The 113,747-nt window shown below is 71.3% G+C and carries 98 protein-coding genes and 1 riboswitch (2 of these 99 cut by a window edge); of the genes, 52 read left to right on the forward strand and 46 right to left on the reverse strand.

What is annotated here, in order from left to right:
- From scpA to ACFYWM_RS03055, 17 genes are all read left to right on the forward strand, one after another.
- A protein-coding gene (gene scpA, locus ACFYWM_RS02975) for a methylmalonyl-CoA mutase (protein WP_389907802.1) crosses the window boundary here: on the forward strand, positions 1-957 show its 3' end. The gene continues 1,452 nt to the left of window position 1, outside the view; only the last 957 of its 2,409 coding nucleotides appear in the window; its start codon lies beyond the left edge, outside the window; it ends in the stop codon at positions 955-957.
- A complete protein-coding gene (gene meaB / locus ACFYWM_RS02980; RefSeq protein ID WP_389907804.1) occupies positions 941-1,927 on the forward strand; it encodes a methylmalonyl Co-A mutase-associated GTPase MeaB in 987 nt (328 codons plus the stop codon). Before scpA ends, meaB begins: the two co-directional genes overlap by 17 nt.
- A gap of 441 nt (positions 1,928-2,368) precedes the next feature.
- On the forward strand, positions 2,369-3,763 hold the full coding sequence (locus ACFYWM_RS02985; protein ID WP_389907806.1) for a cytochrome P450: 1,395 nt from the start codon (positions 2,369-2,371) through the stop codon (positions 3,761-3,763).
- Between the two features lie 245 nt (positions 3,764-4,008).
- Entirely contained in the window at positions 4,009-4,806 is a 798-nt protein-coding gene (locus ACFYWM_RS02990) for a terpene synthase family protein (RefSeq protein WP_389907808.1), read from the forward strand.
- Positions 4,803-6,647, forward strand: a complete 1,845-nt coding sequence (locus tag ACFYWM_RS02995; protein ID WP_389907810.1) for a prenyltransferase/squalene oxidase repeat-containing protein — start codon at positions 4,803-4,805, stop codon at positions 6,645-6,647. The genes ACFYWM_RS02990 and ACFYWM_RS02995 overlap by 4 nt, the downstream gene beginning before the upstream one ends.
- A 212-nt stretch (positions 6,648-6,859) precedes the next feature.
- Positions 6,860-9,637, forward strand: coding sequence for a nitrate- and nitrite sensing domain-containing protein (locus tag ACFYWM_RS03000; protein ID WP_389907812.1), 2,778 nt, complete (start codon positions 6,860-6,862; stop codon positions 9,635-9,637).
- A gap of 99 nt (positions 9,638-9,736) precedes the next feature.
- Positions 9,737-10,183 (forward strand): roadblock/LC7 domain-containing protein, encoded by a 447-nt coding sequence (locus ACFYWM_RS03005; protein ID WP_389907814.1) that lies wholly within the window; start codon positions 9,737-9,739, stop codon positions 10,181-10,183.
- Positions 10,180-10,566 carry a DUF742 domain-containing protein gene (locus tag ACFYWM_RS03010; protein WP_389907816.1) on the forward strand — a complete coding sequence of 129 codons (387 nt, stop codon included), beginning with the start codon at positions 10,180-10,182 and terminating at the stop codon, positions 10,564-10,566. Before ACFYWM_RS03005 ends, ACFYWM_RS03010 begins: the two co-directional genes overlap by 4 nt.
- A complete protein-coding gene (locus tag ACFYWM_RS03015) occupies positions 10,547-11,188 on the forward strand; it encodes an ATP/GTP-binding protein (protein WP_389907818.1) in 642 nt (213 codons plus the stop codon). The genes ACFYWM_RS03010 and ACFYWM_RS03015 overlap by 20 nt, the downstream gene beginning before the upstream one ends.
- Positions 11,189-11,374: 186 nt before the next feature.
- A complete protein-coding gene (locus tag ACFYWM_RS03020; protein WP_389907820.1) occupies positions 11,375-13,393 on the forward strand; it encodes a CehA/McbA family metallohydrolase in 2,019 nt (672 codons plus the stop codon).
- 60 nt (positions 13,394-13,453) lie between these two features.
- On the forward strand, positions 13,454-14,218 hold the full coding sequence (locus ACFYWM_RS03025) for a polyphosphate kinase 2 family protein (protein ID WP_389907822.1): 765 nt from the start codon (positions 13,454-13,456) through the stop codon (positions 14,216-14,218).
- A gap of 284 nt (positions 14,219-14,502) precedes the next feature.
- Positions 14,503-15,405 carry a LysR family transcriptional regulator gene (locus ACFYWM_RS03030; RefSeq protein ID WP_389907824.1) on the forward strand — a complete coding sequence of 301 codons (903 nt, stop codon included), beginning with the start codon at positions 14,503-14,505 and terminating at the stop codon, positions 15,403-15,405.
- A 178-nt stretch (positions 15,406-15,583) separates the two neighbouring features.
- Positions 15,584-16,111 (forward strand): amidohydrolase family protein, encoded by a 528-nt coding sequence (locus ACFYWM_RS03035; protein WP_389907826.1) that lies wholly within the window; start codon positions 15,584-15,586, stop codon positions 16,109-16,111.
- Between the two features lie 82 nt (positions 16,112-16,193).
- A complete protein-coding gene (locus ACFYWM_RS03040; protein WP_389907828.1) occupies positions 16,194-16,982 on the forward strand; it encodes an SDR family NAD(P)-dependent oxidoreductase in 789 nt (262 codons plus the stop codon).
- Between the two features lie 110 nt (positions 16,983-17,092).
- Complete coding sequence (locus tag ACFYWM_RS03045) at positions 17,093-17,707, forward strand: nitroreductase family protein (RefSeq protein ID WP_389907830.1); 615 nt, start codon at positions 17,093-17,095, stop codon at positions 17,705-17,707.
- 441 nt (positions 17,708-18,148) lie between these two features.
- On the forward strand, positions 18,149-19,600 hold the full coding sequence (locus ACFYWM_RS03050) for a bifunctional phosphatase PAP2/diacylglycerol kinase family protein (RefSeq protein WP_389907832.1): 1,452 nt from the start codon (positions 18,149-18,151) through the stop codon (positions 19,598-19,600).
- A gap of 105 nt (positions 19,601-19,705) precedes the next feature.
- Positions 19,706-20,680: a hypothetical protein gene (locus ACFYWM_RS03055; protein ID WP_389907834.1), complete on the forward strand. Its 975-nt coding sequence runs from the start codon at positions 19,706-19,708 to the stop codon at positions 20,678-20,680.
- 270 nt (positions 20,681-20,950) lie between these two features.
- Here the strand turns inward: ACFYWM_RS03055 and ACFYWM_RS03060 are convergent, their stop codons facing one another.
- Positions 20,951-21,244, reverse strand: a complete 294-nt coding sequence (locus ACFYWM_RS03060) for a zf-TFIIB domain-containing protein (protein ID WP_362683315.1) — start codon at positions 21,242-21,244, stop codon at positions 20,951-20,953.
- A gap of 45 nt (positions 21,245-21,289) precedes the next feature.
- Complete coding sequence (locus tag ACFYWM_RS03065; protein WP_389907836.1) at positions 21,290-22,237, reverse strand: phosphotransferase family protein; 948 nt, start codon at positions 22,235-22,237, stop codon at positions 21,290-21,292.
- Positions 22,238-22,294: 57 nt separating this feature from the next.
- Between ACFYWM_RS03065 and ACFYWM_RS03070 the strand changes: the two genes are divergently transcribed.
- The 4 genes from ACFYWM_RS03070 to ACFYWM_RS03085 all read left to right on the forward strand — a co-directional run bounded on the left by ACFYWM_RS03070 (position 22,295) and on the right by ACFYWM_RS03085 (position 27,758).
- A complete protein-coding gene (locus ACFYWM_RS03070; protein WP_389907838.1) occupies positions 22,295-23,194 on the forward strand; it encodes a TIGR03619 family F420-dependent LLM class oxidoreductase in 900 nt (299 codons plus the stop codon).
- A gap of 155 nt (positions 23,195-23,349) precedes the next feature.
- The gene (locus ACFYWM_RS03075) at positions 23,350-24,132 is read left to right on the forward strand and encodes an HAD-IIA family hydrolase (RefSeq protein ID WP_362869307.1); all 783 of its coding nucleotides are present in this window, start codon (positions 23,350-23,352) and stop codon (positions 24,130-24,132) included.
- 461 nt (positions 24,133-24,593) lie between these two features.
- A complete protein-coding gene (locus ACFYWM_RS03080) occupies positions 24,594-26,159 on the forward strand; it encodes a hypothetical protein (RefSeq protein WP_389907840.1) in 1,566 nt (521 codons plus the stop codon).
- 150 nt (positions 26,160-26,309) lie between these two features.
- On the forward strand, positions 26,310-27,758 hold the full coding sequence (locus ACFYWM_RS03085) for a glycosyltransferase family 39 protein (protein WP_389907842.1): 1,449 nt from the start codon (positions 26,310-26,312) through the stop codon (positions 27,756-27,758).
- Positions 27,759-27,773: 15 nt separating this feature from the next.
- Here the strand turns inward: ACFYWM_RS03085 and ACFYWM_RS03090 are convergent, their stop codons facing one another.
- Positions 27,774-28,217: an NUDIX domain-containing protein gene (locus ACFYWM_RS03090; protein ID WP_389907844.1), complete on the reverse strand. Its 444-nt coding sequence runs from the start codon at positions 28,215-28,217 to the stop codon at positions 27,774-27,776.
- Between the two features lie 68 nt (positions 28,218-28,285).
- A complete protein-coding gene (gene arfB / locus ACFYWM_RS03095; protein WP_389907846.1) occupies positions 28,286-28,708 on the reverse strand; it encodes an alternative ribosome rescue aminoacyl-tRNA hydrolase ArfB in 423 nt (140 codons plus the stop codon).
- A 248-nt stretch (positions 28,709-28,956) separates the two neighbouring features.
- Between arfB and ACFYWM_RS03100 the strand changes: the two genes are divergently transcribed.
- The 3 genes from ACFYWM_RS03100 to ACFYWM_RS03110 all read left to right on the forward strand — a co-directional run bounded on the left by ACFYWM_RS03100 (position 28,957) and on the right by ACFYWM_RS03110 (position 32,196).
- Positions 28,957-29,790 (forward strand): hypothetical protein, encoded by an 834-nt coding sequence (locus ACFYWM_RS03100; RefSeq protein ID WP_389907848.1) that lies wholly within the window; start codon positions 28,957-28,959, stop codon positions 29,788-29,790.
- A gap of 185 nt (positions 29,791-29,975) precedes the next feature.
- Positions 29,976-31,547 (forward strand): alkaline phosphatase D family protein, encoded by a 1,572-nt coding sequence (locus tag ACFYWM_RS03105; RefSeq protein ID WP_389907850.1) that lies wholly within the window; start codon positions 29,976-29,978, stop codon positions 31,545-31,547.
- 232 nt (positions 31,548-31,779) lie between these two features.
- Positions 31,780-32,196: a hypothetical protein gene (locus ACFYWM_RS03110; protein WP_389907852.1), complete on the forward strand. Its 417-nt coding sequence runs from the start codon at positions 31,780-31,782 to the stop codon at positions 32,194-32,196.
- A 148-nt stretch (positions 32,197-32,344) separates the two neighbouring features.
- Here the strand turns inward: ACFYWM_RS03110 and ACFYWM_RS03115 are convergent, their stop codons facing one another.
- Both ACFYWM_RS03115 and ACFYWM_RS03120 read right to left on the reverse strand, forming a co-directional pair.
- Entirely contained in the window at positions 32,345-33,559 is a 1,215-nt protein-coding gene (locus tag ACFYWM_RS03115; protein WP_389907854.1) for an ROK family protein, read from the reverse strand.
- A gap of 109 nt (positions 33,560-33,668) precedes the next feature.
- The gene (locus ACFYWM_RS03120; RefSeq protein ID WP_389907856.1) at positions 33,669-35,081 is read right to left on the reverse strand and encodes an FG-GAP repeat protein; all 1,413 of its coding nucleotides are present in this window, start codon (positions 35,079-35,081) and stop codon (positions 33,669-33,671) included.
- A gap of 95 nt (positions 35,082-35,176) precedes the next feature.
- On the opposite strand from ACFYWM_RS03120, the gene ACFYWM_RS03125 reads away from it, so the two are divergent.
- Positions 35,177-36,406 (forward strand): cytochrome P450, encoded by a 1,230-nt coding sequence (locus ACFYWM_RS03125; protein ID WP_389907858.1) that lies wholly within the window; start codon positions 35,177-35,179, stop codon positions 36,404-36,406.
- Between the two features lie 12 nt (positions 36,407-36,418).
- Here ACFYWM_RS03125 and ACFYWM_RS03130 read toward each other — a convergent pair whose 3' ends face one another.
- Positions 36,419-37,846: an MFS transporter gene (locus ACFYWM_RS03130; protein WP_389907860.1), complete on the reverse strand. Its 1,428-nt coding sequence runs from the start codon at positions 37,844-37,846 to the stop codon at positions 36,419-36,421.
- 230 nt (positions 37,847-38,076) lie between these two features.
- Between ACFYWM_RS03130 and ACFYWM_RS03135 the strand changes: the two genes are divergently transcribed.
- The 5 genes from ACFYWM_RS03135 to ACFYWM_RS03155 all read left to right on the forward strand — a co-directional run bounded on the left by ACFYWM_RS03135 (position 38,077) and on the right by ACFYWM_RS03155 (position 43,528).
- Positions 38,077-39,033: an STM4015 family protein gene (locus tag ACFYWM_RS03135; RefSeq protein WP_389907862.1), complete on the forward strand. Its 957-nt coding sequence runs from the start codon at positions 38,077-38,079 to the stop codon at positions 39,031-39,033.
- A gap of 215 nt (positions 39,034-39,248) precedes the next feature.
- Positions 39,249-40,388, forward strand: coding sequence for an STM4014 family protein (locus ACFYWM_RS03140; protein WP_389908260.1), 1,140 nt, complete (start codon positions 39,249-39,251; stop codon positions 40,386-40,388).
- A 1-nt stretch (position 40,389) separates the two neighbouring features.
- Positions 40,390-41,196, forward strand: coding sequence for an STM4013/SEN3800 family hydrolase (locus ACFYWM_RS03145; protein ID WP_389907864.1), 807 nt, complete (start codon positions 40,390-40,392; stop codon positions 41,194-41,196).
- Entirely contained in the window at positions 41,187-42,584 is a 1,398-nt protein-coding gene (locus tag ACFYWM_RS03150; protein ID WP_389907866.1) for an STM4012 family radical SAM protein, read from the forward strand. The genes ACFYWM_RS03145 and ACFYWM_RS03150 overlap by 10 nt, the downstream gene beginning before the upstream one ends.
- Positions 42,585-42,688: 104 nt before the next feature.
- The gene (locus tag ACFYWM_RS03155) at positions 42,689-43,528 is read left to right on the forward strand and encodes an STM4011 family radical SAM protein (RefSeq protein ID WP_389908262.1); all 840 of its coding nucleotides are present in this window, start codon (positions 42,689-42,691) and stop codon (positions 43,526-43,528) included.
- A 39-nt stretch (positions 43,529-43,567) separates the two neighbouring features.
- On the opposite strand, the gene ACFYWM_RS03160 is transcribed toward ACFYWM_RS03155, so the two are convergent.
- The 3 genes from ACFYWM_RS03160 to ACFYWM_RS03170 all read right to left on the reverse strand — a co-directional run bounded on the left by ACFYWM_RS03160 (position 43,568) and on the right by ACFYWM_RS03170 (position 46,142).
- Positions 43,568-44,518 (reverse strand): class I SAM-dependent methyltransferase, encoded by a 951-nt coding sequence (locus ACFYWM_RS03160; RefSeq protein ID WP_389907868.1) that lies wholly within the window; start codon positions 44,516-44,518, stop codon positions 43,568-43,570.
- Between the two features lie 215 nt (positions 44,519-44,733).
- Positions 44,734-45,348 (reverse strand): TetR/AcrR family transcriptional regulator, encoded by a 615-nt coding sequence (locus ACFYWM_RS03165; protein WP_389907870.1) that lies wholly within the window; start codon positions 45,346-45,348, stop codon positions 44,734-44,736.
- A gap of 137 nt (positions 45,349-45,485) precedes the next feature.
- On the reverse strand, positions 45,486-46,142 hold the full coding sequence (locus ACFYWM_RS03170) for a TetR/AcrR family transcriptional regulator (protein WP_389907872.1): 657 nt from the start codon (positions 46,140-46,142) through the stop codon (positions 45,486-45,488).
- 94 nt (positions 46,143-46,236) lie between these two features.
- Here ACFYWM_RS03170 and ACFYWM_RS03175 point away from each other — a divergent pair, with 94 nt between their 5' ends.
- Positions 46,237-46,608, forward strand: a complete 372-nt coding sequence (locus ACFYWM_RS03175; protein WP_389907874.1) for a DoxX family protein — start codon at positions 46,237-46,239, stop codon at positions 46,606-46,608.
- A gap of 120 nt (positions 46,609-46,728) precedes the next feature.
- On the opposite strand, the gene ACFYWM_RS03180 is transcribed toward ACFYWM_RS03175, so the two are convergent.
- From ACFYWM_RS03180 to ACFYWM_RS03195, 4 genes are all read right to left on the reverse strand, one after another.
- Entirely contained in the window at positions 46,729-47,382 is a 654-nt protein-coding gene (locus ACFYWM_RS03180; RefSeq protein WP_389907876.1) for a heme oxygenase (biliverdin-producing), read from the reverse strand.
- Positions 47,383-47,442: 60 nt separating this feature from the next.
- Positions 47,443-48,774, reverse strand: a complete 1,332-nt coding sequence (locus ACFYWM_RS03185; protein ID WP_389907878.1) for an acyltransferase — start codon at positions 48,772-48,774, stop codon at positions 47,443-47,445.
- The gene (locus ACFYWM_RS03190) at positions 48,767-49,537 is read right to left on the reverse strand and encodes an alpha/beta hydrolase (RefSeq protein ID WP_389907880.1); all 771 of its coding nucleotides are present in this window, start codon (positions 49,535-49,537) and stop codon (positions 48,767-48,769) included. The genes ACFYWM_RS03185 and ACFYWM_RS03190 overlap by 8 nt, the downstream gene beginning before the upstream one ends.
- A 149-nt stretch (positions 49,538-49,686) precedes the next feature.
- A complete protein-coding gene (locus ACFYWM_RS03195; RefSeq protein ID WP_389907882.1) occupies positions 49,687-49,980 on the reverse strand; it encodes a hypothetical protein in 294 nt (97 codons plus the stop codon).
- 229 nt (positions 49,981-50,209) lie between these two features.
- Between ACFYWM_RS03195 and ACFYWM_RS03200 the strand changes: the two genes are divergently transcribed.
- Positions 50,210-50,737 carry a GNAT family N-acetyltransferase gene (locus tag ACFYWM_RS03200; protein WP_389907884.1) on the forward strand — a complete coding sequence of 176 codons (528 nt, stop codon included), beginning with the start codon at positions 50,210-50,212 and terminating at the stop codon, positions 50,735-50,737.
- Positions 50,738-50,753: 16 nt separating this feature from the next.
- Here ACFYWM_RS03200 and ACFYWM_RS03205 read toward each other — a convergent pair whose 3' ends face one another.
- Both ACFYWM_RS03205 and ACFYWM_RS03210 read right to left on the reverse strand, forming a co-directional pair.
- Positions 50,754-51,410 (reverse strand): response regulator, encoded by a 657-nt coding sequence (locus tag ACFYWM_RS03205; RefSeq protein ID WP_389907886.1) that lies wholly within the window; start codon positions 51,408-51,410, stop codon positions 50,754-50,756.
- Positions 51,411-51,448: 38 nt separating this feature from the next.
- A complete protein-coding gene (locus tag ACFYWM_RS03210) occupies positions 51,449-52,780 on the reverse strand; it encodes a sensor histidine kinase (protein ID WP_389907888.1) in 1,332 nt (443 codons plus the stop codon).
- A gap of 248 nt (positions 52,781-53,028) precedes the next feature.
- Here ACFYWM_RS03210 and lon point away from each other — a divergent pair, with 248 nt between their 5' ends.
- The 5 genes from lon (at position 53,029) to ACFYWM_RS03235 (ending at position 59,872) form a co-directional block, all read left to right on the forward strand.
- Entirely contained in the window at positions 53,029-55,398 is a 2,370-nt protein-coding gene (gene lon / locus ACFYWM_RS03215) for an endopeptidase La (RefSeq protein WP_389907890.1), read from the forward strand.
- 404 nt (positions 55,399-55,802) lie between these two features.
- On the forward strand, positions 55,803-56,762 hold the full coding sequence (locus ACFYWM_RS03220) for a methionine ABC transporter ATP-binding protein (protein ID WP_389907892.1): 960 nt from the start codon (positions 55,803-55,805) through the stop codon (positions 56,760-56,762).
- Positions 56,762-57,418: a methionine ABC transporter permease gene (locus ACFYWM_RS03225; protein WP_389907894.1), complete on the forward strand. Its 657-nt coding sequence runs from the start codon at positions 56,762-56,764 to the stop codon at positions 57,416-57,418. Before ACFYWM_RS03220 ends, ACFYWM_RS03225 begins: the two co-directional genes overlap by 1 nt.
- Before the next feature lie 168 nt (positions 57,419-57,586).
- Positions 57,587-58,192, forward strand: a complete 606-nt coding sequence (locus ACFYWM_RS03230) for a hypothetical protein (protein WP_389907896.1) — start codon at positions 57,587-57,589, stop codon at positions 58,190-58,192.
- A gap of 144 nt (positions 58,193-58,336) precedes the next feature.
- The gene (locus tag ACFYWM_RS03235) at positions 58,337-59,872 is read left to right on the forward strand and encodes an acyl-CoA synthetase (protein ID WP_389907898.1); all 1,536 of its coding nucleotides are present in this window, start codon (positions 58,337-58,339) and stop codon (positions 59,870-59,872) included.
- 127 nt (positions 59,873-59,999) lie between these two features.
- Here ACFYWM_RS03235 and ACFYWM_RS03240 read toward each other — a convergent pair whose 3' ends face one another.
- Positions 60,000-60,470 carry a MarR family winged helix-turn-helix transcriptional regulator gene (locus ACFYWM_RS03240; protein ID WP_389907900.1) on the reverse strand — a complete coding sequence of 157 codons (471 nt, stop codon included), beginning with the start codon at positions 60,468-60,470 and terminating at the stop codon, positions 60,000-60,002.
- Positions 60,471-60,713: 243 nt separating this feature from the next.
- Between ACFYWM_RS03240 and ACFYWM_RS03245 the strand changes: the two genes are divergently transcribed.
- Positions 60,714-61,823, forward strand: a complete 1,110-nt coding sequence (locus tag ACFYWM_RS03245; protein WP_389907902.1) for an NAD(P)/FAD-dependent oxidoreductase — start codon at positions 60,714-60,716, stop codon at positions 61,821-61,823.
- Positions 61,824-62,024: 201 nt separating this feature from the next.
- Positions 62,025-63,395 (forward strand): S1C family serine protease, encoded by a 1,371-nt coding sequence (locus tag ACFYWM_RS03250; RefSeq protein WP_389907904.1) that lies wholly within the window; start codon positions 62,025-62,027, stop codon positions 63,393-63,395.
- 343 nt (positions 63,396-63,738) lie between these two features.
- On the opposite strand, the gene ACFYWM_RS03255 is transcribed toward ACFYWM_RS03250, so the two are convergent.
- On the reverse strand, positions 63,739-65,211 hold the full coding sequence (locus tag ACFYWM_RS03255; RefSeq protein ID WP_389907906.1) for an RICIN domain-containing protein: 1,473 nt from the start codon (positions 65,209-65,211) through the stop codon (positions 63,739-63,741).
- 531 nt (positions 65,212-65,742) lie between these two features.
- Here ACFYWM_RS03255 and ACFYWM_RS03260 point away from each other — a divergent pair.
- Positions 65,743-67,143, forward strand: coding sequence for a family 43 glycosylhydrolase (locus ACFYWM_RS03260; protein ID WP_389907908.1), 1,401 nt, complete (start codon positions 65,743-65,745; stop codon positions 67,141-67,143).
- Positions 67,144-67,378: 235 nt separating this feature from the next.
- On the opposite strand, the gene ACFYWM_RS03265 is transcribed toward ACFYWM_RS03260, so the two are convergent.
- Together ACFYWM_RS03265 and ACFYWM_RS03270 are read right to left on the reverse strand one after the other, a co-directional pair.
- Positions 67,379-68,539, reverse strand: a complete 1,161-nt coding sequence (locus ACFYWM_RS03265; RefSeq protein ID WP_389907910.1) for a hypothetical protein — start codon at positions 68,537-68,539, stop codon at positions 67,379-67,381.
- A 917-nt stretch (positions 68,540-69,456) separates the two neighbouring features.
- Entirely contained in the window at positions 69,457-69,786 is a 330-nt protein-coding gene (locus ACFYWM_RS03270) for a hypothetical protein (protein WP_389907912.1), read from the reverse strand.
- Positions 69,787-69,963: 177 nt separating this feature from the next.
- On the opposite strand from ACFYWM_RS03270, the gene ACFYWM_RS03275 reads away from it, so the two are divergent.
- Both ACFYWM_RS03275 and ACFYWM_RS03280 read left to right on the forward strand, forming a co-directional pair.
- On the forward strand, positions 69,964-70,788 hold the full coding sequence (locus ACFYWM_RS03275; protein WP_389907914.1) for a Scr1 family TA system antitoxin-like transcriptional regulator: 825 nt from the start codon (positions 69,964-69,966) through the stop codon (positions 70,786-70,788).
- A complete protein-coding gene (locus tag ACFYWM_RS03280) occupies positions 70,779-70,973 on the forward strand; it encodes a DUF397 domain-containing protein (protein ID WP_389907916.1) in 195 nt (64 codons plus the stop codon). The genes ACFYWM_RS03275 and ACFYWM_RS03280 overlap by 10 nt, the downstream gene beginning before the upstream one ends.
- Positions 70,974-71,197: 224 nt before the next feature.
- Here the strand turns inward: ACFYWM_RS03280 and cydC are convergent, their stop codons facing one another.
- The 4 genes from cydC to ACFYWM_RS03300 are packed head-to-tail and all read right to left on the reverse strand — an operon-like array spanning position 71,198 to position 76,768.
- Positions 71,198-72,973, reverse strand: coding sequence for a thiol reductant ABC exporter subunit CydC (gene cydC, locus ACFYWM_RS03285; RefSeq protein ID WP_389907918.1), 1,776 nt, complete (start codon positions 72,971-72,973; stop codon positions 71,198-71,200).
- Positions 72,970-74,778: a thiol reductant ABC exporter subunit CydD gene (gene cydD, locus ACFYWM_RS03290; RefSeq protein ID WP_389907920.1), complete on the reverse strand. Its 1,809-nt coding sequence runs from the start codon at positions 74,776-74,778 to the stop codon at positions 72,970-72,972. The genes cydC and cydD overlap by 4 nt, the downstream gene beginning before the upstream one ends.
- 16 nt (positions 74,779-74,794) lie before the next feature.
- On the reverse strand, positions 74,795-75,565 hold the full coding sequence (locus tag ACFYWM_RS03295; protein WP_389907922.1) for a cytochrome d ubiquinol oxidase subunit II: 771 nt from the start codon (positions 75,563-75,565) through the stop codon (positions 74,795-74,797).
- An 18-nt stretch (positions 75,566-75,583) separates the two neighbouring features.
- The gene (locus tag ACFYWM_RS03300) at positions 75,584-76,768 is read right to left on the reverse strand and encodes a cytochrome ubiquinol oxidase subunit I (RefSeq protein WP_389907924.1); all 1,185 of its coding nucleotides are present in this window, start codon (positions 76,766-76,768) and stop codon (positions 75,584-75,586) included.
- A gap of 166 nt (positions 76,769-76,934) precedes the next feature.
- Here ACFYWM_RS03300 and ACFYWM_RS03305 point away from each other — a divergent pair, with 166 nt between their 5' ends.
- A complete protein-coding gene (locus tag ACFYWM_RS03305) occupies positions 76,935-77,264 on the forward strand; it encodes a PadR family transcriptional regulator (RefSeq protein WP_389907926.1) in 330 nt (109 codons plus the stop codon).
- 20 nt (positions 77,265-77,284) lie between these two features.
- On the opposite strand, the gene ACFYWM_RS03310 is transcribed toward ACFYWM_RS03305, so the two are convergent.
- Together ACFYWM_RS03310 and ACFYWM_RS03315 are read right to left on the reverse strand one after the other, a co-directional pair.
- Positions 77,285-78,703, reverse strand: coding sequence for a PLP-dependent aminotransferase family protein (locus tag ACFYWM_RS03310; protein ID WP_389907928.1), 1,419 nt, complete (start codon positions 78,701-78,703; stop codon positions 77,285-77,287).
- Positions 78,704-78,922: 219 nt separating this feature from the next.
- Positions 78,923-79,612 carry a permease prefix domain 1-containing protein gene (locus ACFYWM_RS03315; protein WP_389907930.1) on the reverse strand — a complete coding sequence of 230 codons (690 nt, stop codon included), beginning with the start codon at positions 79,610-79,612 and terminating at the stop codon, positions 78,923-78,925.
- A gap of 164 nt (positions 79,613-79,776) precedes the next feature.
- Between ACFYWM_RS03315 and ACFYWM_RS03320 the strand changes: the two genes are divergently transcribed.
- Complete coding sequence (locus ACFYWM_RS03320) at positions 79,777-80,616, forward strand: alpha/beta fold hydrolase (RefSeq protein ID WP_389907932.1); 840 nt, start codon at positions 79,777-79,779, stop codon at positions 80,614-80,616.
- Positions 80,617-80,724: 108 nt separating this feature from the next.
- On the opposite strand, the gene ACFYWM_RS03325 is transcribed toward ACFYWM_RS03320, so the two are convergent.
- Both ACFYWM_RS03325 and ACFYWM_RS03330 read right to left on the reverse strand, forming a co-directional pair.
- Entirely contained in the window at positions 80,725-81,627 is a 903-nt protein-coding gene (locus ACFYWM_RS03325; protein ID WP_389907934.1) for an SDR family oxidoreductase, read from the reverse strand.
- A gap of 2 nt (positions 81,628-81,629) precedes the next feature.
- The gene (locus tag ACFYWM_RS03330) at positions 81,630-82,964 is read right to left on the reverse strand and encodes an MFS transporter (protein WP_389907936.1); all 1,335 of its coding nucleotides are present in this window, start codon (positions 82,962-82,964) and stop codon (positions 81,630-81,632) included.
- A gap of 79 nt (positions 82,965-83,043) precedes the next feature.
- Between ACFYWM_RS03330 and ACFYWM_RS03335 the strand changes: the two genes are divergently transcribed.
- Positions 83,044-83,943 (forward strand): LysR family transcriptional regulator, encoded by a 900-nt coding sequence (locus ACFYWM_RS03335; RefSeq protein WP_389907938.1) that lies wholly within the window; start codon positions 83,044-83,046, stop codon positions 83,941-83,943.
- A 76-nt stretch (positions 83,944-84,019) separates the two neighbouring features.
- Here ACFYWM_RS03335 and ACFYWM_RS03340 read toward each other — a convergent pair whose 3' ends face one another.
- Together ACFYWM_RS03340 and ACFYWM_RS03345 are read right to left on the reverse strand one after the other, a co-directional pair.
- Complete coding sequence (locus ACFYWM_RS03340; protein WP_389907940.1) at positions 84,020-85,078, reverse strand: pentapeptide repeat-containing protein; 1,059 nt, start codon at positions 85,076-85,078, stop codon at positions 84,020-84,022.
- 278 nt (positions 85,079-85,356) lie between these two features.
- Positions 85,357-87,534, reverse strand: a complete 2,178-nt coding sequence (locus ACFYWM_RS03345) for a fibronectin type III domain-containing protein (RefSeq protein ID WP_389907942.1) — start codon at positions 87,532-87,534, stop codon at positions 85,357-85,359.
- A 406-nt stretch (positions 87,535-87,940) separates the two neighbouring features.
- Here ACFYWM_RS03345 and trxA point away from each other — a divergent pair, with 406 nt between their 5' ends.
- The gene (gene trxA, locus ACFYWM_RS03350) at positions 87,941-88,312 is read left to right on the forward strand and encodes a thioredoxin (RefSeq protein ID WP_329083319.1); all 372 of its coding nucleotides are present in this window, start codon (positions 87,941-87,943) and stop codon (positions 88,310-88,312) included.
- 248 nt (positions 88,313-88,560) lie between these two features.
- On the opposite strand, the gene ACFYWM_RS03355 is transcribed toward trxA, so the two are convergent.
- Together ACFYWM_RS03355 and ACFYWM_RS03360 are read right to left on the reverse strand one after the other, a co-directional pair.
- On the reverse strand, positions 88,561-89,892 hold the full coding sequence (locus tag ACFYWM_RS03355; RefSeq protein WP_389907944.1) for a class II 3-deoxy-7-phosphoheptulonate synthase: 1,332 nt from the start codon (positions 89,890-89,892) through the stop codon (positions 88,561-88,563).
- 65 nt (positions 89,893-89,957) lie between these two features.
- Positions 89,958-91,175: an FAD-dependent oxidoreductase gene (locus ACFYWM_RS03360; RefSeq protein ID WP_389907946.1), complete on the reverse strand. Its 1,218-nt coding sequence runs from the start codon at positions 91,173-91,175 to the stop codon at positions 89,958-89,960.
- 94 nt (positions 91,176-91,269) lie between these two features.
- On the opposite strand from ACFYWM_RS03360, the gene sigK reads away from it, so the two are divergent.
- From sigK to ACFYWM_RS03380, 4 genes are all read left to right on the forward strand, one after another.
- Positions 91,270-91,860, forward strand: coding sequence for an ECF RNA polymerase sigma factor SigK (gene sigK / locus ACFYWM_RS03365; protein ID WP_389907948.1), 591 nt, complete (start codon positions 91,270-91,272; stop codon positions 91,858-91,860).
- Positions 91,857-92,639 (forward strand): anti-sigma factor domain-containing protein, encoded by a 783-nt coding sequence (locus ACFYWM_RS03370; protein ID WP_389907950.1) that lies wholly within the window; start codon positions 91,857-91,859, stop codon positions 92,637-92,639. The genes sigK and ACFYWM_RS03370 overlap by 4 nt, the downstream gene beginning before the upstream one ends.
- Before the next feature lie 82 nt (positions 92,640-92,721).
- Positions 92,722-93,330, forward strand: coding sequence for a TetR/AcrR family transcriptional regulator (locus ACFYWM_RS03375; protein WP_389907952.1), 609 nt, complete (start codon positions 92,722-92,724; stop codon positions 93,328-93,330).
- Between the two features lie 126 nt (positions 93,331-93,456).
- Positions 93,457-93,870 (forward strand): YkvA family protein, encoded by a 414-nt coding sequence (locus ACFYWM_RS03380; RefSeq protein ID WP_389907954.1) that lies wholly within the window; start codon positions 93,457-93,459, stop codon positions 93,868-93,870.
- Between the two features lie 174 nt (positions 93,871-94,044).
- Here the strand turns inward: ACFYWM_RS03380 and ACFYWM_RS03385 are convergent, their stop codons facing one another.
- From ACFYWM_RS03385 to ACFYWM_RS03415, 7 genes are all read right to left on the reverse strand, one after another.
- Entirely contained in the window at positions 94,045-95,034 is a 990-nt protein-coding gene (locus tag ACFYWM_RS03385) for a phosphotransferase family protein (protein ID WP_389907956.1), read from the reverse strand.
- Between the two features lie 49 nt (positions 95,035-95,083).
- On the reverse strand, positions 95,084-96,091 hold the full coding sequence (locus ACFYWM_RS03390) for a LacI family DNA-binding transcriptional regulator (protein WP_389907958.1): 1,008 nt from the start codon (positions 96,089-96,091) through the stop codon (positions 95,084-95,086).
- A gap of 34 nt (positions 96,092-96,125) precedes the next feature.
- Positions 96,126-97,511, reverse strand: coding sequence for a GH1 family beta-glucosidase (locus ACFYWM_RS03395; protein ID WP_389908264.1), 1,386 nt, complete (start codon positions 97,509-97,511; stop codon positions 96,126-96,128).
- Between the two features lie 35 nt (positions 97,512-97,546).
- On the reverse strand, positions 97,547-98,449 hold the full coding sequence (locus tag ACFYWM_RS03400; protein WP_389907960.1) for a carbohydrate ABC transporter permease: 903 nt from the start codon (positions 98,447-98,449) through the stop codon (positions 97,547-97,549).
- Positions 98,446-99,423, reverse strand: coding sequence for a carbohydrate ABC transporter permease (locus tag ACFYWM_RS03405; protein WP_389907962.1), 978 nt, complete (start codon positions 99,421-99,423; stop codon positions 98,446-98,448). Before ACFYWM_RS03405 ends, ACFYWM_RS03400 begins: the two co-directional genes overlap by 4 nt.
- Before the next feature lie 84 nt (positions 99,424-99,507).
- The gene (locus ACFYWM_RS03410; protein ID WP_389907964.1) at positions 99,508-100,857 is read right to left on the reverse strand and encodes an ABC transporter substrate-binding protein; all 1,350 of its coding nucleotides are present in this window, start codon (positions 100,855-100,857) and stop codon (positions 99,508-99,510) included.
- Between the two features lie 538 nt (positions 100,858-101,395).
- Positions 101,396-102,094 carry a CHAP domain-containing protein gene (locus ACFYWM_RS03415; protein ID WP_389907966.1) on the reverse strand — a complete coding sequence of 233 codons (699 nt, stop codon included), beginning with the start codon at positions 102,092-102,094 and terminating at the stop codon, positions 101,396-101,398.
- A gap of 18 nt (positions 102,095-102,112) precedes the next feature.
- Positions 102,113-102,251: riboswitch (cyclic di-AMP (ydaO/yuaA leader) on the reverse strand.
- A gap of 853 nt (positions 102,252-103,104) precedes the next feature.
- Here ACFYWM_RS03415 and ACFYWM_RS03420 point away from each other — a divergent pair.
- Together ACFYWM_RS03420 and ACFYWM_RS03425 are read left to right on the forward strand one after the other, a co-directional pair.
- Positions 103,105-104,043, forward strand: coding sequence for a hypothetical protein (locus ACFYWM_RS03420; RefSeq protein ID WP_389907968.1), 939 nt, complete (start codon positions 103,105-103,107; stop codon positions 104,041-104,043).
- A gap of 112 nt (positions 104,044-104,155) precedes the next feature.
- The gene (locus tag ACFYWM_RS03425) at positions 104,156-105,358 is read left to right on the forward strand and encodes a DUF6716 putative glycosyltransferase (protein WP_389907970.1); all 1,203 of its coding nucleotides are present in this window, start codon (positions 104,156-104,158) and stop codon (positions 105,356-105,358) included.
- Between the two features lie 39 nt (positions 105,359-105,397).
- On the opposite strand, the gene ACFYWM_RS03430 is transcribed toward ACFYWM_RS03425, so the two are convergent.
- The 7 genes from ACFYWM_RS03430 to ACFYWM_RS03460 all read right to left on the reverse strand — a co-directional run.
- A complete protein-coding gene (locus ACFYWM_RS03430; RefSeq protein ID WP_389907972.1) occupies positions 105,398-106,456 on the reverse strand; it encodes an ATP-binding protein in 1,059 nt (352 codons plus the stop codon).
- Complete coding sequence (locus ACFYWM_RS03435; protein ID WP_389907974.1) at positions 106,453-107,127, reverse strand: response regulator transcription factor; 675 nt, start codon at positions 107,125-107,127, stop codon at positions 106,453-106,455. Before ACFYWM_RS03435 ends, ACFYWM_RS03430 begins: the two co-directional genes overlap by 4 nt.
- A 6-nt stretch (positions 107,128-107,133) precedes the next feature.
- Complete coding sequence (locus ACFYWM_RS03440) at positions 107,134-108,882, reverse strand: serine hydrolase domain-containing protein (protein WP_389907976.1); 1,749 nt, start codon at positions 108,880-108,882, stop codon at positions 107,134-107,136.
- A 90-nt stretch (positions 108,883-108,972) separates the two neighbouring features.
- Positions 108,973-110,370 (reverse strand): polysialyltransferase family glycosyltransferase, encoded by a 1,398-nt coding sequence (locus ACFYWM_RS03445; RefSeq protein ID WP_389907978.1) that lies wholly within the window; start codon positions 110,368-110,370, stop codon positions 108,973-108,975.
- The gene (locus tag ACFYWM_RS03450) at positions 110,370-111,296 is read right to left on the reverse strand and encodes a glycosyltransferase family 2 protein (protein ID WP_389907980.1); all 927 of its coding nucleotides are present in this window, start codon (positions 111,294-111,296) and stop codon (positions 110,370-110,372) included. The genes ACFYWM_RS03445 and ACFYWM_RS03450 overlap by 1 nt, the downstream gene beginning before the upstream one ends.
- 47 nt (positions 111,297-111,343) lie before the next feature.
- The gene (locus tag ACFYWM_RS03455) at positions 111,344-113,401 is read right to left on the reverse strand and encodes an N-acetylneuraminate synthase family protein (RefSeq protein WP_389907982.1); all 2,058 of its coding nucleotides are present in this window, start codon (positions 113,399-113,401) and stop codon (positions 111,344-111,346) included.
- Positions 113,402-113,707: 306 nt separating this feature from the next.
- A protein-coding gene (locus ACFYWM_RS03460) for an alpha/beta hydrolase (RefSeq protein ID WP_389907984.1) crosses the window boundary here: on the reverse strand, positions 113,708-113,747 show its end. The gene runs 923 nt beyond the window's last position; the window shows 40 of its 963 coding nt (coding positions 924-963); its start codon lies off the right edge, out of view — the gene reads right to left on this strand; the stop codon is at positions 113,708-113,710.

A 113,747-nucleotide genomic window follows, 5' to 3' on the forward strand; every position in this document is an offset into this window, starting at 1 on the left:
ATCGACCAGGGACTGCCGAAGCTGCGCATCGAGGAGGCCGCCGCCCGCACCCAGGCGCGCATCGACTCCGGGCGCCAGCCGGTCATCGGGATCAACAAGTACCGGCTGGACACCGACGAGCCCATCGAGGTGCTGAAGGTCGACAACACCTCGGTGCGCGCCCAGCAGCTGGAGAAGCTGCGCCGCCTGCGCGAGGAGCGCGACCCCGACCGGGTGGAGGAGGCGCTCACGGCGTTGACGAAGGGCGCCGCGAGCGACGGGAACCTGCTCGCGCTCTCGATCGAGGCGGCCCGCGCGATGGCCACGGTCGGGGAGATCTCCGACGCGCTGGAGCGGGTCTTCGGGCGGCACGCGGCGCAGATCCGTACGATCACCGGGGTCTACCGCGAGGAGGTGGGATCGGGCGTGGACGGAGTCCGCGCGGCCTGCGCCGAGTTCGAGCGCCTGGAGGGCCGCCGTCCCCGCATCCTGGTGGCGAAGATGGGCCAGGACGGCCACGACCGGGGCCAGAAGGTGATCGCCACGGCGTTCGCCGACCTCGGTTTCGACGTGGACGTCGGCCCGCTGTTCCAGACGCCCGAGGAGGTCGCCCGCCAGGCGGTCGAGGCCGACGTGCACGTGGTCGGCGTGAACTCGCTGGCCGCCGGGCACCTCACGCTCGTCCCCGCCCTCCGCGAGGCGCTGGCCGAGCTGGGCGCGGACGACATCATGATCGTGGTCGGCGGGGTCGTCCCGCCGGGCGACTTCGACGCGCTGCGCGCGGCGGGCGCGAGCGCGATCTTCCCGCCCGGCACCGTGATCGCCGACGCCGCCCGGGGGCTGCTCGCGGACCTGCTGACCCGGCTGGGCCACGACGCGGACGCCCTCACCCGGCCGGGTCATGACACGGACGCTCTCACCCGGCCGGGTCATGACACGGACGCTCTCACCCGGCCGGGCCATGACGCGCACCCTTGACGACTACGTCCAGGGGGTGAAGGAGGGCTCCAGGGCGTGGATCGCACGGGCGATCACGCTGGTGGAGTCCTCCAGGGCCGACCACAGGGACCTGGCCCAGCGGCTGCTGACCGAGCTCACCCCCCTCGGCGGCGCGGCGCGCAGGGTCGGCATCACCGGCGTGCCCGGCGTCGGCAAGTCCACGTTCATCGACGCTCTCGGCACCCGGCTGACCGGGGAGGGTCACCGGGTGGCGGTGCTCGCCGTCGACCCCTCCTCGACGCGTACGGGCGGGAGCATCCTGGGCGACAAGACCAGGATGTCGCGCCTGGCGGTCGACCCGGACGCCTTCATCCGCCCCTCGCCCACCTCGGGCACCCTGGGCGGGGTCACCAGGGCGACCCGCGAGGCGATGGTCGTGGTGGAGGCGGCCGGGTACGACGTCGTCCTCGTGGAGACCGTCGGCGTCGGCCAGTCCGAGACCGCGGTGGCCGACATGGTCGACACCTTCCTGCTGCTCACCCTGGCCAGGACGGGCGACCAGCTCCAGGGCATCAAGAAGGGGGTGCTGGAGCTGGCCGACGTGATCGCGATCAACAAGGCCGACGGTTCCGAGGGCAGCCCCCACGAGCTGGACGCGCGAAAGGCCGCCAGGGAGCTCGCCGGGGCGCTGCGCCTGCTGGGCGCGGAGCGGACGCCCCCGGTGCTGACCTGCAGCGGGCTCACCGGCAACGGGCTGGACGAGCTCTGGCGGCAGGTCGTCCTGCACCGCGACGGCCTGGAGGCCTCGGGGGAGCTCGCCGAGCGCCGCCGCCGCCAGCGGGTCCGCTGGACCTGGGCCCTGATCACCGACAGGCTGCTCACCCGGCTGCGCGAGCACCCCGAGGTCGCGGCGATCGTCGCCGAGGTGGAGGACGAGGTCCGGGACGGCGCGCTCACCCCGTCGCTGGCCGCCGAGCGCATCCTCGCGGCCTTCACCAAGGACGGCTGACGGCCCCGGGCGCGAGCCCGCCGTCACTGTGGGTCACGCCAGGTCATCGCTTGATCGGCGTCCCGATCCGCCATTAAAGCGCTCACGTTAAGCGCATGTTAACAAGGCTCGTGTCCGAAAGTAGCAAGATTTATATTCTATACGAGCTTGATCACTTCTAGTGGGTCATGTGATACTTCGTGCGAAGATTAACTAATGTTGTGATGTGATGCGCTTTATCGTGTAAAACGCAGAATGAGACAGGCGAGGAGGTCCGGAGCGTTCCAGGATTGCCGGCCGAGCGGTCCCCGATTCGCAGGTTGACCAGTCCTTCTCCACGCTCCGAGCAGGACGCGGGACAGGTGGGATGTCCCGTTTCCGCACACCGCCGCACCACACATGTGCGGGCGGTTGTCTCGTGCTGCGCGAATTCACGTCACGCGAGGTGGGAGACGTTTACCTATGTCCATGGACGTGCGGGCCCGTACCGGCCGCCGGGCGAGATCCGTTCCGATGCGCCGGGCCCTGCCGAGATTGCTTCGCGAACCGGCGGGCGCGCTCGCCGAGTTCGCCCGCGAATCCCAGGGGGAGGTCGTCCGGCTGGAACTGGGGCCTTTCCGTCCCTACCTGGTCACCCACCCCGACCACGTCCAGAAGGTGATGCGCCTCGAATGGACGAAGCACCAGCGCATGGGCATGTTCTGGCGGCCGCTCGAGCGGCTCTTCGGGCACAGCGTGATGAGCGACGGCGAGCACTGGCAGAGCAGCCGCAAGATCCTGCAGCCGCTGTTCACCACGCGGTATGTCGCCACGATCGCCGACGAGGTGGCCAGGCGCGTCACCGGGCGCGTCGAGGAATGGGACGAGTACGTCCGGTCGGGACGCGACTTCGACGCGGCCACGGAGATGTCCAGGATTCTCAGCTACATCGTCAACCGGGTGCTGTTCGGGGACAAGCTCAGCCGGGAGGACGGGGAGCGCATCATTCCCGCTTTCGAACAGGCGTCCTATTCGCTTGTTTACCGGATTCTCATGCCGTTCATGCCGTATTTCATGCGCATCCCCGGCGACCGGACCTTTCTGAAGGCCGTGGAATCGATCGACGACGTGGTGTTCCCCGTCGTGAGAAAGGCGATGGCGAATCCCGACGACAACGTCGACGTCATCTCCGTCCTCTGCCGGTTCGTCGACGAGAACGGTGACAGGCTCACCGAGAAGCAGATCCGCGACGCGCTGGTCAGCGTGTACGCGGCGTCCTCGGAGACCACCGCGATGATCCTCACCTGGCTGTGGCTGCTGCTGGAGGAGCACCCGGACGTGGCGGCCAGGCTCCAGGCGGAGATCGACGAGGTGGTCGGCGAGGGACCGGCCGTGCCCGAGGACATCCCCCGCCTCGTCTACACGCGCATGGTCCTGCAGGAGACCCTCCGGCTGTACCCCGCCGGCTGGTTCCTGCCCCGCCGGGTCATGGAGGACGCGGAGATCGGCGGAGTGTGGATCAAGGCCGGATCGTCGGTGCTGGTCACCCCGTACGCCACCCAGCGGCTGCCCGAGTTCTGGGAGCGGCCGGACAGTTTCGACCCCGAGCGGTTCGCGCCGGGGAGGCTGGAGAGCGAGGAGCGCAGGCACCGCTACTCCTACTTCCCCTTCGGCGGCGGCCCGCACCGCTGCCTGGGCGAGCCCCTGTTCTACGTCGAGGCGCCGCTCGTGGTCGCGAGCATCCTCAGCCGCTTCCGGATGTCGGTGCGCACCCCCGGACCGTTCGACACCGGCTGGGCCGCCTCGCTGCGTCCCCGGCAGAAGGTCGCGCTGGGCGTGTCCTTCAACGGCCGCGACCGGAGCGGGGCCCTGCGATGACACCCCGGCCCGATCAGGGCACCCGGCCGGATCCGCGTGTCCGGTCCGGTTCAAAGGCTCAGCCCGGTTCGGGGGCTCAGCCCGGCTCGGGGGCTCAGCCCGGTTCGGAAGCTCAGCCCGGTTCGGAGGTCCGGCCCGATTTGCAGGTCCGGCCCGGTTCGGAGGTCCGGCCCGGTTCCGGTGTCCGGCCGGACGCCCGGGAGGCCGGGGCGATCTGCGCCCGTGCCGGACGGTCCCAGCGGGACATGCGCGAGTGGGCGGAGACCTATCCCGGCCTGTTCTCCGCCAAGCCGTTCGACGCGGCTCTATACAGCACGCTCTCGCTCGCCATGGCCTTCGGCGGCCCCTGGTTCGACGCCGGGCAGCTGCGGACGGCGAACAAGGTCTCCCTGTGGGCGTTCGGCCTGGACTGGCTCGTCGACTACGTGGCCACCTCGTCGCCCGAGGTGGAGGGGATCGCCCGGCGGTGCCTGGACGTGGCCGCGGGCGCCCCGCCGGTCCCCGGTGACGACCTCACCCGCATGCTCGCCGACATCCGCGACGAACTCGCCTCCTCGCCCGCGTTCCCCGAGCTCGGGCCGGTCTGGCGCGACGAGCTGGAGCGCATGCTGGACGGGATGCTCACGGAGTGGCGCTGGAAGACCGACAAGGTCACGCCCACCTACGAGGAGTATCTCGCCAACGCCGACAACCTCGGCTTCTCCTACGTGTTCGCCGCCCACTGGATCCACGTCACGGGCTCCGGCACGGTCGCGGACGTCGAGGCGTTGCGCGAGGCGGGCTGGGCGGTGCAACGGGTCATCCGCCTCCTCAACGACCTGGGCACCTACGAGCGGGACGTCGCCTGGGGGGACCTCAACGTCCTGCTGCTCGGCGTGGACCGCGCCGAGGTGGAGCGGCGGATCGCCGCGCTCGCGGCCCGGAGCCGTGAACTGGTCGCCCCGCTGCGGACCACCCATCCGGAGCTGGCGGGCTACATGGAACGGCAGATGGACTTCTGTGCGGGTTTCTACCAGGTAGGCGACTACTGGGGGACTTTGTGAGCGTCGACGGCCTTTTAGCCATCACGGAGTTCGCCACGAGAACCGGTACCGGGACCGGCCTGGGAAACCGTGCCGGAACCGGCACGGAGGACCGCGCGGGGAACGGCACCGGAAACGGTGCGGGGAACGGCACCGGAAACGGTGCGGGGAACGGCGTCGGGAACGGTGCGGGTAACAATGCCCGGAACGGTGCCGGGGTCGACGCGGTCGCCGAGGCGCGCGAGCTGGTCGCCGGGCTGCTCGCCGAACCCTGGGGCCAGGTGTCGGCCTCCCCGTACGAGACCGGCCGGGTGGTGAGCCTGGCGCCCTGGCTGGCCGGGCACGCCGAGCGGGTCGAGTTCCTGCTCGTCACCCAGCGGCCGGACGGCCGCTGGTCCTCGTCCGGCGACCACGCCTTCGTCCCCACCCTGAGCGCGGTGGAGGCCCTCCTGGCCGAGCTCGGCCGCGACACCACCGCTAGCCGCGCCCTTCTCGCCAAGGCCGCCGACCGCGGGCTGGAGGCCATCCGGAACTGGTCCTTCCCGGCCACCTGGCCGCCGGACACGCCCGCGATCGAGCTCATCGTGTCGTCCCTGCTCGCCCTGATCGACGGGCACCTCGACGGGGAGGGGCCGGAGCCGCCCCCGGGCATGAGCGGCGCCAAGCTGGCGGCCGTCAGGGCGTGGCTGATGTCGGGCGCGGCGATCCCGCAGAAGCTGGTCCACGCCCTCGAGGTCGCGGGCCCCGAGGCGACGGCCGCCTCGGGCGTCCTCCCCACGCCGATGCCCGGCGGGATGGCGGCCGTCGGGGCCTCGCCCGGAGCGAGCGCCGCCTGGCTGGCCGCGCCCCCCGCGCCCCCCGCGCCCCTCGCGCCCCTCGCGCTTCCCTCGCCCCTCGCGCTTCCCTCGCCCCGTCCCGGAACCGTCTTCGGAACCGTTTCTGGAACCGTTCCCGGAGCCGGCGCGGCGGAGGGCGGGGACGAGGCCGCCGTACGGCGGTACCTGGAGGCCGTGGTGGCCTCCACGGGCGGGCCGGTGCCGTGCACCCTCCCCATCACCGTGTTCGAGCGCGGCTGGACGCTGAGCTGGCTGCGGCGCGCGGGAATCGCGGTGGACCCCCCGCCGGAGCTGGTCGCGAGCCTGCGGGACGGGCTCGGCCCCGACGGGGTCGCCACGGGCCCCGGCCTGCCCGCCGACGCCGACACCACCTCCGTCGCCCTGTACGCGCTGGCGCTGATCGGCGAGCCGCGCGAGCCGGAGGGGCTGTGGCCGTTCGAGCTGGAGACCCACTTCTGCACCTGGCGCGGGGAGGAGGGGATGTCCCCGACGACCAACGCGCACGTGCTCGACGCCTTCGGCGAGTACCTGCGCCGGTGCGGGGGAGAGCCCCGCCACGCGGCCGTCGTCGCCAAACTGGCGGCGTGGTTGCGTGACCGCCAGGAGGCGGACGGCAGCTGGACGGACCGCTGGCACGTCTCGCCGTACTACGCCACGGCCTGCTGCGCGATCGCGCTGCGCGAGTTCGGCGGCGGGAGGTCGGCGGGCGCGGTGGCCGGTGCCGTGGACTGGGTGCTCGCCACCCAGCGCGCGGACGGGTCGTGGGGGCGGCGGGAGGGCACCGCCGAGGAGACCGCCTACGCGCTGCAGACCCTGCTGCTGGCCGGTACGGCGAGGGAGGAACGGTGGCGGGAGGCCGTGGAACGCGGGTATCGCCACCTGCTGGCCGCCCGTGGTGGCGAGGCGCCGCCGCTGTGGGTGGACAAGGACCTGTACCTGCCGGTGGCGATCGTCAGGGCGGCGGTTCTGGGCGCGCTTCACCTGGCGCGACGCACGCTCGTCATTACCGGGGATGACGCGTATTGAGAATTGACCGTGAATTAAAAATGGGACAGAAGGGTGCATTTACTCTGTCCGTCTTGAGGGTTTTTAGTGACATTGCTAGGGTTCGGCGGGTGTGATGTGGGGTGTCCCGCTGATCCCAGCGATGTGGCGACCGTTTGACCTGCTTGACCAGCACATGTCAACCGTCACGAAAAATGCCGTCTATTTTCTTTTTCCTTCCCGGGGTGGATACCATGCGCTTGCGTAACGCGAGCTTGCGGACCAAGGTCACGGCACTTCTGGTGTCGCTCACCGCGCTCTGGGCGTTCACGGCATGGGTAACGGTCCGTGACGGTCTGAACATGCTGGGCGTGGCGACCCTCAACACCGAGGTCGCCGACCCGAGCGAGCGGCTCATCGTCGAGCTGCAGGCCGAGCGGCGGCTGACCGCGATCACCCTGGGATCGCCCGGCACCGAGCGTCAGCGGCGCGAGGCATTGGCCGCCCAGCGCAAGCGAACCGACGCCGCCGACGCGCACTTCCGCAAGCTCACCGGCGGCAACGCGGTGGGACTGCTGGGAACTCCCGCCCTGGAGCGCCGCATCGGCGAGACCGGCGAGCTGCTGGACGGCCTGACCGCCGCGCGCAAGGCGATCGACGCCGGCCGGGTCAACCGGACCTGGACGGCCGCGGAGTTCACCGCCATCGTCGACTCGATCTTCCGCGTCTACGACTCGCTGGCGACGCTGGACGACGAGGAACTCGCCAAGGACACCCGCACGCTCATCGGGATGAACCGGGCCCGGGACATGCTGGCCCAGGAGGACGCCCTGGTGATGGGCGCCCTGACGGCCGGCCGGTTCGCCGACGGCGAGCAGATCAGGTTCACGCAGATGGTCGGCACGCGGCGCTTCATCACCGAGCAGGCGGTGGCCGAGCTGCCCGCCGCCGACCAGGAGGCCCACCGGCGGATGGTCGCGGAGGGGCAGTTCACCCGGCTGCGCGCCATGGAGGACCAGCTGATCCAGAACCCGGAGGTGGTGCAGGCCGGGCTGATCGACGTCACGAGGTGGAGCTCCGACGCCCAGCCCGCGCAGACCAGGTTCACCCAGGCCGTGCTCACGGCCGGCAGCGGGGTGGTCGAGCGGTCAGGCCCGGTCGCCGCCGGTGTCCTCGTACGGCTCGCGCTGGCCGGCGGCCTGGGCCTCGTGGCCGTCATCGCCTCGGTCGTCCTGGCCATCACCACGGCCCGCGCCCTGGTCCAGCAGCTGGAGAAGCTGCGGGCCGCCGCCTGGGAGCTCGCCAACGAGCGGCTGCCCGCCGTGGTCGAGCGGATCGGCCATGGACAGGTGGTGGACGTCGCGGCGGAGGCGCCTCCCCTCAAGTTCGGGGACGACCAGATCGGGCAGGTCGGCCAGGCGTTCAACGCCGTGCAGCGGACCGCCATCAAGGTCGCCGCCGAGCAGGCCCAGCTGCGCCGCGACATCGCCGACATCCTGCGCAACCTCGCCCGCCGCACCCAGTCGCTCGTACACCGCCAGCTGAGCGTGCTCGACGTCATGGAGCGGCGCGAGAACGACCCGCAGGAGCTGCGCGACCTGTTCCGGCTCGACCACCTGGCGACCCGCATGCGGCGCTACGCGGAGAACCTCCTCGTACTCTCCGGCGCGGCGCCGGGCCGCGCCTGGCGCGACGCGGTCCCGATGATCGACGTGGTCCGCGGCTCCCTCGCCGAGATCGAGGACTACACCCGGGTCGACGTGATGCCCCTGGGGGAGGTCTCGCTGGACGGCCGGGCGGTGAGCGACGTGATCCACCTGATCGCCGAGCTCGTCGAGAACGCCGCCTCCTTCTCCCCGCCCTACACGACGGTGCAGGTCGGTGGATACCTGGTGGCCCACGGGTACGCGCTGGAGATCGAGGACCGCGGCCTGGGCATGAGCGCCGCGGACATCGCGGACGCCAACGAGCGGATCGCCAATCCGCCGGAGCTCAAGCTCTCCGGCAACGCCCGCCTCGGCCTCTACGTGGTCAGCCGCCTGGCCGAACGGCACGACATCAGGGTGACCTTCAAGTCCTCCCCGTACGGCGGCACGACCGTCATCGTCCTCATCCCGCAGGGGCTGGTCAAGGAGGAGGACCCGGGTCCCTCCGTCGGGGTCGGCGTGCCGCAGGCGCGCCCGGCGAGCAGCGCGGAGATGAACGGCGGCACCTCCGCGACCACCGCGGTCCGCGGCAGGGTGAGCGACCCGCTGGGCATCGCCGGCGGCCCCGGGCGGGTCGCCGGGGCGGAGGGAGAGGTCATCGGCGAGCAGCATGTCCCTGGCGGGTCCGATGTGTGGAAGCCCGCGCCGCCCGCCAACGGCCGGTCGCACCCGGCGGGCCCCGCGCCCTCCGGCCTTCTCCCGGGCCCGGCCTCCTCCGGTGGTCTCCCCGATCCGGCGTCCGCCGGCGGCTTCCCTGATCAGGCTTCTTCCGGTGGTTTCCCCGATCAGGCGTCCCCCGGTGGCTTCCCCGGCCAGGCGTCCTCCGGTGGCCTCGCGGATCCGGCGCCCTCCGGACGGCATTCCGCGGGTCCGGCGCCCGCCGAGGGATACACCGACCCGACGTTCCCCGGCCGCTTCGCCGACCCCTCGGCGCTCAGGCAGATGCCCGAGACCGGAACCCGCGGACGGCTGCCCGACTTCACGAACTCCGGATCGGGTGCGAGCGGCGGCCTCGACGACTCCGGCTCCCACGGGCGTCCGGGCGGCTCCGGGACGTCGCTGCCGCCCGTGCTGCCCCCGCCCGACAGCAGTCACACCCCGGGTGGCCTGCCGAGGCGCGTCCCGCAGACCCACCTCGCCGCCCCCCTGCAGGAGGACGAGCCCGTGGCCCCGCCCCCGGTCGACGACACCGACGGGCGCTCGCCGGAGATGATCCGCGAGGCCATGTCGTCCTTCCAGGCCGGTACGCGCCGGGGCCGCGACGACGCCGCCCAGCTGCTCGACCGAGACGGCGATCCCGCGGACGAGGGCGGGCCCGCGGTGTGATCCCCGTGAACGATTCCAGGTCGCACGTGCCAGGCGGGCGCCGATGAGCCGCCGGGAACCGGCGACGTAACGTCTGCAGGCAGAAGGAGAGGACAACGAGTGGTGCAGGGAACAGGATCTTTCACGGACCTGGCCTGGTTGCTGGACGACCTGGTCTCGCGGGTGGAGGAAGCTCAGCACGGAATCGTGTTCTCCACCGACGGCCTGCTGCTGGCCGCGTCGGCGGGATTCTCCCCGGCCGACGCCGAGCATCTGGCCGCGGTCGGGTCGGCGATCCAGAGCCTGGGCCGCGGGGTCAGCGACCGGGTCGGCGGCGGGCCGATGCGCCAGACCATCATCGAGATGCGGACGGCGTACCTCATCGTCACCGCCGCCGGGCAGGGAGCCTGCCTGGCGGTGTTCTGCGGTGCCGAGGCCGACGTCGGCCTGGTGGCGTACGAGATGGCCATGCTCGTCACCCGCGTGGGGCAGTACCTCACCTCGCCCACCAGGACGCCCGAGTCCTCCTTCAGGGCCGACTCCCTCAGAGGCGACGGCACACGATGAGCATCTTCGACGAGCAGCCAGAGACCCAGTGGGTCGGCGACGAGGCGGGGCCCATCGTCAGGCCGTACGTCCTGACGCGGGGCAGGACCGAACCGAGCCGCGGCCGGTTCGACCTCATCACCCTGGTGGTGACCATCCGGCAGGTCTCGTCGAGGGAACCGGGCCTGGACCCGGAGTGCCAGGCCATCGTCCGGCTCTGCCGGCAGGCCCAGTCGGTCGCGGAGATCGCGGCCCACACGAACCTTCCGGCAGGCACGGTCCGTGTCCTGCTCAGCGACCTGCTCGACCAGGGATACATCGCCATGCAAGAACCGCATTCGGAGACGGACATGCACGACGAGAGGCTGTACAGGGCGGTGCTCGATGGACTCCGTGCGCTCTAGCCGGGACGCCGGGCGCGTGAAGCTGCCCAAGGCGATCAAGATCCTGGTCGCCGGCGGATTCGGCGCGGGCAAGACGACGCTGGTCGGCGCGGTCTCCGAGATAGAGCCGCTGCGCACCGAGGAGACCCTGAGCGACCGGGGTATCGGCGTCGACGACCTGTCGGGCGTGGAGACCAAGCGGACCACCACGGTCGCCATGGACTTCGGCCGCATCACCATCGGCGACGACTACCGCCTCTACCTGTTCGGCACGCCCGGCCAGGAGCGCTTCTGGTTCCTCTGGGACGAGCTGGCGCTGGGCGCGCTCGGCGCGGTCGTCCTCGCCGACACCCGGAGGCTGGCCGACTGCTTTCCCTCCCTCGACTACTTCGAGCGGCGCGAGACGCCCTTCATCGTCGCGGTCAACTGCTTCGACGGGGCCCGCCGCTACGAGCTCGACGAGGTCAGGCTCGGGCTGACCCTGCACGAGGACATCCCGATCGTGCTGTGCGACGCCAGGCAGCGGGAGTCGGGCAAGGAGGTGCTCATCACCCTCGTCGAGCACGCGATGCGGATGCGACTGGGCACGACGGCCCAGCCCTCGGGCGCCGAACCCCCCACGGGCCGGGCCGCGACCCGCTGACGCGTTCCCCGCGCGACCCACCGGCACGACGGGACCTTCCGGGGCGGAGCATCACCGCCCCGGGAGCGCTTTTACCCCTCCACTAGGGATGAATCCCTTACCGGTGGACGTCATGCGGCGACCCCCCGTATGCGCCATGTCACGATAGCGGCGATCACCTGGCGTCCTACCGTGTGGGGGAGACCTATGTGTGACGACCCGAACCTTCCTCTCACCGTCGCGCGGGCACTCGGGGAGTACCGGGCGCTGCTGGACGAGCACGGGGTCACCTGGGGCGAGGATCCCATCTTCTACGTCAGGTCCATGGCCACCGACGCCTACCTGATGGGCACGACCGGCTTCTGGGAGGTCTGTTACGGCCTGCTCGGCACCCGCTACCCCGGGGCGCCGTTCGAGGAGCTCAGGGACCGTCTCGACGAGCTGGACATGGACGAGGTCGTCCGCGGCGTCCTCGCGGGCAGGGTGCTCGGCAACCTCGCCGCGCTCCGCCTCACCGACGAGGGGACCGCGCTGCGGGCGCGGGCGCAGACCGTGCTGGACGGCAGGCCGCTGCGCACGACGTTGCTGGTCGACTCCACCAGGCCCGAACCGGCGACCGTGCTGGTGGACGGGCGGGCGCACGTGGTCGGCCCCGGCGGCGCCCGGCTCATCAAGATCACGAGCCGGAGCGAGGTGGTCGCCGACGGCGTACCGGTCGACCTGGCGCCCCTGACCCGCCCCGCCCCCGCCGCCCGCCTGCGGGTGCGCGCGGGCCTGCCGTGCAAGTGGAGCGTGTACGGCGAGCACGGCCAGGGCTGGTACCCCGAGGGCGCCCCCGACCGGCACGACTACCACGTGATGCCCTACTTCCACGGCGACGACCTGGTGCTGGACGTCCCGGCCGAGACGCTGACCGTGCGGGTGTCCAGGGGCATGGAGTACGGCTCCGCGCAGGTCACCGTCACCCCGGAGCCGGGCGGGGAGACCCTCGTCGAGCTGACCCCCGAGCGGCTCTACGACGCGGCCGCCCTCGGCTGGTACGGCGGGGACATGCACGTCCACCTCAACTGGGCGGGCGACATGGTCGGCACGCCCGAGCTCGCGGGGATCATGCAGCACGGCGAGGACCTGCACGTCCTCAACCTGGTCGCCGGGAACGTCTCCTCCGAGCGGGTCTACGACTCCGAGGCGCTCGAACACTGGGCCGGCCGTGACCTGCCCTGGTCCGACGCCTCCCACCTGGCCAGGATCGGCGTCGAGTACCGCAACGACCTGCTCGGCCACCTCTACGCCTTCGGCGTCTCGGCCCCGCCCTCGCGCTTCCACACCGGCTTCCTCGGCAGCGTCGACTGGCCGCCCAACAGCGTCGCCTGCGAGGAGCTCCGCGGCCTGGGGGCCGTCACCGGCTACAGCCACCCCTTCCACACGCCGTTCGCCGACACCGACGCCCCGGACAAGGCGCTGCGGTGGGGACGCAACTGCTCCTCCCGGGAGATCGTCGCCGACGCGGCGCTCGGCCTCGTCGACACCCTGGACGTGCTCAGCCAGACCTCGATCACCGCGACCGCCGCCGTCTACCGGCGCCTGATCGGGGCGGGCAACCGCATCGCGGTCACCGCGGGCACCGACGCGATGGTCTCCTTCGCCCGGCGGGGGAACCAGTCCAACCCGCCCGGCTGGGCGCGCGTCTACGCCCGGGTGGACGGGCCGCTGACCGCCACGTCGTTCGCCGAGGCGGTCAGGCGGGGCCGTACCTTCGGCACCACGGGCCCCTGGCTGGAGCTGTCGGTCGCGGGCCACGGTCCCGGTGCCACCCTGGACCTGTCGCCGGGGGAGCGGGTCACGATCACCGCGCGGTCGACCGGCCCGGAGGTGGAACGCCTGGAGCTCCGCACCGCGGACGGCGTGCTGGCCGAGGGGCCGCCCGGCGAGCTCACCGCCGAACTGGCCGTCGGCGACCCCACCTACGTCGTCGCCCTGGCCACCGGCGGCCCGCACGAGCGGTCCTTCACCGGCGAGGTGTACGCCCACACCAGCCCGGTCTACCTCGACGTGGACGGCCGTCACGTGGCCAGGGCCGAGGACGTCGGCTGGTGTCTGGAGTGGCTGGACGCCCTGGAGTCGCTGCTGCGGGAGGAGGGCGTCTTCGAGACCACCGGGCAGCTCGCCGACCACCTCGCCCTGATCGGCCGGGCCAGGAAGGTCTACCGCGACCGCCTGACCTGACGGCGCGGCGGCCACTTCCGCTGGACCGCTCGCGGGCCGGGACATGCGAGGCTTGTCGGCATGAACCGCCTCTCCCAGGTCGACCTGTCGGCCAAGCTACCGAAGAAGGAGGGCCTCGAGCGGCTCGAGGCCGCTCAGCGGCGTCTCCTGCGGCTCCGGCTCCTCCTGGGCGGCCAGCTCGGCGACCACAAGCTCGGCCCACCGCTCTGCGTGCTCTTCGAAGGCTGGGACGCCTCCGGCAAAGGTGGCGCCATCAAACGCCTCGTCGCGCCCCTCGACCCCCGGCACGTCCGCGTCTCCCAGTTCGCCGCACCCACCTACGACGAGAAAAGACATCACTTCCTGCAAAGGTTCTGGGCCGTCCTGCCCGGCTGGGGAGGTATGACCGTCCTCGACCGCTCCTGGTACGGCCGCGTCCTCGTCGAACGCGTCGAGGGCTTCGCCACCACGGAGCAGTGGACCCGCGCCTACGACGAGATCGTCGAGTTCGAACGAAGCCTCACCGCCGAAGGCGCCATCCTCGTCAAATTCTGGATGCACGTCTCCCCGGGCGAGCAACTCCGCCGTTTCCAGGACCGTGCCCAGGACCCCCTGCGCTCCTGGAAGCTCACCGAAGAGGACTGGCGAAACCGTGAGCGCCGCAAGGACTACGAGGACGCCATCGAAGACATGATCACCAAAACCGACAGAGAACGAGCTCCCTGGAAGATCGTCGCTGGAGACAGCAAGCCCTACGCCCGCGTCACCGTCCTGGAGCACGTCTGCCACACCGTCGAAACCGCCCTCACCGAACGCGGCCACAGCCTCCGCGACGCCGACCGCTGAGGTCGAAGCGATGATCGCGGTACTGTCACGGCCCGGCCGCGGCGGCACCGACGGGGCCGGACGCCTGACCGGAAGGCGACCCGCCGGAGATCGGGCACTCCACCCGGGCCGGGGCGATCCGCGCGCCGAAAGATCGGGACGAGTTCTCGCAGAGGCTTTCGCCGACCGGCTCAAGCGGTAAGAGGGGCAGGTGGACCGCGTGACCGCCCGGTCGATTGATCATCTTTTAATTCCTAATCGGGTTTAAACTAAGACATATCATCACATAATCGATTAGGATGATCATGGAACTGCGATACCTGGCCGCGTTCGTGGCCGTAGCCGAGGAATTGCATTTCGGCCGGGCCGCTCGTCGCCTGCAGATGGCGCAGCCGCCGCTGAGCCAGTTGATCCGCCAGCTGGAGAAGGAGCTCGGCGTGCAGCTGTTCGAGCGCAGCACCCGCAGCGTACGGCTGACCAGCGCGGGCGAGACGTTTCTCGAGCCCGCCCGCCGGGTGCTCGACGGTGTGGATCTGGCGAAGCGGGCCGCCAGGTCGGCGGGGACCGGAGAGTACGGGCGGGTCACGATCGGGTTCGGCGGGGCGTCGAGCCACGCGGCGCTGCCCCGGCTGGCCCGGGCGGTCCGCGCCGCGCACCCCGGGGTGGAACTGGTGATGAAGGTGCGGACCTACGCCAACGTGGTGCTGGAGGGGGTCGCGGACGGCACACTCGACCTGGGTTTCGTCCGGATGCCGGTGGACCGCCCCGGCCTGAGGGCCCGGATCATCGAGAACGACCAGCTCGTCTGCGCGCTCCCGACGGACCATCCGCTGGCGGGCAAGGACGAGATCGACCTGACGGATCTGGCCCACGACCCGTTCGTCAGCCTTCCGGCGCACTCGGGGTCCACGTTGCGGGACGCGATGACACGCACCTGCGAGGAGGCGGGCTTCACGCCCAAGGTGGCGCAGGAGGCGCCGGACTCGAATACGGTCCTGGCCCTGGTCTCCGCCGGTGTCGGGGTGACCTTGACGTTGAAGTCGGTGGAACACGTCTGCCAGGGCGGTCTGGTCTACCTGCCGCTGGCGGACCGTACGGTCTGGCTGCAGGCCGCGCTGGCGTGGCGCGCGGACAACCCGTCGGCCGCTCTGCGTGCGGTCCTCGCGGTCGGCGAGCGGGAGCTGCCGACACCGCCCCCGGAGTCATGACCCCCGGGATTGTGAACGCCCTGCTCTCAGTGTGAGAGTTATTCCGTATTGGACGCGTTTCGGTCATGGTGCCATTCTGGACGGCGTGAAAGGAAAACGGCGGCTGCGAGTGTCCACGGCCGATACCGATGCCTGGGGTAAGGCATTTCGCGTGGAGCTGTAACTCGCCCGGTATCGCTTGACCGGAATCCACCGGCCATGTCGTCGCGCCGTTTCGATCCCGAAGCCTGAGCCTCGCAGGGCCCGGGTCGACCGTCCGTCCAGCCAGGTCACCGGGAACAAGTCCGGCGATCCGATCGAGGCGGACGGCCACGGGCGGCAGGCCGGGCGGGTCGTCCGCGCGTTCGGCCGCGGCGCCCACTCCGAGCGGGAGCTGACCGCGGCCGACGTCCTCGCGCTGGCCACCCGGGAGGGCGCCGCGGTGCTGGGTCTCGGCGAGCGAACGGGTTCGCTGACGCCGGGCAAGGACGCGGACGTGGTCGTCCTGCGGGCCGACGATCTCGACGTCTCGCCGATGCTCGACCCGGCCGGCGCGGTCGTGCTGCAGATGGACCGCCGTCATATCGACAGGGTCTACCGGGCCGGCCGCGCCGTGGTGCGCGGCGGAGCCCCGACAGAGGACTCGCGGGACCTGGTCGCCGGCCTGCGCGCCGCGGCCGCGCGCCTCGGTCCCGTCCCCCGCTCCGCCCTCCGAGCGGAGCGATGACCAAGCCGCCGACGCCGCCTCCGGAGCCGTACCGTTCCGAGACGACGTGAGCCGCGCGTCCACCGACAAGCAGGGTCTCAACGTGATCATCGATTTCACCGGCCGCCGGGTCCTCGTCACCGGGTCCACCAACGGCATCGGATTCGCCGCCGCTCAGGGATTCCTGGCCGCGGGCGCCGACGTCGTCGTCAACGGCCGCGGCGAGGAGGGCGTCGCCGCCGCGGTGGCGAGACTGGGCGGCCCCCGGGCGGGGGTCGCGGGTTTCGCCGGCGATCTGGGCACGGAGCCCGCCTGCTCACGGCTGGTCGCCGAGCATCCGAGTTTCGACATCGTCGTCAACAATCTGGGGGTCTACGAGCCGCGGGACTTCTTCGACATCCCCGACGGCGAGTGGGACCGGTTCTTCCACACCAACGTCATGTCCGGTGTCCGGCTGGCGAGGGCCTACGCGCCGGCCATGGCCGAACGAGGCTGGGGGCGTGTCGTCTTCGTCTCCTCGGAATCGGCTCTCAACATCCCCGCGGACATGATCCACTACGGCTTCACGAAGACGGCCCAGCTCGCGATATCGCGAGGGCTGGCCAAGCGTCTCGCGGGAACGGGCGTGACCGTCAACGCCGTGCTGCCGGGCCCCACCCTCTCCGAGGGGGTGGCCGGCATGCTGCGGGCCGACGTGGAACGCACCGGTGACAGCCCGGAGAAGGTGGCGGCGGACTTCGTCGCCGCGCACCGTGGTTCGTCGATCATCCGGCGGGCCGCCACCGTCGACGAGGTGGCGAACATGATCATCTATGTCAGCTCGGAGCAGGCCTCGGCGACCACCGGTGCGGCCCTGCGGGTCGACGGCGGCGTGGTCGACACCATCGCCTGACGGCCGTGCCCGGCCGTGCCCGGCCGTTCCAAGCTTCCCGAAATCTCGAATCCACCATCGGTGATCGCCGGCGGAGGACCGTATGTGCCAGTTGGAAGGGGAAACACGTAATGCATCCGATCATCGAGGCGATCGAAGAGCGCCGGACCGTCAATCTTTTCGACCCCACGCGAGGCCTCAGCGACGAGTCGATCAATGAGCTGGTCCGTCTGGCGACGAAGGCGCCGTCATCCTTCAACCTGCAGAACTGGCGCTTCATCGCCGTCCGGACGCCCGAGGCGAAAGCGCGGCTGCGCACGATCGGCTGGGACCAGCCCAAGATCACCGATGCGGCGGTGACCTTCGTCGTGGTCGGCAAGCCGGCCGACCACGAGCTGGTGGCCGATCGGTTGCGTCCGGCGGTCGACGCCGGGATCATGCCGGCCGCCGTCGCCGCGGCGTGGGAGGGCGGGGCGAAGGCACTCTACTTCGAGCAGCCGCAGCGTCAGCGCGACGAGGCGGTCCGGTCGGCGACCTTCGGCGCGAGCACGCTGATGTTCGCCGCCCACGCGATGGGCCTGGCCTCCGGGCCGATGAGTGGTTTCGACGTGGAGGCCGTCGCCGAGGAGTTCGAGCTGGCCGCGGACGAGTTCCCGGTGATGCTTCTCGCGGTCGGTTTCGCCGCCCCGGATAACTGGAGGCAGAAGCCCCGCCGCGAGCTGTCGCAGGTGCTGCGGCTGGTTTAGCGCGCCTTGTGCTGATCGGACCCGGCGACTCGGCGGCCTCGCCGTCCCGGGCAGCCGATGGTGCTTCGCCGACGGCAGCCACCTGATCCGCGCCTGCCGCACCCGGTACGGCCTGACCCCGACCGAGTTCGCCTGCCGGGACGAGGGCCTGGAGTGACGCTTTCGTCCAGGACATCCCCAGACGGACCCTGTCGAAGGCGACGCCGCGACCCGCGTTCACCGGCCAAGAGGACGATCAGGCCGCCGCGTGGCCGGAAGTCCTGAGCACCCACCGAACCGGGGCGACTCCGGCCGGCGCCGGTGGTGCCGTCCGCGCGTTCCGGCGAGAAGTACGGGAGCGGCGGAAACGCCCCGGGCCCCGGGACACGCGGCAGAATCGAATGGCCATCCGTTCGTCGTGGGCGGTTCGTCATTGCTTTTCATCGCAGGAAGGTGCGGCGCATGCGGTTGGGGTCGCGGCTGAGCAGGCTGGACCGGCGGGTGTTCGCCATGGTGGCGGGCGCGAGGTTGCCCGGTCTCGAACGCGTCGTGCCCGCGCTGTCGCGCGCGGCCGACAACTCTCTCCTGTGGGCCGGGGTGGCCGGGGCGCTGGCGGTCAGCGGACGGCGGCCCCTGCGCCGGGCCGCGACCAGGGGACTGCTCGCGGTCAGCCTCGCCAGCCCGCTGGTCAACCTGGTCGGCAAGCAGGCCTTCCGCAGGAACAGGCCGTCGGCCGAGGGGCTCCCGCTCGCGCGGCTGATCAAGATGCCCGCGTCGGCGTCGTTCCCCTCGGGCCACTCCGCCTCGGCAGGCGCGTTCGCCGCGGCCGTGGCGCTGGAGGCGCCCCGGGTGGTCGCGGTCCCCGTCGCGCTCCTGGCGGCGGCCGTCTGCTTCTCCCGCGTCTACACCGGCGTGCACTACCCCGGCGACGTGCTCGCCGGGGCCGGGATCGGCGTGGCGGCGGGGCTGATCACCCGCCGCATCTGGCCCGACGCCGGTGAGGCGGGGCAGGCGCGCGCCGCCCTCACGGCGCCGTCCGCGAGGCTCGACCCGGAGGGCGAGGGGACGGTCGCCGTGGTCGACGGCTCCGCCGACACCGTCGCCGGGACGGCCGAGGCGCTGCGCGAGGCCCTTCCCCTGGCCGAGGTCGTCGAGGTGGCGCCGGGCGCCGACCTCGGGGCCGCTGTACGGGAGGCCGCCGAGCGGGCCAAGGTGCTCGCGGTGGCCGGGGGAGACGCGGTGGTCAACCTGGCGGCCCAGGAGACGGCGGGCGGGGCGACCCCGCTGCTGGTCGTCCCCGCGGGCGGCCACGGCCAGTTCGCCCGCGCGCTCGGGGTGGAGACCCCGGAGGAGGCCGTGACGGCCTACCACAGCGGCGACCTCGTGGCCGTCGACGTCGGCGAGGTCGCGGGCCGGACGTTCGTCAACACCGCCAGCGTGGGCGTCTACCCCGCGCTGGTGGAGCGCAGGGAGCGGCGGCAGGGCCGCATCGGCAAGTGGCCCGCGCTGTTCTGGGCGATGGCCGAGGTGCTCGGCCCGGGAGGCGCGCAACCCGTCGACCTCGTCGTGGACGGGGTGCCCCGGCGCGTCTGGATGGTGTTCGTCGGCAACTGCCGCTACGAGGCGCGCGGCGGGGCCCCCTCCAGACGGCAGCGCCTGGAGGACGGCCTGCTGGACATCCGCGTGCTCGCCGCCGCCGACCGGCTGCCCCGGCTGCGGGTGTTCCTCAGCCTCCTGGCGGGACGGATGAAGCTGTCGCGTCACTACCAGCAGTGGCAGGCCGACACGCTGCGCGTCTCGGCGCCCTCGGGAAGGCTCTCGCTGGCACGCGACGGCGAGACGTTCACGGTCACGGGCGAGGTGGAGTTCACCAAGCGCCCGAGGTCGCTCCTCGTGATCCGGCCCGCGGGCTGAGCCGCGGGAGGCGTCCCGGCCCCGCTGTCCGGCCGTACTGTCAGAGATTGCCGATTACCGGGCGCTGTTTGACGCCCAGTGATCGATCCGGCGATAGTTGTTCAGGTGACTACCCCCCGTTTGCTCGCCTGTGCCGTGGTCACCCTGGTGGCCCTGACCGCCTGCACCCCGTCTCCGAGTGACCCCGTGGTCGGCCCGGCCACCGCGGGCGGCACGGTGGGAGGACAGGGATCCGGTGGCCTGCCCTCCTCGCCCCCCGCCAGCTCGCCCGCCGCCGTGACGCTGACGCCCGACGAGTACCGGGCGGAGCTGGAGGAGGCGCGCGGCCCGGTGCGCGACGCGGTGAAGAAGCTGGCCTCGACCGGCGGGCTGAAGACCCTCGGCAAGCAGCTGCGGAAGACCTCCGGCGCGGTGGAGGGCGCGGTGACCCGGCTGTCCGCCCTGGCGCCGCCCGCCGAGGTGAAGACCCAGCACGACAGCTACGTCGAGGCTCTGGGCCGGTTGCGGACCTCCTTCGACACCGCCCGCCAGGACGCCGAGGAGCAGCGGGTGTGCACCGGCCCGGCCGTGCTGACCGGCATGGCCGAGGCGGACCAGCTGTCCGACGTGGAAGACGTCGCCAAGACGCTGAGTGGATACCCGGCGAGCGTCATCCCGGTCAAGGCGGCCAAGAAGCGCGATCGCCGGCTGTCCAACGGCAGGTTCATCGCCTCCGAGGGACGAACGGGCCGCGCCTACCTCGAACTGCGCAACGGCACCAAGCAGGACGCCGTCGTCGTCCTGGTGCGCGGCAAGAAGAAGGCCGTCACCGTGTACGTCCGCAAGAAGTCGAAGTTCAAGATCCGAAGTGTGCGGGACGGCAGCTACAAGATCTACTACACGCTCGGGCAGGATTGGGACGCCAAGGCGCGCACCTTCACCCGGTCGTGCTCCTTCGAGCAGTTCGGCAAGTCCGTGCGGTTCAGGACCGTCCACACCGCGACCCAGATCCGCTGGACCGACTGGACGATCACCCTGCACGCCGTGACCGGGGGCACCGTGAAGCCGAAGAAGGTCAAGCCGGGCGACTTCCCCACCTGACGCGCAGAACGTACAGAACGCGTAGAACGTGCAGAGCACGTAGAACGGGCCGGGAAGGCGTCCTCGAACGCGTCGGCCGGAGCCTCCGCGAGGGCACCCGCGAACGTCCCTCGAAGGCTCCGGCCGACGCGTCCTGAAAGCGTCTCGAACACGTCCCGAAGGCACCGCGAACACGTCCCGAAGGCATCTCGAACGTGCTCGCGAGGCTCCGTGAACGCGAAGACCGCGACCTCGTGGCGAGGTCGCGGTCTCGGTGTTTCCCCTGGCAGATCAGGTCGAGAAGAGCATTCCGACCCAGCTGCGCTGGCGGTGGTGCCCGTAGTGGCCACCGTGGTGCTGTGCACCCCAGGCGGGAGCGCCGTAGCCGGGAGCGCCGTGCACGGGCGGCGGCGGGGGCGGCGGCGGAGCTGCGTGGGACTGCTGCGACCACTGGCTCTCCATGCGGGTCAGCGTCTCGAGCTCGCCGTAGTCCAGGAAGATTCCGCGACAGCTCTCACACTGGTCGATGTGGACGCCGTTGCGCTCATAGGTGCGCATGGCGCCCCGACACTTGGGGCACTGCATCTGGCTGGGCTCCTTGTTCTGGCGTGGTAACCGAGTAACCACAACCTACTGCGTGGGCACACCATGGCAGGCGCTTCGATGCCGGACAATTCTGAGGCAGGACTCGACGAGGACCTCCTCCACCTCGTCCAGCGGGCGTCCCTCCCGCCCCGCGGCGGCCACCGCCGCCGCCGCGAGCTGCACGGTCATCGCCTGCGCGGGAACCTCCAGCCGTCCCCACGGGTCACCGTCCGGCGGGACGGCGACCCCGCCCGCGGCGCGGTAGGCGCCCAGGAAGCGGTGCCAGACCTCGGGCTCCAGCAGCCCGGCCGCGAACCAGGCGGCGGGCCTGGACAGGTCCCAGGCCTGGTCGCCGACGCCCAGGTCGTCGATGTCGATGAGAATCCACTCGCCCGGCGCGCGGACCATCTGCCCCATGTGCCAGTCGCCGTGCGTCAGGCCACCGGGAGCGCCGCCGGGAGCCGTACCGGAGGAGTCGCCGGGGTTCGTGCCGTGGGAGGGGGAAGGGGACGGGGAGGGCAGGCAGGTGAAGGCCCGGCGTACCGCCAGCTCGGCGGCGGAGCGGTCGCCCAGGCGGGCGACGGTCGCGGCCACCCGCGCGGGTCCCCCCGCGGCCCGCAGCGGGGGCAGCGCCCGCGCCGGTACGGCGTGCAGCCGCGCCAGCAGCCGGGCGGCGGCCTCCCAGGGCGCCGCGTCCGGGTCCGCGTGGTCCACCGGCGTCCCGGCCGGCCAGACGGTGACCAGCCGGTCCCCGGCGGTCAGGACCTCCTCGGTCACCGGTTCGAGCATGATCCCGCGCAGCGCCGGGTGCGCGGTGGCCCGCATCCGCTCCACCAGCGGTTCCCGCTCCGCCCCCGGCGCGTGCGCCTTGACCACGACGGAACCGGCCCGCACGATGATCACGTCCGGCCTGGTCGGCAGCACCGTACCGGGCGCGCCGCCGTATCGGGCGCCGATCCGGCGCAGTTCGTCGATCAGGTCCTCGCTGTCCATCCGGTAAGTGAACCACCGGCCGAGGCCCCCGCCGACCGGAGGCATAAAGTGCGAACCATGAGGATCGGTTTCGCGGTGCCGGTGTCGGGGTCCTGGGCGACGCCGGAGAACATGGCGCGGGTCGCCCGGAGGGCCGAGGAGCTCGGCTACTACGGGTTGTGGACCTTCCAGCGCCTGCTCTTCCCGCAGAGCCAGGACCTGGGCCCGACCTACCGCAGCGTGCACGACCCGGTGGTCACGCTCGCCTACCTGGCGGGCCTGACGAGCCGCGTCCGGCTGGGGGTGGCGGTGCTCAACATGCCGTTCGCCTCGCCCGCGCTGATGGCCAAGCAACTGGCGAGCCTGCAGGCGGTCTGCGGCGGGCGGCTGGACGTGGGGCTCGGCCTGGGGTGGCTGCCCGAGGAGTTCGCCGCCTCCGGGGTGTCGTTCGAGCGGCGCGGGCGGCGCGGGGAGGAGTACGTCTCACTGCTGCGGCGCCTGTGGACGGAGGAGACCGTGGAACACGAGGGCGAGTTCTACAGGCTGCCCCCCGTGCACCAGGATCCCAAGCCGCACGTCGTGCCACCGATCCTGCTGGGCGGTTCCGCCGACGTGGCGCTGAGGCGCGCGGGACGGCTGGCGGACGGCTGGATCAGTTCGAGCCGCGAGGACCTCGACGGCATCGGCGAGAGGATCTCCATCGTCAAGGAGGCGGCCCGTGCCGCCGGGCGCGACCCCGAGGCGCTGCGCTTCGTCACCCGGGGCGTCACCCGCGTCCGGGCCCCGGGCGCGGCCGATCGCGGACCGCTCACCGGCTCGTTCGAGGAGATCCGGCGCGACGTCGACGAGCTCGCGGCCAGGGGGGTCACCGACGTCTTCCACGACCTCAACTTCGACCCGGAGATCGGATCGCCCGACGCCGACCCCGCGGAGTCGATGCGCAGGGCGGAGGCGGCACTGGAGGGCCTCGCCCCCTGACCGGCCGGACGCCGGGCCGCGATGCGGACCCGAGGGTCGCGCGTGGACGGCCGTTCACCTCCGCGATGTCCCGATGTACGGGTCTGGTGACGCGTGACCCGTCCGGCCCTGTCATCCTTGTTCCGGTACGTACCCGGCCGGAACAGGGGAGAACGGTGGACGAGCGCAAGCCGATCGAGTGCTGGCTGTCGGACATGGACGGTGTCCTCGTTCACGAGGGGCACCCGGTGCCGGGTGCGGACGAGTTCATCCGCCGCCTGCGCGAGTCGGGCAAGCGGTTCCTGGTGCTGACCAACAACTCGATATACACCCCTCGCGACCTGGCCGTACGGCTGCGCGCGGCCGGACTGGAGATCCCGCCGGAGTCGATCTGGACCTCCGCGCTGGCCACCGCCAGGTTCCTGGACGGCCAGCGCCCCGGCGGCTCGGCGTACGTGGTGGGGGAGGCGGGGCTGACCACCGCCCTGCACGAGATCGGTTACGTCCTGACCGACATCGCCCCCGACTACGTGGTCCTCGGCGAGACCCGCACGTACAGCTTCACGCAGATCACCCGGGCGATCCGGCTGATCGAGGGCGGCGCCCGGTTCATCGCCACCAACCCCGACCCGGTCGGCCCGTCGAACGAGGGGTCGCTGCCCGCCTGCGGAGCGGTCGCCGCGATGATCACCAAGGCGACCGGGGTGGAGCCCTACTTCGTGGGCAAGCCCAACCCGATGATGATGCGCAGCGCGCTGCGGGCCATCGACGGCCACAGCGAGAGCACCGCCATGATCGGCGACCGGATGGACACCGACATCGTCTCCGGCATGGAGGCCGGGCTGCACACGATCCTGGTGCTCAGCGGGGTCATGAGCAGGGACCAGGTCGACCGCTACCCGTTCCGCCCGTCGATGGTGGTCGACTCGGTCGCCGACCTGATCGAGATGATCGACTAGTACCGCGTTCCCGCTGAGCGCTGAGCGCTGAGCGTTGAGCGTTGAGCGTTGAGCGCTGGGCGTTGAGCGCTGGGCGTTGGGCCCCTTCGTGTTCGGCCCAGCTCTATGGTCGGATTTATCCGCAGTTGATACGCTGCTGCCGCTCGTAGTCGTACAAATGACTGTTGACCCAACCGCTGGCAGGGGTACGCGCGTATCGGCGGCATTCATCGTCGGCCCGGGATCGGGAACGCTCCAAGGGGCGCGGTCACCGGGTCGCCCCACCTCGAAGCCCCGCGCGGCCGGTTCGCGTCGCCCCTGGCCGTCGCCGGGCGGACCGAGCCGTACGACCGCCTGGTCTTCGACGGCCACCTCGGCGCCGAGGGTGACGAGCGGGTTCCGCGCCGCCGACCGACCTGCCGAGCCGACACCCGCCGTGACCGGGGCGTCGGGCCACCGCGCCGTACACGAAGGAACCGACATTGCAACCGCCGCAGAAGTCGATCCGCCGCAACTCGCCCAACGGCTCCTCGGGCCTGTCGCAACCCAAGCCTGACCCGACCGACACGAAGCCCGGGACGCCCGTCGACGGCTCCCCCGTACGGCCCCCGTCCCACGGCGACGTACCCCAGATTCCGGAAAGCCCGCCGGGAAGCCCGCGCGACTCGGCGGAGGAGAACAGCGAGGAGTTATCCGACCAGCTGTTACTGCTGTCCCTGGTGAACAGGACCAGGCGGGGCGGCGATTCGGCGCCCCGTCCCCAGTTCGAGGTGGGGGGAGCCACCCTGGTCAAAGTGCTGGGCGAGGTCATCAAGCAGTTCGAGAAGTTTCCCGCGGGCGACGTCATGAAACCGTTGAACGACGAGAAGGCCGCTCTCGAGAGCCGGAAGGACGAACTGGGCGAGGTCGGCTACCGGATCGCGCAGGAGAGGCTCAAGCAGGAGCTGGAACCCGTCGCGAAGCTGATGCTGTCCGCCACCAACGCGATCAAGTGGTATCCGCTGCACAGGCGCCGCGTCCTCGACATGCTTCAGGAGGCCGCTACGAGCGGGGATCTCACCGACAAAATCGGACCCGCCTACTTGTTCGCGACTGATGACATGCTCCAGTTCTTCGACGACCTGGAGGCCGTGGAGAAGATCGAGAAAGAGGGCACCGCCGACCTGAGCCCGGCGAGGATGCAGGAGGTGATCATTCGTATCGTCGCCAACCTCCCCAAGCTGACCGGCCAGACCGCCGAATCCTTCGGCAGGGCCCTGTGCAAGCTGTACCTGTCGCTCGATCTCGACCCGCGGTTCGCCGAGCACGACCTTGAGGTCCGGACCCGGACCCTGGCGAGGCTGAAAGGCGAACTCAAGGACGAGTGCCGGAAGTGGTCCACGCTGAGCTCGGACGAGAGGCTCGCCGCCCTCGAGAAGGCCCGCGACATCCAGTGCGCCGAACGTGGCATCTCCGACTGGAAGCCGGAGATCGTCCTGGTGGACGACCTGAACCAGTACACGCCGAACGGATGGCCCGTGACCCTGGCCCACTTCGCCCCCGAGTTCAGCTTGATGAAGATCAACACGGATGGCCCTGGATGGCAGGACTTCGACGAGGTGATCGACAGCCTGGTGCACGAGAACACGCACCACTACCAGTACTGGCTGATCAACCAGCTGTTCGCCCTCCCGCCGATGGGAACGGACGACCCCCGCTACTTCCAGGCCACGCTGTTCGCGCTGAACCAGAAGCACGGGTACATAGAGGGTGGTGAGTCCTACGTGGACCGGAAGCTGGCCTTCGACATCTACTCGCTCCAACCCATGGAGAGGCACGCCTTCCTCGCCGGAGGCGAGGCCAGGGGCATCTTCCTGCCGGACGCGAAGCAGGAGGCCGCGGAGCTGCTCACCCGGCTGAGGAAAATGCTGGAGGAGCGACCCGGGCACAGCGGGCTGGAGCTGCAGATCACGATGATGTACGAGACGATCGCCAATTCCAAGCTGTCGTCGAACGCCATCTACCGGAATGTGGACGACGTCCTGGCGTTCCTGTCCCAGCTCGACTGACAGTGAGACTGACAGCGAGGACGTGGGCGAACGTCTCCCGGTGAGGTCCGGCGCCGAGGCGCCCTCTCCCGGCCCGGATCATTCCTGCCGGGAGGGAGGATTCCGCCGGACCATCGCGTCGGTCGCGTCCATGGTGTGAAATAGCGCGATGTGACGGATGTCGTGGAGGTCGTGGAGAAGGGCAGGGTCCGCTCCCGCCTGCCGGAGGCGATCCCGGCGGTGGCGGCCGTGCCGGCCGGGCTCTGGGGCGTCACCACGCCCTCCTTCTGGCGCGACGAGTCGGTCAGCGTGATGGCCGCCTCGATGCCCCTCGACGACCTGTGGCACCTGCTCGGCAGCATCGACCGGGTGCACGCGCTCTACTACCTCCTGCTCCGGCCGGTCGCCGCGTTCTCGACCGGCGAGCTGGCCATGCGCCTGCCCTCGGTCGTCGCCACGGCCGCCGCCGCGTACGGCGTCACGGTCCTGGGCAGGAGGCTCGCCACCCCGGGGGCGGGACTTCTCGCCGGGCTGCTCTACGTCGCGCTGCCGATGGTGAGCCGGTACGCCCAGGAGGCGCGCGGCTACGCGATCGTGACGGCGGTGGCCGTCCTGGCCACCTGGGTGCTGGTCGAGGCGACGCGGCGGTCGAGCCGCCGGTGGTACCTGGCCTACGGGGCCTGCCTGGTGCTGCTCGGCTGGTTCCACGTCTACGCGCTGCTCCTGGTCGTCGCGCACGTGGTGACGGTGCTGTGGTGGCGCGTGTCGTCATCGTCATCATCGCCGCCGTCGTCGCCCCGGCCCGAGGTCCTCCGGTTCGCCGCGGGGCTGGCCGTGGCCGCGGCGGGGGTCGCCCCGCTCGCGCTCCTGGCGGCCGGGCAGCGCGAGGCGCAGCTGTCGTGGCTGAAGCCGTCGAAGCTCGCCGACGTCGCCTGGTTCGGTGAGGAGGTGGCGGGCACCGTGGGGGTGGCGCTGCTCCTGGTCGCCCTCGTGATCGTCGGGATGTTCTCAGACAGGCGGCTGGCGGCGGTCGCGCTGCCCTGGGCACTGCTGCCGTTCGTGTCCATGGCGATCTCGCTCGTCCATCCCGTCTTCAACCCGAGATACGTGCTCTTCGCCGTCCCCGCGGTGGCGCTGCTGGCGGGAGCGGGCCTGAACGCCGTGCGCCCCCGGGCCCTGGGCTGGGTCGGGCTGGTCCTCGTCGCGGCGCTGACCGTCCCGACGCACCTGACGATCCGCGAGCCCGACAGGCGGCCCGACAACCTGCGCGACATGGCGGCCACGCTGCTGGCCAGGCAGCGTCCCGGCGACGCCGTGCTCTACGTGGGGGAGAACCGGCGCCTGTTCGCCGCCGTGTACGAGGACGCGTACCGGAACCTGCGCGACCTCACCCACGCCCCCGGCCGGCGGACGCCGAGGACCGCCGCGCAGTTCACGGCCGCCCTGGAGGGTGTCGAGCGCGTCTGGCTGGTCACCGGTGGCAGGAAGCACAGGAACAGGGCCTTCGTGGAGGACGACGAGCGCTATCTGGCCCTGATGGCCAACCGCGACTTCACCCTGCGCTCCACCGACGACTTCGGCTACTCGTGGTTCGGCCTCTACGTCCGCGAGCGGCGCTGATCCCGGCCCGGGGCCTCAGGAGATCAGAGCGGGCAGCCGGGTGGCGGCGCCGGCGAGGTAGGCGCCGAGCTCCGGGGGGACGATGTTGAGGGCGGAGATCTCGGCCGGGTCGAGAGGGAGCCGCACCACCTCGTACTCGCCGCGGGCCGGGTCGTCGAACTCCGGGCCGCAGCGCAGCGCGGGGTCCATGGAGACCAGACGGCAGCCGTAGACGTGCTGGGTCTTGACCCCCTCGTCGCGCAGGCACTCCAGGGTGGTCAGCGGGGTGACACCGGAGACAACGGCGCCCAGCTCCTCCATCACCTCGCGGTGCAGGGTGTGCTCCAGCGAGGCGTCCTCGGGCTCGACGTGGCCGCCGGGGATGGACCAGTAGAGCTCCTTGCCGGGGACCGTGCGCCGGAACACCACCAGCCGGTCGTCGTCGAGGAGGACGGCGCGGACGCTCGGTACGGCAGACATGGGGCCATTGTGTCACCACCGTGTCACCGCTCCGACGGCACGACCCGCCACCTCGCGGGAAGCGGACTCTAGTGGTGGTCCCTGCGCAGGCGCTTGAGGTCGGAGCGCTGCTTCTTGGCGGCGATCCGCCGCTCGACGGCGCCCCTGCTCGGCTTGGTCGGGCGGCGCTTCTTGGGCGGCGGGGCGATCGCCTCGCGCAGGATCTGGGCCAGGCGCATCTCGGCGGCCTCGCGGTTGCGCAGCTGGGAGCGGAACTCCGAGGCGGCGATGGTGATCACGCCGTTCACCAGGCGGGGATCGAGGCGTTCGAGGGCGCGGGCCTTGAACACCGGGCCCAGCGCCTCGGTGGCGGCCAGGTCGAAGCTGAGCTCGACCCGGCTGTCGGTGGTGTTGACCCCCTGGCCGCCGGGGCCCGATGAACGGGAGAAGCGCCAGCCGAGCTCGGCCTCGGGGACCGAGACCGAACCGCTGATCTGGAGCGGACCGGGCATGGCGATGACTTCCTTCTCACGGGGGTGTGCGGGTTTCCAGCGTACCGAGGAGCCATAAGTGTGGATCAAATGGTTTTATGCCCAGTTTGATCCCAATTGATGATTTTCGAATCGCGGCCGGGGTCGTCTCGGCCTTGTCGCGCGGGGTTCCCTTCCGCCACAGTTGCCCGGGGGCACACCTTTGCCCGAAAGCACATGCGGTCAAACATCCGCGAGAACAGGGCATCCGAAGCAGGAGGCGGGGGCGTATGAACACGATCGTCGGCGTGCACGGTATCGGCAAGTACCGCTACTACCGCGACGCGGGTAACTCGGTCGGCGGCGCCGCCCTCGCGATGCGCGACAAGTGGGACCGCTACCTGCACAAGGGCCTGACCGGTGGCAGGCCGCACGCCAAGGAGCGCTACGTCACCGAGATCGCCTACTACGCCCACCTGCTGGGCGAGAGCAAGAACGACTCCGCGCGCGCGGTGCGGAGCATGGACGCCGGCGCCCAGGAGGTCTTCGTCGCCTGGGCCAAGCAGCTCGACGCGGTGGGGGAGGGGCTGACCGGCGCCCTGCACCGGATGACGAGCTGGCTGCTGGACCGGCTGGAGGTGAACGCCGCCGACTTCGCCGCGCTCTTCTGTCCCGAGGTCGCCGCCTACATGGCCGCCGGGGGCGAGACGCGGGCGAAGTGCCGGGCGGCCGTGGCCGAGGTGATCAGGCGGAACCGCCCCAAGGTGGTGATCGCGCACTCGCTGGGCAGTGTGGTGACGTACGAGACGCTCTGGGCCAACCCCGACCTGGAGGTCGACCTGCTGATCACCCTCGGCAGCCCGCTCGGCATGCGCAACGTGATCTTCGAGCGCCTGACGCCCGCCCCGGTCAACGGCTGGGGTGAGCGTCCCCGCAAGGTGAAGCGGTGGGTCAACATCGCCGACAAGGACGACATCGCGGCGATCCCGCCGGGGCTGAGGGCCTGCTTCACCGGGGTCGACCAGGAGTCCATGGTCGACCTCGACTGGATCGACTTCCACACCGTGGAGAAGTACCTGGGCTGCGGCGCTCTCACCCCGCACCTCAAGCCGTACCTGACCTGACCCCTCATCGCGCGATCCGGTGCCGTACGGCTACCGGTGGGAGGCCGGCCCTTCGCCGTGATGTCGCCCGCAGGTCGGCCGTTGTTCAATCACCGTGGGTAAGGCACTCGTCTGTGCGGCGGCTGTTCACCTCGCCTTGATTCGCAGGTCACAACGGGGAAAGCTGGAACGGGTGCACTGATGACGTGGAGCAGAAGCCGTCACGCAGAGTGTTCCTTTCCGTCGCCGCCGCGGGTACGAGCGGCCTGTTGCTGACCGGGGCGGGGCTCGGCCCGTCCCGGATGCCCTCCCGGGCCCTCGCCCGCGACCCGTTCACCCTCGGCATCGCCTCCGGCGACCCGTCGCGGGACGGCGTCGTGCTGTGGACCAGGCTCGCCCTCGACCCGCTCGGCCTGAACGGCCGGGGTGGCATGCCGGTGAGGGACGTGGACGTCGAATGGCAGCTCGCCACCGACGAGCGGTTCTCCAAGGTGGTCCGCAAGGGCACCGGGAGCGCGCGCTGGAAGCGGGCGCACAGCGTCCACGTCGAGGTCGACGGCCTGGAGCCCGGCCGGGAGTACTTCTACCGCTTCCGCGCCGAGGGCCACCTGTCGCCGACCGGCCGCACGCGTACGGCCCCGTCCGCCGTGTCCTCCATGTCCGCGTCGTCCGCGCTGACCTTCGCCGTCGCCGCCTGCGCCCACTACGAGCACGGCTTCTACACGGCGTACCGCAGGCTGGCCGAGCAGGACCCGGAGCTGGTCGTGCACCTGGGCGACTACATGTACGAGTACGGCCCCCAGGGGTACACGGCGCTGGGCGGGAGCGTCCGGCAGCACACCTGGGGCAAGTGCGCCACGCTGGCCGACTACCGGATGCGCCACGCGCAGTACAAGAGCGACCCCGACCTGCAGGCGGCGCACGCGGTCGCGCCGTGGCTGGTGGCCTTCGACGACCACGAGATCGAGAACAACTGGGCGGGGGACGTCTCCAGCTCCGGCGCCCCCGCGTTCGCCCGGCGCAGGGCCAACGCCTTCCAGGCGTACTACGAGAACATGCCGCTGCGCAGGACGAGCGTGCCCGGAGGGGCGGCGATGCGGGTCCACCGCCGGGTCGACTGGGGGCCGCTGGCCCGTTTCCACCTGCTCGACACCCGGCAGTTCCGCGACGACCAGGCGTGCGAGGACGGGCTTCGGTCCGGCTGCGACGACCGGCTCGCGACCGGCCGCACCCTGCTCGGCGAGGACCAGCGGCGCTGGCTGCTGGACGGTCTCGCGAGCTCGGACGCCCACTGGAACCTGGTCGGCCAGCAGATCCTGATGGCCCAGCGCGACTCCAAGGTCGGGCCGGGGACCGAGGTCAACATGGACTCCTGGGACGGCTACGCCGCCGAGCGCACCCGCCTGCTCACCGGTTTCCGCGACTCGGGCGCGTCCAACCCGGTCGTGCTGACCGGCGACGCGCACATGCACCACGCGGCGGACCTCAAGCTCGACTTCGACGACCCCGACTCGCCCCGCGTGGCCGTGGAACTCGTCACCTCCTCGATCGCGAGCGACGGCGACGGCTACCGGGACGAGGGCCGGATCGCCGAGACGGTCGCCGAGAATCCGCACATCTCCTATCTCGACCAGCGGCGCGGCTACATCGTCTGCCGGGTCACCCAGGAGGAGCTGCGCGCGGACTTCCGCACGCTCGACTACATCAGCAGGCGCGGCGCCCCCGCCAGGACCGGCGCCCGCTTCACCGTCCCGTCGGGACACGCGGCCCTGACCTGAAGCCCGCCGCCAGGGCAGTGGGTCCTGACCTGGGACGTGCCGTCAAGACAGGCGGCACTGACCTGAAACGTGAGAGGAATTCCGAAAGATTTATTGGATGATGCCGCTTATGAGTCCCCTCGCCACGAGGCTCACCGCCGCGGCTCTCGCCGCGGCGCTGGGCGGCACCCTCCTTTCCCCGACCCCCGCCACAGCCGCCGGATCCGCTTTACCCGTTTTATCCGCTTCAGCTTTGTCCGCCGTACCCGCCGCGGCGCCCTCCGACTTCGGGTACGTGATCACCTTCCCCAAGCACGTCCAACGGGGCGGGTCCCTCGTCTACTCCGTGAAGGTCCGCAACAGGAAGGCCCGCGGCCAGCACTACGTGGCGCTCGTCGGGGACTTCTCGAAACGCTTCCGCAAGATCCGGGTGATCGCCAAGCCGCGCAGCGTCAAGTGCTCCGTCAAGGGCCGCAGTCTGTCGTGCTGGATCACCTCCCTCGACAGGGGCGACTCGACGACCGTGCGGATCCGGGCCTGGGCCGGCTCGCGCCGGGGCACCGCCACCGCCTCGTTCGGGGTGATCGCCACGTCCGACGCGGACGCCGACATCCGCAAGCTCCGCAAGGAGATCGGCCGCAAGATCAAGGCCAGCACGCGCATCCGCTGACCCCGGCCCCGCCTCGGAGCCCGAAGCCGGGAGCCCTGAACCCGCGAGCCGGAACCCGGGAGCCCTGAACCCGCGAGCCGGAACCCGGGAGCCCTGAACCCGCGAGCCGGAACCCGGGAGCCCTGAACCCGCGAGCCGGAACCCGGGATCAGATCCCGGCCCGGTTCCGGGGGCGCGGGGAGGCACCGTTCGTCTTCGGGGCCGGGGTCGCCTGAAGGAGATCCTCGATCACGAGGGTGGCGGCGCCCAGCGCCACCGAGTCGACGCCCAGGCGGCCCAGCCCGATGGAGACCGTCTTGTACGGCTGCGCCAGGCAGTTGTCCGCGACGACCTTCCTGATCCTCGTCAGCAGGTGCTCGCCGAGCAGCACCCCGGCCCAGCCGCCGATGATGATCCGCTCGGGATTGAACAGGTTGATCAGGTTGGCCAGCCCGACGCCGAGGTAGGTGACGGTCTCGTCGATCACCGGTGAGCCCCCGGCCACCAGCGCGGCCAGCGCGGCCTGCTCGTCGACGGTCTCCGTCCAGACCCCGGCACGTTCCAGGATGCCCCTGGCTCCCACGTACGCCTCCAGGCAGCCCGCCCCGCCGCAGCGGCACCGGTGCCCGCCGACCATGATCTTCGTGTGGCCCCACTCGCCGGCGCTGCTGTTGGCCCCCAGGTAGGTGGCCCCGTCGGTGATGATGCTCGCGCCGACCCCCGAGCCGATCAGCACCACCACCGCGTGCCTGGCCCTGCGCCCGACGCCGAACCACAGCTCGGCCTGCCCCATCGACTTGGCGCCGTTGTCCACGAAGAGCGGCAGGTCGGTGCCCTCCCGCAGCAGCCTGCCGAGCGGGACCGCGTCCCACCCGAAGGTCGGGGCGTGGATCAGGGCGTCGGGCCCCGTCTCGACGATCCCCGGGACGCCCACCCCCACGCCGAGCACCCGGTCCCTGGGCACGCCGCTCTCGTCGAGGACCACGTCGATGCCCGCGAGGATGTGGCGGACGACCTGGTCGACGTCGTGCCCGGTGGGGCGCAGCGCGTACTCGGCCCTGGCCTGCCGGTTCATGTCCAGGTCGAAGAGCTCGACGCGCACGTGCGTCTCGCCGACGTCGACGCCGACGGCGTAGCCGTGGGTGGTGTTGACCCGCAGCAGCACCCGGGGCCTGCCCCCGTCGGAGTCCGCCAGACCGGCCTCGACGATGATCCCGCTCGTGAGCAGGTCTCCCGTCACGTTGCTCACGGTGGCGGCGCTGAGCCCGATGGTCTCGCTGAGCTCCTGGCGGCTGGCGGGTCCCCCGAAGTAGAGGGCACGCAATACGATCGCCCGATTGCCCCGGCGGAGATCGCGAACGGTCCTCTGCTGTACGTCGAACATGATGAACATCTTAGGTAGCGGCGTGAATTAAGTGGCCGTCATTTCCCTCCCACCGGTGGTGAAGGCCCATATCGGCCACCCCGGCCCCGTACTCGGCCACCCCGGCCCCCTACCGCGAGGCGGCCGGACTCGCGAAGGCGTAGCCGAACAGGGTGTCGCCGGGAGCGCTGTCGAGGGTCCTCGCCGACGACGGGCGGATGCCCGGGTAGGAGCCCTTGCGCACGCTCCCGCGCAGCAGGGTGAGCCTGCCGTCGCCCGGGGCGGCGACGACCAGGCCGCGGCCCGCGACCGCGGCCAGGGCCCCGCCGAAGTCGCCGCCCTTCCCGGTGACCAGCAGGTTGTGGTTTTTGGTCAGGCCGCCGGAGCGGGTTCCCGCGAGCACCTGGACGGCGTTCTCGCCCGGTACCCCGATCGCCAGCTCGTCGTCTCCGTCCCCGTTGAGGTCCCCGGCCGCGAGGGCGGCGCCGAAGCGGTCGAAGTAGCGTGGCTCCCCCTTCAGGGAGCGCTGCGACCAGGCCTCGGAGGTCGCCGTACGCAGCCCGGAGCCGGAGCCGTAGACGACGTGCACGGTCCCGTCGCCGTAGTCCATCGCCCGCTGGTTGGCGCTCAGCCCCTCGCCCGGCACGCCGATCGCCAGGTCGTCGCGGCCGTCGGCGTTGAAGTCACCGCCGGCCAGGGCGTTGCCGAAGAAGTCCCAGACCTCGGCGACGCCGGTGATCCAGGGGCTGTCCTGGGTGAGCATGGTCGCCCTGCGCCGCCGGAGGTCGAGGACGGTGACCGAGCCCTGGCCGTTCTTCAGCAGCGTGTCGGCGGGCGTGCCCACCGCGATCTCGGCCCGGCCGTTCCCGTCGAAGTCCCCGGTGGCGAGCACCGCGCCGAACTGGTCGGTCTCCCGCTCGCGCTGCCCCACCCAGCCGGTCTCCTGCGTGATCATGTACGGCTTGCGCCCCTTGAGCCCGTACACCCCGACCGCGCCGCCGCCCAGCCCGGGGGCGCCGATCACCAGCTCGTCGTCTCCGTCGCCGTCCAGGTCCCCGGCCGCGAGCGCGGCGCCGAACCGGCTCGGACCACGCTTGCGGCCCATATCCCCGGCGTCGATCACCTTGCCGGGCCGCAGGCCGTCGGGGGAGCCGTGGAACAGCTGCACGGCGCCGTCGCCGTCCTCTCCCGGCCGGGAGCGGTCCTCCTCGGAGACGCCCACGGCCAGGTCGGCGCAGCGGTCGCCGTCGAAGTCGCCGGTCGCCAGCGCCGAGCCGAACGAGTCCCCGGTCTCGGCCTCGCCGGGCACCCCGGGGTCGTCCTGGGTCAGCTTCCCCGCGGTGCGCATGCCGTACAGCACGGTGACCGACCCCGCGCGGGCGTGGCCGCCGACGCGGGTGTAGGGCGCGGCGACCGCGAGATCGGCCCGCCCGTCGCCGTCGAAGTCGGAGGGCACGCCCGAGCAGGCGGCCGACGCCACGGCGGGGGAGGCGGGGACCAGCAGGGAGGCGAGGACTGCGGAGGCGAGGAGCGCGGCTCTCATACCTGGGATGGTTTCCGGTGATTCGGACACGCGGCCCACCGGGACATGAAATCCATGTGGCCGGTACGCGTAAAGAACATGCCAGGATTGACGGCATGGAAATCGACCTGGCCGACCTGGGGTTCTGGCGGCGGCCGCTCAAGGAGCGGCATGAGGCGTTCGCGCGGCTTCGGGATCTCGACAAGCCGGTGTTCTTCGAGGAGAAGCGGGTCCCGCTGCTCCGCTCGGGCAAGGGTTTCTACGCGCTGGTCCGGCACGCCGACGTGGTGGAGGCGAGCCGCAACGCCAAGGTGTTCTCCAGCGAGCCCGGCGTGACCAGCCCCGAGCCGCCCGGCTGGGTCAAGCACGTCTTCGGCGAGTCCATGGTCAACATGGACGACCCCCGGCACGCCAGGCTCCGCCGTATCGTCTCCCGCGCGTTCAGCCCGAAGATGCTGGGCGGCCTGCAGGGCGACATCGACGCCGCGTGCGCGCGGATCGTCGACGACGTGACCGCCTCGGGGCCCGGCGACTTCGTCGGCCAGGTGGCCGCCAAGCTGCCCATCCACGTCATCTGCGACATGATGGGCGTCCCCGACGACGTGCGGGCCAAGGTCCACCAGCACGTCGACATCTCCACCGCCTACTCCGGCGTACGGCCCAGCCTGGCGCACACCGTCAGGATGGCCGCCCAGAACACGCTCGCGCTGCTCGCCCTGCAGCGCCTGGTGATCAACCTGGGCAAGGAGCGCGCGCAGGCGCCGCGCAACGACCTCGTCTCGGCGCTCGTCACCGCCAACGTCGACGGCGAGAGGCTGACCGACCGCGAGCTGGGGTCGTTCTTCACGCTGCTGCTCGTGGCGGGCAACGAGACGGCCCGCAACACCATGGCGCACGGCATCAAGCTGCTGACCGACAACCCCGAGCAGCGGCGCCTGCTCGCCGACGACTTCGACGCCCACATCGGCGGCGCGATCGAGGAGATGGTCCGCTATGTCTCGCCCATCATGCAGTTCCGCCGAACCGTCACCGAGGATTACGACCTGCGCGGCCTGCACCTGAAGGCGGGCGACAAGGTCGTGCTCTTCTACGGTTCGGCCAACCGCGACGAGACGGTCTTCCCCGACGCCGACCGGTTCGACATCACTCGCGACACCAAGCCCCACGTGGGCTTCGGCGGCCCCGGGCCGCACTTCTGCCTGGGCGCCAACCTCGCCAGGCAGGAGATCAAGGCGATGTTCCGCGCGCTGTTCACCCGGCTGCCGGAGATCCGCTCGGTCGGCGAGCCCGAGCTGCTGGTGTCCAACTTCGACAACAGCGTCCGCAGCCAGGCGTTCACCTTCTGACGTCCCCGAAGGTCACTTGCCCGGCTGGGGGGCCGTCACCGGGCAGCCCACCTTCGGCTCCGTCGGAATCAGGACGTTCTCCCGGATGGTGAGGAAGGTGATCAGCGCCGCGCCGGCCAGCATCGCCGCGCTGATCAGCATCGTCGTGTGGAACCCGGCGGTGAAGATCTCGGGGGAGTCGAAGGCGTCGCCGGTCAGCCCGGCCAGCGGGGGGATCGCGGCCACCGCGAGCAGCCCGCCGGTCCTGGCGACGGCGTTGTTGACCCCGCTGGCCACCCCCGCGTGCCGCTCGGCGGCGGTGGCCAGCACCGTCGCGGTGAGCGGCGCGACCGCCGCCGACAGGCCCAGCCCGAACAGGGTCGCCGGGAGCAGCACGTCCACCACGTACGACGAGCCGGGGCCGATCCGCGACATCAGCAGCAGGGCCCCGGCGCAGACCAGGATCCCGGCCGTCATCGGCAGCCGGGGCCCGAGGCGCCTGGCCAGCTCGCCCGCCCGCGACGACAGCAGCAGCATCAGGACCGTCACCGGGATCATCGAGGTCCCGGCCAGCAGCGGGGAGAAGCCCGCCGACACCTGAAGTTGGACGACCAGGAGGAAGAACACCACGCCCATCGCGGCGTACATGACGAAGGTGACGACGTTGACCGCGGTGAACACCCTCGACGCGAAGACCTCGACCGGCACGAGCGCGCCGGGCGAGCGCCTGATCTCCAGCCAGACGAACGCCGCGCCCAGCAGCACGCCCGCCGCGACCGGGACGATCTCCAGGTCGATCAGGCCGTAGGTGATCCCGGCCAGCGCCAGCGCCGCGAGCACCGCGCCCAGGACGTCGAACCGGCCGCCCGCCGAGGGATTCCTGCTCTCCGGGACGTGCCGTACGGCGACCGCCACGACGAGGGCCGCCATCGGCAGGTTGATCAGGAACACCCAGCGCCATCCGGCCGTCTCCACCAGCCACCCGCCGAGCAGCGGGCCGACGGCCGCGGCCACCCCGCCCAGCCCCGACCACGCCCCGATCGCCCTGGGCCGGTCGTCGCGGGCGAAGGAGGCCTGGATGATCGCGAGGGACCCCGGGGTGAGCAGCGCGCCGCCGATCCCCTGCAGGGCGCGGGCCGCGATCAGCGTCTCCACGTTGGGCGCCAGGCCGCACAGGGCCGACGCGACGGCGAACCAGACGACGCCGATCAGGAAGACCCTGCGCCTGCCGTAGCGGTCGCCGAGCGACCCGCCGAGCAGGATCAGGCCCGCCAGGGTGAGGGTGTAGGCGTTGACCGTCCACTGCAGCCCCGCCATGTCGGCGCCGAGATCGGCGCCCAGCGCGGGCAGGGCCACGTTGACGACCGTGCCGTCCAGCATGGCCATGCCGGAACCGAGCACGGTGGTCAGGAGAACCCAGCGCCCCTTCGCGGAGGTGAAACGGATGTGCCCATTGTCCATGCCGTTCATCATCGCCGACCGTACGCACTGGCCTGACCAGCGTCAGAGCCCCGCGAGCGGCCCCGAAGGGTCTCGCCGGCAATCCCGCGGGCGTTTTCGGAAATGGTCGCCGGGGATCTGGGCAGGGCTCCGGAGGATCGGGAGGGGCGACCTCGGCGGTACGGCCGGAAGTGTCGCGCGCCTCTGGTAGGACGGTCGTTGTCACAGTCGAGCCTGACGGGGAGCCTCCGATGGACCACACAGAGTTCAACGACCATGTCGACGGTCTCTACCGGGGAGACTACGCGGGCCTGCCCATCGTGAGCCTGCGCCCTCCGGGCGCCCCCATGCCCCCGGCCGGTGAGGCGGCGTGGCGCGTCTCGGTCCGCGTCTACGACGCCAAGGAGACCTTCGAGGAGCACTTCGCGCGCTTCGTCGAGACCGTCGACACCACCCAGGTCAGGGCGCTGATCATCGGAGGCTGGGAGGACGCCTACGAGAAGGAGGCGTCGGCCCCCGTCCGGCTGCTGGCGGAGAGCGCGGCGCGCTTCCCCGCCCTGCGCTCGCTCTTCTTCGCCGCGATGCCGCAGGAGGAGTGCGAGATCTCCTGGATCCAGCAGAGCGACGTCACGCCGCTGCTGGAGTCCTTCCCGCTGCTGGAGCGGCTGGAGGTCCGGGGCGGGACGGGCCTGGAGCTGCGGCCGGTCCGGCACGAGCACCTCAGGGTGCTGCGCTTCGAGGCCGGAGGGCTGCCCGCCTCCGTGGTCAGGGGGATCGGCATGAGCGAGCTCCCCGCCCTCGAACACCTGGAGGCCTGGCTCGGCACGAGCGAGTACGGCGGCGAGACCACCGCGGCCGACCTGGAGAACATCCTGTCCGGCGAGCGGCTGCCCGCGCTCGGGCACCTGGGGCTGCAGAACAGCGAGATCCAGGACGAGGTCGCAGCCCTCGTCGCCGACGCCCCCGTCGTGGCCCGGCTGCGGTCGCTCTCCCAGTCGATGGGCGTGCTCACCGACACGGGCGCCGAGGCCCTGCTGTCGGGGCAGCCCCTCACCCATCTCAAGCGCCTGGACCTGCACCACCACTACCTGACCGACGCCATGCTCGAACGTCTCACGGCGGCGTTCTCCGGCTCCGGCGTCGAGCTCGACGTGTCCGACCAGAAGGAGGCCGACGGCGAGTGGCGCTACGTCGCGGTCGCCGAGTGACCACGATCGCCGCCGCCAGTGGCGGGCCGGGTGACCGGCGGGTGTCCACGATCGCCGCCGGTGCCACCGGCGGTGATCGCGGAGTGCCCGAGATCGCCGTCGGCGACATCGAAGGCGGTCGTCGAGTGCCCACGATCGCCGCCGGTGGCACTGGAGGCGGCCGTCGAGTGCCCACGATCGCCGTCGTCGGCACGCCGGGAGACCGGCGGGTGACCATGTTCGCCGACGCCTGCGTCCGGCGGGGGCTGGACGAGCCCGCCGTCGTGCCGTGGACGTCCGTGCTGCGCGGCGAGGAGATCGGGTTCGGGCCGGGCACCCTCGTACGGATCGACTCGCCCGGGGAGGACGCCGAGGCGGACGCGCTGCTGCGCGGGCCCGGCGAGCCGTCCAGGGTCGGCGGCGGCGCCCGCTGGCACGCCGGGTTCGTCGCCGGGGCCGCCCGGGTCCGGCGGGCCGTGGCCGCGACGCCGGGGGCCGTGCTGCTCGCCGACGTCGAGGACGTCTCGGTGATGTTCGACAAGCGGTCGTGCCACGCCAGGCTGTCGGCGGCCGGGGTGCCGGTGCCGCCGGCCCTCGCCGGGCCGGTCGGCGGCTACGCGGAGCTGCGCGAGCGGATGGGTGAGGCCCGCTGGGGCCGGGTGTTCGTCAAACCGGCCCACGGCTCCTCGGCCTCCGGGATCATCGCCCTGCACGCGTCGGGCCGCCGGGTCAGGGCGGTGACCTCGGCGGAGCCGGCCTCCGGCGAGCTGCACAACTCCCTGCGGCTCAGGTGTTACGAGGACGAGGCCGACGTGGCGGCGATCGTCGACCTGCTCGCCCCGGACGGCCTCCACGTCGAGCGCTGGTTCCCCAAGGCGAGCGTCGGCGGGCGCGCGATCGACCTCAGGGTGGTCGTCGTGGACGGCACGCCCACCCACGCGGTCGTCCGCGCGGGCCGCGGGCCGATGACCAACCTCCACCTGGGCGGCGTACGGGGTGATCTGGGCGCGGTCATCACCGCTCTCGGCCCCCACGGGTGGGAGCGGGCCCTGGAGATCTGCGCGCGGGCGGCTGCCCGCTTCCCCGGGAGCCTGGCCGTCGGGGTCGACCTGATGATCGGGGTCGACTGGCGGGAGTTCGCGGTGGCCGAGGTCAACGCGTTCGGAGACCTGCTCCCCCGGCTGGAGGGCCTGCCCGGCAGCGGGGCCGAGGGCCTCGACACCTACGACGCCCAGGTCCGCGCGATCCTCACCCGGTACGCCCCGACGAGCCCAGGCAGGAGCCGGGATCCGGTGGGCTCGGAAGGGAGCCGGGACGCCCTGGCAGGCCCCGGCACGCCCCGGCGAGAGGTCGGGAGGGGGCGGTCCGGTGCGTGACATGAACGAGGTGGTGGGCAGCCACGACCTGCTGCTGGTGACGCTCGACACCCTCCGTTACGACGTGGCGGAGGAGCTGATGGCGGCCGGGCGGCTGCCCACCCTGGCGCGGGCGCTGCCCGGCGGGCGCTGGGAGCGCCGGCACAGCCCGGGAAGCTTCACCTACGCCGCGCACGCCGCGATCCTCGCCGGTTTCCTGCCGACGCCCGCCGAGCCGGGGCCGCACCCGCGCCCGTTCGCCGCCGCGTTCCCCGGGAGCGAGACCACGGTCCCGGGCACCTGGGTGTTCGACGCCCCCGACCTGCCCGCCGGGCTGGCGAAGGAGGGGTACCACACGGTCTGCGTCGGGGGAGTCGGGTTCTTCAACAAGCTGACCCCGCTGGGGTCCGCGCTGCCGGGACTGTTCGCCGAGAGCCACTGGGAGCCGGGGTTCGGGGTGACCGCGCCGGCCTCGTTCGAGGCGCAGATCGCCCACGCGGAGCGGGTGGTGGCGGGAGCCGACCGGCCGGTCTTCCTGTTCGTCAACGTCTCGGCGCTGCACCAGCCCAACTGGTTCCACCTCCCCGGGGCCACCCGCGAGCACGGCGACAGCCGCCTGAGCCAGGCCGCCGCGCTCGAGTACGTCGACCGGCACATCGGCAGGCTGTTCGCGCTGATGAGCGAGCGGCGGCCGGGATTCGCGATCGTCTGTTCCGACCACGGCACCGCTTACGGTGAAGACGGATATACCGGGCACAGGATCGGTCACGAGGTCGTCTGGACCGTGCCCTACGGGGAGTTCACGATGGAGCGGGGGGAATGGCGATGAGCGCGGGTTCCGGCCGGGTGCCGTGGGTGGCGGACGAGAGGCCTCTCGCCGATGCCCCGGCCGAGGCGAGCCCGTACCAGGGCTACGTCTACGCGTACCCCCACAAGACGGCCTACCGGCCGCTGGACCCGCGGCCGGCGCTGGCGGAGGTGTGGGCGGGGGAGGTCGTCGAGCGCCTCTTCCTCTACCTGCACATCCCGTTCTGCGAGATGCGCTGCGGGTTCTGCAACCTGTTCACCAGGACCGGCGCCCCCGAGGAGCTCGTCGCCGCCTATCTCGACGCGCTGGAACGCCAGGCGGGGGCCGTACGGGAGGCCCTGGGCGATCCCCGGTTCGCGGCCGCGGCCGTCGGCGGCGGCACGCCGACCTACCTGAGCGCCGCCGAGCTCACCCGGATGTTCGACCTCACCGAGCGGATCACGGGCGCCGACCTGCGGGCCGTCCCGATGTCGGTGGAGACCTCCCCGGCGACCGCGACGGCCGACCGGCTCGCCGTCCTCGCCGAGCGGGGCGCGACCCGCGTCTCGATCGGCGTGCAGAGCTTCGTCGACGCCGAGGCCCGCGCGGCGGTCAGGCCGCAGCGGCGGCGGGAGGTCGAGACGGCGCTCGGCCGGATCCGCGAGGCGGGGTTCGAGGCGCTCAACATCGACCTGATCTACGGCATCGACGGGCAGACGGAGGCGTCCTGGCGCCACTCGCTGGACGCCGCGCTCGCCTGGAAGCCCGAGGAGATCTACCTCTACCCCCTGTACGTCCGCCCGCTCACCGGCCTCGGGCGCCGCGCCCGCGACTGGGACGACCACCGCCTCACCCTCTACCGTCAGGGCCGCGAGCACCTGCTCGCCGCCGGGTACGACCAGGTCTCGATGCGGATGTTCCGGCTCCCCGGGCGCGAGAGCCCGGCCGAGTACACCTGCCAGAGCGACGGCATGGTCGGCCTCGGCTGCGGTGCCCGCTCCTACACCTCCGGCCTGCACTACTCCTACGAGTACGCGGTCGGCGCCGGTCAGGTGCGCGCGATCATCGACGACTACGTGCGCCTGGCCCCCGAGGAGTTCGCGGTCGCCAACGTGGGGTTCCGGCTGGACGACGACGACCGGCGCCGCCGCCACCTCATCCAGTCGCTGCTCCAGGCCGACGGCCTCGATCCCGAGGCCTACCGCGCCCGCTTCGGGGCCGGTCCCGAGGCCCACTTCGGCGCGGAGCTGGAGCACCTGGCCGCGCGGGGCCTGCTGGAGCGCGACGCCCCGGCGCCGCCCGGGGGCGGGAGCGGCGGGCCCGGACGGCTCCGGCTCACCGCCGAGGGCCTGGCCCGCTCCGACGCGATCGGCCCCGCGCTGTTCTCCGGCAGGGTCCGCGCGCTGATGTCCCGGTACGAGGACCGGTGACGGCGTCGCGGGGCGGGACCGGTGACCTCCGGGAGGCAGCCGGATCGGGCGCGCTTCGAGAGGACGCCGGGGCGGCACGCGCCGCCGGCCGTGATCGCGGCCATCTGACGATCCTCTACCGGGGGCCGCTGGCGAGCTGCGACTACGACTGCCCCTACTGCCCGTTCGCCAAGCGGCGCGACGATCGGGGGCAACTGGCGAGGGACCGGGCGGCGCTGGAGCGGTTCACCGCGTGGGTGGCCGGGCGTGACCATCCGGTCTCGGTGCTGTTCACCCCCTGGGGCGAGGGTCTCGTCCGGTCCTGGTACCGCCGGGCGATGGTCGAGCTGAGCCACCTGCCCCACGTGCGCCGGGTCGCCATCCAGACCAACTTCAGCTGCCGGCCCGGCTGGCTGGCCGAGGCCGACCTGGACACGCTCGCCCTCTGGGTGACCTACCACCCCGGCCAGGTCCCCTACGAACGCTTCCTCGGCCGCTGCCGCGACCTCGTCGCGCGCGGGGTCCGCTTCAGCGTCGGCGTCGTCGGCCTGCCCGAGCACCTCGGCCAGGCCCGCCGCCTGCGGGCCGACCTGCCGGGGGAGGTGTACCTCTGGGTGAACGCCGCCGAGGGCGCCCTCTACACCGGCGACGAGGCGGACGCCTGGACGGCGATCGACCCGCTGTTCCACCACAGCCGGACGCCGCACCGGAGCGCGGGCCTGCCCTGCCGTACGGGCGACAGCGTGATCTCCGTCGACGGCGACGGCACCGTGCGGCGCTGCCACTTCGTCCCGGCCGTGCTCGGCAACCTCTACGACGGCACGTTCGGCCCGAGGGCCACGGCGTGCCCGGTGGCGATGTGCGACTGCCACATCGGCTACGTGCACCTGGAGACGACCGGCCTCTACGACGTCTTCGCCGGGGGGATCCTGGAGCGGATCCCCGCCCGTCTCTCCGGGGGCTGAACAGGGGCGGCCGGTTCGCTGGGGACGGGTGGGCCGAGGTCAGGCGCGTTTGCGCTGGGTGATCCTGCGGGTCCACCGCACGGCGCGCCGCACCACGGGACCGGCCAGGCTGATCTCCGAGGTGGCCTTCCTCAGGGCCTGGGTCGCCGCCCGTGACTCCGCCGTCGCCTTCTTCAGCTCCGCCGCGGTGCGCCGGAGATCCTCACCGAGCTTCCTCAGCGTGGCGGCGTCGTCCGCGGGGGCCGCGGGCTTCTTGATCTGGTTGACCCGGACGAGATCCCAGCCGTCGAACGCGTCCGTGGTGTGCCACAGGTCCTCGCGGGACTCCAGCCAGCGCAGCAGGCGCTCCCTGATCGGGGCCGCGTCCCCCCAGGTCGCGTAGAGCTTCTGCGTGCTGACGCATATCGGCTCCAGGCCCAGCTTCGACACCGCCTCCCAGACGGCCATCGCCACCCCGGGCGTGTGCACGCTCCGGTAGTCGTCGAAGACGACGATCCCGTCGGGGCGCAGGACCTTCCTGGCCGACAGGACGTCCTGCCGTACGTGGACGTACAGGTGCGAGGCGTCCACATGGACGAACCTGCACGACTCGGCCGCGACGTGGTCGAGAATGATCGAGGTCGGGCCGTGCACGATCCGCGGGAGCGCGTCGTGGAAGGTCAGGTAGTTCTCCTCGAACCTGTCCCGGGTGAGCGCGGAGTAGGACCGGCTCGTCTCGGCGTCGTTGGCGGCCTCGGGCGCCTCGGACTCGAAGAGGTCGCAGACCGTGAACACCTCGCCGGGACGCGCGTGCGCCCCGATCATGACCGCGCTCTTGCCGAGGTACGTCCCCAGCTCCAGCAGGTCGCCGGGGGAGTCCTCGGTGGCCTGCCCGGACAGGATCCATTCGAAGAGCCGCTGGTCGGTGCCCCAGAACCAGCCGGGGATCCGGTCGAGCGACTTCGGGGTGATCTCTGTTCTCACCGCTGACACGGGCTTCACTGCTGACATGGCCGGACCGTAGCAGCGGGGAACGGCGGCCGGGCGGCTGTTGGCCTGATGGTCGCCCACGGTGTGCCCGCGCGACACGTGGCCGTCGGCCGCCGCTCACCCGGCGGCCCGCGCCCGCTCTCCCACCGGGGCTCGAATCCGGTCCGGCTCGAATCCGGTCCGACGCGGATCTGGTCCGGGGCGGATACGGTCCGGGGCTCAGATTCGGACTGGGCTTAAATCCCGTCCGGGACGCTTCGGCAGCCCAGGCCGCGGAGCACGAAACCGGAGACGATCCTCTCGGCCTCCTCGGGCGTCACCTCGCCGCCGAGCAGCGGTACCCGTTCGGCGCCGATGACGGTGAGGATCATCCGGGCGGCGGCGGCCACATCGGGGACCTGGAAGTCGCCCGACGACACGCCGCTGTCGATGATGCCCGTCAGGATGCGCTGCATCGGCTCGACGTGGTCGGCCAGGCGCTGGTAGGCGTCGGGGCCCAGCGCGGCCGACAGGTCGGCGGGGCCGGGGTGGGGGTGGGCGAGCAGCCCGTCGAGCTGGAGCCTGACGAAGACCCGCAACCGCTCGGCGGGCGAGGCCCGGTCGGGCAGCTCCCGCTCGTAGCTGTCGATGAAGTAGTGCGTCACCCGCTCGGTGAAGGCGAGCAGCAGCGCGGCCTTGTCGGGGAAGTAGTTGTACAGGACGGTGCGGGTGATCTCGGCCTCGTTCGCCACGTCGGTCATGGAGATGGCGTCGATGCCCTGGTCCCGCGAGAGACGCGAGACCGCGCGCAGGATGCGATCCTGTGTCTGGACGCGGTGCTCGCCGATGGTCGCGGCCGAAATCCGGGGCATGGCCCCATGGTCGCACAGCCCCGGCACCCCGTCAGGCGGCCCGTGTCCGGGGCCGGTGACGGCCGGCGAGGAAGCGACGGCCGGTCATGAAGGCGGCCTGTGTCCGGGGCCGGTGACGGCCGGCGATGAAGTGACGGTCAGCGATGAAGGCGGGCCGTGAGCATCGCGTTGCGCATGTCCTCGGCGCTGGGCGGCGGGGGGAGCGGGGGAGCGTTCCGGTCGGCGCGGCCGGTGCGGCACGCGTCGAGGATCAGGCCGATCAGCCGCCGCCACGCCTTCGGGGCGGCGCAGCGCGTAGAGGCGAGCACCCCGGCGTTGGCCATCATCATCAGCATCAGGTCCTGGCCGGTGAAGTCGGCGCGCAGCGCCCCGGAGCGACGGGCCCGCTCGATCACCCGGTCGACCGCCTCCAGCGCCCGTGCCCTCGGCGCCTCCAGCGCCACCCCGGGGAAGCAGGAGGTGAGACCTTCGGTCACCCCCTGGTCGGCGGCCTGCATGCCGCAGACGTGCTCGACCAGCCCGGCGAACCCCTCCCAGGGGTCGTCGGCGAGCTCCGCGGCCTCGGCGACCTCGACGAACTCGGCCATGCGGTCGGCCAGGATCGCCTCGATGAGCGCCTCGCGGTCGGGGAAGCGCCGGTAGAGCGTGGCGATGTTCACCTCCGCCCGGCGGGCGATCTCCTCCAGGGGCACGTCGAGCCCGCCCTCACGGAACGCGACCCGCGCCGCCGCCACGATCCGTTCCCGGTTGATCTCGGCATCCTTGCGCAGTCCCCGCCCCTTGCACGCGTCCATGAGCCGATTCTACAAAGTGAAGGCCAACCTGCGGTTGTGCTACGGTGGCCCCTCAAGCGAAGGGCTGCCTTCACTTATCCTCTCGGAGAACACCATGAACATCGTCCTGTGGGTCGTGCAAATCCTGCTCGCCGGGGCCTTCTTCTTCGCCGGTCTCATCAAGGCCACCAAGCCCCGCGAGAGCCTGTCGGGTCAGATGCCCTGGGTGGAGGACTTCTCGGACGGCCAGGTCAAGATCATCGGAATCCTTGAGGTGCTGGCCGGGATCGGGCTCATCCTGCCCGCCGTCACCGGCATCCTGCCCATCCTCACCCCGATCGCCGCCGCGGCCCTGGTGATCACGATGATCGGCGCCCTCGTCGTGCACCTCCGGCGCAAGGAGTACCCGGGGATCGTGGTCAACGTGGTCCTTCTCGCGCTGTCCGCCTTCGTGGCCTGGGGCCGCTTCGGCCCCTACTCCTTCTGACTCTTTCCGGGGCGCTCCTCGCGCTCCGGCGTTCAGGGCCGCTGAACGCGAGAACGCTCCGGTACGGGATCCCGTACCGGAGCGTTCCCATGTCCGGTGAAGGCGTCGCCGAAGGCGGGGTCAGGCGACGAGCTCGGAGCGGGCCACCCGGCCGAGCTCGCCCAGGACCTCGGTGTTGAGCAGGTACGCGAGCCTGGTCTCGCGGATCAGCCGGCCCTTCTCGGCCTCGTTCAGGGGAAGCGCGTCCAGCCGGGCCCGGTACTCGTTCTTGAAGCGGGGCAGGCTGCCGATCCCGTCGAAGAGGTAGAAGTCGACGCCGCCACCCGGCTGATAGCCGTAGATCTTCTGCAGCTCCATCCGGATGAACTGCCCGCCGGACAGGTCGCCCATGTAGCGGGTGTAGTGGTGGGCGACGTAGCCGCCCGGCCAGGTGGACACCTGGTTGATGCGGGCCACCAGGGTCAGGGTCGGCCTGGAGGGCTCGATCCTGGACCTCCAGCCGGACCCGTAGATCGTCTCAAGGTCGCGGACCAGCGCCTCCTCCCGGTAGAGCTCGGGGATGACGAACGGCGCGGCGACGGGGTCCGAGGCCAGCGAGCGGGAGGCGCTCTCCAGGGCCACGTAGGCGAAATAGTGCTGGGCGACCATCTCTCCGTAGGCCTCGGGGCTGAGGCTGCCCGCCATCAGCGCCTTGAGGTAGCTCTCGTCCTCGGCGGACTCGTGGTCACCCCAGGTGGCGTTCCTGAGAACTTCGGAGAAGGGCGATTCGCTCATGATCACTCCGCGACGAGGAAACCTTTTATGACGCAGTGTCACAAAAGCCGGGCCACCTCGTCAAGCAGATGACGACACCCTGTCATTTAATCGCCTGCGCATCGATCCCGGAAGGCAGACGAGCGCGAGAACGGCCGCGAACACCGGGAACCAGGCCAGCCGGTGCGCCACCCAGACCGGCTCGTCGGGCGCGGCCAGCAGGCCGGGCACGTCGCCGAACCGCAGGGCGCCGAGGGCGAGCACGGCGAGCGCGCTCTGGTGCCACAGGAAGAGCGTCATCGCCGACAGGTTGGCCAGGGCGACCACCGCCCACAGCCGGGGGCGCCGCACCAGCCGGGCCAGCGGCGCGCGTACGAGCAGCGCCAGCCCCACCTGGGCGAGCCCGAAGCAGACCACGGCCAGGCTCGGCGGGCTGAGGTTGGAGACCGGGGCCCCGGTCACGCCGACCATGCTCGCCGGGTACCCGAACCCGGCGACCAGCAGCGCCGCCCCGGCCGTCCCACCGGCGAGCAGGCCCGCCGCCACCCGGCGCGAGCCGAGCATCCCGCGCGCCCAGGCGATCCCCAGCGCGTACGGGACCAGCCATCCGGCCGCCAGGTTCGCCCACCCCGTCCAGGCGGGAGCGCCGAGCCCGAACCTGGCCAGGTCCACCCCGAGCACGACCGCGAACGCCACGACGGCCGTGACGACCGGGTGCGCGCGCAGGAGGAGAGGGGTGGCCGCGGTCAGCGCGGCGAAGACGGCCAGGAACCACAGCGGCCCGATCGCCGGGAGCGTCATCACCCTGATCGTTCCCGCCGAGGTCCCGCGCAGCGCCATCCCCGCCGCGATCCCCGCCCAGACCAGGAGCAGCGGCACCACCGGTCCCAGCAGCCTCCCCATCCTGGCCCGCACCCAGATCCCGGCCCGGTCCGCGCCGTCCCCGGTCTCCCGGCGAGGACGACGCGAACCGGGCGCCGCCGCGAGGTCCGTACCGCGCGACGGAGCGGAAGGAACCGTGAAACCCGCCTCGCGGGTCTTCGGTTCGCGGGTTTCTGAGGGTTCGTGAGTTTTTGAGGGTTCGCCGGTCTTCGAGGAGGCGCGGGCCTTCGAAGCGCCCGCCGCCGGCCGGAGGCCGCGCGCCGCCGCGTAGCCGCCGACCAGGAAGAACACCGCCAGCGTCTGGAACACCCACGACAGCGGCGTGAGCCCGGGCAGGTGGGCGAGGGGGCTGGACAGGTGGATCACCCCGGCCGTGGCCGGGTCCCAGGCCGTCACCAGCCAGTGCCCCAGCACCACGCCCGCGATCGCCAGGGCCCGCAGCGCGTCCGCCCCGCGGTCCCTGTTCCCGGGGGTGGCCGCCTCGATCCCGGCCACGAGACCGGCCCTGGGACCGGCCATGGGACTAACCACGGGACACCTCGCCGCCCCGGCCGAGCGCGATCAGGGTCAGGTTGCGCAGGGACTCGCCGCCGGGTGCGAAGTAGTCGCTGTGCCCGGCGGAACCGGTACCGAACAGGCGGGCTCCGAAGGCGGGGGCGGCGGGATCGGGACCGAACCCGAGCGGCCCGATCCTGAGCTTGGGCACCTCACGCATCCAGTCGCGGGCGCCGCTGCCCGCCCACAACCGGGTTCCGCCCAGCTCGGCGGCCGACGAGACGCCCAGCCCCGGGCTGCCGAAGACGGCCGTGTCCGCGACCCCGGAACCGGGCACGGCCCCGGCGCACACCACCGAGCCGTAGCTGTGGCACAGCAGGCTGACCCGTTTCCCCACGAGCGTCCCGGTGACGTACCGCCGCAGGTCCGAGGCGCCCCTTTCCGCGGCCCCGCCGGTCAGCACCCCGAGGCTGAGCGTCGCCGGGCTGTCGTAGCCGAGCCAGGCGACCACCGCCAGCCTCGCCCCCGGATCCAGCGCCCGAGCCTCGGCCAGCAGCGCCCGCGCCCCGCCCCCCGGCGTGCTGTACGGCTTGGCCCTGCCGCCGTCGAAGGTGGCGGCCGTGGTGTCGGAGCCGGGGACGACGACCGCGACGTGCTCCGCCGCGCCGAGGTCCCCGTAGACCCGCACCACCCGGTCGCCGGCGGGTGGCGGGACCGTCACGTAGGCGAGCGCCGCGGCGACGGCCACGGCGAGCGCACGGCGGACCACGCGAGCCCCGGCGAGCGTACGAGGGATCATGCGAGCCTCCTGTCCGGTCTGGTGAACCGAACAGAACGCTAGGAATCACGGCCCGTCACCCGCGTCCCCCCGAGGAGGTCACCTTCCCCGTCCCTCCCGGGCGCGAGGGAGGTGACCTGGGAACGCCCGCGGGCCGATCCCGGTGAGGCTCAGGGGATGTACACCTCGTAGTAGAAGCCCGCCGGATAGGGGCCACCCCCGCGGAACCAGTGGCAGTAGAGGACCCCGGTGTACTGACCGTTCTGCGCGGCGTCCTGGAATGCGACGTCGCATTCGGACAGGGTCTGGTAGGGGCCCTGCAGGTACCAGTCCCGTGTCGGCCAGCTCGCCACGGCCACGGCCGCGCCGGTCTGGGTGGCGGCGAGGGCGGGCGCGGCACCGGCCAGGACACCGGCGCCCAGCGCCAGGGCGAGTACGGCGGAATGTGATCGGCGGATCCTCATCGTGGGTGACTCCTCACGTCCGGGAAGGAGAACACCTTCAGATGAGCACCGGCCATCGGGCTTGGGGAGATACTGGTTCCCCATATTGCGGCTCTATGGGACGTCGTCTCGCGAGCGTTGTCGCGGGTCCCGATGAGGGCACCTCACCGGGACCCGGACGGCGGGGGTCTCATGCTCCGCCCACGCCCGGCACACCGCCGTGGACGGGCCCGGCGATAAACTCCGCCCCATGGAGACGGAACGGTTGGTCATGCGCAGATGGCGGGATGACGACCGGGAGCCGTTCGCGGCCCTGAACGCCGACCCCGAGGTGATGGAGCACTTCCCGGCCCCGCTGACCAGGCCGCAGAGCGACACGATGGTCGACAAGATCGAGCGGGCCTTCGACGAGCAGGGCTACGGCCTCTGGGCGCTGGAGGTCAGGGAGACGGGCCGGTTCGTCGGCTTCACCGGCCTGATGTGGCAGCGCTTCGACGCGCCCTTCACCCCCGCCCTGGAGGTCGGCTGGCGGCTGGCCAGGCACGCCTGGGGGCACGGGTACGCCATAGAGGCGGCCAGGCGGGCCGTCGCCGAGGGCTTCGCGGTGGCCGGGGTGGACGAGATCGTCTCCATGACGACCCGGCTCAACACCCGCTCGCGCGCGGTGATGGAACGGCTGGGCATGACCCGCGACCCGGCCGACGACTTCGACCACCCGGCGGTGCCCCGAGGCCACCTGGTGCGCTCCCACGTCCTGTACCGGCTCGGACGGCCATAGCGACGAGCGGTCCCGTTCACTCGCCCGGCCGGACCAGGCCCGTCTCGTAGGCGTGGACGATCGCCTGGGCGCGGTCGCGCAGGTTCAGCTTCGCGAGGATACGGCTCACGTGGGTCTTGACGGTCTGCTCCGACAGGACGAGTTCCCCGGCGATCTCCTGGTTGGACCTGCCGCGCGCGATGAGGGCGAGCACCTCGGTCTCCCGCTCGGTGATGTCGTCCAGCCGCCCGCGCGGGCGGCTCGGGCCGATGCGGGCGAACTCCGCGATCAGCCGTCTGGTCACCGAGGGCGCCAGCAGTGCCTCCCCGGCCGCCACCACCCGGACCGCCTCGGCGAGCTGCTGCGCGGAGGCGTCCTTGAGCAGGAACCCGCTCGCCCCGGCCCGCAGCGCCTCGTACACGTAGTCGTCGAGGTCGAACGTCGTCAGGATCAGGATTCTCGGCGCGGGGCCGGCGGACCGCATGATCTCCCGTGTCGCCACGAGGCCGTTCATGACCGGCATGCGCACGTCCATCAGCACGACGTCGGGCCGCAGCTCGGCCACCCGCGTAACGGCCTCGGCGCCGTTGGCGGCCTCGCCGACGACCTCGATGTCGGGCTGCGAGCTCAGGAAGACGGTGAAACCGGTCCGTACCATGCCCTGGTCGTCGGCGATGAGCACCCGGATCGTCATCGAATCTCCTTGAGCAGGGGAGCCCTGGGGGGCGGGGGTCATGCGTCCTCGGTGATCGGAAGTATGGCGGTGACCGCGAAGCCCGTCCCGGTCGGACCGACCCAGAGCCTCCCGCCGAGCATGGACACCCGTTCCCGCATCCCGATCAGGCCGTGTCCCATGTGCCCGGGTCCCTCGGGGGACCGGGGAGACGTGGCGGAGCGGGCCCCGGCGCCGTTCGTCACCTGGACGTGCAGCTCGGCGCCGTACCGGGCGATCTTCAACGAGACGGACGAACCGGGGGCGTGCCGCATGGCGTTGCTGAGCGACTCCTGGGCGATCCGGTAGGCGGACAGGCTCACCGCCGTGGGGAGCCCGGCCAGGTCGCCGAGGAGTTTGAGCGTCACGTCGAGCCCGGCGGAGCGCGCGGTGTCGACGAGCTCCTCCAGGCGGCCGAGACCCGGCTGCGGGGCGGTGTCGGTGTCCCCGTCCCCCTCCCGCAGGACGCCCAGCACACGGCGCATCTCGGTCATGGCCGCGAGGGACAGCGTGCGGATCTCCCTCAGCCCCTCCTCCAGTCGCCGCGCGTCCCCGGCCGCCTGCATCGGGACGGCCTCGGCCTGGATCGCGATCACCGACATGTGGTGGGCGACGACGTCGTGGAGCTCCCTGGCGATCCTGGCCCGTTCCTCCAGCGCGGCCTGGGCGGCCAGGGCCCGCTCGCTGCGCCGTTCCTCCTGGGCCAGCAGCCCGGCGGCGAGCCGCCGGGCGCGCACGTTGTGGCCGAACAGGACGGTCGCCGTGACCACGCCGGTGACAAGGGCCATCGAGTTGGGGTGGAGTATCCAGGCGCCGAGGACCGAGAAGATCCACACGCCCACGGTGATGTGCCGCTCGCAGCGGACCGCGACCGCGTAGACCACGAGTGTGTACGTGACCGAGGCGGCCGCGGTGTAGGGGACCTCGTGGAGGAACTGCCGCGAGACGACCGTTCCCAGGGGAACGAGCAGGAAGGCCGACCGCCAGGCGGCCAGCGGCCACCGGCCGCGCAGCGCGAGCGGCAGCGAGAAGGCGAGGGCCGCGAACATGAGCCCCTCCTGGTCGAGGGGGGAGCGAGCCGCGGCCGCCTCGGTCTGCAGGTAGGACAGGCCGCCGCCGAACAGGACGGCGGTCAGCGCCAGGTCGGCCAGCAGGACCAGGTCGATCCTCTGGAAGGGCAGCAGCCCCAGGGCGCGCGGCACGCGGCGGGTGAGGCGGCGGGATCGGGGTCGGGCCGGGTCGGGCGTCCCGGTCACCAGCGCCTCGGTGAGCGGGCGGGCGAGGCGTACGGCGGTCTCCCACGCCCGCGGCGCGCGCCGTGTGAGGAACCGCCGCGCGGGGCTGGGGGTCACCGGAACAGCCTAGGCAGCGCGGATCTCCTCCGCGTCCCACCCCGGGGTGACATCCCGGCATCGCCCGAAGGAGCCACCCGGGCACCCGGACGCTCCAGAAGTGCCGCGGCGTGCCTGTGAGTGACGAAAAGTGCACTGGAAAGTAACGATTACACGATTACGATCGCTCACAGCGAACTCGCTCAACCTCGGGAACATTCTCCGGCTCCCATTAATTGAGTGTGTATAACTCAACCCTTGGAGTTCACATGAGTGAGAGCTTGATCCTCCCGGTCCTGCCGCTCGACGACGAGGTCGTGCTGCCGGGCATGGTCGTCCCGCTTGACCTGTCGGAGACCGAGGTCCGGGCCGCGATCGACGCGGCACAGGCTCTCGCTGACAACAAGCCCGAGGTCCTTCTCGTTCCCAGGATCGACGGAAGATACGGCTCGGTGGGCGTGCGGGCGATCGTCGAGCAGGTGGGCAGGCTCCCCGGAGGCGAGCCCGCGGCCGTGGTGCGCGGTGTCGACCGGGTCCGGGTGGGCACCGGCACGACCGGCCCCGGCGCGGCCCTCTGGGTGCAGGCCACCCGCATTCCCGTCGTCGCGGCGGGCGAGCGCGCCCACGAGCTCGCCAAGGAGTACAAGGCGCTGTCGACCACGATCCTGCAGAAGCGGGGCGCGTGGCAGGTCGTCGACGCGGTCAACCAGATGGACGACCCCTCGGTCCTCGCCGACAACTCCGGCTACGCCCCCTGGCTGAGCACCCCGCGCAAGGCCGAGATCCTGCAGACCGCCGACCCCGCCGACCGCCTGGAGAAGCTGGTCGAGTGGTCCCGTGAGCACCTGGCCGAGCTCGACGTGGCCGAGACGATCCGCAAGGACGTCCAGGAGGGCATGGAGAAGCAGCAGCGCGAGTTCCTGCTCCGCCAGCAGCTCGCCGCGGTCCGCAAGGAGCTCGCCGAGCTGAACGGTGACACCTCCGCCTCCGAGGAGGAGGACTACCGCTCCCGCGTCGAGGCCGCCGACCTGCCCGAGAAGGTGCGCACGGCCGCGCTCAAGGAGGTCGACAAGCTGGAGCGGACCTCCGACCAGTCCCCCGAGACCGGCTGGATCCGCACCTGGCTCGACACCGTCCTCGACATCCCGTGGAACGACCGGACCGAGGACTCGTACGACATCGCCGCGGCCCGCGCCGTCCTCGACGCCGACCACACCGGCCTCGACGACGTCAAGGACCGCATCATCGAGTACCTCGCCGTCCGCGGGCGCAGGGCCGAGAAGGGCCTCGGCGTGGTCGGCGGGCGCCGCAGCGGCGCCGTGCTGGCGCTCGCCGGTCCTCCCGGGGTCGGCAAGACCTCCCTCGGCGAGTCCGTGGCCCGCGCCATGGGCCGCAAGTTCGTCCGCGTCGCCCTCGGCGGCGTGCGCGACGAGGCCGAGATCCGCGGTCACCGGCGCACCTACGTCGGCGCCCAGTCCGGCCGGATCGTCCGGGCCATCCGCGAGGCCGGTTCGATGAACCCGGTCGTGCTGCTCGACGAGGTCGACAAGGTCGGCTCCGACTACCGGGGCGACCCGACGGCCGCGCTGCTGGAAGTCCTCGACCCGGCGCAGAACCACACCTTCCGCGACCACTACCTGGAGGTGGAGCTCGACCTCAGCGACGTGCTCTTCCTGGCGACCGCCAACGTGCTGGAGGCCGTCCCCGGCCCGCTGCTCGACCGCATGGAGATCGTGACGCTCGACGGCTACACCGAGGACGAGAAGGTCGCCATCGCCCGCGACCACCTGCTCCCGCGCCAGCTCGACAAGGCCGGTCTCACCGCCGAGGACGTCACCCTCGGCGAGGACGCCCTGCGCAAGCTCGCCGGCGAGTACACCCGGGAGGCCGGAGTCCGGTCCCTGGAGCGCTCGATCGCGAGGATCCTGCGCAAGGTGACGGCCAACGTCGCGCTCGGCGAGAGCGAGCTGCCCGTGACGGTCGGGGACCTGGTCCCCTACCTGGGCCGCCCGCGCAACGTGCCGGAGTCCTCGCTCCCCGAGTCCAGCCAGCGCACGTCGGTGCCCGGCGTGGCCACCGGGCTGGCGGTCACCGGGGCGGGCGGCGACGTCCTGTACGTGGAGGCGTCCCTGGCCGACCCCGAGACCGGCGACACCGGCCTCACCCTGACCGGCCAGCTCGGCGACGTGATGAAGGAGTCGGCCAGGATCGCGCTCTCCTACCTGCGCTCGCGGGGCGCGGAGCTGGAGCTGCCGGTCGCCTCCCTCAAGGACCGCTCGGTGCACGTCCACTTCCCGGCCGGAGCCGTCCCCAAGGACGGCCCGTCCGCGGGCGTCACCCTGATCACGGCCCTGGCCTCGCTGCTCTCCGGCCGCCAGGTCCGCGGTGACGTGGCCATGACCGGCGAGGTCTCCCTCACCGGCCGGGTGCTCCCGATCGGCGGGGTGAAGCAGAAGCTGCTCGCCGCCCACCGGGCGGGCATCACGACCGTGCTGATCCCGGCGCGCAACGAGCCCGACCTGGACGACGTCCCGCAGGCCGTCCGCGACGAGCTCACCATCCACGCGGTGAGCGACGTGCGCGAGGTCCTGGAGATCGCGCTCACCCCGGCCAAGGTGGCCCAGCACACCGCCGCCTGAGTCGCCTGATCCGTGCTCCCCGCGACGGCCCGCCCTCCCCCCGGAGAGGGCGGGCCGTCGCGTCGTGTCCGTCACCGGGGAGGTCGTCCACGAGGGCCCGGACGCGGAGCGGGTGCCGGCTGGACGAGTCGCTCAGCCAGGGGCAGGCGGTCAGGGACCTGCGCGACCTGGCGGCCAAGGGCTGGTTGACGCCGTACGGGGAGACGAAGGGCCGTTTCCACGCGCCCGGGGAGAGGATGCGGGCGATCAAGGAGGACTTCGCGCAGCGGGCCGTCCCTCTACGGGACCCGTACCGTTCCCCTGCGGGACCCGTACCGGTGATGACCGGGGATTCATGACGGGTGATCGGTTTCACATAACATATCGGGAATGAGGGCAAATATAGGGCGCGTTGGGGACCTGCTGTGATCGATGTGTCGGGCCTGCGGAAGGTCTATCAGGATCGGGGCCGCGAGGTGGTCGCCGTCGACGGGGTGGACCTCCACGTCCGCGAGGGTGAGATATTCGGCGTGCTCGGGCAGAGCGGCGCCGGCAAGAGCACCCTGCTGCGCTGCGTGAACCTGCTGGAGCGGCCCACCTCCGGCACCGTCTCGGTGGCCGGGCAGGAGCTGACCGGCCTGCGCGAGGGCGAGCTGCGCAAGGCCCGGCAGAAGATCGGGATGATCCACCAGCACTTCGCGCTGCTCTCCTCCCGCACGGTCGCGGGCAACGTCGCCTTCCCGCTGGAGGTCATGGGGGTGGCCAAGGCCGAGCGCGCCAGGCGTACGGCCGAGCTGCTGGAGCTCGTCGGGCTGGCCGACAAGGCCGGGGCGCACCCCGCACAGCTGTCGGGCGGCCAGAAGCAGCGGGTCGGCATCGCCCGCGCGCTGGCCGGAAGCCCGCCTGTGCTGCTGTCGGACGAGGCCACCTCGGCGCTCGACCCGGGCACCACGCAGTCGATCCTCGCCCTGCTCAAGCGCCTCAACCGTGAGCTCGGCCTGACGATCCTGCTGATCACCCACGAGATGCACGTCGTCAAGTCGATCTGCGACTCGGTCGCCGTCATGCGGGACGGCCGGGTCGAGGAGTCGGGGACCATCCCCGAACTGATCTCCAAGCCCGGCTCCAGGCTCGCCGCCGAGCTGTTCCCCCTGCCGGAGCCCGAGCCGGGCCACGTCACGATCACCTTCACCGGCCAGGCCGGCGAGCCGGTGGTGTCGCAGGTGGTCCGCAAGTTCGACGTGGACGTCAACATCCTCGGCGGAGCCCTGGAGGAGGTGGCGGGCGTCTCGACGGGACGGCTGCGCCTGCTCGTCACCGGTGACGAGCGCGCCGCCGCGCTCACCTACCTGGCCGGACGCGGCCTGCTCGTCGAGGAGGCGTGATGACCTGGGAAGAGATGTTCCCGCTGCTGATGGAGTCGACCGGCCAGACCGTCCAGATGGTCCTGTGGTCGACCCTGTTCACGGTGATCCTCGGCCTCCCGCTCGGGGTGGCGCTGGTCGCCACCGACCGGGGCGGGCTGTTCCCCTCGGCCGCGCTCAACCGGGTGCTCGGGCTGATCGTCAACATCGGCCGCTCGCTGCCCTTCATCGTGCTGATGATCGCGATTCTCCCGCTGACCAGGCTGATCGTCGGCACGACCATCGGCACCATCGCCTCGGTGGTCCCGCTCACGCTCGGCGCGGCGCCGTTCTTCGCCCGGCTGGTGGAGACCGCGCTGCGCGAGGTCGGCAGGGACAAGGTGCAGGCCGCCCAGGCCATGGGGGCCGGGCGCGTGACCATCGTCGGCAAGGTGCTGCTGCCCGAGGCGATGCCCGGCCTGGTCGCGGGGCTCACGGTGACCGTGGTCGCGCTGATCTCGTACTCGGCGATGGCCGGGGCGATCGGCGGGGGAGGGCTCGGGGACCTGGCCATCCGCTACGGCTACCAGCGGTTCGAGACCACGCTCATGATCGTCACTGTTGTCGTGCTGGTCGCCGTCGTGCAGCTCGTGCAGACCCTCGGCGACACCGTCGCCCGCCGTCTCGCGCGTGGCTGACCGGTTGTCAACTGATCATTTACCGTCATTTCCTGATTTATCCGGTAAGTAATCTGATTTGATCATTACATTGGCCTGGTGTTTTAAGTGAAGTGAAAGTGACGGGCAATCGGCGCATCGTACAACTTGGGGTGTCAAAATCCTCACTCCCGAGAGGAACCCCTCACAATGCGATTCGCCAGCCGAATCCTCCTGGGCGCCGGTACGGCCGCCCTGCTCGTCACGGCTACCCCGGCGATGGCCAACGCCGAGACCGTGACCCCCGTCCAGGCGGCCGCCTCGGCGACCTCCGCGACCCCCGTCTTCGCCGACACCTGGGGACCTTACTACTCCGGTGACGAGAAGGCGGAGGCCGAGGGCAAGGTCGTCGTCGAGAAGAAGTCACAGAAGCACTGGTACTGGAAGAAGTACTCGAAGTTCGTCAAGAAGTGCACCTGGTACAAGGGTGAAAAGAAGTGCAAGTGGGTGAAGCAGTGGTTCAAGAAGCGCGCGTGGAAGTGGGAGCACGAGTACCACTACACCGTGCACAGTAAGCTCACCAACCACAAGTGGTGGAGCAAGCCCAAGCACTTCTGCGCGTGGGAGACCTTCAGGGTCGTGGGCTTCGACGGCTCGTCCACCTTCAAGAGCTTCAAGAACTGCTCCAAGAAGCCCGGCTTCTACTCCTTCTCCGGTGTGGACGCCGAGCACATCTACGTCAAGGTGAGCCGGGGCAACCACGGCCACCCCAACGGTTACCAGAGCGGCTGGGAGCACATCTACAGCCACGCCTGATCCACAGCGGGCCCTCCGATACAGGGTCACACCGGGCTCTCCCGAGGCCCGGGCACCCGCCGGGCCGCGACCTCACGTGAGGTCGCGGCCCGGTCGCGTGCGGGCACTTCTCACCGAACTGCTCACCGAGTAATGTTCGGTTTCATGCACCCGGGAGCGATCGCAGCAGTCTCGCCCGACAAGCCCGCTGTGATCATGGCGGGCTCCGGACGGGTCGTCACCTACCGCGAGCTGGACGAGGAGTCCAACCGCCTCGCCCACCTCTTCCGCGCCGCCGGGCTGCGGCCGGGTGACCACATCGCCTTCATGCTGGAGAACCATCCGCTGTTCCTGACGATCGCGTGGGCCGCGCACCGCTCCGGGCTGTACTACACCGCGATCAGCCCCCGGCTGAAGACCGACGAGCTCGCCTACATCGTCGACAACTGCGAGGCCCGCGTCTTCATCTCCTCGGCCGCCCTCGCCGAGGTGGCCGCCTCCATCGCCGACCGCACCCCGCGCGTCGAGCTGCGGCTCATGCTGGACGGTGCGGCCCCCGGCTTCGACCCGTACGAGAAGGCCGTCGCCGCCCACCCCGCCACCCCGGTCGAGGACGAGTGCCAGGGCATGGACATGCTCTACTCCTCGGGCACCACCGGGCGGCCCAAGGGCGTCAAGCCCGTCCTCTCGCAGGCCCCGCTGGACACTCCGGGGCCGCTGCTGCAGCTCATCCAGTTCCTGTTCGCGCCCTCCGCCGACAGCGTCTACCTCTCCCCGGCGCCGCTCTACCACGCCGCCCCGCTGCGCTACTGCATGAGCTTCCAGCGTCTGGGGGCCACGCTCGTCGTCATGGAGAAGTTCGACCCCGAGCAGGCGCTCGCGCTCGTCGAGAAGTACCGCGTCACCCACTCGCAGTGGGTGCCGACCATGTTCATCAAGATGCTCAAGCTGCCCGAGGAGACCCGCGCGCGGTACGACCTGTCGTCGCTGACCTGCGCGATCCACGCCGCCGCCCCCTGTCCCGTCCCCGTCAAGGAACGGATGATCGACTGGTGGGGCCCGATCGTCCACGAGTACTACGCGGGGACCGAGGGCAACGGCTTCCTGTACGTCGGCTCCCAGGACTGGCTCGCCCACAGGGGGACGGTCGGCCGCCCGCTGCTCGGCGTCGTCCACATCTGCGACGAGGACGGCGAGGAGCTGCCGCCGCGCGAGCACGGCACGGTCTACTTCTCCGACGGCCCCCAGTTCGTCTACCACGGCGACGAGGACAAGACGCGGGCCTCGCGCGACCCCCGGGGCCGGGGCTGGACCACCCTCGGGGACATCGGCTACGTCGACGAGGAGGGCTTCCTCTACCTCACCGACCGCCGCTCCTACATGATCATTTCTGGCGGGGTCAACATCTACCCGCAGGAGGCCGAGAACGTCCTGGCCGTCCACCCGAAGGTGGCGGACGTGGCCGTCTTCGGCATCCCCGACGAGGAGATGGGCGAGCAGGTCAAGGCCGTCGTCCAGCCGCTCTCCATGGACCTGGCGGGCCCGGGGCTGGAGGCCGAGCTGATCGAGTACTGCCGGTCCCAGCTCGCGCTCTACAAGTGTCCCCGCTCGGTCGACTTCCGCGAGGAACTGCCCAGGCATCCCACGGGGAAGCTCTACAAGCGCCTCCTGCGCGACGAGTACTGGCCCGCCGGCTCCTGAGCCGTCCGGGGGCGGTGCTCTCACCCTTCTGAGCCGTCCGGGGGCGGCGCTCTCACCCTCCTGGGTCGTGCTCTCACCCTCCTGATCGGCGGGCTCGCTGATCGGCGGGCTCGCTCGCGACGGGCGGTCACTCCTCGGTGCAGGCCCGCTTCTCCTCCTCGGCCGAGGTGTTGATGCGGCTGAGGAGCCCGTAGAGCTGGACGATCTCCTGCTCGTCGAGGCCGGAGCACAGCTCGCGCTCCATCGCCGTGAGCGCCTCCTGCACCTTGGTGAGCGCGTCGGCTCCCGCGGCGGTCATCTCCACGATGTGGCGGCGCCGGTCGGCGGGGTCGCGGCGGCGCTCGGCGAGCCCGTCACGCTCCAGGTCGTTGAGGATCGCCACCAGAACGCTGGGATCGACCGCGAGTGCCTCGATGAGGGCCTGCTGGCCCATGGGGCCGTTGTCGTCGAGGTTCATCAGCGCGATGGCGTGCCTGGGGGTCAGGCCGGTCACCCCGAGCGCCTGACGCATGCGGATGTTCGTGACGGTGCCGTGACGTGCCAGGAGCATGCCGAGGCGATCCACGGCCCTGGGTGGCCGGATGTCCTCGACTTCCATGCTCGTACCGTAACACGGATCAAATGATCGAAGGAATTAGATAGTTGATGCTTTTCAACGATGTGTTAGTGTCAACGACATGCCGGACACCCGCATCGGCACGTACGACCTGGTCAGAGCCTTTTTCGGGGTCCCGGTCGGCGTGTCCGCCGTGAGGTGGCCGGGTTCGACCGACGGCCGTCCGGGGCCGCGACCCGTGCCGGACCACCGTGATTCCGTACAGAAAGAGATCGGGAACCTGTGATGAGCGAAACCGCACCCGCCTGGCAGCCCACCGTCGTCGTGGTCGGCGGAGGCTACGGAGGCGTCCGCGTCGCCAAGGCGCTCGACGACGTGGCCGACGTCGTGCTCGTCGACCCCAAGGACGCCTTCGTGCACAACCTCGCCGCGCTGCGGGCGCTGGTGGACCCGGCCTGGCTGCCGCGCATCTACTTCCCGTACGACACCCTGCTCACCCGGGGCCGGGTGGTCCGCGACCGGGCCGTCAGCGTCGACTCCAAGCGCGTCGTCCTCGGGTCGGGCGAGGAGATCGCCGCCGACTACATCGTGCTCGCGACCGGCTCCTCCTACCCGTTCCCCGGCAAGAGCGACGCCGTCGAGACCGAGGTCGCGCACGAGCGCTACCGGGTCTCGCACCAGGCCCTCGCCGCGGCCGACGGGGTGCTGCTGCTGGGCGCGGGCCCGGTGGGCCTGGAACTCGCAGGGGAGATCAGGGCCGTCTGGCCCGACAAGCGCGTCACCGTCGCCGACATCGGCGACGACATCCTCCCCGGCCCGTTCAAGCCCGAGCTGCGCGCCGAGCTGCGCCGCCAGCTGGACGAGCTCGGCATCGAGGTGCTGCTGGGCAGCCCGCTGCGCGAGGCGCCGCCGACCGAGCCCGGCACCGCCGCGCCCTTCACCGTGACCACCGAGGCGGGCACCGAGGTCACCGCCGACATCTGGTACCGCTGCCACGGCGTCACGCCCCTCACCGGCTACCTCGCCGACGACCTGGCCCCCGCCCTCACGGAGAGGCGCCTCGTCGAGGTGACCCCCGAGCTGCGGGTGACCGGGCAGGACAGCGTCTTCGCGCTCGGCGACATCACCACCCTGGGCCCGCCGATGGCCGCGCACGCGGGCATGCAGGCCGACGTCGTCGCCGCGAACATCCGCGCCCTGATCACCGGCGAGGGAGAGGTGGGGGAGTACGAGCCGATGCCGCCCGTCATCCTGGTGCCGCTCGGCCCCGACCGCGGCGCGGGCCAGCTCCCCGGCCAGGACGGCGTCCTCGACAGCGCCGGCGTCACGCAGATCAAGGGCGGCAACCTGCTGATCGAGAAGCAGGAGGAGTTCTTCGGGACCGGCGAGCGGTAGCGGAAAGTGGTCGGCCGGTGATTTCAGGTGACCGGGACCCCCGCTGAGCACGGCTGATAAAGCCGTTGTCAGAGGATCACGATCATCACGATCAGGCTCTTAACCAGGTCTTATACGCGGTCGGGCATTGTTTTCACTAGCCGGTGAGGACCGGCCTCCGCCCGGTTCGACCGGGGGACGTAGGACGTGGGGGAAGACGACATGGACCCGAACAGGAACGAGCAGCAGAACGCACCGGCCGAGGCGACCCCCGGGAACGACGGCTGGACCCAGTTCGGCAAGGTGCCGCCTCGGGCCGGCACCTACCGTGCCGGCGCCGACACCGGACCGCAGCCGACGCTGATCCACCCGGTGCCGGAGCAGCTCGCCGCCGAGGGGCTCGGGGGAGCCGGAGGGGCCGGGGGTTCCGGGGGGCATCACGGGGGACCGGGGGCGGTCCCCGCGCCGCGGGGGCGGCTCAGCGCCGGGCAGAAGGTAGGTGCCGGTCTCGCGCTGGCGGCCATGGCCGTCGGTGGCGGGGTCGCGGGGGCCTTCGCCGCGACGAGTCTCAACAGCGGCGCCGCCGCGCCGATCTCGTCGTCCGCCCCGCTGGTCAGCCCGGTCGGCAACGCGACCACGGTCGCCGACATCGCCCAGGCCGTCCAGCCCTCCGTGGTGTCGATCCAGGTCAGGACCGCCGCCGGCGGGGGCGAGGGGTCCGGCGTGGTACTGTCGGCCGACGGCCTGATCCTGACCAACAACCACGTGGTAGAGGCCGGAGGCCAGGGGGGCCCGGGCAGCCAGGTGACCGTCAAGTTCAGCGACGGGAAGTCCGCCACCGCGAAGATCATCGGTACCGACCCGGCCACCGACCTCGCGGTCATCAAGGCGGAGGGCCTCTCCGGGCTCACCAAGGCCACGCTCGGCGACAGCGACCGGCTGAAGGTGGGCGACTCCGTCCTCGCCATCGGCAGCCCGCTGGGCCTGTCGGGTTCGGTCACCGCGGGAATCGTCAGCGCGCTGAACCGTACGCTCACCGTCGGCGGCGACCAGGGACAGCAGCAGCTCCCGCCCGGCTGGGGCAGGCAGCAGCAGGGCGGCGGCGGGGCCACCACCATCGGTGGCGCCATCCAGACCGACGCGGCGATCAACCCCGGCAACTCGGGAGGGGCGCTGGTCAACGCGGCCGGGGAGGTGGTGGGCATCAACACCGCCATCGCCACCAACGGCGGTGAGGGCAGCATCGGGGTCGGCTTCGCCATCCCCATCACCACCGCCAACCAGGTCGCCCAGCAGCTCATCGAGAGCGGCAGGGTCTCCCACGCCTTCCTGGGCGTGAGCATGACCGACGCCACCGGGGACGCGGGCGGCGCCCTGGTCGGCCAGGTCACCGAGGGAAGCCCTGCCGCCAAGGCGGGCATCCAGCAGGGCGACCTGATCACCAAGATCAACGACACGGCCGTGGACGAGGCGGCCACCGTGGTCGGAGCCGTCCGCGGCTTCAAGCCCGGCCAGCAGGTGACCATCGCCTACGTCCGCGACGGGCAGCCCGGCACCGTCACCGTGACCCTCGCCGAGAAGACCGGCGAGTAATACCAGGGCGGGAACGCCGCCGGGGTCGTGGCCGATCGGCCACGACCCCGGCGGCGTCTTGGCGCCCGGGGCCGTCGCTCAGGCGTCGCGCTCTCGCCTTACAGGCAAGATGTCACCGGTTCGAACCCGGTAGTGCCCACCGCAAGTCCCGGACCTGACACTGAGGGACGCCGCCCGCCACGCCTTTCGGGCATTCGACCGGCGATCGAGGGCGTGCTCCCCTGGAAACACGCCCTCGGACGTCGTGTTCACCCCCGGAGAGCTTCGCCCGTCCGCGTGATCGCCGCAGGACGGTCATCTGATCACCCGCCGGGCCGCGCGTCCCTTCCGGGCGTGCCGGTGGTCAGGACTGGGCGCGGGTCCACTGCTGGTTGGTGCCGGTGCCGCAGGCGTACTGCTGGATGTCGGCGCCGTCGGCGGTCGAGGCGCTCGCCACGTCGAGACACTTGCCGCTGTGGCGGGCCCTGAGCTGGTGGTAGCCGCCGGTGGCGGTCCACTGCCACTGCTGGTTGGTGCCGGTGCCGCAGGTGTACTGGATGACGTTGGCGCCGTCGGCCGTCGAGGCGTTGGCGACGTCGAGGCACTTGCCGCTGTGCTGGCCGACCAGGCGGAAGTAGCCGTCGCCGGTGTCCTGGAACTGCCACTTCTGGTTGCCGCCGCCGTTCCACGGATACTGCTTCACCTCGGCGTTGTTGGCGGTGGAGGCGTTGACGACGTCCATCACCTTGCCGCTGTGCCGGGCCGTGATCCGGTACGCCGGTGTGACGGAACCGGAGATCACGCCGGTGGCGGTGTCGACGGTGACCTGCGAGCTCCAGCTCAGGCTCATGCTCGTGGCGGACGGGAACGTGATCGGCAGCCACACGTACTGGGAGTCGTTCACCGGGCCGCCCCACGCGCCGGCCCACCGGTCGCCCATGTAGAGGTAGCTCGTCGTCGAGGTGCCCTGCACCGGCAGGACGTACGCCGGCTGGGAGCCGAACGTCGTGCCGTCGCCGACGTTGGTCCACCCGCTCCACGGGCCGGAGACGCTGGAGGCCGTCGCGTACCTGGCCTGGTTCGGGTTCCAGCCGGTGGCCCCGGACGTCAGCAGGAAGTACGTGTTGCCGCGCTTGAACATGGCCGGGGCCTCGCGGTGGCCGCCGGGCCAGAAGTTGCCGACCAGTGCGCCGACGTTCAGGTAGTCGGAGGTGAGGCGGTAGATGTGCAGGTCGTAGTTCTCGTTCGCGGCCGAGATCATGTACGCGGTGCCGTTGTCGTTGTAGAGGGTGATGTCCCTGGACATGTGCTGTCCCAGGGGGCGGAAGCTGCCGTGGTAGGTGTAGTCGCCGTCCACGGTCGCGGAGGAGGCGACGGCGGCGCGGGCCTGCCCGTAGTCGACGCCGTTCTCCTTGTGCATCCACATGACGTAGCGGCCGGTCGAGCTGTTGTAGATGACCTTCGGCCGTTCGATGTTGGAGACGTTCAGCTCGGCGGCCGACGTACGGGTGAGGACGTCGCGCCGGAACTCCCAGTTCCGCAGGTCGGTGGAGCGGTAGACCGAGACGGCGCGGAAGGTGTTGTCGGCGTTGCGGTTCTCGCCGAACCAGTAGTAGTACGCGCCCACCTTCAGCACCCCGCCCCCGTGGGCCTGCAGCAGGTTCCCTGCGGTGTCGCGGAACTGCGTCCCGTTGGTGATCGTGACCTCGGCGGCCTGGGTGACCTGGGAGGCTCGGGTGGCTTGGGCCGGTGCCACCTGCTGGGCGACGACGGCACCGGCGATGAGCAGGACGGCGGCGACCGCTCTGCCGATCGCCCCGCGCGAGCTCGTTCTCATGGTGATCCACACCTCCTGATACGTGATCCGGCCCGGTAGGTGATCTGGGCGGGTTCCCTCTCCGCTGTGGGCCGTCGTCCGGCGACGAGGGTGACGACGCGGGTCGGCGCGGTCGCCGGTGACGCGACGCCCGCGAGAGTCGTTCGGCGCAGGGACACGACGGGCACCCTTCTGCGAGGGGCAAAATGGCGTGCGATTGCGTTAGCGCTAACAATTAACGGTCCACATTGACCCGTTGGGCGGTGGCGGTCGGGGCGCGTCAATGTTCCGCTGCGTTTCCGCAGAGTGTTTACGTCGCCATCGCGGATGTCAACAGGTCCGCGGGGATTCCGGAACGTTCGTTCGCCGGGTCTGACAGGCTTGACCGATCGATTGTGAGCGCACACACTGATGTGGCGCCGACCTGACCTGCCGTTCCGCAGCGGTCGCGAATGGTGTGCCATGCGTATCGGCGTTCCCCGCCTCCTCGCGGGGCGGTTCTTCGCCGATGAATGTTAGCGATAACATTTCAGTGCTCGAAAAGGGGTCCGTATGACGGTCGGCAGATGGGTGGCCGGGACGGCCGCGCTCGTGCTCGCGATTCCCGCCCTGGTGACGACGGCCTCCCCGGCGCACGCCGCGACGCTGCCGACCGGCGCCCGGTCGCTGGAGGCGGTCAACTATCCCGGCCACTACGTCCGGCACGCCGACGCGCTCGGCCGCCTCGACCCGGTGACCTCCGCGAGCCCGGCCCAGACCAGGCTCGACGCCACCTTCACCGTCGTCAACGGCCTGGCCTCGCCGTCCTGCTACTCCTTCCAGGCCAGGAACGGCCTGTTCCTGCGGCACCGCGACTGGCGGCTGCGCGTCGACGCCAACACCGGCGACGCGACCTTCCGCGCCGACGCCACCTTCTGCGCCGTGGACGGGTCGGTCGCCGGCTCGACGTCCCTGACCTCCTACAACTATCCGGGCCGGCGGATCAGGCACCGTGATTTCGGGCTCTGGCTGGACACCTACCAGGACACCGCGGCCTTCCGCGCGGACAGCTCGTTCAGGATCGCGGCGCCGTGGGCGCCCAGGACGAACCGCAACCCGGTGATTCCGGGCCTGTTCGCCGACCCGCACGTCATCGCCGCGGGCGGCCGCTACTACCTGTACGCGACGACCGACGGCTACGCGGGCTGGGGCGGCACGTACTACAAGGCCTTCTCCTCCGCCGACCTGGTGAACTGGACCGACCACGGCGTCGTCCTGAACCACGGCCCGGACGTGTCGTGGGCCGACGACTCGGCCTGGGCGCCCGCGGTCGCCGCTGCCAACGGCCGGTACTACCTGTACTTCAGCGGCGGCGCGACCTCCGGGAACACCGCCAAGCAGCTGGGCGTCGCGGTGTCCGACTCGCCCGCGGGCCCGTTCCGGGACGCGCTCGGCCGGCCGCTCGTCGCCGCCGGCCAGTACTCCGGCCAGGCGATCGACCCGATGGTCTTCACCGACGACGACGGCCGCTCCTACCTGTACTGGGGCCAGGGCGCCGCCCGCGTCGTGCCGTTGAACGGCGACATGACCTCCTTCGACCCCGCGCAGGTGCGCGTGATCACCCCGTCGGGCTACAACGAGGCGCCGTTCGTGTTCAAGCGGAACGGGACCTACTACTTCATGTGGTCGGAGAACGACACCCGAAGCGAGGACTACCGGGTGGCGTACGCCACGGGGACGAGCCCGACGGGACCGTGGACCAGACGCGGCGTCGTTCTGCAGAAGCGGCTGGAGGCCGGGATCAAGGGCCCCGGCCACCACTCGGTCGTCCGCGCGCCCGGCACCGACACGTGGTACGTCGCCTACCACCGGTTCGCCGTACCGGCGGGGAACGGGACCAACCGGGAGGTGGCCGTCGACCGGATGGAGTTCAACACGGACGGCACGATCCGCCCGATCGTGCCCACCCTCTGAGCCGTCTTTCCTGTCGCGACAGACTATTCGGAGAACATCGCTTCAAGTTACCATTTTTTGATATCGCCGGTTCGCGCAAGGATCGCCAGGACTGCATGGCAAGAGCAGGTCTCTAGCTTTGACCTGGGTCAATATAGCCCTGCAAGCTATAGGACCCTCGCGACAAGCAGATGGCCAACGGATTGGTAGGGAAATGATGTACAGGGTGATTGGAAGGTTGGCTCTGGGTTTAGTTTCAAATCCACGATCTCTTTCGAGCCCGCGTGAATTCCTTGGTGAAGGCTTTGAGGGCAGCATCATTTGCGGATAGATCTAGAGTGAGATTGATGTCTAATCTTTTCCTGTTGGGCTGGGCTAGCCATGCAGGGATCTTTCCGAATTCAAATACCACTCTATCGATAAAAAAACGTATATCTCTGCTAGGTTGATCCGCCACAAGGGCGGCCAACGCGGCTGCTCGTTGGAATTCCTCAGGATATACGGCGCCGCGAATATCGCTAGCCCAATCCAGGAGGTCCTCGTAAGCTGAAACGATGCGTCCAGCGAAATGTGAAATGGTCGCTGCGTCCCCTGCGACGCCGGGAGGACCGAATGCTTGCTGTTGCACAGCGGGTGTAAATATCGATCTGATGCCTGCAGCTATTTGGATGGCATCGCCTAGGGCTCCTTGTAGTCGTGTCGCCGCCGAGGACTTATCTAAATATATTCCATTTCGGCGACCATGGCCACTCTGAAAGTCTCGCCATTTCGGCTCAAGCCTTTCTTTTCCTTGCAGCAGGATGCCTGCAAAGAGGAGATATTCCCATGCGGGTAAGGATTGCGAGACGAGTATCTGCTGTTCGTTCGGATTTCGAGGTACCCAATCAATTTTGATTACCTCTGGTGGGCGAGATAGGGATTCAAGTATTTTCGTTATTTCGTCGAGCTGGGCCAGGACGTCATGTGCTATTAAATTTGGAAACTGTTCTCGCACGCTCCTGAATTTTTGAAGGCGATCGGCGAAGTATTCCGGACCTCTCCAGCTTACTTCGATACCTGCGTCTCTCCCTGCCTTCAACACTAGAGAGGCAATATGTTCCGGTATTGGGTAGTTTGACAAGAATGTCCAATGGGAAATGTCCCAATCTCCTTCATTCTTAAGTTTGGCCGCTTTCTTTAGGTCTCCCGTCATCTTGGATAAAATTTCGTTGTCTAGGCGTTGATTTTGAATCCGCTTGAAGCAGTGTGCTGCGAAGATTCTCTTCTCCGATTTTAAGTAACCGTCATTTCCCCGGTCTGGTCGATCGTCATCAATCGGAAGAAAATCCATGCCGTATTCAGCCTGGAGGACAGCGTTGCAGAAACGCATAAAGTCTTGAGGGTTGGTAATAAGCTCAATCTGCGCTTGAAGGTTCATCTGCCCAGGGTAGTCGACAAGAGGTCTGGTGTGTAAGGATCTGACTTGAAGGTGCGTCGCCTTGATACCTGCAACTGTTCCTGATGGCTCGAAGGTTGCCGACCGATAGCAACGGTGGTGGTCGTACACCACTTCCAAGCCACGGGGCTTCTACAGTTCCAAGGGATTTCCTGTCTGAAAGTAGGTGATCCCAATCTCAGAAGCTGATCGCTTCCATGTGCAAGGGGTCCTGTAGGAGGGCAGTTGCCTGTTCATCGGGTTGGCCAGGTCATCCTCGGCCTTTCGACTTGCTTCGACAGGTACTTTGCAAACGATCAAGCCTTCAGTGCAGCCTGCTTGCAGTGATCATTGATAAGCGTGATCAGAAGCCCGGTTGCTGTTTGCGACCCCCGCCCCCGTTACCAGAGTGTTCGTGTCCCTCGGTCGGCGCCTACTTCGTCTGTACCTGTTGGATGTGGGGTAGCGGTGTACGCCGTGGGGAACGGACACGCGAAGACGGAGTTGACCCCTCGGTCGGGACACACAATCTGGCAGCTATCGGGGGCGGGGGAGGAATGGGCCAGGAGCCTGCATGGTGACTCCTGGCAGGCGTGGCGACGCCGTCCCTCCGAAGCACACGCCGCCACGCCCGTTCTACCGGGCTCTACCGGACAGCAGCGCCGCCCAGATCACCCGAGCTTCGGGGAAAGACCATCGGCACGTCTCGTGGATCTCGTGCTCGCGGTCGAGTTGAACGGTTCGCCGGATGAACGCTTGCCTGCCGCCTTGGCACAGTTCGTAGACCGTGGCGCGGCATACACACGTCCAGCTCACAGCCCTTACGCGATCAGCGACCCGATCTGGAGGCCGCCATTGCAGTCGTGTGTGATCGCGTTGCGTCATGGCCACGTGCGGACTCAGACACTCCTTAACCAGCATCACAATGGGTCCCCGTGAAGCGGTGGCGACACTGGGGGGCCCTGCTGTAGTTCCTCGTACCGGCGGGCGACGCAGCGGGCGGTGGCGGCTGGGTTGTCCACGGTGTAGGCCGTGTAGAGCCGTCGGCGGCTCCGCCCCGAGAACTGTCCCGTCCACCAGCGGTAGACGAAGCCGTCGGTCCAGACCAGAAGATCGACCCAGACCGACACCAGGGTGACGCCGTAGCCGTCATGGACGTCAGCGGCGATCCCATGCTGTTGCAGCGCGTTACTCAGCTGCTCAGCGGCGTGTACGGCAGGCGTTCCGGTCAGCAGAGCGGGAGCGATCATCGTTGTCCGTCTCCTCTCGGCGTGGTTGATGTGCGTGCTCGGATTCCCCTTCCAAGACTGTCGCCAGGCGACTACGTTCGGTAGGTGTGCGCCTCCAACACTCAATCCGCACATTCAGTTGCGTCTCATGTAGGACCCGCAACGATCCGTGTAGAGCCATGAAGGACGGGAGTGCAGATGCCCTCACCGAGCGAGCTGGACGCGAACGCCAGCGTCCTTGCTTACTGGGGTTCTGAACTGCGCAAATACCGAGAGCAAGCACAATGGAGCCAGAAGGAACTGGCCCACAGAATCTCCTACTCCACCTCCCTCGTCGGGCTCGTCGAGACGGCCAAGCGCGCCCCGACGAGGGAGTTCGCGGCGAAGTGTGACGAGGTGATGGAGACGGGCGGTGCTCTCGTCCGCCTGTGGCCCCTGATCGGCAGAGACGTCTACCCCGTGTGGTTCCGGCCGTTCGTCGAGCTGGAACGAGAGGCACGCACCCTGCGAAGCTTCCAGCCCGTCCTCGTTCCGGGACTGCTACAGACTGAGGACTATGCGCGGGCGGTTCTGCGCGCGGGACGACCAGGCGACACCGACGAGCAGGTGGAGGAATTGGTCGCCACGCGCATGGAACGGCAGCGGATCCTCACCAAGCCGGACCCGCCCATGTTCTGGGCCACCCTCGATGAGGCCGTGCTGATCCGTCCGGTCGGTGGCCCGCAGGTCATGCGCAAGCAGCTGGAGCAGCTTCTCGAACTGGTCCGTCGCCCTCGAATCACCATTCAGGTCATCCCGCTGGAAGTGGGCGCGCACGCCGGTCTAACTGGGGCTTTCGTGATCGCGAGCTTCAGAGGATCGCCCGATATAGTTTATTTGGAAACCGCAGCCGAAGGCCAGATCGTCAACGGTTCCACCGAGATCGAGACCCTGTTGACCCAGCTCGACGCGCTACGGGCCTGCGCCCTGCCGCAGTCCGCATCGGTGGCCCTGATGGAGAAAGCGATGGGATCATGGACCTGACGGACGCCCGGTGGTTCAAGAGCAGCCGCAGCGGCGGCAACGGCGGCGACTGCGTCGAGGTAGCCACCAACCTCCCCGGCATCGTGGCCGTCCGCGACAGCAAGAACCCCAACGGCCCCGCCCTGACGTTCACCCCCGAGGTATGGGCCGACTTCATCACCTCCGTGAAAGCGGACACCATCTAAGCCGTTCTCCTTCCGAGGCGGTGACCGGCTTTTCGCCGTGGTGTTGCTGGCCGAACTCCTGCGCGAGCCCTTGGGTGACAACGACCTTGGGCGAGGCCGGACGACGGTGGATCATCGTGGCCTGTAAGACCAGGTGGAGGCAGGTATCGTCCATGGTCACGCCCCCAGCCGTGTGGCTTTGAACGCGGCTCCCCGAACACGGTCAGGGAGCACCTCGGGGGCGCTCAGCGGCCGGCGGTCAGGGCCTCCGAGCGCCACAGGTCGCGGTAGTAGCCGGGGGAGGAGACCAGCTCCTCGTGGGTGCCCCGCTGCGTCACCGAGCCGTTCTCCAGTACGACGATCTCGTCCATCGGCTCCAGCCCGCGCAGGCGGTGCGTGACGAGCAGTGTCGTACGGCCGTGGGTGGCGTCCAGGAGGTCGGCCATGAGCGCGTCCGCCGTCGGCTCGTCCAGGGCCTCGGCGGGCTCGTCCAGCAGCAGCACCGGCGGGTCGTGCAGCAGTGCCCGCGCCAGGGCCAGCCGCTGCAGCTGGCCTCCGGACACCGTACGCCCGTCCTCCCCGAGCACCGCGTCCCAGCCGGTCCGCTCCACCCACCGGTCCAGGCGCGCCCGTCGCACCGCCTCGGCCAGCTCCTCGTCACCGGCCTCCGGGCCCGCGAGCCGCAGGTTGTCGCGCAGCGACGTCTGGAACACGTACGGATCCTGCGTCAGCCCGGTCATCACCCGCCGGGCGTCGTCGGAGGCCAGCTCCCGGATGTCCACCCCGCTGACCCGGATCGTCCCCGACTCGGGCTCGACGAGGCGCATCAGGGCCGACAGCAGGGTGCTCTTGCCCGCCCCGCTGGGGCCGACCAGGGCGACGCGCCTGCCGGGGGTGAGGGTCAGGCTGACCCCGTCCAGGGCGGGGGGAAGGCCGGCTTCGTGCCGGACCACCAGGTTCTCGATCTCGACGGTCGGCGGCCCGGCGGGGATCGCGACGGGGACGGGCGGCTCGGGCACGGCCGGCGGGGTCGCGCCCACCTCCCGCAGGCGGCGCAGGGCGGCGAGCACCCCGGTCAGCCGCTCCCCGGCCGCGGCCATCGGCAGCACCGGCTCGAAGGACACCAGCGAGACCAGCGCGAGCACCGCGGTGACCACGCTCCCCGCCCCGGAACCGTTCGCCAGCAGGACGACGGCCACCACGGTCAGTCCCTGGGTGAGCAGGCCCAGGGCCGAGGCCACCGCGTTCGCCCGCGCCTGCCTGCGCTCCAGCGCCGCCAGCCGGGCGTCGCTCTCGGCGGCGGCGGCCAGTGCCCGCCCGTCCGCCCCGTAGGCGGCGAGGTCGGCCGCCCCGTGCACCAGGTCGGCGACCCGGGCCGCCAGGTCCGCCCGCGCGGGGGCGATCCGCGCCGACCAGCGCCGCGCGGCGGCGGCCGTGCCCGCCGGGATCAGCACCCCGGCCACCAGCAGCCCGGCCAGGAGCGCCAGCGCCGCCACCGGGAGCAGGAACAGCCCGATCACCACCGCGGCCACGCCGGTGACCAGCGCCGCGACCGCCGGGAGCAGGCAGCGCACCAGCAGGTCCTGTACCGCGTCGGTGTCGTCGACCATGCGGCTGAGCAGGTCGGCTCCGCGCCTGTTCGACGACGCCGCGGGGATGAGCGCCTGGTAGAGCCGCTCCCTGGTCGTCGCCTGGGCCCGCAGCGCAACGTCGTGACCGGCCAGGCGCTCCCCGTACCGGAAGACGCCCTTGGTCGTCGCGAACGCCCGCACCCCGACGATCGCCACGCTCAGCGCCGCCAGCGGCGGCTGCTCGGCCGCCCTGGTGATGAGCCACGCGGCGGACCCGATCAGCCCGAGCCCGGCCAGCTCGGCCGCCGCCGCCCCCGCCGCGGCGAGAACCAGCCGCCCACCGGTCCGGCCCACCGGTCGGGTCTCCGTCTGGCTCGTCGGTCGCTCGCCCGCGTGGTCAACAGGGTGTTCGTCTGCTCGGCCCGCGGGGGTCCCGTTGGCGTCGGTCATGAGGGGATCTCCTCTCGCGTCCCCGCCGGTGCTCTCTCCTCGGTCACCACGCGGCCTTCGGCGATCCGGATCACCCGGTCGGCCAGGTCGATCATCGCGGGCCGGTGGGCGACGATCACGGCGGTGCGGCCCTCGGCGAGGTCGCGGGTCGCGCTCACGATCGCGCCCTCGCTGCGGCCGTCGAGCCGCGCGGTCGGCTCGTCCAGCAGGAGCAGCCCGGCTTCCGGGCGGCAGAACGCGCGGGCCAGCGCGACCCGCTGCCGCTGCCCGGCCGACAGGTTCGTCCCCCGCTCGCCGAGCACGGTGTCGTAGCCCTCCGGCAGCGCGGTGACGAACTCGTCGGCCTGCGCGGCCCGCGCCGCGGCCCTGATCTCGCCGATCGTCGCGCCGGGGGCGCCGAGCCCGATGTTGTCGGCCACCGAGGTGGCGAAGAGGTGCGGGCGCTGCGGTACGAACGCCAGCCGCGCCCGCCAGGAGTCGTGGTCGCCGATCTCGGCGCCGTCGACCAGCACCCTGCCCTCCGAGGGGGTGACGAAGCCGAGAAGCAGGTGGAGCAGGGTGCTCTTGCCCGCGCCGCTCTCGCCGACCAGGGCGACCCGCTCGCCGGGCGCGATCACCAGCGAGACGTCCTCCAGCGCGGCCTCCTCACGGTCCGGGTAGCGCACCGTGACGTGCTCCAGCCTGATCTCCGGCGCCCTGCCCGCTCCCGGCCCCGCTCCTGACACGGCCCCCGGCTCCGGTCCCGGCCCTGCTCCCGACGCCGCTGCCGGCCCCGGCCCCGGCCTTGGTCCAGGTCCCGGTCTCGGTGTGGGTTCCGTCGTCGTACGCGGGCCCGCCTGCCTGTCGCCCGGGAGCGGTGCCCCCGCCGTCTCCGCCCTGCCGTCGAGCACGGCGAACGCCTCGTCGGCGGCGGCGACGCCCTCCATCGCCGCGTGGAACCTGCCGCCCATGTTGTGCAGCGGCAGGTACGCCTCCGGTGCCAGGAGCAGGACCAGCAGCGCGGCCGACAGGTCCAGGGAGCCGGACAGCAGCCGCAGGCCCACCGGGACGGCCACCAGGGCGAGCGACAGCGACGCGGCCAGCTCCAGCACCAGCGAGGACAGGAAGGCCACCCGCAGGGTGCGCATCGTCGCGGCCCGGTGGGCGTCGGCCACCCGCCGGATCACCTCGGCCTGGTAGCGGGCCCTGCCGAAGGCGCGCAGCGTGGGAAGACCCCTGACCACGTCCAGGAAGTGCCCGCCGAGGCGGGAAAGGGCTCTCCACTGGCGCTCGGTCACGGCCTTGGTGTGCATGCCGACCAGTGCCCCGAAGATCGGGATGAGCGGCAGCGTGACCAGCACGATCACCGCGCTGGCCAGGTCGGCGGTGAACAGCCGGACGAGCACCGCGATCGGCACGACGCCCGCGACCGCCGCCGCGGGCAGGTAGCCCGACAGGTAGGGATCGAGGGCGTCCAGGCCCCGGCCGGTCAGCGTCACCAGCTCGCCCGAGCGATGGGAGGCCGGCCTGACAGGGCCGAGATCCCGTACCCGCGCCAGCAGGCGGTTCCGCAGGGCGGACTTCACCCCGGTGGTCATGCGCCCGGCGGCGACCCCCTGCACCAGGGCGAACAGCGCCCGGACCCCGACGACCAGCGCCAGCGGCATCAGGGCCCAGGCCGCGAACCGCCCGGACAGCACCCCGGCGAGCAGCTCCGCCTGGACGAGGACGAGCAGCCCGGTCAGGACCGCGGCGGCCAGGCACACGGCCAGGTGGCGGCGGACGGCCCGCTCGCCCAGTGCCAGCCGTACGAGATCCTTGTGCATGCCAACCCTAGAGAGCTCAGAAGAACGACGGAACCCGATCGAAGGCGGCGCGCCCGGGACCGAACGTCCGCCATACCCATACTTGCCCACCCACCATGACCGGTGCGAAGGGCAGAATCATGACACTGAGCACACTTAGCGTCCCGGCGGGCGCCGTACGGTCGAGCAGCCAGGGGGCGAGGACGGCGAGCAGCACCGCGACGGGCGCCGCGGCGGCGCACGCGGAGAGCAGGAGCGCCCGGCCGGTGCGGCGGGCGCCGGTCACCCGGCCGGGCAGCCGCCAGGAGACGAACGTCCAGCCGTGGAAGGCGAGCAGCGCGGCCACCACCAGCCCGCCCGCCAGTCCCGCCAGGCCGATCGGGGGCCCCGCCAGGCCGCCGGCCACCGCGACCAGGGCCATGCCCCAGCTCAGTGCCAGGCCGTACGAACCGATGACGATCGCCCAGTCCCAGGTCGACCGCCACGCGCTCCCGTCGGCGCGGCGGCGGAACCAGAGCCCGGCGTCGCGCACGATCCACGACACCAGCAGGGAGACCACCAGCGGGTAGAGGCCGAACAGCACGTCGCCCTCGATCGAGGGGAAGACGCCGAACAGCACGCCCGCCACGGCCACCAGCCACACCTCGTTGGCCAGGACGAACGGCGCCATCGCGGCGACGACCTCGTCCCGCTCCTCGCGCGTCCTGGCGAGCACGGGCAGCAGCATGCCCACGCCGATGTCGAAGCCCTCGAGGGCGAAGTAACCGATCAGCAGGAGGGCGAACACGCCGAGCCAGAGGATGTCCACGGTCTCTCCTTGGAAGCTCTAGTGGCTGAGCGCGTGCGCGCGCTCAGGGGGGTCGGCCAGCGCTTCCGCGCCGAGGGCGACGGCGGCGGGCCCGCGCCGCACGGTACGGGCGATCAGCACGTAGTCGATCACCGCGAGCAGGGTGAGCACCCCGGCGAAGGCGATGAGCGAGACGGTGACCATCCCGGAGGTGAGCCCGGGGGACATGGCGTCGGCGACGGTCAGCTTCCCGTTGATCATCCAGGGCTGCCGGCCGGACTCCCTGGCCAGCCAGCCGAGGATCGCGGCCACGAACGGCAGCGGGGTGATCGCGATCAGCACGGGGTGCAGCCGGCGCCAGCGCGGCAGCCAGTACACGGTCGGCGCCAGCACGAGCACGAGGAGGAGGTTGAGCAGCTCGCCGATCATGATCATGAAGCCGAGCCCCAGCCCGGCCAGGCCCCCGTCGTCGAACTTGTCCGGCTGGATGTCGCCGATCGCGCCGAACTGGGCGAAACCGGAGCCGACCGTGATCAGCGAGCCGACCAGCGCGGTGATCACTCCCGTGCGGAGCGAGCTCGTGAAGAACTCCCGCTCGGCGGTGCGCCGGAACAGCTGGTAGGCGCTGGCCCCCATCACCACGAAACCGCCGGTCCACAGGCCCGCGCCGAGCACGTGCGGCAGCGCGAAGATCAGCGACGGGTTGCCGAGCAGCGCGCCGGAGTCGGTGAGGACCAGGTGGCCGCCGCGTTCCACCGCCCCGGCCGGGTTCTGCAGGAACGAGTTGGCCACCATGATCCAGAAGGCGGAGGTGTAGGCGGTCAGCGTCACCACCCAGATGCACGCCACGTGGAGCCACCTGGGCAGCCGGTGCCAGCCGAAGATCCACAGGCCCAGGAAGGTGGACTCCAGGAAGAACGCGCCGAGCGTCTCGATCGCGAGCGGCGCGCCGAAGACGTCCCCGGCGTAGTGCGAGAGGCCGCTCCAGTTCATGCCGAACTGGAACTCCATCACCAGCCCGGTGAGGATGCCGAGCGCGTAGTTGATCACGTAGATCTGGCCCCAGAAGCGGGTCGCCCGTTCGTGGACCGGCTTGCCGGTGATGGCGTAGCGGGTGTGCATGATCGCGATCAGGGGGGCCAGGCCCAGGGTCAGCACGACGAACAGGAAGTGGAGGCTCCCTGTCACGGCGAACTGTGTCCGGGCCAGGTCGAGCACGTTCACGGTCTCACCTCCGTTGTTATGTGTGTCTACCTATAGACATGCTACATGTAGAACGCCTACATGTAGCATGTCTATACGGGAGGTAGGGTGACGACGTGAGCGAGCGAAGCGAACGAGCCGCCGGGCGCGGTGACACGGGATTCGTCCGGCGGGCGGAGGTGACCGGATGAACACCGACGCGCTCCGAGGGCACATGGACGCCCTGCTGCTCTCCGTGCTGGAGCACGAGCCGCTGCACGGTTACGCGATCATCGAGGCGCTCCAGGCGCGCAGCGGCGGCGCGCTGAACGTGCCGACCGGCACGGTCTACCCGGCGCTGCGACGGCTGGAGCAGGCCGGATACCTGGCCAGCGAGTGGGCCACGGTGGGCGGGCGCAGGCGGCGCACCTACCGGCTGACCTCCTCGGGGCGTACGGCCCTCGCCGGCGAGCGCTCGGCCTGGCGGGAGTTCACCGGGGCCATCGGCAGCGTCCTGGAACCGCGCACCACCCGCTGACGCCTCCGGAACCTTCGGCGCTACCCGGCGAACTCCTGATCGCGGAGCGCGTTGACGAGTGTGTCGAGGGCGTTGCCGTAGGCGTGTTCCGGCGGGGTCGCGTAGCCGATGACGATGCCGAGCGGGGCGTCCTCCGGCCGGCCGTAGAAGGGGGTGACGCCGCCGACGGCGACCCCGCGCCTTTCCAGGTGGGAGAGGAGGTAGGTCTCCGAGGCGCTGGTGCCGGGGAACTGGAGGACGGCGTGCAGGCCGGCGGCGATTCCCGACAGACGCCCGTGGGGCAGGTGCCGGGTCACGGCGTCGCCGAGACGGTCCCTTCGGCGTCGATAGCGAGTCCGGCAGCGGCGCAGGTGCCGGTCGAGTTCACCCGTACGGATGAGCTGGGCGAGTACGAGCTGGTCGATGACGCTGACGTAGGCCTCGTCCCAGGACATCGACGCCCGCAGCGGCGCGACGAGACCGGCGGGCACGACGAGCCAGGCGATGCGCAGGCCGGGGGCGATGGTCTTGCTGGCGGTTCCGGCGTAGATGACACGGTCGGGGGCGAGGCCCTGCAGGGCGCCGACGGGCTGGCGGTCGTAGCGGAACTCGCCGTCGTAGTCGTCCTCCAGCACGAACGCCCCTGTCTTCTGGGCCCACGCCAGCAGCCGCGTCCGGCGGGCGGGGCTCAGGGTGACTCCGAGGGGGTACTGGTGGGCGGGGGTGACGGCGACGGCGGCCTCGTCGGTGAGCCGGTCGACGACCAGCCCGCCGGAGTCGACGGGGACGCGGGTCACCCGGAGCCCGGTCTGTTCGGCGAGGGCGGGGTAGTCGGGCAGGGAGGGGTCCTCGAAGGCGACGGAGGACGCCCCCTGCCAGCGAAGCGCCTGGCAGACGAGCCGAAGGGCGTGGGTGTAACCGGCGCACACGATGACGCGCTCCGGGCTGGTCACCACGCCGCGGGCCCGGCCGAGATACTCCGCCAGCGCCTGTCTGAGCCCGGCGTATCCGATGGGGTCGCCGTACCCGAAGGTGGTGTTGGGGGTGGTCTGCAGGATCCGCCGGGTGGCGGCGAGCCATTCACGCCGGGGGAAGTTCGACAGGTCCGGCAGGCCGGGCCTCAGGTCCGCACCCGGCACGGGGGGCAGGGTGGTGTGCAGGGGCAGCGCGGTCCTGGCCGCCGGCGGTTCGGCCGGCCGGTCGGCCACCCGGATGCCCGACCGCGGCCGGGACGCCAGGTACCCCTCGGCGACGAGCTGGTCGTAGGCCTGGGTGACGGTGCCACGGGCGACCCCCAGATCCCGGGCGAGGGTCCGCGAGGAGGGCAACGGTGTGCCCGGCGGAAGGCGGCCGCCTCGCACCGCGTCGCGCAGCGCGTGTTCCAGGCCGGTCCGCAGGCCGTGTCCGGAGCCGAGCCGGAGGTGGAGGTCCAGCCCCAATCTGGACCACTTTTCTTCCATGGTTCTGGACTATATCCATGGGCCAGATTTTCCCTAGGTTTCCTGGCATGAGACACGTAGCCATGGCCGTCGGCCTCACCACCTACCTCCTGGGCCCCGCTCAGCACGTGCGAACAGGCTTCGAGACGGCCAACCCCGAAGAGGGCGTGCTCCTGTCCGCCCATCGCCTGGAGCGTGCCCGGCGATCGCGGTGGACACGGTTGCGGTCGCTCGGGAGGCTCAGGCGACCGCGGGGACCGGCTCGCGCCGGGTGACGCTCAGGCAGCGGGAGGCGCAGTACAGCTGCAGGAGCCAGATCGCGTAACTCACCATCGACGCGACGGTCCCCGGCAGGTAGTCGCCGAACCCGGTGGAGTTCTGCGAGCCGACCATCAGCGCCCCGCACGACACGAGCATGACCGGCAGCATGGCCCAGACGAAGACGCCCAGGGCCCGGGTGACGAGCCGGGGCCGCCTGATCCTGCGCAGTCCCCGGCCCAGCGCGAACAGCGCGATCCCGCCGACCGCGCCGATGAACATCTGGAGCATGTCCACGCCCCGGGCGACCATGACGAACCAGGTCGGCATGCTCTCGTACGCCGCCGGGGCGGCGGGGTAGACCTTCCAGAGCACGTTCCACATGATCGCGGTGAGCGGCACGGTGACGAACAGCAGGACGGCGAGCCTGCGGCCCGCCGAGTTGGACAGCTCCTCCTGGTAGCCGGGCGCGATCTCACGGATCGGCCCGAACTCCTCGACCGCCACCCGCTCGGCCTCGTCGCGCCCCAGGCCGTCGCCCTCCAGCGCCTCGGCGGTGTCGAGCAGGCTGTCGCGCGCCTCGGTGATCATGTCGAGCTTCGGTCGCCGGGGACCCCTGAGAGTGCGGCTGAGCCCGGTCACGTAGTCCTCGATGACCCCGGTGCCTGCCATATGCTCTCCAGTCGCCCGATTTCCATCCAGGGTATGCCGTACCCATCCTGGTCTCCCGCCCGGACCGGCGCATCGGGGACCACCCTGAGAAGACCCCGAGTCGACCCACGCCCACCTGCGAATACGCTCGAATCCAGCGACACCGGCGGGAGGGGGGGATCGCCGTGAGAAGCAGGGCTCTCAAGGTGCGGCAGGGCACGCTGGCCAACGACCTGCCGTACTACGCCCTCGGCGACGGCGCGCCGCTCGTCGTGCTGCGCTGGTTCACCCCCGCCCACGCCAACCCGGCCGGGCTGGCGCGCGAGGCGGAGCTGCGGGTGCTGGCCCCGCTGGCCCGCCACTTCCGGCTGTACGCCGTGGGCCGCGCTCCCGGCATGGCCCCCGGAACCACCATGGCCGACATCGCCGCCCGGCACGCCGAGGCGCTCCACGCGAGGTTCGGCGGGCCGGTCGACGTGCTGGGCCTGTCGTCGGGAGGCTCGGTGGCGCTGCAGACGGCGGCCGACCATCCGGACGTGGTGCGCGCGCTGGTCGTGGCCGGGGCGGCGCACCGGCTCACGCCGAGTGTCAGGAGGCTCCAGCGCCGCTATACGGAGGAGGTCGCCGCCGGGCGGCGCGGCCTGCAGCACCAGGCGGTCACGGCCGCCGCCTCACCCGCCGGGCGGGCCCTGGCCGGGGCGCTGCTGTGGCTGCTGGATCCGCTGCTACGCCCCGGCGACCCCCGTGACATGCTCGCCTTCGCCCGCGCGGAGGACGGGTTCGACCTGACCGGGCGCCTGGCCGACGTCGTCGCCCCCACCCTGGTCCTCGGCGGTGAGAAGGACCTCGACTACCCGGTCGAGCTCTTCCGGGAGACCGCCGAGGGGGTCCGCGACGGCCGCCTGATCACCTATCCCGGCCTCGGCCACCTGGGGACGTTCCGCAGCGGCCGCTTCGCGGGCGACGTCACGGCCTTCCTGACCGGAACCGGCCCGGAGGAGGGCCCCCGTACGCTCGCCGAATAGGGCTCCACCGGGTCGGCCTGCCGGGTCGGCCGCGAGGTGGTCCGGCGCGGGCGTCCGGGTAACGGGTTCGACGGTCACCCGCTTTCGACGGTCACCCGCTTTCGACGGTCACCCGCTTTCGACGGTCACCCGCTCGCCGGCCGGGGCGAACGCCGTGGCGTGGTCGCGGGCGAAGTCGGCGAGGTCGCGCGGGCGGCGGCCGAGCAGGGCGACCACCGTGCCGGTGGTGAGGTCTCCCCAGCCGGAGGCGTACGCCCGCGCGTACTCCTCCAGCATGTCCACGATCCACTCCGGGACGCCGTGCCCGAGCAGTGTCCCGCGCCTCGCGTCGTCGCCGACAGGCAGATACGTGACCGGCCTGCCGAGGGCCAGGCCCAGCTGGGCGGCGACCTCGTCGAACGTCAGCGAGCGCGGGCCGGTGAGGGTGTACGTCTCGCCGTGGTGGCGGTCCGGGTCGTCGAGGAGCACGCGGGCGGCGCACTCGGCGATGTCGCGTACGTCGATCATGCCGATCCGTGCCGAGGCCATGTTCAGCGAGAACGTGCCGGTGGCGGAGATGTCGCCCGCCTCGTTCAGCAGGTTCTGCATGAACCAGTGCGGACGCAGGATCGTCCAGCGCATGCCGCACCGTTCGATCTCCCGGTCGGACAGCGCGTGCAACCTGCCGCTGCGGTTCGGCGCGTCGTGCGCCGCGCCGACGACGGACAGGCGCACGACGCGCTCCACCCCGGCCTGGCGCGCGGCCCACACGGCGTTCATGCCGTTCTCCGGAGCGCGCGGGCCGTTCGGGGTGAGCAGCCACACATCCTGTACGCCCTCGAAGGCGGGCGGCAGCGACCGGGCGTCGTCGAGGTCGCCGACGAAGACCTCGGCGCCCAGCTCGCGCGGGCCGTCCGCCCCGGACTTCGCGCGGACGAGGGCCCGGAGGTTCACCCCGGTCCCTTGCAGCGCCCTCATCAGCGCGGTGGACACGGTTCCGGTCGCGCCGGTGATCAGTACGGTGCGTGACACGCTCATTCTCCCTTGACGGTGGTGGGGGTAGGGGCCGGATCGCCGCCCTGGTGACGCCGGGCCTTCGGGGAGCCGCCCGTCGCCCGGCCGGCGGTGACGCGCTCCAGGACCCAGAGCACGACGGTCCCGGCCGAGAGGACGCCGCCCAGGACGCACACGCCGGTCCAGCCGCCGTTCACCCAGGCCACCGGCGTCAGCGCGGAACCCGCCGCGCCGCCGAGGAACAGGGAGGTCATGAAGGCGGAGTTGATCCGGTTACGGGCCTCGGGCCGGAGCGCGTACAGGACGTTCTGGCTGCCGTTGAGCACCGCCTGATGCGCCAGGTCCAGCACGATCACGCCGGCGAGCAGCCAGACCGGCGAGTGCGCCCCCGCCGCGATCGCGGGCCAGGACGCCAGCAGCAGGACGGTCCCGGCGCCGGTCACGGTCTGGACGTGCCCGCGGTCGGCGAGCCGTCCCGCCACCGTGGCGGTCAGCGCGCCCGCGACACCGGCCAGGCCGACCAGGCCGATGGCCGACTCCGACCAGCCGTACGGCGGCCGCACCAGCAGGAAGGTCAGCGCCGTCCACAGCACGCTGAACGAGGCGAGACTCAACGCGCATACGGCCGCCCGCAGGCGCAGCAACGGCTCGTGGCGGAACATCGCGGCCGTCGAGCGCAGCAGCCCGGGGTAGGACAGGCGCCCGCTGTCCCCGCTGTCCGCGCTGTTTCCGCCGTCCGCGCCGTTCCCGCCGTCCCCGTTGCCCGCGCCGTCTCCGCCGAGCCGGGGCAGGAAGACGCGCAGCAGCACGGCCATCAGCGCCATCAGGACCGCGTTGACCCAGTAGACCGTCCGCCACCCGCCCAGCTCCGACAGCACCCCGGACGCGGTCCGCGCCAGCAGCAGGCCGAGCATCAGCCCGGTCATCACCGTGCCGACCACCCGGCCGCGCTCGGCCGGGTCAGCCAGCGCCGCCGCGAACGGCACCACGACCTGCGCCCCGACCGAGGTCAGCGCGGTCAGGGCCGTACCGGCCAGGAGCACCGTGCCGCCGGGGGCGGCGGCCGACACCAGCAGGAACACCGCGGTCGCCGCGTAGAGCGACACCGCCAGCCGCCGTCGCTCCACCAGGTCGCCGAGCGGCACCAGCAGGATCAGCCCCAGGGCGTACCCGGCCTGCGCGGCCGTCACCGTCAGCGCCGCCAGGGTGGGGCCGAGCCCCAGCTCCCGGTCGATCAGGTCGAGCAGCGGCTGCGCGAAGTAGTTTCCCGAGACCGCCAGCCCGGTCGCCGCCGACATGAGCAGGAGCAGCCCGCGCGGCAGGCCGCCGTCCCGCCGGGATCTCGTCGTCGTCATGCGTCCAGCCTCGACGACGAATGATCAATGAGTCCAACACATGTTTGTCATCCGACCGATCGTGCATCACGATTGATCTGTGGAGCTCCAGCAGATGCGCTACGTCGTCGCCGTCGCGGAGACGAGCAACTTCACCCGCGCCGCCGAGCAGTGCCTGGTCGTCCAGTCCGCGCTGAGCCACCAGATCGCCCGCCTGGAACGCGAGCTGGGCGCCAAGCTGTTCGAGCGCACCAGCCGCCGCGTCCGGCTGACCCCCGCGGGCGAGGCGTTCCTGCCCGCGGCCCGCCAGGCTCTCGACGCCGCAGAACGGGCCCGTGCCGAGGTGGCGGCCGCCACCGGCGAGATCCGGGGCCGGCTCGCCGTCGGCGCCATCCCCACCGTCGCGGCGGTCGACCTGCCGGCCGCGCTGAAGCACTTCCACCTGCGGCACCGGCAGGTGCGGATCACCCTCCGCTCGGGCGCGAGCGAGGAACTGGCCGAACGGGTGCGGCAGGGCACCCTGGACGCCGCGTTCCTCGGGCTGCCGGTGGGCGTACGCCCCAGGGGCGTCCGCGGCCGTGAGCTAGCGCGCGGCGACCTCGTCGCGGCGGTGGCACCCGGCCACCCGCTGGCGGGCAGGAAGCGCGTGGACCTCCGCCGGCTGTCGGACGAGCCGTTCGTCGACTTCCCCCCGGGCACCGCCGCGCGCGCCCAGACGGACGAGGCGTTCGCGGCGGCCGGGATCGCGCGTGAGGTCGCCTTCGAGGTGACGAACATGGACTTCATGGCCCGCCTGATCCGGCAGGGACTGGGCATCGGGCTGCTGCCCGCCGCCTTCGTCCACGAGCTCCCGGACCTGCCCGTCCTCCGGCTTCGCGACGCCCCCGCCCGCATGGAGCACCTCGTCTGGAGTCGCTTCCCTCCGTCCCCCGCCGCCGCGGCTTTCCTGTCCATCCTCGGCGTCCCGGCGGCGGAGGCCTCGGGATCAACGGATTCCTGACCTCGGCTGCCCGGCGAGACGGCGGCCGGTCGAGCCGGGCCGCCGGGGACCGGTCACGGGTGCGGGGGAAAGGGGCCTACCCGTGGTCGGCGGCGCGCCACAGGGGCCACCAGCGCAGTCCCAGCCGGGCGCCGCGCGGGACGACGGCGAGCGCGCAGCCGCTCATCCGGAGACCCTCGGGATGGCGGATGCCGGTGAAGAGGCACGTGCTGAGGTCCAGGTCGGCGAGTTCGAGCTCCTCGGCGTCCACCTCGTGCAGCGAGGTCACCCGGGCGCCGTCCCGGCCCCGCACCGTGGCCGGGCCGTGCAGGGTCGCCCCCTCCAGGTCGGCCTCGGCGTCGTCGAGCCGGACGTTCAGCCGCCCGCCCACCTCCAGGCGCCGCAGGTCCACCGAGCACCCGCCCGTGGTCACGTCGAGGCCCTTGCCCGCCCACGCCCCCGCGAGGGTCAGGTGACGGCCGACCGAGATGGGGGCCAGGTAGCCGCCCGAGGAGAAACGCGCCCCGTCGAACCCGGCCAGCCCGCCGAAGCTCGTCTTGCGGAAGGACACCGTACGGCGGAACCGGCACCCCCTCAGCGTCGCGTCGCCCGCGAAGCCGGTGCCGTCGAAGGTGACAAAACCATGGAAATCCGCACACTCGAATGACGCGGTCCGCTTGAAGACGGCGCCTCCGAACAGGGCGTCACCGTCGATGGAGACCCGGTCGAAAGCCGCGTGCCCGGTGATGGCGACACCGTGCAGGGACATTCCCCGGTCGAACCTGGCCTCCCTGAAGGAAACGTTGCGCGCGAAACGGGCGTCGAAGAACGAGGCGAGGTGACGGAAGTGCGCGTGGTCGAACGAGACGTCCCCGCCGAACGCGATGTCGCCGAACCGCACGCTCTCGGGAAAGGTCGCCCAGTCGAACCGGGCCCGGCCCAGGCGCCCCCGGGTCGCGGTGAGGATCCGCTCCAGCAGGTCCCGGCCGACGACGGTGGCCCGCAGGTCGACGGTGGAACCGGGGGAGAGGCCGCGGACGACCTCGTCGAGCTCGGCGGCGTCCAGATGGGCCAGGCAGCGGCCGTAGGGCCGCCGCGCGGATCCGGCGCACTCCGGGGAGGCGCAGGTCGCCCAGCCCACGTCCAGCGTTCTCATGTTCCAGTGATACCCGCCGACGCCGGGACAAGCGACTCCCAGGCCAAGGAAAGCCATATCTGGCCAGGACGGATAGCGATTAAGTGTCAACATTCACGATTTAACGGTCTATCAAGTTATATGCGGATGTCCTGTGACGCGCGGAGCCTCACACTGCGGTTCACGCGCGCTTCGTCCCGAGGTTCCGGGGTCACGGGGCCCGCGCGTTTGTCGTCGCGGACCTCCGCGGGGCGGGTCGCCCCGCGGAGGTCACGTCGTGCCGCCCGCGCCTCGCGCCGTCAGGCGCAGGTGTATCCGGACGGGAGTGAGGTGTTGCCGTTCGGGCGGCTCACCTGGAAGCCGACGCCGCTGGTGGCGGCCCCGGGGGCGAGGGCGCCGTTGTGGCCGACGTTCCTGATGGTCACGGTCTGCCCGCTGACCGTGGTGGTGCCGTTCCACGAGCCGGTCAGTGTGTGCCCGGCGGGCAGCGTGAAGGTGACCGTCCATCCGGTGATCGCCGAGGTGCCGGTGTTGGTGACGGTCAGCGGCTGGATGACGTACCCGTTGCCCCACTGGGTCTGCACGGTCGCGACGGCCGCGCAGGCTCCGGTGGACGTGCCGGGCTGGGTGGTGACCTGGGCGGTGTTCGAGACGGGCGAGGTGTTGCCCGCGGCGTCCCGCGCCCTGACCTGGTAGCGGTAGGTGGTGTTCGGGGTCAGGCCGGTGTCGCCGAACGAGCTCGTGGCCGAGGTGCCGGCCTGGGTGAACGCGCCGCCGCTCGCGCCGGGGGCGCGCAGGATGTCGTAGCCGGTGACGCCGGTGTCGTCCGTCGAGGCCGTCCAGCTCAGGGTCGTACCCGTGGAGGTGGTCCCCGAGGCGGTCAGGCCGGCCGGGGCGGTCGGTGGCGAGGTGTCGCCACCGCCGCCGGTCGTGGTGAACGTGACCGGCTGCGAGGCGCCCGACAGGTTGCCCGCGCCGTCACGCGCCCGTACGTACACCTGGTACTGGGTGTTCGCGGTCAGCCCGGTGAGGGTGAACGAGGTGGTGGCGGACTGCCCGAGTTGCGGGTCGGTCTCACCCTGCTCGCGGTGGACGTTGTAGCCGGCCAGACCGGAACCGCCCTGGTCGGTGGACGCGGTCCAGCTCAGCGTGGCGCCGGTGGCGGTCACGCCGGACGCGACCGGGGTGCCCGGCGTGCTCGGCGGGGTGGTGTCGCCCGAGTCGCCGAGGGCCGGGGTCTGCCAGTCCCTCCACTCCGACAGGTTGCCGGACGCCCTGGAGGAGATCCTGATCGCGCCAGGGGCGTTGCCCGTTTTCAGCAGGAACTTCTGGATGTTCTGCTGCAACGGGGTCCGCCACTCGGACCGGTTGGCGCAGTGGCTGCCGTCCTGGACGTCGGACCAGTAGGTGATGTTCTCTCCCGCGCCGAGCGCCTTGTAGACCTCCGCCCCGCCCAGGGTCGCCACGCTCGCGGATCTGGGGCCCAAGTTGGCGATGTGCGGGTTGTCCATGACGAACAGTCCGCGCGGCGCGACCATGGCCACCATCTGGTGGGTGTCCACCGGCAGCCGTGCCGGGCTGCCGGTGAAGGAGCCGAACGCGTCACCCAGCCAGGGCTGCTCCCCGTACGCGCTGCTCAGGCTCTGGGCGCCCTCCCCGGGAATCCCGCGGAAGATGGGAACTCCGGCGCTCCCCGACTCGATCGGCATGGTCAGGGCGATGCGCTGGTCGAACGCCCCGACCACGAAGGCGCCCTTGCCGAACCGGGAGCACCCGGTGACGCCGGTCGCGTCCGCCCTGAGGACGCTGCCGTCCGACTGCTCGATGACGTCGATGATCCGGCTCACCCCCCAGGCCCAGGCCATCAGCAGTCCGGTACCGGAGGAGGAGCCGTAGACGCTGTAGAAGGCGCCCTGCTTGTTGTTGCGCGGCGTGCCCTCCCGCCCGACCGCGTAGGGGTCGTAGCTGATGACGGCGGCACCGGCCGCCCTGATGGCGGCCGTGTCGGCTCCGAACCCTCCCAGGACGACGACGGCGGGGAAGGGGCCTGACCCGCTCGGCAGCGAGACGCTCGCGGAGAAGTTGGAACTCCTGCCGTTGTGGTTCACGTTCACCGTGATGTTGGTCCTGGAGACCGTCCCGGTGACGCTCGCGGGCTTGACGGGCTTCTCGCCGTAGACGAACCTCTCCGCCAGCCTCTTGGTCTCCTCGCGACGGCACCGCCACTCGGACCGGGTGGAGATGCGCGTGCCGTCCAGCTTCCTGAAGGGGTCAGGGAGCCTGGAGTCGGTGGGCAGCGATCCCGCGTCGGGCAGGCCGGGCCCCGTGCAGTCGGCTCCCTCGTTCTCGACTCCGGCCGCGGCGGCGGTGGCCTCCGCGGAGGCCACGGTCACAGCTCCGGCGATCGAGAGCGTCGCCGCCACCGCCAGTGCGACGACCCTCGAAGGGATCTTGAAGCGGGTCAAGCCGATGATCACTGGGGCTCTCCCTTCCGGGTGAGGTGTTGGCGATCAGTCTGGGAACGCGACCGAAATGCGTCAACGCATATACCGAAATATTTCGACGATCGGCTTTTTTTCGAGCTTCTGGCCTGGGGTTATGCCTTCACCCTCCGGTAAACTTTCGGAATATAGATGAAAGAAGGCTTATTTTCCCTACCGGAGGCGTCGTTTGGAAAGTTTCGGAGCGGTGTGCCCCATTTGGGGGTGGCGGGCGGCCGGATCGAGTACGGGAGCGACCTCCGGACTCACCGCTCCCGGCCGCGTCCACCGGCCCGGCGGGTTCCCGCGCCCCGGTGACCTGGCGGTACGGCGGGATGGAATGCGTGGGGAGGGGAAGTGGTTATGCCAGCCATACAGACGTGAACGACAGGAGGAGCCACCGGTGGCCACCATCGAGGTAACCGAGAAGAACTTCAACGACATCGCCGATGAGGGGATCGTCCTGCTGGACTTCTGGGCGGCCTGGTGCGGACCGTGCCGCACCTTCGGGCCGATTTTCGAGAAGTCGTCGGCGAAGCACACCGACATCAAGTTCGGCAAGATCGACACTGAGGCCGAGCAGGCGCTCGCGCAGGGATTCGAGATCACCTCGATTCCGACGATCATGGCCATCCGCGACGGCATCGTCGTCTTCGCCCAGCCGGGCGCGCTGCCCGAGCCCGCCCTCGAGGACCTCATCGGCCAGGTCCGCGCGCTTGACATGGAAGCGATCCGCGCCGAGCTCGCCAACGAGCTGGGCGCCCAGAAGGGCTGATGTCCGCATCGCGAAAGCCCCGCACCGCCGGATGACAGAGGTCCGATGGCACGGGGCTTTCGCATGCCCGCACAGCCGCATGCCCGTGTGAACAGCGTGACCCGCAGGCCCGGATGAGCCGGGCGGGTCGGGTGGGCCGGGTGGGCCGGGTGGGCCGGGCGGGTCGCCTCAGCGCCCGCTGGGACGGCCCGTCCGGCCTTGCCGGTCTTCTCGGCCCCGCCCGATCTGGCCCGGTCCGGTCTGGAAGGTCAGACCGAGCGGTAGAGCTCGGCCACCCGGAAAGCCAGGTCGAGCGACTGGCCGCGGTTGAGACGCGGGTCGCAGGCCGTCTCGTAGCGCCTGGCCAGGTCGTCCTCGACGATCTCGGCGCCGCCGCCCACGCACTCGGTGACGTCGTCGCCGGTGAACTCGATGTGGACGCCGCCCGGGTGGGTGCCGAGCGCGCGGTGCACCTCGAAGAAGCCCGCCACCTCGTTCAGGACGTCGTCCAGGCGGCGGGTCTTGTGGCCGCTGGGCGCCTCGAAGGTGTTGCCGTGCATGGGGTCGCAGATCCACGCCACCTGGGCGCCGCTCGCGGTCACCTTCTCCACCAGCTCGGGGAGGTGCTCGCGGATCTTCGACGCGCCCATCCGGGTGATGAAGGTCAGGCGCCCGGCCTCGTTGTCCGGGTTGAGCTTCTCGATCAGCGCGAGGGCGTCCTCGGCACTGGTCGTCGGGCCGAGCTTGACGCCGATCGGGTTGCGGATGCTGGCGAAGAAGTCCACGTGGGCGCCGTCGAGCTGGCGGGTGCGCTCGCCGATCCAGACCATGTGCGCGGAGACGTCGTACGGGCGGCCGGTCCGAGAGTCGATCCGGGTGAGCGCCTGGTCGTAGTCGAGGATCAGCGCCTCGTGCGAGGAGTAGAACTCGACGGTGTGGAACTCCTCGGGCTCGGCCCCGCAGGCGCGCATGAAGGCGAGCGCCTGGTCGATCTCGCGGGCGAGCTGCTCGTAGCGCTTGCCGGCCGGGGACTCGATCACGAAGTCCTGGTTCCAGGCGTGCACCTGGCGCAGGTCGGCGTAACCGCCCTTGGTGAAGGCGCGGATCAGGTTGAGCGTCACCGCGGAGGAGTGGTAGGCCCGCAGCAGCCGCCAGGGGTCGGGGACGCGGGAGTCGGAGGTGAAGTCGAAGCCGTTGACCATGTCACCCCGGTAGGCGGGCAGCTCGACGCCGTCGCGGGTCTCGAAGTTCTTCGAGCGCGGCTTGGCGAACTGCCCGGCCATCCGGCCGATCTTCACCACGGGGACCTTCGCCGCGTAGGTCAGCACGATGGCCATCTGGAGCAGCGTCTTGAGCTTGTTACGCACGTCGTCGGCGGTGGCGCCGGCGAAGGTCTCGGCGCAGTCTCCGCCCTGGAGGACGAAGGCCTCGCCCCGCGCCACCGCCGCGAGGTCGGCCTTGAGGTTGTCGCACTCGCCGGCGAAGACGAGGGGCGGGAGGCCCTTCAGCTCGGTGACGACCTTGTCCAGCTCGCCGCGGTCGGGCCACTCGGGCTGCTGCGCCGCAGGCAGCTGCCGCCAGGAATCGAGGTTGATGCTCACGACATACCAGGCTATTGCAAGGGGCTGTTCGAACAGACCCGATTGTCCACGGAGTGAGAAGGTCTTTATACCTGGTGAGATTTCGCGGGGCTGGAAACATGCTCCGGGAGGATGCCGAACCCGACAAAACGCCTGGCCAGCGCGCCGATCAGGGGAAGCCGGGAGATGTCGCGCGGCAGCCGCACCGGCCGGGAGTGCCCGCTCAGCGCCGGACGGATCAGCCGGCTCTGGACGACGCGCTGGGCGAACTGGGTGACGGCGGTCGGCGGGGTGCGCCGCCGCTGGACCCTCGCGAGCAGTGACTCCGGGATCTCCGCCCCCGCGGCGAGCGGCCCGGCCAGCAGGTTCGCGGCGGCGACCGCGTCCTGTACGGCCAGGTTGATGCCGACGCCGAAGATCGGGGACATGGCGTGCGCGGCGTCGCCGATGACCAGCAGGCCGGGGCGGTGCCAGCGGCGCAGCCGGTTGAGCGCGACCGACAGCACGCTGACCGCCTCGAAGTCCCGCAGCTGCCCGGCCCGGTCCGCGAGGAAGGGCAGGAGCCCGGCGACCGGCTCGCGGATCGCCTCGATCCCCCGGGCGCGCAGGGCCTCGAAGCCGCCCTTGGGGATCAGGTAGGCGAGCTGCCAGTAGGTCTCGCGGTTGATCGCCACCATCATGTGGCCGGTGGACACCCGCAGGAAGCTCTCGCCGGGGTCGGCGGGCTCGCGCGGCAGCCGGAACCAGACCACGTCCATGGGGGCGCTGTGCTCCACGGGGACGAGCCCGGCGGCCCGGCGTACGTCGGAGTGGCGGCCGTCGGCGGCCACGGTGAGTGCCGCGCGCAGCTCGTGCTCGCCCGAGGGGTCCCGGTAGCGCACCCCTCTCACCGCGTCTCCCTCGCGGATCACGCCGAGCACCTGGGCCTCCATGAGGAGGCGGAAGTTCGGATAGCGCTTGGCGGCGGTGGTCAGCAGGTCGAGGAACTCCCACTGCGGGACGAAGGCGATGTACTGATATTTGCCTTTAAGTCCCCGCAGGTCGGCGACCGGCACCGTGGCGTCGTCGGTGTGGATCTCCATTTTGTACGTCTTGCGGTGCGGGAGCCGGTGGAACTCCTCGGCCAGGCCCAGCTCGTCGAGGATCTGCAGGGTCGAGGGATGGATGGTGTCGCCCCTGAAGTCGCGCAGGAAGTCGTCGTGCTTCTCCAGGAGCGTCACCTCGACGCCGGCCCTGGCCAGCAGCAGCGCGAGCATCGCCCCCGCCGGGCCGCCCCCGGCGATCACGCATGTGTTCCGTCTCATAATTCATCACCCGTTGAAATTGTGGCACAGGATCCGGCGGAAGAAAACAGGTTCGTTGGCAATCCACCCCACATTCAGTGTCGAATGGCGAAGTGTGAGGACAGAAAGCGACCCCGCGGGGGTGCCGGATCCTGACGGTCCCCCCGGCCTGGAGGACCTGCTCGCCCAGGTGGCCCTCGGGCGGGAGCCGGCCTTCGAGCGGCTCTACGACCTGCTGGCCGGCCCGATCTTCGGCCTCGCGCGACGTGTCGTGCGCGACCGCGCGCAGGCCGAGGAGGTGGCGCAGGAGGTCCTGGTCGAGGTCTGGCGTACGGCCTCCCGCTACGACCGGACCCGCGGCAGCGCCCTGGCGTGGGTGATGACGATGGCCCACCGCCGCGCCGTCGACCGGGTCCGGTCCGCCCAGGCCTCCACGGACAGGGAGGAAAGGGTCTCCAGGATGTCGGGGGAGATCCCTTACGACCAGGTCTCCGAGACGGTGACCACCCGGTTGGAGGGTGAGCGGGTGCGCCGCTGCCTCGGCGGCCTGACGGACCTGCAGAGACAGGCCGTCACCCTGGCCTACTACGGGGGCTACAGCTACCCCGAGGTGGCCGGGCTGCTGAAGGTGCCGCTGGGTACGATCAAGACGAGGATGCGCGACGGCCTGGTGCGGCTCCGCGACTGCATGGGGGTGGAACGGTGAACGACGACCTCCACACCCTTTCCGGCGCGTACGCGCTGCACGCCCTGCCCGAGCGGGACGCGGCGCTCTTCGAGGCGCACATGTCCCGGTGCGAGGCGTGCGCCGTCGAGGTGCGCGGCCTGTCCGAGACCGCCGCCCGGCTCGCCCTGGGCGCGGCCGAGCCTCCTCCGCTGGCGATGAGGGCCCGTGTCATGACGCGGATCGCCGAGGTGCGGCAGGAGCCGCCGATCCTCGATCGCCAGGCCGCACCGCCCGAACCCGGGCGGGACGAGCGGCCCGACCGGGCGGGGAGGGAGAACGCGGTGCCGCTGCGCCCGGCCTCCCCCTGGCGCCGGAGGGCGCTGACCGGCCTGGCCGCGGTGTCGACCGCGGCGGCGGTGGTCCTCGGTGTCGTCGCGGTCGACGCCGCCGGGGAACGCGAGCGGCTCCGGCAGGTCGTCGCCGTGATCGCGGCCCCCGACGCCGAGACCGTCAGGCAGCGCGTCTCCTCCGGGGGTACCGGCGTCATCGTGGTGGCGCCCTCCCAGGGAAAGATGCTCTTCACCGCCAGCGGGCTGCCGCCGCTGCCCGGCTCCCGGGTCTACGAGCTGTGGCTGATGGGCGGCGACGGCGTCCGCCCGGCCGGGTTGCTGGAGCGGGCCGCCGACGGGGGTGTCGTCCCGGTCCTGGCCACGCCCCTGCGCGGTGACGAGCGGGTCGGCCTCACCGTCGAACCCGCCGGAGGCTCCGACCAGCCCACCACGACCCCCATCATGATCGCCGATCTTCCCTCCACCTGAACGGGGCCTTGCGGACCATCCCACCGCGTCCCCGGCCCGCCGACATATTGGACCGTACGGTCCAGGGAGTTATGCTGTCGGCATGTCGACCACGGCGAAGTTCACCGTCAAGGGGGCGCTCACGCGCGCCCGCATCGTCGAGGCCGCCGCCGACCTGGTCCTGGCCCGCGGGGTCGGCGGCACGACCCTGGACGACATCCGGGCCGGGACGGCGACCAGCAAGAGCCAGCTGTTCCACTACTTCCCCGACGGGAAGCGCGACCTGGTCGCGGCGATCGCGGCGTTCCAGGCCGAGCGGGTGCTCCAGGCGCAGCGGCCGTTCCTGGACACGCTCGACACCTGGGAGGCGTGGGACGGCTGGCGTGACGCCGTCATCGCGCACTACGGCTCGCAGCCGCACTGGGGCTGCCCGATCGGGGCGATGGCGAGCGAGCTCGTCGGCACCGACCCCGAGCGCGCCGCCGAGGTCGCCGGGCACATGGACCGCTGGTGCGGATACCTGCGGGCCGGGCTCACGCGCATGCGCGACGGCGGCCTGCTCCGCGCTGACGCCGACCCCGAGGAACTGGCTCTGGCGATCTTCGCGGCGCTCCAGGGGGGCCTGCTGCTGACCCAGACGACGCGCTCGATCAGGCCGCTGCGCGCCGCGCTGGACGCCGCCCTGACGGCACTGCGAGCCTCGGCGGCCTGAGCCTCACACGCCGGGCCTCGGCGGCCCCGGTCCCCTCCCGGACGCGTACCCTGGCCTCCGGTTCCGGTGTCCGGGGTGCCGGTACGGCGGCGTTCGCCGGGCGGCGAGAACGGGGAGGGGGCGAAGGTGTCCGAGGTCTGGCAGGTGGCGGCGGGGGTCGTGGGGGGCCTGGTGCTGCTCTGGCTCGCCCTGGCCGCCTTCCTGGTGACGGCGCGTCCTAGGGGAGGCGCGCTGGGCGAGGCGTTGCGCCTGCTGCCCGACCTGCTCCGCCTGGTCGCCGGGCTCGCGCGCGACGACAGCCTGCCGCGCGGGGTACGGGTCCGGCTGTGGCTGCTGCTGGGCTATCTGGCGCTGCCCGTCGACCTGATCCCCGACTTCGTCCCGGTGCTCGGCTACGCCGACGACGTGATCATCGTCGCCTTCGTCCTGCGTTCGGTCATCAAGCGGGCCGGTCCCGACGCGCTGGCCGGGCACTGGCCCGGCACGCCGGAGGGGCTGGCCGTCGTCCGGCGCCTCGCCGGAGGACCTCGACAGCCGTAAGCGGCGTCTCCCCCCGCGGGCGCGAGGCGACGACCGCCCCGGTCACGGAGCCGCTGGGAGTGTGTCGAGGGCTTTGAGTACGTTCGTCACGGTGTGGCTGGGAGTGCGTCGAGGGCTCTGAGCACGTTCGTCACGGTGTGGCTGGGAGTGTGTCGAGGGCTTTGAATACGTTCGTCACGGTGTGGTCGGGAGTGCGTCGAGGGCTCTGAGCACGCTCGCGAAGGCGCGGTCGCGAAGGGAGGCGTACTCCTTCTCCGGATACTGGCGGGGGCCGTTCTCGACCAGGAGGATCAGGCCGAGATAGAGCCGGTAGAGGGCCATCCGGGTGCGGGCGGGAGCGGTGAACTCCACGACGCCGCCCGCGTCGCGGTACCCGGCGACGATCGGGTCCGACTCGTCCAGCTCGCCGAAGATCGTCGGGGTGACGAAGTCGGCCAGCGGGTCGCCCCAGAAGGCCCGCTCGTGGTCGATGATCGCCTGGATGCGCGGCGTCTCGTCGCGGGTCAGGAAGACGTTGCCCGGCCACACGTCGAAGTGGACCAGGCAGGGGGTCGTGATCTCGTCCAGCGCCCCCGCGGCCGACCCGATCGCCGCCGCGATCTCGGGCACCGGCCTCGGCAGCGGGGTGGCGTAGCGCCCCGCGTCGGCCAGGAGCGCTCCGGTCATCGTCAGGAACGCCTCCCGCCAGGTGCCGCCGGTCAGGCCCGCGTGCGGGTAGCCGTAGACGTCGCCGGTGATCGCGTTCAGCCGGGCCAGGTGGCCGCCGAGCTCCCGGCGCAGGGCCCGCCGGTCCGCCTCGGCCGGACGCACCTGGTTCCACGGCACCCCGCCGAGGGCGGACAGCACCAGGTAGTCGCCGCCCAGCACCGGGTCGTCGAACCCGGCGCGCAGCAGCTCGGGGACCGGGACCCCCGCCGGACCGGCCAGGCCGTAGACCATGGCCTCGGTGCGCAGCAGGTCGCGCTCGTAGCTCAGCTGCTCCAGCTCGGGCGGCGGCGACAGCTTCAGGACCACCTCGCGCCCGTCCAGCAGGGCCAGCCGCCACACGGCGTTGGCGAAGCCGTCGGTCATCTCGGTGGCCGAGGAGACGCCGGTGCCCAGGGCCCGCCGCGCCAGCGCGTCGAGTTCGGCGGGGGTGAGGGGGCGTTTCGTCCTGCTGTCCATGTCCTACCTTGTCCTGCCTCGGTGCTGCCGGGGGCGAGGGTGAGTCAAGTCAGGCGGAGTCGCGCCGGATCAGGTGGGTGTCGAGTATCACCACCGGCTGCTCCAACTGCTCCCCGTTGATGCGGGCGACGAGCAGGTGGGCCATCTGCCGGCCCATCGACTCGGTGGGCTGGTGCACGCTGGTGAGGGCGGGGGAGGAGTGCGCCCCGGCGGGGGAGTCGTCGAAGCCGATCACCGCGACGTCGCCGGGGATCGACCTGCCCTCCTCGCGCAGCACCCGCATCGCGCCCAGCGCCATCGGGTCGGAGGCGGTGAAGACGGCGTCCAGGTCGCGGTGCTCGGCGAGGAGCCTGCGCATCCCCGCCATCCCGCTCTCCTCGCTGAAGTCGCCGTACGTCACCATCTCGCTCACGCCGGTCGCGAGCAGCGCGTCGCGGTAGCCCGCGAGCCGGTCGACGCCCACGCCCATGTCCTGGGGGCCGGCGATGGTGGCGATCCGGCGGCGGCCCGTGCCCAGCAGGTATTTGACCGCCTGCCTGGCCCCGGCCCGGTTGTCGACGTCGACGTAGCTGTAGGGGGTGAGGCCGACCGGCCGACCGCCGATGACGGTCGGCACGCCCATCGCCTCCAGCCGCCCCGGCAGCGGGTCGGCGCCGTGCAGGGAGATCAGCAGCACCCCGTCGACGTGCTGCCCGGTCAGGTAGTGCTCCAGCCGCTCGTGCTCCTGCTCCGACTGCGCCATCGCGAGGATCAGCTGCAGGCCGGTCTCGGACAGGGCCGAGCCGATGCCGCGGATGGTCCCGGCGAAGTACGGCTCGTCGAAGACCCGCAGCTCCGACTCCGAGACGACCAGCGCCACGGTGTCGGTGCGCCGGGTGACCAGCGCGCGGGCCGCCCGGTTGGGCACGTAGCCCAGCTCCTGGATCGCTCGCAGCACGGCGTCGCGGGCCTTCTCGCTCACCTTCGGCGAGCCGTTGATGACCCGCGACACCGTGCCCCGGCCGACACCGGCCAGGGCCGCGACCGCCTCAAGCGTCGGACGACGGTCGCCGTTCATGTGTTCGCGCCCCCAGTGGTGAATTTCCCGGCCCCTATTCTGCCGGACCGCTCAGGCCTCCACGCCTGATGGTCCCGGCATACCAGAGAGCGCTCTCCTTGGGAACTCTGGCCTGGGTCTCGTAGTCGACGTGGACCAGCCCGAACCGCTTGCCGTACCCCCACGCCCACTCGAAGTTGTCCATCAGCGACCAGGCGAAGTACCCCTCCAGCGGGATGCCCGCCTCGATCGCCGCGTGGCAGATGCGCAGGTGGGCGTCGAAGTAGTCCACCCGCTCGCGGTCGTGGACGACCCCGTCGGGGCCCACGACGTCGTCGAAGGCGGCGCCGTTCTCGGAGATGACCAGCGGGACGCGCGGGTACTCGGCGGCCAGCCGGCGCAGGATCTCCAGCAGCCCCGAGTCGTCGATCTCCCAGCCCATCGCCGTCACGGGCCGCCCGCCCTCGACGAACGACACGTGCTCGCTGCCCACCCAGGGCGACCCGGCGTTGGTGGGGGCCGCCGCGGCCGACGCGGCGCCGCCGGGGGTGCCCGAGACGGTGAAGCGGCTGTAGTAGTTGATCAGCAGCTTGTCCAGCGGCGTCGAGATGATCTCCATGTCCCCGTCGTGGACGAGCCCCGCCGGGCGGCCGAGGTCCTCCAGGACGTCGGCCGGGTACTCGCCCTTGAGCAGGGCGTCCAGGAAGAAGCGGTTCTGCAGCCCGTCGATGCGGCGGGCGGCGTCCTGGTCGGCCTCGGAGGAGGTCTGGGGCGTGATCGCGTACAGGTTGACGCAGCCGCCGATGACGCTCTCGGGCCGCTGGGCCCGGATCGCCCGCGCGGCCAGGCCGTGCGCGAGCAGGAGGTGGTGGGCGGCGTGCACGGCCTTGTCGGGCTCGCGCCGCCCGGGGGCGTGCTCGCCCGAGGCGTACCCGAGGAAGGCCGAGCACCAGGGCTCGTTGACCGTGCTCCAGTTGCGGACGCGGTCGCCCAGCGCCTCGTGCACGGCCGCCGCGTAGTCGGCGAAGCGCTTCGACGTGTCCCGTGCGGGCCAGCCGCCCGCGTCCTCCAGGGCCTGGGGCAGGTCCCAGTGGTAGAGCGTCACCCACGGGTCGACGCCCCGCGAGAGGAGCTCGTCGACCAGGCGGCTGTAGAAGTCGATGCCCCCCTGGTTGACGGCCCCACGCCCCTCGGGCTGGATCCGGGGCCAGGAGACGGAGAAGCGGTACGCGCCGAGGCCGAGCTCGGCCATCATCCGCACGTCGTCCCGGTAGCGGTTGTAGTGGTCGATGGCGGTGTCGGCGTGCTCGCCGTTCACCACCCGTCCCGGCTGCTTGACGAAGGTGTCCCAGATGGAGCGGCCTCGGCCGCCCTCCGAGACAGCGCCCTCGATCTGGTAGGCGGAGGTGGCCGCGCCCCAGATGAAGTTCGTCGGGAACATCAGATCCGGGGTCTGAATCCGCGTCTCTTGCGTCGTCACGCCTTGACCGCACCTTCCATGAGTCCGCCGACGATCTGGCGGCCGAACGCGATGAAAACGATGAAAAGCGGCAGGACCGACGCCGCGGTGCCGGTGAACAGCATCACGTAGTCGGTGCCGTGAGCCTGGTTGAGCGCCGCGATCGAGGTCTGAACCACTGGGTTGTCCGGGTTCAGCACGATCAGCGGCCACATGAACTCGTTCCAGGTCTGCATGAAGACCAGGAGCGTGAGGACCGCCATGCCCGGCCGGAGCGCGGGGAGGATGACGTTCACGTAGATGCGCATGGTGGAGGCGCCGTCGACGCGGGCCGCCTCGACCAGCTCGTCCGGCACCGCCTGGGTGGCGTACTGGGTCATCATGAAGACCCCGAAGCCGTTGACCAGGAAGGGCAGGATCACCGCCTTGAGCTGGCCGGTCCACCCGAGGGTGACCATGAGCTCGTACAGCGGCACGACGCCCATCTGCTGGAGCGGGACCATCATCGTCACCAGGATCAGGCCCAGCAGGATCTTGCTGCCCCGGAAGCGGAGCTTGGCGAAGGCGAAACCGGCCAGGGTGGAGATCAGCACGACCGAGAAGGTCACGGTGACCGAGACGATGGCCGAGTTCACCAGGCCCGTCACGAAGTAGGCGTCCTCGGTCGACAGCAGCCGCGCGATGTTCTCGCCGAGGTGGCCGCCGGGGAACAGCGGCGGCGGTACGTCGATGGCCTCCTCGTTGGTCCGGGTGGCCATGATGAACATGTAGTAGATGGGGAACGCCGACAGCACGAGGGCGAAGGCCAGCACGACCTTCGTCATGGGGCCGGCGTCCCAGATGCGGTTCCGTGCGGCCGACGGGCCGGAGGGCCGCCGGGCGTGCTGCGCCGGCGGTCGCCGGATCTGGGTGACCGTCATTTGGAACCCCCGATACGGCGGGTGAAGGAGTAGTTGACGAGCGTCCCGAGGAGGATCAGCGCGAACAGCAGCCACGAGGCGGCCGCGGCGTAGCCGAAGTCGAAGTCGCGGAACGCCTCCTTGACGATGAACATCGCCACGGTCTGGTACTGGCCGGTGGCGCCGCCGCTCATCGTCGGGTTGCCGTCGAACATGACCGGTTCGGTGAACAGCGTCAGGCCGCCGATGGTGGAGATGAACACGACGAAGATGATCGTCGGGCGCAGCATCGGGATGGTGATCTGCCAGAACTGCCGCCTGGGCGTGGCGCCGTCGATGGCGGCGGCCTCGTAGAGGTCCTTGGGGATGGTCTGCATGGCGGCGAGCAGGATGATCGCGTTGTAGCCGGTCCAGCGCCAGTCGATCATCGTGGAGATCGCGATCCACGAGGACCACTTCTCGTTCTGCCAGTTGATCGCGTCGACCCCGAAGAAGCTCAGGAACCAGTTGATCAGGCCGTAGTCGCGGCCGTACAGCTGGGTGAAGACCACCGCGACGGCGACGACGGAGGTGATCAGCGGCAGCAGCACGCCGAGGCGGAAGAAGAGCCGTCCCCGGATGCGCTTGTTGAGGGCGTTGGCCAGCAGGAGGGCCAGGACGAGCTGCGGGACCGTCGACATGACGAACATGCCGAGGGTGTTGATCACCGCGTTCCAGAAGGCCTCGTCGGTGATCAGCTCGATGTAGTTGTCAAGGCCGACGAGGGTCTTGTCCCCGGCGAGCTCCCACTCGTGCAACGAGACCCAGAGGGTGTAGCCGAGCGGGAAGATCCCGAAGATGGCGAAAAGCAGGAAATAAGGGGATACGAGGAAGTAGGGGGTCGCCCGGAGGTCGAACCGGGCCCACCCACCGCCCCGGCCCGGTCCGCGGCGCCCCGGTGACCGGCGGGGGCCGGGTCGCGGCGGGGCGGCCGGGGAGTCGACGTGCAGTGTCATTCGGTCTGAACCTTTCAGCGGGGGCAGGCGACCGGCCCGGCCGCGGGGTCACCGCAGCCGGGCCGTTGCGGGTCGGTACGGGGATCAGCCCGCTGCCTTGACGCCGGCCTCGATGAACTTGGTCCAGGCCTGGTCGTAGGGGACCGAGCCCTGGTCCATGCCCTCGAGCACCTTCTCCACCGAGGTCTTGACCTGGGCGTGCTTCTCGCCGAGGAAGACGGGCAGCAGGTCCTTGACCGAGGCGCCGAAGATCTGGCCGGTCGGCGCGTCGTTGAAGAACGGGTTCTTCAGCTCGGCGACCGCCGGGTCCTGCTGCGCGGTGAGGGAGCTCGGGAAGGCCGCGGCCTCCTGGAAGGCCATCACGTGGCCCTCCTTGCCGGTGAGGTAGTTCAGGACCTCGGCGGCCTCCTTGGGGTGCTTGCTCTGCTTGGGGATGGCCAGGTAGGAGCCGCCCCAGTTGCCGGCGCCGCCGGGCACGGCCGCGACGTCCCACTTGCCCTTGTTGGCGTCACCGGCCGCGCCGGAGACCACGCCGAGCATCCAGGCCGGGCAGCCCATGGTCGCGAAGGCGCCCTTCTTGATCGCGGCGTTCCACGGCGGGGTGAACGAGGCGAGCTTGGCGGTCAGGCCCGCCTCGCTGAAGCTCTTCACCGTGTCGAAGGAGGTCTTGATGGCCGGGTTGGTCTCGATGACGAGCTGGTTCTTCTGGTCGAAGTAGGAGACGTTGCCGTTCTTGGGCGCCTCCTGCGACAGGATCACGTTGTAGAGCGTGTTGGGACCGTCGATGAACTTGGGGTCGGTCTTGCCGGGGTTGGCGGCCTTGAACTTCTCGCCAATCGCCTTGAAGGCGGCCCAGTCCGGCCAGAGCTTGCCGACCTCCTCGCGGTCGGTGGGCAGGCCCGCCTTCTCGAACAGGTCCTTGCGGTAGCACATGGTCATGCCGCCGATGTCGGTGCCCAGCGCGAAGAGCTTGCCGTCGGCGTTGATGCCGTTGTCCCACTTGGCCGCGGGGAAGTCGGCCTTGCGGCTGTCCAGCCCGTGCTCGGCCAGGTCGGTGAAGAACTGGGGACGGGCCTTCATGAGGCCCATCGCGCCCTCGTCCAGGGCGATGATGTCGGCCGCGCCGCTGTTGGCCTGCAGGCGCTGGAGCAGCTGCGGGAGGTAGACGTCCTCGAAACGGTCGGTCAGGTTCTGGTACTTGACCTGGATGTTCGGGTGCGCCGCGTTCCACGTCTCCACGGCCTTGTCGTAGCCGAAGTTCTCGCCGCCGCCGAAGGTGTGCACGGTGATGGTCACCGGCTCGGCCGCGGCGGCGGAGCTGCCGCCCGCGGCGGGCGCGGCGGGCTCGCTGGAACTGCACGACGTGATGGCCAGGGCGGTGGCCGCCATGGCCGCGACGGCGGCGAGCTTGCCGTGCCGCTTGTTGTTCAACATTCCGGACCCCTCTCAGGTGGTCGCCCGAATCATTGGGAGGCGACATCGCGGACCGGTCCCCGACAAACCGGTCCTCGCGACGAGGTCGTTCCTCAATGTGCTTTGGGAGCGCTCCCACGAAGAGTGGACGATGGGCAACCAGGACGTCAATATGCCGAAACTCAACCGTTACATCCGGCCGTTTTAGGCAGGACTATCGGTATGAAACCTGCACAAATGCCTCATAGTGGTTATTGGGAGCGCTCCCATCTCACGGGCATACAGTCGGGGCATTTCGTGTCCGCGCGAGGAGGGGAGTTCGCCGGGGAGCGCCCTCGGGAGGCGTCGGCGTGAGGCTGTCAAGGAGGTGTCAGGACGCCGAAACGCTCCCGGGGGCGCCGCTCGTTCGAGCGACGCCCCCGGGAGCGTGTGGACCTGGCCGCCGACCACCGGAGGGGGCCGGGACGCCCGCGCCGTGGGGGAACGGCGGGCGCGGGCGGCGGCGGGTGCGGTCGGCTGGATCAGGCCGGATGCGGCCGGTGAAGCGGGCCGGGCGCGGTCAGTTGGAGTAGACGGGGTAGCCGTAGCCGACGATCTGGGAGACGGGCCGGACGCGCTGCTCGACGTCGCCGTTGCCGGTGTTGCCCTCGATCGTGGTGATCGTGCCGTCCCCGTTGTCCTTCTTCACGAAGCCGACGTGGTCGATGCCGTCGATGCTCTTGCCACCGGCCCAGTCGAAGTAGGCGACCGCGCCGGGGGTCGGGATGGTGCCCCAGTGGCCGTTGTCCTTGAACCACTTGGCGTGGGCCACGGTGTAGGCGTCCCAGCCCATGGTGGGGCGGATGCCGGCCATCTCGCCGACCCAGGAGACGAACATCGCGCACCAGGGGGCGTTGGCGTAGTCGTACACGGTGTTGCCGCCGTCGCGGGCGAGGGTCTCCTTGGCGCGCGGGCTCGACATGTACCAGGAGTGGAACTTGGTCCCGCCGCCCGCGGAGTTCTCGCGGATGCCGATCTGCTTGGAGGCGATGTCCAGGACCTTCGCGGCGGAGACCTTGGGAAGCCTCTCGGCCACGATCTGCAGCGGGGTCTTCGCGGCCTTGGCGTCCTGGGCCTTGGTGTCGACGGGCGGGGCGTTCACGACGCCGTGACCGTCGGCCGCCAGGGCGGTACCGGTGGCGCCGGTCGCCAGGGCGACGCACGCGCCCATGATGGCGCAGGCGGCGCGGGGGGTGGAGATGAGGCGATGCTTGGTCATACGGGGGTTCGACTCCTTGCTTCGCTTCCATTCCGCCTACCGGGTTAGCTGACGGGTTCGGGCTGGGAAGTGCCCTACGGCGCACAGGTGCGCTGATTCACCCCAGGAACGTGGTTCCCCGGTTCCGCAGACCTCGCGGATTCGGCGGCCGTGCTCACCTTCGGTGGAGGGGCTCCACCAGGTGGGACACAGTCGGGCAATGTGACGGCAATGCATAGACCTGGATAGACCTAGACAATTGCCATGAACAGGACGAAGGTACGTCAGGAGGGCAGACGATTACAAGTAGGACATATTGCCTTGACTTGGGAATACGTCTGAATCGGGCCGGTGTTGCGGGGTGCCGTCCGGCCGTCGGGGTGGGCCGCGACGACCTTGGCCGTACCTCTCCACGGCGGACGGGCGGACGTCGCGCCGATGCCGGGATCCCCTGCCCCGACGGCGATCCGGGTTTCCCGGACCCGCCCGCGAGCCGCCTGCCGGGGGGTGCTATGACGCGCGAGCGAGGCCCTCGGGTAGGGGTGGTGTACCCGGTCAAATTTCGAACAGATATTCGATGGTAAAAAGTATTCCGATGGTAGAGGTTCCCCCATGAACGGCCCGGGGGCGGCGCGCCGGGTCCGGTGGCACCGGCCCCGCGCCTGAGGGGGTTTGCGCAGCTCAGAGCGGTTGTGGAGGGTCGCGGGCGGGCCTCGGCGCCCGGAAGGTAAAGAGACGTGCCCGCGCGGAGGTCCCGAGGGGTTCCGTGACCCCGCGAAGGTAAAGGCGCCGAGTAAAGGAACACGCTTTCCCCGAGCCTTCGCCGCGCCCGCGGGCAAAGTCCTGGCGATCATCAACAGACGCGCGTGGTCGGCTGTTCACCCGCAGTTCCCGGGCGCTTAAGGACACCGGGTTAGGTTGTGGCAGTCGTGAACGGGTCATCGCCCGGCGTGGAGGACGGCCGAGACCACGCGCGGGATCAGGGTTCGGCCGTTGCCTGGGTGGAGTCCCCGCTGCAGATGCTCTGCGCGGTGGAGGCACATCATGCAGGGCTGCTCGGCGCCCACAGCCACCTCGTGCCCAGGGCGAAACTCCGCCCGCTGGCCGTGACGGGCCGCGAGCTGGGCCGTCTCACCCTGCCGAGCGGGCTGGAGCTCACCGCGGCCCGGCAGGACATGCCCAGGCCGCGCCGGGGCGAGACCTGGGTGGTGGGCGACGCCTTCTCCGGCAAGGTCCAGTTCCGCTGGCTCACCGCGCTCCCCGGCCGGATCGTGATCGTCGACGACGGGCTCGCCACCATCAGGCTCCTGGAACTGCTCACCGGCAGGGTGGGAACGCCCCTGCTGAGGGCGAGGGCGAAGGCCGGAAGGCTGAGGACCGTCCTCGGCGCGGCGGCCGGGCTCAGGCTGCGCGCCGCCGCCCGCTCGGGACGACTGTCGATCTTCACCGCGCTGCCCGTGCCCCCCGACCTGGCGAAGGCCGTACGCGCCGTGGGAGCCGAGCTGGTCACCCACGACTTCGCCTGGCTGCGGTCCCAGCCGCTGCGCGGGCCCCGTCCCGAGGAGCGCACCGTCGTCCTCGGCACCTCGCTGGTCCGCAACGGCCTGATCCACCGCGACCGCTACTTCACCTGGCTGGCCGGGCTCGGCTCGGCCGGTCCGGTGGCCTACTTCCCGCACCGCCGCGAGGACCCCGACGACCTCGTCCGGGTCGGGGAGCAGCCGGGGATCACCGTCTACGACGGCGGGACCCCCGCCGAGATGACCCTGCGCGGCCTGGCCGCCGAGCAGCGGGTGCTCAGCCTGCCGTCCACCGCGGTCACCTCCCTGCGGGTCCTGCTCTCGGCCCGGGGCGTCGCCGTGGAGACGGTGGACGTCCCCGACGAGTGGTGGACGGCCGAGGCGGCGCCGTCACTGCGCTCCCACCTGTCGAGGTTCGCCCATCAGGACACGGGAGTCTCCGGGTCATGATCCCGCGGCCGATGCCCGGCGGGCCCGCCGGGCGCGGGGCGTCTCTCCACGAACGAATCCTCTCCACACACGAAACCGCGCGAAACCGGGGATTCCCCGCCGGAGGTTCTCTTTGAAGGTCCTGGCCGTGGCCGACTCCGACTCCTACCTCAAGTGGGCGGCCTGCCTGCTGAGGGACCTGCCCTCGGGCTGCGAGACGGAGCTTGCGGTCATCCGTACCCCCATCACCCCGTCGCCGGCGCAGATCCACGCGGCCGTCGCCGGTTCGGCAGCCGACCCGCCCGTGCTGTCGGCCCGCGCGCTGCGCCGGACCGCGGAGCGGCTGCGGCCCGACGTGGTGCTCGTCGCCTGTACGGGACCCGTGGTGGACGTGCTGGTCGGAGAGGTGCTGGCCGGGCTGCGACCCCGGCCGGTGTTCGTCTCGGGACTGCCGGGCATCTCCGTCCCCGCCACCGAGAAGGCGTGGCTGTTCCGCAGCGGGTGCGACCTGTTCGTGCTGCACAGCGGCCGGGAGGTCGAGGAGTTCTCCGAGATCGGCCGGCGGCTGGGCGGGGGCGGCCAGATCGGGCTGGCCCGGCTGCCGTTCCTGCGCGACGGCGTGGAGGTCGCCGCCACCGGGCCGCGCGACCGGGTGGTGTTCGCCACCCAGGCCAAGGTGCCCAAGCGCAGGGAGGAGCGCGAGCGCGTCCTGCTCGCCCTGGCCGAGCTGGCCCGCAGGCGGCCGGACCTGGACGTCGTCGTCAAGCTCCGCGCCCTGGACACCGAGCGCCAGACCCACAACGAGCGCCACCACTACCAGCGCCTGTGGCAGTCGCTCGCCGAGGAGGGCCGGGTGCGCGCCGAGGCCGTGCGCTTCGCGGTGGGGCCGATGCACGAGCACCTGGCCCACGCGGCCGGGTTCGTCACCGTCAGCTCGACCGCCGCGCTGGAGGCGATCGCCCAGAGGGTGCCGCTGCTGGTGCTGTCGGACTTCGGGGTGGGCGCCGAGATGATCAACCTGGTCTTCGAGGACAGCGGCCTGCTCGGCACCCTCGACGACCTCTCCGCCGGGCGGTTCCTGGACCCGGACGACTCCTGGTGCAAGGTCAACTACTTTCACCCAGGCGGCGAGAGCGACTGGGTGTCGCGGATGGTCTCCCTGGTCGGGCAGGCCCGCTCCGGGCGGCTCGTCCCGGCGAGTTCCCTGCTGGAGGGCCCCGAGTACGCCGCCGCCCGCCGCCGCGCCCGCATGCGCGTGGAGGTCCCGCCGAACGTGCTGCGCGTCGGCTACCGCGCCAAGCGCCGGATGCGCCGCTACCTCAAGGCGCTCGGCTAGGAACGGCGCCCCGGTCCGGGGTCGCGGACCGGCGACCTGTCAGCGGCGCAGGGTGAGCCGGAAGGTGCAGCCGTCGCCGGTGGGGCGGGGCGGGTCCAGCGTGAGGTCGCCGCCGTGGGCCAGCGCGATCTGCCTGGCGATCGGCAGGCCGAGCCCGGTGCCGGGGACGTCGCGCCGGCCGCGCCAGAAGCGCTCGAAGACGTGTTCCCGCTCGTCGGCGGGGATGCCGGGGCCGTGGTCGGTCACGGTCACCGCGGCCCCGGCGCCGGTGACCTCGACGGCGATCTCCACCTCCGACCCGGCCGGGGCGTACCTGATCGCGTTGTCGACGAGGTTGGAGACCGCCCGGCTCACGGTGGGCTCGTCGACGGAGCACACGGCGGCGGGCGGGCCGGTGACGGACAGGCCGACCCCGTTCACGGCCGCCAGCACGCCGGCGTGCTCGACGACGTCGCGTACCAGGGCCACCAGGTCGGACGGCCGCCGGTCCACGGCGCGGGCCCGCGCGCGGGCGTCGACCAGCAGGTGGTCGATCGTCGTCCGGAGCCGTTCGGAGGCCGCCCGCGAGCGTTGCAGCCCGCGCCGGTAGATCTCGACGGTGGGCGCGGGGTGGCCGAGGAGCACCTCGGCGTTGGTCATCAGGATCGACAGCGGTACGCGCAGCTCGTGGCTGGTCTCGTCGATCAGCCGCCACTGCGTCGCGGAGGCCTGTTCCAGCCGGTCGAGCATGGCGTCGAAGCTCGCGGCCAGCGCCACCACCTCGGCCGGCCCGTGGTCGAGGGCGATGCGACGGCTCAGGTCGGTCCCGCCGATCTCGTCGGCCGCCGCGCGGATCCGCTCGATCGGGGCCGTCGCCCGGCCCGCCCACCACCAGGCCAGCGCGGCGGCGGCCGGGGCGAGGGCGAGGACGGTCCAGGTGACCCACGCCGACCCGTGCGCGGACACGGTCCGCGTGCTCTCCACGCCGTCGATCACCCAGGAGGTCGTCTCGGTGTCGGTCACCAGGATCACGCCGAACAGCAGCAGGGCCGGAAGGTAGATCGCGAGGAATCCGAGCACGGCCAGGCGCGCGCGCAGCGACCGCCAGGGACGGATCATGACGAAGCCCCCTTCAGCCGGTAGCCGGCGTTGGTGATCGTGACGATCAGGGGAGGATCGCCGAGCTTCCTGCGCAACCGGCTGAGGATGACCCGCACCGAGGCGGTGAAGGGGTTGGCGTGGGCGTCCCACACGTGCTCCAGCAGGTCCTCGGCCGAGAGCGTCACACCGGGGTGGTGCATGAAGTAGCGCAGCAGCGCGTACTCGCGCGAGGTGAGGTCGAGCTCGACGCCGGATCGCCAGACCCGGTGGGCGGCCAGGTCGAGTTTCAGCTCGCCCACCCGCAGGACCGATCCGAGCTCGTCGCCGCGGCGGCTCAGCGCCCGCAGCCGGGCGACGAGCTCGGTGAAGTGGAACGGCTTGACGAGGTAGTCGTCGGCACCGGCGTCCAGCCCGGCCACCCGGTCGGCGACGGCGTCGCGGGCGGTCAGCACGAGCGTGCGCCGGGGCCGGCGCAGGCCGGGGTCGAGGGCGAGCCGGCGTACGAGGTCGAGCCCGTCGCCGTCGGGCAGGGAGAGGTCGAGGCAGGCCACGTCGTAGTCCGTGGTCCGCAGCGCCTCCTCCGCCTCGCGGCGGGTCGTCGCCAGGTCGACCGCGTACGACTCGTTGCGCAGGCCGAGGGCGACCAGCTCTGCCAGGTCGGGGTCGTCCTCGACGACCAGGATGCGCACGGCGCGTCAGCCGGTCCGACGGGCGGTCGACGTCCCGTCCGCCCGGGAGACGACCAGCTTCCGGTCCCGGAGGGAGAGGCTCACCGCGGGCCCCGTGCCGGCCGGGTCGTCGGGGTGGTAATAGCCGTTTCCGGCGGCGACGAAGGTCAGCCTCGGGGCCCTCGCGGGAACCTCGGCCGCCTCGACGCCCCCGCGCTCGTTGACGGAGTACCAGCCGAGGACCCGCCGCGTTCCCGCGGTGATGGTGACGTAGGTGCGAATCTCGCCGCCGCCGACCACGGTGCCGGCCAGGGTGACGTCGCCCAGGGGCCCGAAGGAGGCGGTCAGGGCCTCCCGCTCCTCGCGGCCCTCCCGCGTCCGGCCGGCCAGCAGCGCCAGCACGCGCTCGTCGTGCCCGCGCGGGCCGCCGCCGGGCTCGCGGAGCTCGCGGGGCGGGAACAGCGCCGCGACGGCGTCGGGGCCGGTGGCCGAGACCGTCACCTCGCCGGCGGTCGCGCTCACGTCGAAGGAACCCCCCGTCTCCAGCTCGTACGTTCCGACGATAGCGGCGAGATCGCCGCCGTCGCGGGGCGCGGCGGTGACGGCGGGGGTGGGGGTGGGCAGCGGGCCGCCGCCGAGCAGGGCCGGGCCCACCGCCCGCAGCAGGTCCTCGGCGCTCACCTCCGGCCTGTTGGCCGCCATCGCGACGACCCGATCCTGCCCGGGGACCCAGGCGACGGTGGTGTTGTGGCCGATGTCGCCGCCGCCCCCAGCCGTGGCCAGGAACGGTTCGCCGAACAGCGACTCGTCGAACGCCACCCACCCCGGGGTCTCGGACCTGCCGCCGTCCAGGTCGTGCCCCGGCCTGCCGACGGCCCCGGCCGACTCGCGGGAGAGCAGCCGCCCGGTGAACAGCGCGTGCGTCCAGGTCGCCAGATCCCGCATGGTCATGGCGAGGCCGCCGTTGCCCTCCACCGCCCAGTACGGCCCGCCGAAACCACCCGGGTGGCCGGTCGTGCCGTTCTCCAGGCGGCCGACGGCCCGGGGGCCGGTCACGGCGGGCTCCCCGTCCCAGAATCCCCCCGCGACCCGTCCGCCGGGCAGCCGCAGGATCCTCTCCGCCAGGTAGGCGCGGAAACTCCGGCCGGACGCCTTCTCGACGATGAGCGCCAGCAACGTGTAGCCGGCGTTGGAGTACAGGTAGCCGTGGCCCGGCTCGAACGCCTGCTCCAGCGCGCCGATCGCGGCCACCGCGGCGTCCCGGCCGAGCGGCTCGTGGTCGCCCTTGGCGTGGGAGCCGTTGAGCCCGCCGGTGTGCAGCAGCAGCTGCCTGACCGTCGCCCCGGCCACGGCGCCGTCCAGCTCGGGCAGGATCTCTCCCGCCCGGTCGTCGAGGGACAGCCTCCCCTCCTCCACCAGGGCGAACACGGCCGCCGCGGTGAACGCCTTGGTGACCGACCCGACGCTGAACACCGTCTCCGGGGTGTTCGGCCGTCCGGTGGCGTCGTCCGCCGTGCCGTAGGCGGCGAGACACTCGACCGTGCCGCCCCTCAGGATCGCGATCGACCCGCTGAACCCGGCCGCGGCCCACGCGCGGAACGCCGTGTCCAGCCGGGGGGCGCACCGCGTCGCGGCGGCATCCGGGGTGGTGTTCGCGGAGGCGTACGGGGTGGCGTCCGCGGTCTTTCGCGGGCGCGGGCCGGCCGGGCCGGTGCCACACGCCACCAGGGCCGCCGCCAGCACGAGGGCCGTGATCGCCGGAAGAGATCTGCGCATGAGGGCGAAGCTAGGCCTCCCCTTGCAAACCTGGTGTGAACGGCTCCGCGACCACGCGCGTTCACCGGCCGTCGCGGCGAGCCGCCGGGTCTAGGGGAACGCCTTCGACAGGCGGTCGCGGAGCCTGCCCAGGGTGCTCCGTTCCCGGGCGGCGGTGGTCCGGGGGGCGATCAGGTCCAGGGCGCCGAGGCGCTGGCGCTTGAAGTAGCGGGCGGGGCCGTGCGCCTCCAGGTAGGCGGCGGCGCTCTCGCGCAGTTCCGGATACACCTCGGCCTGCATGCAGTAGCCGACCGCGCCCACCAGGGCGGGAAGGTCCACCGGCGGCGGCTCCTCCAGCGAGCCGTCCGCCGACAGGCGCGGCAGCAGGGCGTCGGTGACGGTGGCGGGGATCCGGTTGCTGTTCTCGTACGGGGTGAGCCGCTCCAGGACCAGCTCGCCGCCCACCGTCGCCACCGGGAGGCCGAAGTACCGGCTCGCGGTGATCAGGGCGGTGGAGAAGCAGCCGACCACGAGCTCGGGCCGCAGGTCGGCGAAGCACGACTCCGCGGGTACGGTCTCCGCCACCACCTCCAGCTCGACGCCCAGCTCGGCGGCCGTCTCGCGCAGCCGCCTGGCGTGCCCGCGCCCGGCGGCCGGGTGGGGCTTGAACAGCACGCCGCGAAACCCCCGGGCGGCGAGGCCGCGCAGCATGTCGTCGTGCAGCCGCGCCTCCTCCTCGGGGGTGACGAGGTCGAGGGCGGACAGGTACTGCCCGAGGATCATCGCCCGGCCCGAGGGAGCCTCGCCGGTTCTCGCGGTGCGGCCCGGGAGCGCGTCGCCGGCCGCTTCGCCGGTTCTCAGGGTCCGGTCCGGGAGCGTCTCGCCGGTCTTCCCGCTCCGGTCCGGGAGCGCGGCGCCGGTCTCCCCGCCGACCTCGCCGATCACGTCGAGGAAGGCCCGGTCGGGGATGATCTCGGCGGGGACCCCGTACTCCGACAGCAGCAGCGGCGTCAGGCCGGGGACCAGGTCGAGGTGGAGCAGGCGGGTGATCCGGCCGGAGATCTCCAGCGGCAGCGGGTCGCGGGTCGGGCCGTAGCTCATCAGGCCGTCGGAGTAGACCGAGATCGGGCAGTCCTTGACCAGCCCGCCCAGGGTCCTGGCCGGGGGGACCGCGATGGACTCCAGGATCAGCTCGGCGGGCCCGTCGCCCAGGGACAGGTGCGAGCCGACCAGCCGGCTCAGCATCGGCACCTCGATGACGCGGGCCTTCCAGTCCGAGGGGTGCAGCGGGGCCACGATCTCGTTCCACGAGTACAGCTCGTCGAAGTGCGGGCGCAGCGCGGCGAAGCCGGGGGTCTCGTCCAGGGGCGGGGTGATCTCGGGGATGGCCGCGTTGTTGGACACCAGCAGGATCCGGCGTCCCTCGCGGGGACCGAAGCGGTCGGCGTCGACGCCCGCCGCCAGGGTCATCGCGCCGAACAGGGTCGAGGCGTAGAACAGCTGCGTCATCACCCCTCCAGGAGTCTCTGCAGGATCTGGTCGCGTTCCGGATCCAGGCGGGTCTGGGCGAGCAGGTCCGCGGGGAACCGCCTCAGGGTCGCGGCGCCGCGCTCCTCGAAGCGGGCGCGCAGCTCGGGGGAGAACCGCTCGCCCATCTCCAGGTGATGGGCGAGCAGCGCGCGGAACATGCGCACCGCCTTGGGCGTGAACTCCTCCTCCAGGCCCTCGAAGACCAGGTCGAAGGCGTCGAAGAAGTGCAGCTGCCTGGCGTCGCCGATCTGGGTCAGCGAGCCCGACACCATCCGCCGGTAGAACAGCCCGGCCAGCGACACCACCGCGAACGAGCCCGCGGCGCGGTGCAGCCGCCAGATCCACGGCCTGTCCTCGGCGGTGTGCAGGTGCCCGGGGAAGGTGAGCAGGTCGCCGAGGTCGCGGCGGTAGATCCCCGCCCAGGCGTACGGGTAGTCGACCATGGTCTTCGACCGGGCGGGCAGGATGTGGTCGCGCGGCTTCAGCACCACCTCCCGGGTGGCGAGCGGCGCCCGGTGGATCACCCGCTTCCTGCCCTCCACCTGGACGTGGTCGACCCGGACGAAGTCGCAGCCGAGCCGGTCGATCGCCCCGACCAGGTCCCCCAGATATCCGGGCGCGAGCCAGTCGTCGCCGTCCATGAACGTCAGGTAGCGGCCGGAGGCCAGGGCGACCCCGAGGTTGCGGGCGTCGGCGAGCCCGACCGGCGCGTCGTTGTGCAGCACGACCAGACCGGGCAGGTCGTCGCGGAAGTCCTCGACGATCTGCCCGGTCGCGTCCGCGGATCCGTCGTCCACCACGATGAACTCGAAGTCCCGGCGCGCGTTCCTGACCAGCGAGGTCAGCGCGTCACCGATGTAGGCCTCCGCGTCCCGCACCGGGACGACGACGGACAGCTTGATCAAGTTGTTCTTCCCAATCCAGGTGATCGCAGGGGCGCAGGGTCGCGGGGTCAGACGGTGACGCGGCGCAGGCGCGACTTGGGAGCCTCCTCGCCCGGGAAGACGCGCTTGACGCCGTCGCCCAGGGCGGTCTCGATGATCCGGATGTCGCGGACCAGGTGCTCCAGCCCGGCCGGCTCCAGCGAGGCGGCGTGGTCGGAGCCCCACATGGTGCGGTCGAGCGTGATGTGCCGCTCCACGGTCACCGCGCCCAGGGTCACCGCCGCGAGCGAGATCTGCAGGCCGCGCTCGTGGCCGGAGTAGCCGACCGGCACGCCGTACCGCTCCTGGAGGGTGACGATCGCGCGGAGGTTGGCCTCCTCGGGAGGCAGGGGGTAGGTGGAGGTGGCGTGCATCATCACCAGCTTGGAGGTGCCGAGGATCTCCACCGCCTTGTCGATCTCCTCCAGCGTGGACATGCCGGTGGACAGGATGAGCGGCTTGCCGGTGGAGGCGAGCGCGCGCAGCAGCTCCAGGTCGGTCACGCTGGCCGAGGCGATCTTGTGGGTGACCACGTCCATCGACTCCAGGAACTCCACCGACGGCACGTCCCACGGGGAGGCGAACCAGTCGAGGCCGCGCTCCCGGCAGTACTTGGCGATCTCGGTGTACTCCTTCAGGCCGAACTCGGTCCTGATCTTGTACTCCATGTAGGTCATCTCGCCCCACGGCGTCTGCCGGATCTGGTCGCGCTGCTCCAGCGGCACGCAGATCTCCGGCGTGCGCTTCTGGAACTTGACCGCCTGGCAGCCCGCCTCGGCGGCCACGTCGATCAGCTTGCGCGCGATGTCCAGGTCGCCGTTGTGGTTGATGCCGATCTCGGCGATCATGTAGACCGGCTGGCCGGCGCCGACCAGCGCGTCGCCGATCTGGACGGGCTTGGCGACCGGGGTGAGCCGCAGCTCGGCGCGGGGCGCGGGGGCGGGGGCGACCTCCTCCAGCGGGCGGGCCGCGAGGACCCGGTCACACAGCTCCCGTACGGCTCCGGCCCCTCCGGGCCTGGTCAGCACGGTCCTGGCGGCGGCGCGGACCTTGGGGTGGGCGTCGGGGACGGTGACGGGCCAGCCGACGTCGCTCATCGGGCCCAGGTCGTTGACGTCGTTGCCGACGTACGCGACGCGGGCCGGGTCGATGCCCTCGATGGCCAGCCAGTCGCGCAGCACGGTCCGCTTGTCGGTCAGGCCCTGCAGGACGGGCACGCCGAGCTTGCGGGCGCGGGCCGCGACCACCGGGTTGTGCTCGGTGGACATGATCATCAGCTTGACGCCGGAGCGGCGCAGCAGCGAGATGCCCATGCCGTCGGAGCGGCTGACCGCGACCATCTCGCGGCCGTCCTGGTCGACGTAGGCGCGGTCGTCGGTGTGCACGCCGTCGAAGTCGGTGATGACCGCGTCCACGTCGATCGGCTCGGGCTCGTCGACGAAGGGCGCCAGCGCCCGTACGATCTCCAGGTCCTCGGGGGTGTCGATCTCGATGGCGTGGCGCGAGGGCACCTGCTGCACGGCGACGGCGCCGAAGAAGCGGTGGCCGTTCTCGCGCAGGCCCGCGGTGCGCATCACGTAGAACGCGCCGGTCTCGCGGAAGTGCGGCTCGCGGTCCTGGCGGCGGGGGCGGTGGGACGGGTCGTGGTTGACGCCGGCGCCGCTGGAGCTCCACAGGAACTCGTGCGTCTCCAGCCCGGAGAACACCACGTCGGCGCTGCCGTCCAGCACCTTGGAGATGGCGCTGTCCAGGTCGGCGGGGTCGATGAACGCGCTGGTGCACTGCACGAGGATGACCACCTCGGGGACCTCGGACACGTGGTCCAGCGCGTGCAGCACGGCGGACTCGCTGGAGGCGGTCGAGCCGCTCAGCTCCTCCGGCCGGTCGATCACGGTCGCGCCGGCGGCGCGGGCCGCCTCGGCGATGCCCTCGTGGTCGGTGCTGACCACGACCTCGTCGACCAGCTCGGCGCGCACGCAGGCCCGTACCGCACGGGCGACCAGGGGACTGCCGCCCACCGCGGCCAGGTTCTTCAGGGGGACCCCCACCGAACCTCCACGGGCGGGGACAACGGCCAGGACTCGCAAGGTGGCTCCTCAGACATACGGCGAACGCCCCTGAGCTGGGGTGTCATTGGAACCTAGCCACGGGGGTGACCGGAATGGGGTGTCTGAGTTGAACGTCCAGAGTCGCCCGTCTTAACTTTCCGCGCGACCGGGAGCGCCAGGCTGAGAGCGCCGTGAACGGCACAGGACAGCACAAGAACGACGCGGGGCGACACGGGACGACACGGGGTGGCAGGCAGGGGCACGGGGTGACGGCGGGCGGCGCGCCGGTGATCCCACGGGTGGCGACAGGTGGCGGGCAGGTGATCCGCGGCCCTCGGGTGGCCCCTAGACGGCCGCGCCGATGGAGCCCATCAGCATGGGGAGC

It is taken from the genome of Streptosporangium sp. NPDC002721, from assembly GCF_042888905.1.
Taxonomy (GTDB): Bacteria; Actinomycetota; Actinomycetes; order Streptosporangiales; family Streptosporangiaceae; genus Streptosporangium.

What these genes read in the sequence shown, in the direction of transcription:
- ACFYWM_RS03230 (WP_389907896.1), top strand. Translation starts at nt 57,587, where the DNA reads ATGCGATTCGCCAGCCGAATCCTCCTGGGCGCCGGTACGGCCGCCCTG.
- cydD (WP_389907920.1), bottom strand. Translation starts at nt 74,778, where the DNA reads ATGCACAAGGATCTCGTACGGCTGGCACTGGGCGAGCGGGCCGTCCGC.
- ACFYWM_RS03025 (WP_389907822.1), top strand. Translation starts at nt 13,454, where the DNA reads ATGAACCGCCTCTCCCAGGTCGACCTGTCGGCCAAGCTACCGAAGAAG.
- ACFYWM_RS03115 (WP_389907854.1), bottom strand. Translation starts at nt 33,559, where the DNA reads ATGTTCGACGTACAGCAGAGGACCGTTCGCGATCTCCGCCGGGGCAAT.
- ACFYWM_RS03255 (WP_389907906.1), bottom strand. Translation starts at nt 65,211, where the DNA reads ATGAGAACGAGCTCGCGCGGGGCGATCGGCAGAGCGGTCGCCGCCGTC.
- ACFYWM_RS03100 (WP_389907848.1), top strand. Translation starts at nt 28,957, where the DNA reads ATGAACACGATCGTCGGCGTGCACGGTATCGGCAAGTACCGCTACTAC.
- ACFYWM_RS03060 (WP_362683315.1), bottom strand. Translation starts at nt 21,244, where the DNA reads ATGCAGTGCCCCAAGTGTCGGGGCGCCATGCGCACCTATGAGCGCAAC.
- ACFYWM_RS03165 (WP_389907870.1), bottom strand. Translation starts at nt 45,348, where the DNA reads ATGCCCCGGATTTCGGCCGCGACCATCGGCGAGCACCGCGTCCAGACA.
- ACFYWM_RS03250 (WP_389907904.1), top strand. Translation starts at nt 62,025, where the DNA reads ATGGACCCGAACAGGAACGAGCAGCAGAACGCACCGGCCGAGGCGACC.
- ACFYWM_RS03050 (WP_389907832.1), top strand. Translation starts at nt 18,149, where the DNA reads ATGCGGTTGGGGTCGCGGCTGAGCAGGCTGGACCGGCGGGTGTTCGCC.
- ACFYWM_RS03190 (WP_389907880.1), bottom strand. Translation starts at nt 49,537, where the DNA reads ATGATCCCTCGTACGCTCGCCGGGGCTCGCGTGGTCCGCCGTGCGCTC.
- ACFYWM_RS03395 (WP_389908264.1), bottom strand. Translation starts at nt 97,511, where the DNA reads ATGTTCCCGACGAACTTCATCTGGGGCGCGGCCACCTCCGCCTACCAG.
- ACFYWM_RS03280 (WP_389907916.1), top strand. Translation starts at nt 70,779, where the DNA reads ATGGACCTGACGGACGCCCGGTGGTTCAAGAGCAGCCGCAGCGGCGGC.
- ACFYWM_RS03440 (WP_389907976.1), bottom strand. Translation starts at nt 108,882, where the DNA reads ATGCGCAGATCTCTTCCGGCGATCACGGCCCTCGTGCTGGCGGCGGCC.
- ACFYWM_RS03010 (WP_389907816.1), top strand. Translation starts at nt 10,180, where the DNA reads ATGAGCATCTTCGACGAGCAGCCAGAGACCCAGTGGGTCGGCGACGAG.
- ACFYWM_RS03135 (WP_389907862.1), top strand. Translation starts at nt 38,077, where the DNA reads ATGGACCACACAGAGTTCAACGACCATGTCGACGGTCTCTACCGGGGA.
- ACFYWM_RS03405 (WP_389907962.1), bottom strand. Translation starts at nt 99,423, where the DNA reads ATGACACTGCACGTCGACTCCCCGGCCGCCCCGCCGCGACCCGGCCCC.
- ACFYWM_RS03000 (WP_389907812.1), top strand. Translation starts at nt 6,860, where the DNA reads ATGCGCTTGCGTAACGCGAGCTTGCGGACCAAGGTCACGGCACTTCTG.
- ACFYWM_RS03200 (WP_389907884.1), top strand. Translation starts at nt 50,210, where the DNA reads ATGGAGACGGAACGGTTGGTCATGCGCAGATGGCGGGATGACGACCGG.
- ACFYWM_RS03265 (WP_389907910.1), bottom strand. Translation starts at nt 68,539, where the DNA reads ATGAACCTTCAAGCGCAGATTGAGCTTATTACCAACCCTCAAGACTTT.
- ACFYWM_RS03445 (WP_389907978.1), bottom strand. Translation starts at nt 110,370, where the DNA reads ATGACGCAGCTGTTCTACGCCTCGACCCTGTTCGGCGCGATGACCCTG.
- ACFYWM_RS03090 (WP_389907844.1), bottom strand. Translation starts at nt 28,217, where the DNA reads ATGTCTGCCGTACCGAGCGTCCGCGCCGTCCTCCTCGACGACGACCGG.
- ACFYWM_RS03160 (WP_389907868.1), bottom strand. Translation starts at nt 44,518, where the DNA reads ATGTCAGCAGTGAAGCCCGTGTCAGCGGTGAGAACAGAGATCACCCCG.
- ACFYWM_RS03260 (WP_389907908.1), top strand. Translation starts at nt 65,743, where the DNA reads ATGACGGTCGGCAGATGGGTGGCCGGGACGGCCGCGCTCGTGCTCGCG.
- ACFYWM_RS03015 (WP_389907818.1), top strand. Translation starts at nt 10,547, where the DNA reads ATGGACTCCGTGCGCTCTAGCCGGGACGCCGGGCGCGTGAAGCTGCCC.
- ACFYWM_RS03240 (WP_389907900.1), bottom strand. Translation starts at nt 60,470, where the DNA reads ATGGAAGTCGAGGACATCCGGCCACCCAGGGCCGTGGATCGCCTCGGC.
- ACFYWM_RS03270 (WP_389907912.1), bottom strand. Translation starts at nt 69,786, where the DNA reads ATGATCGCTCCCGCTCTGCTGACCGGAACGCCTGCCGTACACGCCGCT.
- ACFYWM_RS03410 (WP_389907964.1), bottom strand. Translation starts at nt 100,857, where the DNA reads ATGTTGAACAACAAGCGGCACGGCAAGCTCGCCGCCGTCGCGGCCATG.
- ACFYWM_RS03245 (WP_389907902.1), top strand. Translation starts at nt 60,714, where the DNA reads ATGAGCGAAACCGCACCCGCCTGGCAGCCCACCGTCGTCGTGGTCGGC.
- ACFYWM_RS03310 (WP_389907928.1), bottom strand. Translation starts at nt 78,703, where the DNA reads ATGGAAGAAAAGTGGTCCAGATTGGGGCTGGACCTCCACCTCCGGCTC.
- ACFYWM_RS02985 (WP_389907806.1), top strand. Translation starts at nt 2,369, where the DNA reads ATGTCCATGGACGTGCGGGCCCGTACCGGCCGCCGGGCGAGATCCGTT.
- ACFYWM_RS03375 (WP_389907952.1), top strand. Translation starts at nt 92,722, where the DNA reads ATGTCGACCACGGCGAAGTTCACCGTCAAGGGGGCGCTCACGCGCGCC.
- ACFYWM_RS03385 (WP_389907956.1), bottom strand. Translation starts at nt 95,034, where the DNA reads ATGGACAGCAGGACGAAACGCCCCCTCACCCCCGCCGAACTCGACGCG.
- ACFYWM_RS03275 (WP_389907914.1), top strand. Translation starts at nt 69,964, where the DNA reads ATGCCCTCACCGAGCGAGCTGGACGCGAACGCCAGCGTCCTTGCTTAC.
- ACFYWM_RS03130 (WP_389907860.1), bottom strand. Translation starts at nt 37,846, where the DNA reads ATGGACAATGGGCACATCCGTTTCACCTCCGCGAAGGGGCGCTGGGTT.
- ACFYWM_RS03180 (WP_389907876.1), bottom strand. Translation starts at nt 47,382, where the DNA reads ATGAGCGAATCGCCCTTCTCCGAAGTTCTCAGGAACGCCACCTGGGGT.
- ACFYWM_RS03045 (WP_389907830.1), top strand. Translation starts at nt 17,093, where the DNA reads ATGCATCCGATCATCGAGGCGATCGAAGAGCGCCGGACCGTCAATCTT.
- ACFYWM_RS03390 (WP_389907958.1), bottom strand. Translation starts at nt 96,091, where the DNA reads ATGAACGGCGACCGTCGTCCGACGCTTGAGGCGGTCGCGGCCCTGGCC.
- ACFYWM_RS03150 (WP_389907866.1), top strand. Translation starts at nt 41,187, where the DNA reads ATGGCGATGAGCGCGGGTTCCGGCCGGGTGCCGTGGGTGGCGGACGAG.
- ACFYWM_RS03065 (WP_389907836.1), bottom strand. Translation starts at nt 22,237, where the DNA reads ATGGACAGCGAGGACCTGATCGACGAACTGCGCCGGATCGGCGCCCGA.
- ACFYWM_RS03360 (WP_389907946.1), bottom strand. Translation starts at nt 91,175, where the DNA reads ATGAGACGGAACACATGCGTGATCGCCGGGGGCGGCCCGGCGGGGGCG.
- ACFYWM_RS03205 (WP_389907886.1), bottom strand. Translation starts at nt 51,410, where the DNA reads ATGACGATCCGGGTGCTCATCGCCGACGACCAGGGCATGGTACGGACC.
- ACFYWM_RS03340 (WP_389907940.1), bottom strand. Translation starts at nt 85,078, where the DNA reads ATGAGAACGCTGGACGTGGGCTGGGCGACCTGCGCCTCCCCGGAGTGC.
- ACFYWM_RS03305 (WP_389907926.1), top strand. Translation starts at nt 76,935, where the DNA reads ATGAACACCGACGCGCTCCGAGGGCACATGGACGCCCTGCTGCTCTCC.
- ACFYWM_RS03175 (WP_389907874.1), top strand. Translation starts at nt 46,237, where the DNA reads ATGAACATCGTCCTGTGGGTCGTGCAAATCCTGCTCGCCGGGGCCTTC.
- ACFYWM_RS03120 (WP_389907856.1), bottom strand. Translation starts at nt 35,081, where the DNA reads ATGAGAGCCGCGCTCCTCGCCTCCGCAGTCCTCGCCTCCCTGCTGGTC.
- ACFYWM_RS03235 (WP_389907898.1), top strand. Translation starts at nt 58,337, where the DNA reads ATGCACCCGGGAGCGATCGCAGCAGTCTCGCCCGACAAGCCCGCTGTG.
- lon (WP_389907890.1), top strand. Translation starts at nt 53,029, where the DNA reads ATGAGTGAGAGCTTGATCCTCCCGGTCCTGCCGCTCGACGACGAGGTC.
- ACFYWM_RS03415 (WP_389907966.1), bottom strand. Translation starts at nt 102,094, where the DNA reads ATGACCAAGCATCGCCTCATCTCCACCCCCCGCGCCGCCTGCGCCATC.
- ACFYWM_RS03330 (WP_389907936.1), bottom strand. Translation starts at nt 82,964, where the DNA reads ATGACGACGACGAGATCCCGGCGGGACGGCGGCCTGCCGCGCGGGCTG.
- ACFYWM_RS03020 (WP_389907820.1), top strand. Translation starts at nt 11,375, where the DNA reads ATGTGTGACGACCCGAACCTTCCTCTCACCGTCGCGCGGGCACTCGGG.
- arfB (WP_389907846.1), bottom strand. Translation starts at nt 28,708, where the DNA reads ATGCCCGGTCCGCTCCAGATCAGCGGTTCGGTCTCGGTCCCCGAGGCC.
- ACFYWM_RS03430 (WP_389907972.1), bottom strand. Translation starts at nt 106,456, where the DNA reads ATGATCCGTCCCTGGCGGTCGCTGCGCGCGCGCCTGGCCGTGCTCGGA.
- ACFYWM_RS03030 (WP_389907824.1), top strand. Translation starts at nt 14,503, where the DNA reads ATGGAACTGCGATACCTGGCCGCGTTCGTGGCCGTAGCCGAGGAATTG.
- ACFYWM_RS03315 (WP_389907930.1), bottom strand. Translation starts at nt 79,612, where the DNA reads ATGGCAGGCACCGGGGTCATCGAGGACTACGTGACCGGGCTCAGCCGC.
- ACFYWM_RS03170 (WP_389907872.1), bottom strand. Translation starts at nt 46,142, where the DNA reads ATGGACGCGTGCAAGGGGCGGGGACTGCGCAAGGATGCCGAGATCAAC.
- ACFYWM_RS03195 (WP_389907882.1), bottom strand. Translation starts at nt 49,980, where the DNA reads ATGAGGATCCGCCGATCACATTCCGCCGTACTCGCCCTGGCGCTGGGC.
- ACFYWM_RS03140 (WP_389908260.1), top strand. Translation starts at nt 39,249, where the DNA reads ATGTTCGCCGACGCCTGCGTCCGGCGGGGGCTGGACGAGCCCGCCGTC.
- ACFYWM_RS02990 (WP_389907808.1), top strand. Translation starts at nt 4,009, where the DNA reads ATGCGCGAGTGGGCGGAGACCTATCCCGGCCTGTTCTCCGCCAAGCCG.
- ACFYWM_RS03145 (WP_389907864.1), top strand. Translation starts at nt 40,390, where the DNA reads ATGAACGAGGTGGTGGGCAGCCACGACCTGCTGCTGGTGACGCTCGAC.
- meaB (WP_389907804.1), top strand. Translation starts at nt 941, where the DNA reads ATGACGCGCACCCTTGACGACTACGTCCAGGGGGTGAAGGAGGGCTCC.
- ACFYWM_RS03070 (WP_389907838.1), top strand. Translation starts at nt 22,295, where the DNA reads ATGAGGATCGGTTTCGCGGTGCCGGTGTCGGGGTCCTGGGCGACGCCG.
- ACFYWM_RS03400 (WP_389907960.1), bottom strand. Translation starts at nt 98,449, where the DNA reads ATGACGGTCACCCAGATCCGGCGACCGCCGGCGCAGCACGCCCGGCGG.
- cydC (WP_389907918.1), bottom strand. Translation starts at nt 72,973, where the DNA reads ATGACCGACGCCAACGGGACCCCCGCGGGCCGAGCAGACGAACACCCT.
- ACFYWM_RS03225 (WP_389907894.1), top strand. Translation starts at nt 56,762, where the DNA reads ATGACCTGGGAAGAGATGTTCCCGCTGCTGATGGAGTCGACCGGCCAG.
- ACFYWM_RS03125 (WP_389907858.1), top strand. Translation starts at nt 35,177, where the DNA reads ATGGAAATCGACCTGGCCGACCTGGGGTTCTGGCGGCGGCCGCTCAAG.